The sequence below is a fragment of the Mitsuokella multacida DSM 20544 genome, assembly GCF_000155955.1.
GTDB classification, from domain to species: Bacteria; Bacillota; Negativicutes; order Selenomonadales; family Selenomonadaceae; genus Mitsuokella; species Mitsuokella multacida.
On the sequence record NZ_GG697143.2, the window covers coordinates 56,419 to 163,007 of the forward strand.

Genomic DNA, 106,589 nt, shown 5'->3' on the forward strand with positions numbered 1-106,589 from the left:
GTAGCGCTGGACGGTCACGCCGTCGCGGCCGACTTCGTCGAGCTTCTTGGAGAGCTCATCGTCGCTGTAGGTGTACCAGTGTTTCTTGCCCTTGCGGATCTGGTAGAGCGGCGGCTGGGCGATGTAGACGTGGCCGTGCTCAATGAGCGGCTTCATGTAGCGGTAGAGGAAGGTCAGCAGCAGCGTGCGGATGTGCGCGCCGTCGACATCGGCATCGGTCATGATGATGATCTTGCCGTAGCGGCGCTTCGAGAGGTCGAAGTCCTCGCTGATGCCCGTGCCGAAGGCCGTGATCATCGTGCGGATCTCGGCGTTGGCAAAGATCTTGTCGAGGCGTGCCTTCTCGACGTTGAGGATCTTGCCGCGCAGCGGCAGGATGGCCTGGAAGCGGCGGTCGCGGCCCTGCTTGGCCGAGCCGCCTGCGGAATCACCCTCGACGAGGTAGATCTCGGCCTGCTCCGGGTCCTTGACGGAGCAGTCGGCGAGCTTGCCCGGCAGGCTCGACACTTCGAGGGCGTTCTTGCGGCGCGTGAGCTCGCGTGCCTTGCGGGCGGCTTCACGGGCGCGGGCGGCCATGATGGCCTTGTCGATGATGCGCTTCGTGATGGCCGGGTTCTCATCGAAGTACTCGGAGAGACCTTCCGTGACGATGGAGTCGACGATACCGCGGACCTCGGAGTTGCCGAGCTTCGTCTTCGTCTGGCCCTCGAACTGCGGCTCGCGGATCTTGAGGCTGATGACGCAGGTCAGGCCCTCGCGCACATCGTCGCCCGAGAGGTTGGAATCCTTGTCCTTGAGGATGCCCTGCTTGCGCGCAAAGTCGTTGGCTGCGCGCGTCAGCGCGAGCTTGAAGCCGGCGAGGTGCGTGCCGCCCTCCTCGGTGTTGATGTTGTTGACGAAGGAGTAGATGTTCTCCTGATAGCTGTCGTTGTACTGCATGGCAATCTCGACGACCGTATCGTCCTTGACGCCGTTGAAGTAGATTGGCTCCGGATTGAGCACTTCTTTCTTGCGGTTGAGGTGCTCGACAAACGAGCTGATGCCGCCGTCGAAGTGGAACTGCTCGCTGCGGACGGGCTCGACGCGCTCGTCGTGCAGGCCGATCGTAATGCCGTGGTTGAGGAAGGAGAGCTCGCGCAGGCGATGGCGCAGCGTCTCGTAGCTGTACGTCGTGACGGAGAAGATTTCCGGGTCCGGCATGAAGTGGACGCGCGTGCCCGTCTCCGTCGTCGTGCCGACGACAGTCAGCGGCTTCGTCGTCACGCCGCGCTCGAAGGCGATCTCGTAGATCTTGCCGTCGCGCTTGACCTGGACTTCCATGCTCGTCGACAGGGCGTTGACGACGGATACGCCGACGCCGTGCAGGCCGCCCGAGACCTTGTAGCCGTCGCCGCCGAACTTGCCGCCCGCGTGCAGGACGGTCAGGACGACCTCGACGGCCGGCTTGCCGCTCTCGTGCATGTCGACCGGGATGCCGCGGCCGTTGTCGACGACCGTGATGCTGTTGTCCTTGTGGATCGTCACGTCGATGTGGTCGCAGTAGCCGGCGAGTGCCTCATCGATGGAGTTGTCGACGACCTCATAGACGAGGTGGTGCAGGCCGCGCTCGCTCGTGCTGCCGATGTACATGCCCGGGCGCATGCGGACGGCCTCGAGGCCCTCGAGAATCTGGATCTGCTCGGCGCCGTAGTCGGCCTCGACAGCCGTGACCTCGGCGCTCGACTCATCCGTGTGGATCTCGACGCCCGTCGTGTCGAGGTCCTTGTCGGTGAGGTCCTCGACCTCTTTCTGCGGCGCTGGCGCAGCCTCTGGCTGGTCGTCCGGCGTCAGAGTCAGATCGATGGATTTCTTGTCGTTATCGTTTGCCATAAAAACTCTTTCCTCACTTTTTATCGTTACTTACACCAATGTCCATATCGTAAATCGCGCGCGTGCGGTCCTTGAGCGTCATGGTGGAGATGCCGGACAGGTAGACCCTGTCCGCCGTGATGACGATTGACTTGACGAGATCCATCGAAGCCGTCGTCCGCCACACTTTTCCCTCGGCCTTGCACCGTGCGAAGTAGCGCATATTGTCTTGATTTTCCTTGACGAAAAAGCCCACGTAGTCATAGATCGCGATGATGTCGCGCGTGCGCACGGAGACATCATTGCCCAGATGCAGGAACATGCCACATCATCCTTTCTCTGCATTCTCTGCTTTCTCAGCGCCTGCCTGCTGGCTCTTTGCCTGAGCTGCCCGCTTGCCGTACTGGCGCTTCTGCGCGTGGCGCAGCGGGATGGCCTCGTAGCGCTTCGGCATCTTGTAGTCGGGTGGCCAGTACATGTTGAAGCGCAGCTCGTAGAGCGCCCGCCTGATGGCGTCCTCGGTCAGCTTATCCGGTGGCAGGCAGCGGTAGAGCATGACGAGCGTCTTGGCCTCCATGCTCGTGCGGTCGTTGACGGCAACCTTCGCTGCCATGAGCTGCACGAGCGCCGCGCGCTGCTCGTTGAGGAGCTGCGGCGTGCACTCCGGCACGTACTCGCAGACCTCCTTGCAGCGCGCCCACGGGATGTCTCGCAGGACGGCGCGTATCCTGGCGCGGACGTCCTCCTCCCGCTTCCTGCGGCAGCTGCTGCAGGAGGCGGCCTGTGGTGGACAGAGATGGCCGCAGGTGGGACAGGGCTTCCAGCCGCGCGCGCGGCGCAGCTTGTCAAGCTGGCGCCCTTTGCGGTAGAGCTGCCGCAATTTGCAGGCGAGGTCTTCGTCCTCGAGCCCTTCGCTGACCGTCTCGGCAGCCTTGATGTCCGCGGCGTCGAGCGGCATCTTAGCCCGCTCGCGCCCAACGTTGACCTCGGGAACGCTGGGCGCTTCCGATGCCCTCGCTGTCGTATCAGCGGCGGCGTCATGCGCATCCCAGTCCGCTATGCTCCAGGAGCGGCTGAACCGGATGTCCTTGATCATCTCGCCGCCCGCGTAGTTGTTGACCTTCTGGATGATGCGGGGCATCTGGTAGCGCGTCTCGTTACTCCAGGCGGGATTGCGGCAGCAGACGTAGAGCACTTCGCGCTCGATGCGCACAGCCTTGACGTTCTGTGCGTACGCCTTGCCGACGATATCCTCCCAGTGCCAGAGCACCCAGTGCTGGTAGAACTCGCGCTCCTGCTTGGGGCCGAGCTCGTGGATGGCCTTCGGGATGATGCTGACCACCTTCTCGAGACCCGGTGTGCGCTTTGCCATACTGCCACCTCCATTCCGGACAGCCTGTACCGACGGTCAAACCCTCAAGTCGTGATCTGGCCGCTCTGGACATGGTAGTACCGCCCCATGCCCTCTGCTGGGAAATAGGCGGCATCCGTCGCGGTGATGAGCGTCTGGATGCGCTCGCGGCGGATGAACTGCAGGAGCTGCTGGCGCCTCTTGACATCGAGCTCGCTCATGACGTCGTCGAGCAAGAGGATGGGGTACTCGCCCGTCTCGGAGCGCAGGAACTCGAGCTCGGCGAGCTTCAGTGAGAGCACGCCGGTGCGCTGCTGTCCCTGCGAGCCGAAGGTGCGCAGGTTGATGCCGTTGACCGTCAGCACGAGATCGTCGTGATGCGGGCCATAGCTCGTCGAACCGCGCAGGATATCGGTCTCCTGCGATTTCCTCAGCATTTCATTATACCATGAAGCAAAGCCCTTTGTCATGTCCTCGCCGCCATGTACCTCGTAGCTGACGGTCAGGTTCTCCTGGTCGCTCGAGATGCGCCGCTGCATGAGGTTGGCGAGCATGTTGAGCTTGCGTACGGCCTCGATGCGCTTGCGGATGATCTTCTCGGCGCTCGCTATGAGCTGCTCGTCCCAGAGCGCGAGCATCGACTTGTCGGCGCGCCGCTCGCGGATGCGCTTCAATAGCGAATTGCGCTGGCTGATGATGCGGTTGAACTCGACGAGCTCGTGGTAGTAGGCAGGGCTAGCCTGCGAGATCTCGCCGTCTAAAAAGCGCCGGCGTCCGGCCGGCGCTCCCTTGATGAGGAACAGGTCCTCTGGTGAGAACAGTACAGTGTTGATGCTGCCGATGAGCTCTTTGAGGCGGATCGGGTGGCCGTTCAAGAGGATGCGGCGCCTCTTGGCCCGGCTGAACTGGAACTCGAGGTGATTCATGACGCCGCGACGGTCGAAGTCGAGGATGATGCAGCCCTCGCCGGCGTCCCAGCGGATGAGCTCGGTGTCGAGATGTGTCCGGTGCGAATGGCCGAGCGAGGCGTAGTAGACGGCCTCGACGACATTCGTCTTGCCCTGGGCATTCGGGCCGAGGAAGATGTTGATGCCCGGCTGCAGCGCGAGCTCGAGCTCAGAATAGTTCCGATAATTTCTCAGCTTTAAAGAACGAACATACATTCTTATATCAGCCTTTCTCGTGGACCTCGTCATGGACGACTTTCCAGGCGCCGAGTCCCTCGACTTCGATGACGTCTCCATCGTGGAGCTGGCGGCGGCGTGCCGACTCGGTCTCGCCATTGCGCTTGATGCGGCGCTCGGCAATCAATGCCTTCGTCTCGCCGCAGGAGCCGAGCACGCCAGCCCACTTGAGGAACTGGTCGAGCTGGATCGTTTCCGTGTCGATCTTGACTTCTTCGATGTTCATGGTAAATCCTCTTTCTGCTTTCTGCGTAAAAATGTGTCTCAATGATTCGTACGTACCGGTGTGACAATGTAGACAAAGCTGTCATCGTCTTCTTCCTGGATGGAAGCCGGGGAGAGTGGCTGGTTGAGGCCGATGCGGCAGGTCTTGCTGTCGATGTTCTTGAGCACGTCGATGATGTACTGCGCATTGAAGGCGATGGCGATGTCCGGGCCATCGATCTCAGCAGGGATGTACTCCTCGGCGTTGCCGATCTCCGGGTTATTCGAGGTGATGTGGATCTGGTTGTCTGCGAACTCGAGCTTTATCGTATTGTAGACGCCAGCCCTAGCAATCAGAGAGATGCGGTCGACGGCAGCCGCAAAAGCAGCCGTATCCGTCTTGACATGCGTCGCGAAATCCGGCGGGATGACACCGCGGTAGTTCGGGAACTGTCCCTCGATGAGGCGCGAGGTCATGTAGAGATTGTCGAAGGAGAAGCTGATCTGGTTGTAGCTGCAGGAGATCTTGACATCCGTCGGGATATCTGAAGACATGTTGTGGAGGAGTTCTTGCAGGATGCGCGAGGGGATGATGACCTTGATGTTGCCGATGCTCTGGTCAAAGGTCTCCGACTTGACGGAGAGGCGGTGTGTGTTCGTCGCGGCCATTGTGACCTTGTTCTCGGTGACCTCTAAGGAGCAGCCCGTGAAGACAGGTCTCGCTTCATCAGTGCTGCAGGCAAAGACGGTTTTCTTGATTAGGTCGCGCAGGATATTGTCCTTGATAGCGAAATCGAGATTACCTTCGAGTGGCTGGATGGTCGGGAACTCGGCTGCGTTCATGGAGAGCAAGGTGAACTTGGCCATGGCTGATTCGATGTGGACGATCTTCTCATCTGCTGTGCAGGCAAGTTTGACGTTTTCCCCAGGCAGCTTGCGGACAACTTCCTGGAAATAACGGCCACCTACGGTCAATTCGCCAGGTTCTTCGATGTCTGCCTCGATGCGAGCAACGAGGCCAATCTCATAATTTGTTGCCTGGAGCTCCAAGGTCGTGCCTTCGGCTCTCAGATAAATACCGGAAAGGATGGGGGTCTGTGGTTTGGTGGCTACCGCGCGTGCGACGATCTGCAGGGCGTTGGTGAGCTCGTTCTTATTGCATGTGATTTTCATACTTTGGGGCCTTCTCTCTTTTTTTTTATGATAACTAAAATATTTATATAAATAGCCGACGTAGTAGTAGGCCGTGTGGAAAAGTGGATAAGTCGTCTGAGGTGTTGCTGTTCATCACAGTTTGCTGTGGGTAACTTGTTCATAACAATAGGGGAGGTTATCCACAGTATCCACGGTGATAAACTCCCCTATCGGTTATCCACAATCCATCGACAGGAAATCCAGAGGCTTCTCCACAGGGTTATCCACGGCGGTCTGTGGGGGATTTACATCTTCTGGATGCTCTCGATGAGGTCTTTGATGATCTTATGAAGCTTGGCGTTCTCCTCGCGCTCTTTGGCGATCTTGTCGTAGGCGTGCAGGACGGTCGTATGGTCACGGCCGCCGAAGAAGTTGCCGATCTGCGGCAGCGAGGTGTCGGTGAGCTCGCGGCAGAGGTACATGGCAATCTGGCGCGGGAACGCGATGCTGCGCGTACGTTTCTTGGAATGGAGGTCCTCGATGCGGATCTTGAAGTAGGTGGCGACAATCTCCTGGATGACCTCGAGCGTGACCTCTTTCTTATGGCTGTTCGGGAAGACGTCCTTGAGGGCCTCGGCGACGACGTCGGTCGTGACGGGCTTGTTGATGAGGGAGGCGTAGGCGACGACGCGCGTCAGGGCTCCCTCGAGCTCACGGATGTTGCTGTCGATACGGTTGGCGATGAACATCAGGACGTCGTTCGGCACGTCGACGTGGTCGAGCAGCGCCTTGTTCTTGAGGATCGCGATGCGTGTCTCGAGGTCCGGTGCCTGGATGTCGGTGATCAGACCGCCCTCGAAGCGCGAGCGCAGGCGGTCTTCGAGCTTCTGGACTTCGCGTGGCGGGCGGTCGGACGACAGGATGATCTGCTTGTCGGCGACGTGCAGGGCGTTGAAGGTGTTGAAGAACTCTTCCTGCGTGCTCTGCTTGCCGGAGAGGAACTGGATATCGTCGACCATCAGGACGTCGATGGTCCGGTACTTCTGGCGGAAGAGCTCGGCCTTGCCTTCCTGGATGGCGCGGATGATCTCGTTGGTGAACTGCTCACTCGAGACATAGAGCACGCGCATCTCGGGGTGGTTTTGCAGCACGCGGTTGCCGATGGCGTGCATGAGGTGGGTCTTGCCGAGGCCGACGCCGCCGTACATGAAGAACGGGTTGTAGACTTTGCCCGGCGATTCGGCGACGGCCATGGCCGCCGCATGGGCAAAGCGGTTCGAGCTGCCGGTCACGAAGGTCTCGAAGGTGTACTTCGGGTTCAGCGACGAGCGGTCGCCTGGCGCGACGATGTGCATGTCGCCGTTGTCGACGGGTGCGGGCGGCTGCTCCTGGAAGAGCGTCCCCTGATTGGGGTCTTCCTTCTTGCGGCTGCTGTGGCCGGCTGCTTCTTTTGCCTCTTTTGTGTCTTGGGTGCTGTCGGCGTCTTTTTCCGGCTTGGCGGGCTCGGGTTCGGGCTCGGGCTGAACGGAGGGCAGGACCAGGAAGTCCACCTTGCGCTTGCTGCCGAGCACGGCGCCAACCGCATCCTCGATGATCGTGAGGTAGTGGCTGGTGATCCAGTCCTTGACGAGGTCGTTCTGCGCGCTGAGGACAAGTCCCGTGGCGGTCAGGGAGATGGGCTTGACCGACTTGAACCACTTGAAGGCTGACTCGGCGAGCGTTTCCTTCATCTTGGTGAGGATCTGCTCCCAAACAGCCTGCAGCTGTGTCTGCTCCATGAAAAAAATCCTTTCCTGCTATTAGAATATGTAGAAACTTTTTCCACAGGTGCATAAGGTTATCCACATTTTTATCCACAGCTGTGGATAAGTATAGTTGTTCCTTGGGTATAGTGGCGGGAAATGTGGATGATATCTTACGGTATCTTACGTTTACGAGCCTTGCCTCGCAGGGCACCAATGGGGTTTTCCGCACAATAATCAACAATATCTTATCAAAAGTGACGTGACTTATCAACAGTTTTTCTGTGGGCAAGTGGCCATAAGCCTGAAAATATCCACAGCCTGACAGCAAAAAGACAAGGGAAAATCCTTGACAGGCCGCGAGTCGGTAGTCTATAATTTGACATAGTTAAAATCTGATACTATGCTTCTATACAGCCAATTAGTCTCAGAGACAAATCCAGAAGGAGGTGTTACACACATGAAACAGACTTTCCAGCCGAACAACCATTGGAGAAAGAAGACCCATGGCTTCCGTGAGCGCATGAAGACGAAGGGCGGCCGTCTCGTTCTGAAGAGAAGACGCCAGCGCGGTAGAAAGAAGCTTTCGGCATAAATCGGATGAGGTCACTTCGGTGGCCTTTTTTGCTTATCTTTTTCCGTTTTACTAACTCGTTCAATTGGATTTTGGGGAAATGCGAATGCTTACCTTACCGAGGAGACGGATCATCAAGCGCCGCAGTGACTTCCAGCGCGTCTATCGGAGCGGCCGCTCTTATGCGAACCGCTACTTCGTACTGTACGTCTTCCCATCGGATGGGGTGCGCGGCCGTGTCGGCTTTGCTGCAGGCAAGAAGCTCGGCTGTGCGGTCACGCGCAACCGCGTCAAGCGCCTGCTGCGCGAGGCGTACCGGCTGAACCAGGACCGCGTCCGCGAGGATGCGGCTCTCTTGCTCGTCGGCCGCAAGCCCATCGTCGATGCCAAGTGCCAGGCCGTGGAGCAGGCTTTCCTGCAGATTGGCCAGCAGGCTGGCATCTTCAAGGGCTCGAAGAAGGACCTTCATGTCTTTCATGGAGCCCATCATGGGGGCCGTCCGAAGCATGGGAAATCTACTGCAAGGCAAAAGAGGTCCTGAGCTTGAAGACAATTCTGCTTCTATTGGTGCGGTTCTATCGCGGATTCATTTCGCCGATGTTCCCACCCTCCTGCCGCTATGTCCCGACGTGTTCTGAATACGCGCTCGAAGCGATCGAGCGTTATGGAGCCCGGCGTGGGGGCTGGCTGGCCCTCAAGCGCATCCTGCGCTGCCACCCGTTCCACAAGGGTGGCTATGATCCCGTGCCGTGAGGCATAGGGGATGTTTTTCTGTATTACTGGTATTTTTGTGAAGATTAGGATGTGATATATTGGGTTTCTTTGGAACGATATTCGAACCGATCGAGAATCTCCTGCACGTTGTCCTGCAGGCGCTCTATAATGTGACGGATGCTGCTGGCATCGGCAGCTACGGCGTGGCCATCATCTTGCTGACGATTCTCATCAAGATGATGCTCTATCCGCTGACGGTCAAGCAGGTCAAGTCGATGAAGGCCATGCAGGAGCTCTCTCCGAAGATGAAGAAGATCCAGGAGAAGTACAAGGACAATCCGCAGGTCATGCAGCAGAAGGTCGGCGCGCTCTACAAGGAGGCCGGTGTCAACCCGCTGGCTGGCTGCCTGCCGCTGCTCATCCAGATGCCAATCCTCATGGGCATGTACTACGCGCTCTACAATTTCACGTATCCGACGCCGGAGTCGGCTGCCTTCCTCTGGCTGCCGAACATGTCGGACCCGGACCCGTACTACATCCTTCCGGTCCTCTCGGCTCTGACGACGTTCCTGCAGCAGAAGCAGACGACGACGGAGATGAATCAGCAGATGAAGATCATGATGACGGTCATGCCGCTCTTCATCGGCTGGATCAGCTTGAACTTCCCATCCGGCCTCGTGCTGTACTGGGTCACGATGAACATCGTCCAGATCACGCAGCAGTGGTGGATGTATCGCCACGACGACAAGAAAAAGGAGGCTGCCTGATATGGCAGATACCATGGAATGGACCGGCCGGACGGTCGAGGCGGCGCTTGAGGCAGCCGCCGCTGACCTCGGCTGTGCGCCAGCGAGCCTGGAGTACACGGTGCTCGAGCAGCCTTCCCGCGGCTTCCTCGGCCTGATCGGCCGCAAGGATGCGCGCATCCGCGTCCGCGATATCGATGGCGCCGCAGTGGCTGAGACGAAGGCTGCTGATCCGTCTGCCGATATGGCAGAGCTGGAGACGCGCCTGGAGGAAGAGGTCGAAGAAACGCAGGTGGATGCGCCAGCTAAGGCAGCATCTGCTAAGGCCGCCAAGGCAAAGGATGCTGTGTCGCTGCTCGAACAGGAGCAGCGCGCGCGCAAGTTCCTCGAGGATGTGTTCGCCGCGATGAAGATCGAGGTCGAGCTGCAGCGCTCGGAGACGGAGGAGGGCATCCTCTTCCAGCTCGAGGGCGAGAGCCTCGGCATCCTCATTGGCAAGCATGGGCAGACGCTCGATGCGCTGCAGTACCTGACGAACCTCGCGGCCAACCGCGGCGTTGCAGGCGAGCGCCTGCATGTCCAGCTTGACATCGAGGGCTACCGCGCCCGCCGTGAGGAGACGCTCACGCGCCTCGCAGGCCATCTGGCTGAGAAGGCCTGCCGCATCGGCCAGGAAATCCATCTCGAGCCGATGAACCGCCATGAGCGCAAGATCATCCACATGGCGCTGCAGGACAGCCGCAAGGTATCGACGTACAGCGCCGGCGATGAGCCGCGCCGCTATGTCGTCATCGTGCCGCGCCGCCGCCGTCGGGTGGAGAGCAATCGGCGCAGCCGGGAGAACGAGGACAATTGACCCTGTCCTCAACCCGGACAGACAGCAAGATACAGAGAGCTGTGAAAGGGCTTTCTCCTTCTGGGAGCAGGCCCTTTTTGCTTTACCTGCCCGGGGTCCATGTACTAGAATGATTGAGAACGAAATTGCTTAAAACGACTCGAGATGACTCGAGAGCGAAAGGAAGGGAAGACAGTATGCAGCAGGGAGATACGATCAGTGCCATCGCGACACCGCAGGGTGAGGGCGGTATCGGCGTCATCCGCATCAGCGGGGAGCATGCGCTGAAGACGGCCGGCAAGGTCTTCGAGGCGAAGAACGGCAAGCCGCTCGTCCTGGCGGGCAGCCATCATGCCGTCTACGGCCATATCGTGGATGAGAAGGGGCAGGTCGTCGACGAGGCGCTGGCCCTCGTCATGCTCGCGCCGCATTCGTATACGGTGGAGGACGTCGTGGAACTGCAGTGCCACGGCGGCCTCATGACGCTGCGCAAGACGTTGGAGCTCACGTGGAAGGCGGGGGCAAGGCCGGCGGAACGCGGCGAGTTCACGAAGCGCGCTTTCCTCAACGGGCGGCTCGACCTCTCGGAGGCGCAGGCCGTCATGGATATCATCCAGGCGCGGACGGAGACGTCGCTGACGATGGCGGCGGGGCATCTTACGGGGCACTTCTCGAAGGGCATCCATGCGATGCGCCACGAGATCCTCGGCATGATCGCCCATATCGAGGCGGCCATCGATTTCCCCGAGGATGAGGTCGACGATGTGCTGACGTACGATATCCAGAAAAATGTGGTTGAGATACGCAATAAAATCGCCGGCCTTTTGCAGACGGCACATGCGGGGCGGATCCTTCGCGACGGACTGCTGACGGCCATCATCGGCAAGCCGAATGTCGGCAAGTCGAGCCTGCTCAATTCCTTACTCCGCGAGGAGCGGGCTATCGTCACGGACGTGCCGGGCACGACGCGCGATTCCATTGAAGAGTACGCTGACGTCGGCGGCATCCCGCTGCGCATCATCGACACGGCGGGTATCCGCGCGACGGACGACGTCGTCGAGCGCATCGGCGTCGAGAAGGCGCGCTCCTATGTCAAGGAAGCCGCCTTGATCCTCGCGCTCTTCGACGCATCACGCCCGCTCGACAGCGAGGATGAAGAGATCCTCAAGCTCGTGCGCGGTCGCGATGCCATCCTGCTGCTCAACAAGGACGACCTGCAACCCGTCGTCACGGCCGAGATGTTGCAAAGGCATGTCAAGAAAGAGGTGCCGGTCATCACGATCTCGACACGCACGCAGGACGGCCTTGAGAATCTCGCAAAGGCCATCACCGCGAAGGTCTATGCGGGCACGCAGGCCGGGCAGGAAGGCACCTTCGTCACGGACGCGCGCCAGGCCGAAGTGCTGCGCCAGGCGGACGAGCACCTCGCGGCGGCCATCCGCACGATCGAGGCAGATATGGGCCTCGACTTCATCTCCATCGACCTGCGCTCTGCCTGGGAGAAGCTCGGTGAGCTCACGGGCGAGACGGTCGGCGAGGATATCATCAATGAGATCTTCAGCAAGTTCTGCATCGGCAAGTGAGTAAGTTCGTACCTAATATAGATAAGGGGGATTTTTGTTGTTTACCGCTGGATCATACGATGTCATCGTCATTGGCGCTGGCCATGCCGGCGTGGAGGCGGCGCTGGCCGCCGCGCGCATCGGCTGCCGGACGCTTTTGGCGACGCTCTCGATGGATAATATTGCCCTGATGCCCTGCAACCCGTCGGTCGGCGGCCCGGGCAAAGGCCATCTCGTGCGCGAGCTCGATGCGCTCGGCGGCGAGATGGGCGTCAATGCGGACAAGACCTGCATCCAGTTCCGCATGCTCAACACGGGCAAGGGGCCGGCTGTCCACGCATTGCGCGCACAGGCGGACAAGAAGCTCTACCAGTTCACGATGAAGGAGACCTGTGAGAAGACGGAGAACCTCGACGTCAAACAGATCCTCATCACGGACCTGCTGCTGACCGAGGACAAGAAGGCCGTGCGCGGCGTCCTCGTCGAGACGGGGGAGGTCTACCTCGCGCCGGCCATCATCATGGCGACGGGCACGTATCTCAGGGGCCGCATCATCGTCGGTGAGCACACCTACAGCGGTGGCCCGAACGGGCAGCGCCCAGCCATGAAGTTCTCGGACTCGCTCAAGGCGGCGGGCATCCGGCTCATGCGCTTCAAGACGGGCACGCCGGCCCGCGTCGACGCCCGCACGCTCGACTACGAGAAGATGCAGATCCAGCCGGGCGACGAGGAGGCGCGCAATTTCTCGTTCATGAGTGACGAGCGGACGCGCGAGCAGGTGCCGTGCTGGCTGACCTACACGAACGAAGCGACGCACAAGATCCTGCGCGACAACATGGACCGCGCGCCGATGGCGAACGGCATCATCGAGGGCATCGGCCCGCGTTACTGCCCGTCCATCGAGACGAAGATCCTGCGCTTCCCGGACAAAGACCGCCACCAGCTGTTCCTCGAGCCGGAGGGCCTGCACACGAATGAAGTCTACGTACAGGGCATGAGCACGAGCATGCCGATGGACGTGCAACTCGCCTTCCTCAAGACGATACCGGGCCTCGAGCATGCGCACGTCATGCGCGCGGGCTATGCGATCGAGTACGACTGCATCGACCCGACGCAGCTCAAGCCGACGCTGGAGTTCAAGGATATCAAGGGCTTCTTCTCGGCAGGGCAGGCCAACGGCACGTCGGGCTATGAGGAGGCGGCAGCGCAGGGCATCATCGCCGGCATCAATGCGGCCATGTTCATCCAGAAGCGAGAGCCTCTCATTCTCAAGCGTTCGGAGGCTTACATCGGCGTGCTCATCGATGACCTCGTGACGAAGGGCACGAATGAGCCGTACCGCATCATGACAAGCCGTGCAGAATATCGTCTCCTTTTGCGCCAGGACAATGCCGACCTGCGCCTGACGCCGTACGGCCGTCGCGTCGGCCTCGTCAAGGACGATCGCTGGGCGCGTTTCCTCAAGAAGAAAGAGGATATCGAAGCGGCGATGAAGCTGCTCAAGGAGACGAATATCAACCCGAGCCAGGAGACGAACGCCCGCTTGCAAGAAGCGGGCATCGAGCCCATCAAGAGCGCGCAGCCGCTTGCCGACCTGCTGCGCCGCCAGCAGGTCGACTACGAGAAGCTGCGGCTCGCATATCCCGAGCTGCCGGAACTCGCGAAGGAAGTCCGCCAGCAGGTGGAGACCTCCATCCTCTACGAGGGCTATATCAAGAAACAGCTCGAGCAGGTCGCGCACATGGAGAAGCTCGAGGCAAAGCTCCTGCCAGAAGATATTGATTATCAGGACGTGCCTAGCCTGCGCGATGAGGCGCGCGAGAAACTCGCGGCCATCCGCCCGCGCTCGGTCGGTCAGGCTGGGCGCATCAGCGGTGTCTCGCCGGCCGATGTGTCCGTGCTGCTCGTCTGGCTCGAGCAGCAGAAGCGTCTCCATGATACAGCAAAACAGAATGAGGAAGATTGAGAGGGGGAAGAGCAATGTTTCGAGATGAGATGAAGAAAGCAGCGGAGGACTTCGGCCTGACGCTCAGCGAGAACCAGCTCGCGCAGTTCACGCGCTACTACGAGCTGCTGGTGGAGTGGAATGAGAAAATGAATCTCACTGCCATTACGGAGGAGCATGAAGTTGCTGTCAAGCACATGGTCGATTCGCTCTCCGCTTACGATCCGGCCCTCTTTGATGGTGAGATATCGATAATTGATGTCGGAACTGGCGCGGGCTTTCCCGGCCTGCCGCTCAAGATCTTCTGCCCGCAGGTGCACCTGACGCTCATGGATTCGCTGAATAAGCGCGTCAATTTTCTGCAGACAGTCGTCGATGAACTCGGCCTCGAAGATGTGGACTGCGTCCATGCGAGAGCAGAGGAGGGGGCGCGCATGAAGAAATACCGCGAGCAGTATGACCTCGCCGTCTCGCGCGCCGTCGCACGCCTGCCAATCCTCTGCGAGTACTGCCTGCCATTTGTCAAGCGCGGCGGCCACTTCCTCGCACTCAAGGGCAGGGCTTTTGCTGAGGAAGTCGAGGAAGCGGCGAAAGCCATCAAAGTCATGGGCGGCAGCCAGACCGATGTGCGCGAAGTCCACCTGCCCGGCCTTGATGACAAGCGCGCCATCATCACCGTGACGAAGACCATGCCGACGCCCAAAGCTTATCCGCGCAAGGCCGGCACACCGGCAAAGAATCCGCTTTAATGTATTTTAGACAAAGGGGATGTTTCACGTGAAACATCCCCTTTTGCTTTTGGAAGAAAGGAAGAATCCCATTGAAGATTTCCTATACCGTAGATGCTGCCCATGACGGCAGGGAACTGCGCCAACTCGTGCGCGCGCCGCTCGGGCTCTCGGCGAAGCTCTGGAAGCACATCAAGTGGAACGGCACGGTCCTCGTCAATGGGAAGAAGAACGGCGACGCCCGCCTGCGCGTCCATACGGGCGATGAGCTGACACTGCTCTGGCAAGAAGTATCGTCCGTCGTGCCCGTCGATCTGCCGCTCGACATCCTCTATGAGGACGAAACCTTTCTCGTCGTCAACAAGCCCGCGGACATGATTGTCCATCCGACGCACCGCGCGGCGCGCGATACGCTCGTCCATGCCGTGGCGGGCTATTTCGAGCGCAGGGGAGAGGCGGCGGGCATCCATCCGCTCTACCGGCTCGACCGAGACACAACGGGCATCGTCATCCTCGCCAAATCCGCGCGCATCCAGCACGCGATGACAAAGCATCATGGCCAGATCTACCGCGAATACCTGGCACTGGCGCAAGGTCATCTGGACTGTCTAAGTGGTCGAATCGACATGCCAATCGGCCGTGACATCACAAGGGCGAATCACTGGCAGGTGCGCGCCGATGGCAGGCGCGCCCTGACGGAGTACGAGACCATCGCATCGTGGCCCGCGTATTCCCTGCTCAAGATACATCTGCTGACTGGCCGCACCCACCAGATCCGCGTCCACTTCGCCGCCCTCGGCCATCCTCTTTTAGGCGACACAGCCTACGACGGCTCCTGCGATACAATCCCGCGGCAAGCCCTGCACGCTTGGCGCGTCCACTTCTTCCATCCCGATACCGGCAAAGAGATCCGCATCGAGGCCCCCATTCCCGAAGACATGTGCCGACTCATCGGTTCCGACACTGTTTCACGTGAAACATTTAAAGAGGAGATAAAATAGCAAAATAATCTTTGACAGCAAGACTACCGAAATCAATTCGGCATCGATTGCAGAAAGGTTGTGGTTGTTTTGGATACTGCTGTTTGGCAGGCGCATCTCTTACCGGCGCTAGCCATCGGGCTGGCTGCGTTCATGCAGGGCATCACGGGATTTGGGCTCGTGATCATCGCGGCGCCGCTGCTCATGATTTTCTACGATCCGCGCGAGACGGTTCTCATGATGTTCGTCGTGGCGCTGCTCACCGGCATCGTGCAGACGTTTCTCGTCTGGAAGGATGCCCGCTACAAGCTGATCGAGACCATCCTCGTCGGCTACATCGCCGCACAGCCCTTCGGTTTCTGGATCTTCGCGCATTTCTCGGCGAATCAGTTGAAGCTGCTCGTCAGCACGGTCATCCTGATTTCTCTGTTGCTCATGCAGTTCACGCATCACAGGTTCTCGCTCTGCCGTCGCAACTCCATCCTCATGGGATTCCTCGCGGGCATCTGCGGCGTCACGACAGGCATGGCGGGCCCGCCTCTGATTCTCTACTTCGCCTACACCGAGCTGACGCCAGCAGAGCTACGCGGCACGAGCGTCGTCTTCTTCCTGATCAGCGGCATCATCTCCATCGGTTTCTTCCTGTTCCAGGGCGTGCCGATGTACGCCGCCGCCGTGGAATCGCTCTATCTCATCCCAGCCCTCGTCATCGGCCTCCTTCTCGGCCACGCCGTCATCCGCTTCGTCTCCGTCAAGCTCTTCCGCTTCATGATCTTCTTCATGCTCTACTTCATCTGTGCCTACATGTTCTACGAACTCGCCGTGCAGTGAAATCAAAAATAGGCGTCGATGTTTCACGTGAAACATCGACGCCTATTTTCGTTTTCAGTTCATTTCTTTTAAGGCGAGGGCTGTATATTGATCGGTGATCAATACATTCATATAACCAGCTTTGAGCGCTGCATGGATGGCCCGGAGCTTTTCTTTGCCACCGGCAACGAGGATGCGCGTTTCCTTTTTTTGAAATTCATCGAGACGGATGCCGACCGTACGGTTATCGAGCTCTTCATCGACAATCTTTCCGTCGTCGTCGTAGAAGCGGGAGCAGAGATCGCCAGCAGCCTTCTGGCTCAGGAGCTCGCGGTCTTTTTCGTTGATATAGTAGCCGAGGTGGAAGAGAATGGATTCATCTGAGGCTGGACCGACCGTTACGATTGCGATATTCGCTCGTTTGCCCATGTCGAGAATGTTCTTTACGTATTTATCATGCTCGACTAAGCGCTTTACTTCTATATTGTCGAACATGACAGGAATGGGCAGGAAGATTCCTGTAGTGGAAAAGGCCCTAGCGACAAGCGTGACAATCTCATGCGCATACGTGTTGAGCTTTGAGTAGCTGATGCCGCCTTTCAACTGTACGACTTGTACATCTTTGACAGGCTTTGTCCTGAGATCCTGGGCCATTTGGTAAAGGGAAGAGCCCCATCCTACACCGATGATGTCGTGATCCTTGACGATATCGTATAGATATTCAGCGGCTTTCAGACCGATGGCTTTTTTTATTTCTCGGTTATCGTTGAGCGGTGCGTTTGCTATCTTCACAGTCTTCAGATTGTATTTCTGACACAGTTCATCAGCCAGAGACAGACCCCGTTCGGTAGGATCGATGATCTTGATCTGAACAAAGCCCCTGTCCTTAGCATATTGCAATAAACGTGAAACAGAAGGTCGCGATATGCCAAGCTCATTGGCTATTTTCTGTTGGCTCATATCGGATTCATAATATAGTCTGGCAGCATCGATGCTCAGCCGATCTTTATCTTGATCCATATCCTCATCTCCCCATACATTCCCGGTCAATCTTCTATCTGAACCTATTATATATCGGATGTTGCTGATGGTTCAAATAATGGGCATAGAAAAATGGCTCTCCTTGATGAAATGAGGAGAGCCATTTTTCAGATGTAGATAGGACTTACTCCTTGAGCAATTTCAGTACATCTTCTTTTTCAGGATAGGACTTCTGCGTACCGCGCTTCGTGACGCTGAGTGCAGCAAAGGCACTGGCTGTCTTCATCGAGGAGAGGATGTCGCCAGTCTGCACGTAGCAGCAAGCAAAGCAGCCGATGTAGGCATCTCCAGCACCAGACGTATCGATGGCATTGACTTTGAATGGCTTTACGAGATGCTTTCCTTCTTTGCTGATCCACATGGATCCATGAGACCCCATGGTGACGATGACATTTTTCAGGCCTCGATCGACAAGACTCTTAGCCGCGGCTTCCACTTCATCTAGTGTCGAGACTGGCATCTCTGTCAAGATGGCTAACTCTGTTTCGTTCGGCATGAAGAAGTCACATTGGCAAGCCTTGTCTATGAGTAACTCTTTTGTTGCTGGTGCAGGATTTAACAATACTGGGATTCCGTGTTTTTTACCGAAGTCGATGGCGTAATATACGGTTTCCAGAGAAATCTCTAACTGTAGGATGATTAGCTGGCAGTTCTTGAGATCTTCTTCTGCATCATCGATGTCTTTGGGCAACAGGTATTGATTGGCACCCTTGATGATCAAGATGCTGTTCTGTCCGCTTTTGTCAACAAAGATTGGTGCAACGCCACTGGATACACCAGGAACTTTCTGCACATATTTTGTGTCGATACCAGCTTTCTGGAAGTTAGCGATGGTATTATCTGCAAAGGCATCATCACCGACTTTTGTCATCATCAGGACATCGGCGCCGTATTTTGCGGCAGCAACAGCCTGATTCGCGCCTTTGCCTCCGCAGCCCATTGAGAAGTCAGGGGCTTCCAGCGTTTCGCCGAGCACAGGCATGCGTGTGATATATGAGGTCAGGTCGACCATATTGGACCCGATTACTGCTATTTTCATGGGAATGCTTCCTTTCTTGATGATGTCATTTCAGTCCGGTCAGTACTGTGAAGGTTTTCTTTTCATTGGGCTTCAAGTAGAGAAGCGTGCCAGCTTTCTTGGCCGCAAGGAAGCCTTCTGGACGGCAGGTGGCAGGCAGGACAAAGGCGGCTACCTGAAGGTCGTCGTTCTTCATGATCCAGCGGGTAGCACTGGTGAAGTCTTTTGTGGAGAAATCCGTGCGGAAGCCATAGCCTTTCGGGGAATCAATCTCTACCGTGACATTCGGGGCATACTGGTCGATATGGTCTGCCATGAAGACGATTTCAGGATCGTACATATCAGGCTGATCGAGGACCTCTAAGCTGCGCCCTTTCTTCTGCAGTTTCTTGATCTCTTCATTGTAAGCAAGCCATTTTTCAGTTGGATGGACATGGGATGGGATGGATTCGCGCAGCTTGAACGCCGTGGCAGGGATGTTGGAGGAGATGCGTCCCTGATCGACATAAGCATAATTCATATGGCACATGTACTGCAGGGGCATCTCTGTGCAGGTAAGATTCGTGACTTCCATGTGGATGGTGAAGCGGGTGGCATCTTTTTTCAGGGAGACACTTGGCTGTGCGATGTAATGATAGCCGAAGCCCTGACAATATTCATACTTGCTGACGAGCGACACTGTGTCCTCGCTGATCTCAAGCCATGCTTCATCCATTTTTGCACAGGAGAACTCGCCATGCATGGGATGTGTATCTTCAGGGCCAGGGCAGCCGTTGGCCAGTAACCCGGAATGGAAAGCAAAGCAGCCGTATGTGTCAACGATGCATGTTGCTGGTTTAGGCTCCTTGAAGATATTCTTGAGGCGCAGGCTGATGCCATTGAATTCAGCATCCCAGATGATCTGGCCCATGTAGGGGAGTAATTCCACATATCCCTTTGCATTTGCAATCTTCACGGATTCAATGCCAGAAGGATAACGGAATAAGGTGACCTTGAAATCATCATTCTCTAAGATTGTTGTTAGATTTTCCTTGAAATACGATTTATTCAGACAAATTTTGGTAGCAATAGACATGGAAAAGACCTCCTATACAAATCGATTGACAACCATGAGATTATTTTTGTGCGAGCATCGTATTGGCATCCTGACTGACTTTTGATTCAGCACGGTATTTCTGGTAGAAGTAGAAGCCGACATAGAGGAAGCAGAAGAAATTGACGATGAACGAGAACTGCATCGAGCCGGTCATATCGGAGACATAGCCCTGGATTGCCGGGACAATCGCACCACCGATGATGGACATGACCAGGATTGCACCAGCTGTGGCCGTGTATTTCTTATCAACGGTTTTGAGGGTTTCACCGTAAATGGTAGCCCAGCAGGGGCCCATCAGAATGCTGATCGCGACAGCGGCATAGACCGCCGTGAAGCTTGGGATAAAGGAAACATAGAGTACCAGAAGGCAGCCGATGACGGAGTAGGCAACGAGTACTTTATTCGTGGAGAAACGTGCGAGAAGGAAGTTGGCGATGAATTTGCCGACAAAGAAGCAAGCGTAGCTGATGACCATGAAATTGGCGGCCATGCGCTCATTGATGGAGGCATCCATTGTCAGGGCCAGGCGGATGGTAAAGGACCAAACTGCTACCTGCATGCCGACATAAAGGAATTCTGCCGCGATGCCCTTCTTGAATTTATGGTTGCCGACAAGATAACGCAGCGTTTCGCCGATACTGGGATCTTCTGCCTTTGGTGCATCCTTGGGGGCGACTGGTTTGCAAGATGGATATTTCGTCAGGGCAAAGAGAAGAAGAACAGCTAAGAGCACGATGATGAGGACACGGTAAGGTTCGAGTGTATTCATCAACATATCAAGGCGATAGGCATGAGCTTCTTCTGCCGTCATGCTGGCAATCTGTGCAGCCATGCTCTGGCCGTCTTCAAAAATCAGATATTTGCCGAGCAGGATGCCTGCTGCAGCACCGATGGGGTAGAACGTCTGGCTGATGTTCAGGCGCAAGGTAGAATATTTCTCAGGTCCAAGCATGGTGCTGTAGGTATTCGAAGCAGTTTCCAGGAAGCCAAGGCCGATGGCGATGGCAAATACAGCTGCGAGGAACATGGTGTATGTAGCCATGTGCGAGGCAGGGAAGAAGAGTGAGCAGCCGACAATGTAGAAAATCAGGCCACAGAGAATGGCTGTCTTATAAGTCGTTTTCTTGATGACCATCGATGCAGGAATGGAGATTAAAAAATAACCGCCATAAAATGCACTCTGTACAAGGGCACTGGCGAAGTCACTCAAATCAAAGACACTCTTGAATTGCGTAATCAATACATCATTCAAGCTTGCTGCTGCTCCCCATAAGGGGAACAGGCAGGAAAGAAGAATGAACTGAAAGATTGGGGTCTTATTGAGATAGCCATTATCGTATTGGATCCACTTTGCCATGTTTTCTTTCCTCCTATTCTGATATAATCATGGATTTTCAGAGAATCAACCCTGCATGATCTCGACACCGTGGCTCGTGCCGATGCGGTTGGCGCCGGCGGCTACCATGGCTTCGGCTTCCTTGCGGTCGCGGACGCCGCCCGATGCCTTGACACCCATGTCCGGACCAACGGTCTTGCGCATGAGCTTGACATCTTCGACCGTAGCGCCCCATTTGGAGAAGCCCGTCGAAGTTTTGACGAAGTCAGCGCCAGCTTTTTTTGCGAGCTCGCAAGCCTTCACCTTTTCTGCATCCGTCAGCAGGCATGCTTCGATGATGACCTTCGTCGTCTTGCCTTGTGCGGCCTCTACGACTGCACGGATGTCTTTTTCTACATAATCATATTCTCCATCCTTGAGGAAACCAATCGGGATGACCATATCGACTTCGTCGGCACCATCAGCGATGGCCTGCTTGGTTTCGAATGCCTTGACGGAAGTCGGCGTAGCACCTTCTGGGAAGCCGATGACCGTGACGACGTTGACACCAGAGCCGGCCAGTTCTTTATGGGCATAGGAGACCCAGATCGGGCTGATGCAGACCGAAGCGAAATGATACTGCTTTGCCTCAGCGAGGATCTTGTCGATGTCCTTCTTCTGGGCATCCGGCTGGAGATACGTGTGATCGATGAATTTTGCGAGTTCCATTTTTATCCTCCTATAAATCAATTTCTATTGTTCTGACATGATTTATCATACCACTTATTGGAACAAGTGTAAAGATAAAAATGAACAAATTTGCAATACAAGGTGAATTGGGAAGAACAGGCATGAGAAAGGCCCCAGCCAATTTTGTCTGGCTGGGGCCTTGAAGATGATCGCAGTGGCGGAGGGGGGATTATGGATTCTCTAAGTCACCGTCGTGGTAGAGGAAATCGAGGTAGGGGATGGCAGCGAGATACTCCGTCCTCGCGGGGATCCAGCTGTCGGTGTAGAGGATATCGGCCTCTTCGAGGACTTTGCGCTGCGGGTCGTAGCGGACGGCAAAACTTGGGAAGAGCAGGTTGGCGAGGCCGTCCTCGGTGTCGGCCAGCGAGCAGTAGAGCATGCCATCGATGCGCTTCATGTTGAGCTTGTCGGTGTAGAGCGGCGGCTCGAGCAGAGGAATCGGGCCCCAGCCCGGCTGCTTGAGGTGGGCGTACTCGGGAAGCTGTAGCTGCTTGCAGACCAGGCGGCGGTAGTAATCGTCGGTGGAGTAGGTGGCAATCGGCAGCATGGTCTCGCGCGCCTTCTTGAACTTCAACTCGGTGGCTTGGAACGGTTTCTCGGTGATTTTTGTGATCTTGTAGATGCGCTCGGTGTTATCCGGATAGGAGAGCTCGACGTGGAATGCATAGAGCTGATCATCGTCCACGGCTCTCGTGAACCGGTTGTAGCGGATCAGGCCCGTCGCTTTGTCGTAGCTCACGCTGTCGACGTCGTAGCCGACATCACAGACTTTCTTGAGCAGGGAGCTGTTCTGGGCAAATTTCTGGAAGTAGGCCGTGCCGTAGGGCAGCTCGCCTGCCTTGCCCTGGCTGTGTTTGAGGCCCTCGATGACGGCCTTGAGCTCCCGGTTCTCGCCCTCGATGTTGATCTGCTGGATGGCCTGGTTGAGGTCGACCTGGTCGAGCTGGATGTAGGCCGTCAGATGGCAGGTGACGAGCGTGTAGCCGTCATCCGTCTTGCTCGTCGCATACGACTCATTCTGGACGGCGAGGATGTTGCCAGATATGGACTGAATCTCATCTTCAGTAAGTACCTGATTGTGCGTCTTAGAATAACTCTGGACAAAGACGCCGGCCTTCTCCGTTGCCAGGCGCAGCGCATCCTTATGCGCTTCCTCGCGGGCCTTCTTGAGCCCTGCCTCGGAGGTGTCGTCCGTCAGATAGCTGCCTGTCACCTCGACATTCTCGATATGGGCATTGCCGTGCCACTCGGCATAGGCAGGGGCTGCCGCGACGAGCACGGGCACCATGGCCAGCACACCGATTTTCTGGAACATCAAAATCGCCTCATTTCTCATATCTTACGTGTATCTGTGTCTTTCTTTTATTGTATCGCAAATGAGAAAACACGCAAGAATTTTGTAATAATCTAATCTGTAAGGTACAGGGCGTTTTGATCCTATGCGGCTTCTGGACATGAAAAAGGCTGCCGGACTTGCGGCAGCCTTTTGCTGTATGTGAGGAAAAGCAGGATGGGAATGTGGTAAGCCAAGGAGTGGTGTGTTTTATTTCTGCGGGTAGAAGCCGGATGGCTGTCCCGAGAGATTGATGAGGATGTTCTTCATCTGCGTGTAGTGCTCGAGGATGACTTTGTGCGTCTCGCGTCCGATACCGGACTGCTTGTAGCCGCCAAACGGCGAGCCTTCAGGAATCTGGTTGTACGTGTTGACCCAGACGCGGCCCGTCTCGATGGAGCTAGCAACACGGAAGGCACGGTTGATATCCTGTGTCCAGACAGCGCCGCCAAGGCCGTAATCGCTGTCATTGGCCATCTTGATCACTTCTTCTTCCGTCTTGAATTTGATGACGACGGCGACAGGTCCGAAAATCTCTTCGCGGGCAACGCGCATATCGTTCGTGGCATTTGTGATGAGCGTCGGCTTCATGAAGATGCCGTTCTTGAGCGCACCGTCAGTTGCCTGCTCACCGCCGCAGGCGATGGTCGCACCTTCTTCTTTAGCGAGTTCGACATAGGAGAGGACCTTATCGAGCTGAGTTTTATAGATCGTCGCACCGAGCTGCGTATCTTCTTTCCACGGCAGGCCAATCTTGACTTTATTGAAGCGGTTGGCGAGTTCTGCTACAAATTCGTCATAGATATCTTCCTGAACGAAGATGCGCGAACCAGCGCAGCAGACCTGCCCCTGATTGAAGAGGATGCCGAGCTGGGCACCATCATAAGCCTGTTCGAGGTTGCAGTCCGCGAAGAAGATGTTCGCGGATTTGCCGCCGAGCTCAAGCGTAGCCGGAATGAGTTTTTCGGCCGCAGCCTTGGCAACGGAAAGACCGACTTCCGTTGAGCCCGTGAAGGCCAGTTTGCAGAAGCCCTTGTGGTCGAGCATGTACTGGCCGGCTTTTGAGCCTGCGCCTGTGATGACGTTGAATACACCTGGCGGCAGGACCTCCTTGATGAGATCGGCAAAGTACAGCACGGAGAGGGAGGTCGTCTTTGACGGCTTCAGGACCGTGCAGCAGCCGCTGGCGAGTACCGGTGCGAGTTTCCACGCTGCCATGAGGAAGGGGAAGTTCCACGGTACGATCTGGCCGACAACGCCAATCGGTTCACGCAGGATGATGCTCATGGTCGTATTGTCGAGCATCGTGGCGGAGCCTTCCTCAGCGAGGATGCAGCCGGCAAAATAACGGAAATGCGCAGCGGAAAGCGGCACATCGATATTCTTTGTCTCACGGATGGGCTTGCCATTGTCGAGGGTCTCGATGAGAGCCAGCTCGTCCGTATGTGCATCGATGATGTCGGCAATCTTGTTGAGAAGGGTGGCACGCTCCTTGACCGTGGTCTTCTTCCACGTGGCAAAGGCTCTCCAGGCTGCGTCTACGGCAGCATCGACATCCTGCGATGTGGCTTCTGCACAACTGGCGAGCTTGTCACCAGTCGCAGGGCAAAAAGAATCAAATGTCTTGCCATCGGCTGACGGACGCCAGGCCCCGTCGATGAAAAGGCCATACTGGCTGTTCAGTTTCGTTTCTGGAATCATGTGAATCCCTCCTATATATCTGGACTAAAAGGTAACGTTTCTTTATGTAAAAGCTTTTTGCTTTACATGCATTACGACGCCTGTTTCTCCGCTCCGACATCTTTTACTTCCGGCGTATTTTTTATGGATTCAGGCAGGCCTTGCAATTCAGGACGCGTGATCAGGCGGCCAAGGCGTGTCCCTGAAAAATAATTGAAAATCCATTTAAACGTGACGGAGATATTGGCATGGAAGCCTGCTTTCGTGAGCAGATGGATCCAGAGCCAGGCCGACCAGGCGAGAAAGCCGCGGCCACGCAGCGGGCCTGCTTCCATGACGGCTTCACTGTTGCCGATGATGGCCATGACGCCTTTGCTCTTGTAATGGAGATGTTCCATCTCTTCCCCGCGTACATCATGCAGGATGTTCTTGGCGGCGAGCTCTCCTTCCGCCAGCGCAACGGGCGCAAGCGTCGGCAGAGGACGCTGTTCACCGGGCGGCGTGTAGCTTGAGCAGTCCCCGATAGCAAAGATATCCTGCATGCCTGGAACACGGATCGTATCATCGATGAGCAGGCGTTTGCCGCGGTCTTTTTCGCAGGCAAAGCTGCTGAGACAGTCCACAGGGCGTACACCTGCCGACCAGACAACCGTTTTCGCCTTGATCGTGGAGCACGGCGCATCTTTGGGCGCCTTCATCGGACGGTAGGAAAGCGTCTCTCCGTCGTAGCCCGTCACGAGCATGGAGCACTGTACGTCAATGCGTTTTTTCTGCAGGACCTTGAGCGTCTCTATACGGAGCTTTTCGGACATCATGCTGAGCACGCATGGATCAGCGCCAATCAGATGGATGCTGACTTCATCAAAGTCAATATGGTGAAACTCTTTCTGCAGGACATCGTAAACGAGCTCGGATACGCCGCCTGCCCCTTCAACACCGATTGGGCCAGCGCCGACAAAGACAAAGGTCAGCAGAGCCTTGCGCTTTTCAGGGTCTGGTTCAGCAGAAGCTTCTTCAAAGACACTTAAGAGATGGCTGCGGATGCGGATGGCATCCTGCAGGGTCTTCAATGGGAATGCGTTTCGTTCTACTTCTTTATTGCCAAAGAAATTTGGCGTCGAGCCAAGAGCGATGATGAGATAGTCGTAGGGAACATCCCCGTGACTCGTCTTGACAATCTTTGCTTCTGGCTGGATGCCGCGGACTTCTGCTAAAAGGAAATCCACGTTATTTGCTTTTTTGAAGAAACCACGAATGGGGTAGACGACCTCATCCGTCGAGAGCATCGACGTCGCTACCTGATAAAGGAGCGGCTGGAAGACCTGGTAGTTGTTGTGATCGATGATCAGCACATCCACCGGCTGATTGGCCAGCTGCTGCGCTGCTTTGATACCGCCGATACCTCCACCGAGGATGACGACACGCGGCCGTTCTTTCATGTCCGATCCCGCCTTTCTATTCAAGGATGAAGGGAATATGCTCGTGTAGCGGAGAACGCCTAAGTGACGTTTATCACATTTTGATACTCACTTCGTCTCAATATTTATTATCTTTTAGGTATATTATACACTTATTTTTCAGAAACATAAAATACTAAAAATTTATAATGTATAGCATATTGATATCCTTTATCCTGAAGCAAAATAAAAATCCCGGCGGAAATGCGCCGGGATTTTTGCTGTCGATATTTGGTGGATCAGTGATGGAACAGGCGAATGTGCGTCATGGCCATCGTCATGTTGTATTTGTCGGCCGTCTCGATGACATTGTCGTCGCGGATGGAGCCGCCGGTCTGGGCGACGTAGGTCACGCCGCTCTTGTGGGCGCGCTCGATGTTGTCGCCGAACGGGAAGAAGGCATCGGAGCCGAGGGAGACGCCTGTCTCCTTCTTGAGCCAGGCCTTTTTCTCCTCACGCGTGAAGACGGGCGGCTTCTCGGTGAAGACGCGCTTCCAGTCATCGGTCTCCAGGAGGTCTTCCCACTCTTCGCCGATGTAGACGTCGATGGCGTTGTCGCGGTCCGGGCGGCGGACTTCCGGCTTGAACGGCAGGTTGAGGACCTGCGGGCTCTGGCGCAGGAACCAGTTGTCGGCCTTCGTGCCGGCAAGGCGCGTGCAGTGGACGCGGCTCTGCTGGCCGGCGCCGATGCCGATGGCCTGGCCATCCTTTGTGTAGCAGACGGAGTTGGACTGCGTGTACTTGAGCGTGATCAGGGCGATCAGCAGATCGCGCTTTGCGTTCTCCGGCAGGTCGTGGTTCTTCGTCGCGATATCCTTGAGGCAGTCTTCCGTGATGGCGACGTTGTTGCGCTTCTGCTCGAAGGTGACGCCGAAGACCTGCTTGCGCTCGAGCTCTGCCGGCTGATAGGCGGGGTCCATCTGCAGGATCAGGTACGTGCCTTTGCGCTTCGACTTGAGGATCTCGAGGGCCTCTGGCGAATACGACGGCGCGATGATGCCGTCGGAGACCTCGCGCTTGAGGAAGGAAGCCGTCTGGGCATCGCACTCGTCGGACAGGGCGACGAAATCGCCGTAGGAGCTCATGCGGTCCGCGCCGCGCGCGCGGATGTAAGCCGTGGCAATCGGGGAAAGCTCTACGCCTTCGACGAAGTAGACTTTCTCGAGGACGGGGGAGAGGGGAACGGCGACGGCAGCGCCTGCCGGGCTGACGTGCTTGAAAGAAGCGGCAGCCGGAAGGCCGGTGGCCTCGCGCAGCTCGCGGACGAGCTGCCAGCTGTTCATCGCGTCGAGCAGGTTGATGTAGCCCGGACGGCCGTTGAGGACGGTGAACGGCAGCTCAGCATCGTGCTCCATGAAGACACGGGCTGGCTTCTGGTTCGGGTTGCATCCGTATTTGAGTTCCAGTTCTTTCATTTCCTATTGCTCCTTTTTCACGTACAAAAAAAGCCGACACAAATCCAGGCTGTGCCCAGACGGTCGGCTCTTCTTCCCTGTGCTCCCTGTGGTCATCCACTTCCGTCAGTTGCACAGCATCTAGTTAAAATCTATCATCCTCATGGCCTTTTGTCAAGGGTTGTGCTGGTCCGAAAAAATAACCGTCATCCCTGTTTTCTTCGGGGCTTTTATGGTATGATTAAAGATGATAAACGCCATACTATGGTTTTGATTCAGTCAATATGCTAGCAATTCTCAATTCAAGGGGGACTTCCATTATGTTGAAAAGTATTGCAGTCTTGACGAGCGGCGGCGACAGCCCAGGCATGAACGCAGCAGCTCGCGCTGTCGTCCGTACGGCTCTGTACGAGGGTGTCAAGGTATGGGGCATCCGCGGCGGCTATCACGGTCTGCTGGAAGAGGATATGTTTGAGATGAAGTCCAGGGATGTCAGTGATATCATCCAGCGCGGTGGTACGTTCCTCGGCACGGCGCGCTGCAAACGCTGGAAGACGCCGGAAGGCCGCATGATGGGCTACAAGCATCTGACGGACCGCGGCATCGAGGGCCTCTGCGTCATCGGCGGTGACGGTTCGCTGCGCGGCGCATCGCTGCTCTCGAAGGAGACGGGCATCCCTATCGTCGGCCTGCCGGGCACGATCGACAACGATGTCTGGGGCTCTGACTACACGATCGGCTGCGATACGGCTGCGAATACGATCATCGATGCGATCAACAAGCTGCGCGATACGGCTTCGGCACATCGCCGCGTCATCGTCCTCGAGGTCATGGGCCGCAATTGCGGCTGGCTGGCTCTCGTCTCGGGCATCTCGGGCGGCGCTGAGTACATCCTCGTGCCGGAGGAGGAGTACAACCTCGATGAGATCTGCGACAACATGACGGAAGCCTACAAGAAGGGCAAGCGCTACATCCTCGTCGTCGTGGCAGAGGGTGCTGGCAGCGGCCAGGAGATCGGCCAGTACATCGCGGAGAAGACGCAGCTCGATACGCGCGTCTCGGTCCTCGGCCACATTCAGCGCGGCGGCTCGCCGTCGGTCATCGACCGCGTCCGCGCCAGCCAGCTCGGTGAGCAGGCTGCTCTCGCACTGATCTCGGGCCTGTCGGACATCGTCTTCGGCTACAGCAAGGGCCGCGTTGTCTCGATCGACCTGCACGATGCAGTCAACAACAAGAAGGTCCTCGACCCGGACTACCTGCATCTCGCAAAGGTACTGTTCTGATTGACGATACTCGGATAACGGTAAAGGAGCCCGTTTCCTCATCCATTCGGATGGGAAACGGGCTCCTTTTTGATGCAGATGTAGTGGACGGGCGAGCAGGGTTGCACAACGCTTCGCTGTGGCGCACTGCTGAATCGATTTTTTCCCTTTTAATGAATCCTATCAAAAGAGCTAAACGCGCTTCGCTTGGACGACGCTCTTTTGATAGGATTCTGGTGGGGAAAAAATCGATTCTTAACGCAGTGCGCCAACGCTACGCTTTTGTGCAGCCCTGCTCGCCCGAAGGTACTTTTGGTGCATCTTAGCTCATTTAAAGGAACTGCCGTGGACAATGAAGTTCTTAGCATGCGAACTTAGCTCGGCTAGAAGGCGAGTCATGTTTTTTGCTTGCAGGCGCACAGTGAAAGTGCAGAACGTAACTTTAGGAGGGGGGCTGTATTTCGCCTGCAGGAGCGAAGTGATTGCCCGCAGGGCTGTGCCCCGAGAAATCATAGCTTTGCCAGTAGATGTAAGAACGACGCGGCAGGCGGCGGATTATCTAGGCTGAAATCGATAACATGGGGCACATTTAACGGAGCGACGAAGCCGAAATGTCTTCCCCCTCTGTCGGGGATATATGTCTTTTTACTCTACACCAACAATCTGCTTGGCCAATTTCACTGCCTTGACGCCATCGGCTGCATAGGCGTCGGCGCCGCAGCTGTCGGCGTAGTCCTGGGTGACGGCGGCGCCGCCAATCATGACTTTGGCGCGTGCGCCGGCGCGGCGCAGTTTGTCGATGACTTTATCGATCTGAGGCATGGTCGTCGTCATCAGGGCGGCGAGGCCGACGACGTCGGCATTTTGCTCGAGGGCGGTCTCGACGATGGTGTCGGCCTCGACGTCCTTGCCGAGGTCGATGACCTTGAAGCCGGAGTTCGCGAGCAGCGCGCCCGTGATATTCTTGCCGAGGTCGTGGACGTCGCCCTTGACGGTGGCGATGACGAACGTGCCCTTATCGGCTTCGGCACTCGCGGGGATGAGTTCCTTGAGCTTGTCGAACGCCGCGCGCATTGTCTCGGCCGACAGCAGGACCTGCGGCAGGAACATGCGGCCGGAGCCGAAGTCCTCGCCAATCTCGGTCATGGCGGCCGTCAGTCCTTTCTCGGTGATCTCGTTGCTGGACTTGCCCTCCTGCAGGGCCTGGACGACGAGGCCGACGATGACGTCCTTCTCGCCTTCGATGACGGCCTGCTTGATGGCATCGAGGATCGGCAGGTCGGTCGTCTTCATGACGGCGGCCTTCTTCGGCACGGCGAGGTTTGCCTCGTCCTGGCTGAAGGCGAGGCCGCAGGGGTCGTCGCCTAAAAGGGCAGCGCTGGCCTTCAGGGCCTTCTGCATCGATTCGTCGTACGGGTTCATGATCGGGGCGTCGAGGCCGGCGGCGAGGCACATCGCGAAGAAGGTGCTGTTGATCAGCGGGCGGTTCGGCAGGCCAAACGAGATGTTCGAGAGGCCCATCGTCGAAGGATAGCCGAGGCGCTGGCGGTAGAGCTGCAGGGTTTTGAGTACCTCGCGGCAGGCGTTCTTGTCGGCGGAGACGGTCATGACGAGGGCGTCGAGCAGGAAGTCGCCGTCGTTGAGGCCGTTTTCCTTCGCCTTGCCGACGATGTACTCGATGGCCTTGAGGCGGTCCTCGGCCGTCTTGGGCACGCCGTCTTCGGTGATCGGCAGGCAGAGGATGGCGGCGCCGTACTTCTTGGCCAGCGGCAGGAAGTCGCGGATGCGGTCGTCCTCGGCCGTTACCGAGTTGATGAGGGCGCGCCCCGGATAGGCGCGCAGGCCGGCCTCGAGCGCGGCGGCGTCGCTCGTGTCGATGGCGAGCGGGGCATCTGTGAGCTGGGCGATTTCCGTCACGGCCTGCTTCATGGCCTTGGTGGCATCGATGCCGGCCACGCCCATGTTGACGTCGAGCAGCCTTGCGCCGGCCTTGACCTGGTTCACGGCTTCTTTCTTGACGGAGAGCAGGGAGCCTTCGCGGATCTCGGCGGCGAGTTTCTTGCGGCCTGTCGGGTTGATGCGCTCGCCAATCAGGACGGTCGGCAGGTCCTTGTCGACGCAGACCGAGCGGCTGCGGCTGGCGAGCCAGAGGCGCTTCGGCAGCGGCTCTCGCACGGGCTCAGCCTGCCCTTCGAGCGCCGCGCGCAGCGCTCGGATGTGAGCTGGCGTCGTGCCGCAGCAGCCGCCGAGGTAGGTGGCACCGGCGGCGAGGAGCTTCGGGCCCCAGCTGCCGAAGTCCTCAGGACCCATCGGGAAATGCGTCACGCCGTCAACGAGCTGCGGCATGCCGGCGTTCGGCTGGACGCTGATTGGGCAGTCGCAGCTGGCGGCGAGCGTCTTGACAATCGGCACGAGCTGCTCCGGTCCGAGCGAGCAGTTGACGCCAATGATGTCCGCGCCCATGTGGGAGAGGATGATGGCGGCCGACTGCGGGTCGGTGCCCGTGACCGTGCGGCCGTCGTCGCTGTAGGTCAGCTGGCAGATGACCGGGATCGCTGGCGCGACCTCTTTGGAGGCGAGCAGGGCGGCGCGCATCTCCTGGATGTCGATGCAGGTCTCGATGATGAAAAAGTCGACGCCGGCCTTGGCGAGTGCGCTGGCCTGCTCCTTGAAGCACGCATAGGCCTCTTCGAAATCGAGGTCGCCGAGCGGGCTGATGAAGCGGCCCGTCGGGCCCATGGAGCCGGCGACCTTGGCGCGCGTGCCGGCAGCTTCTTTGGCAATACGGACGGCTGCCGTGTTGAGCTCTTCGACGCGGTCCTCGAGGCCGTAATGGTCGAGCTTGAGGCGGCTGGCGCCGAAGGTGTTCGTCTCGATGATGGTCGCACCGGCCTCGATGTAGGCCTCGTGGATGTGCCGGACGACTTCCGGGTGGTCGATGTTCATGAGTTCGGGACAGCCGCCCGCTTCCAGGCCGCCAGCCTGCAGCATCGTGCCCATGGCACCGTCAAAGATGTGGATCATAGCCAATTCCTCCAGAGTTGTTCCTGATACGTGATTCCTGATGTTCTTGCTCAAAGATTCTATTGACATAGTAATGCAGTATGAATTCTATGTCAATGCTTTTATAGCCCGCTCACTTGACCGCCTTGCGGGAGGGGCAGTCGACTTTGTCGCAGGCGGCACAGCCGTTGGGGGAGTGCGCTGCTTCTTCTGAGCCCTTGACTTCCTTATATAGGCCGATGATAGCCGTGACGCTCTTGCGCGGCACGAGCATCTTCGACTCGGAAAGCGAGATGCCGATGGTCTCGCACTTTGTCACGCGGATGAGCTCGGGCTGTTGGTCGAGCGGCCAGTCGCCGTAGCCGGGGCTGAAGCGCCAGCGCATGCCATAGCCCTGTGCGGCCATCTTCGGCTTGATGGCCTTCTCCATGCCGTCGGCCAGCTGCTCGACGGCCGTGGTCGCGGCGGCGTCGAGCAGGACGCTGCTCGCGTACTCGCCATCGGCAAAGCGCTTCGTGACCATGTCCTCGATGGCATCGCCGACTGTGACGGCGAGCAGGATGACCTTGTCGCAGCCAGAGAGATGCTTGCCGATCTTCGTTCCTTCGATGTGGAAGGGCGGGTCGGCTTTCACGATCTGCTTCTCGCAGTCGTAGTCGTAGAGCTGCCAGATGCCGCGCGGCTCGGCGAGCAGGCGGGCGTCCTGGCAGGCATCCTCGATGAGGCGTTCATCGAAATCCTTGGCGCGCATGAGCCCCGCATAGCGGCGCGTCTCCTTCGGGTCAATCTTCAACAGTGGGGCATTGTAGACAGGCATGGATATTCCTCCCCGTAATTTTTTAAAATGTTTCACGTGAAACAATGGCATTTTCGCGATTTCTATATTATGATATAGGGTATACAGCGCGGAGGAGCCGTGACGGATGGCAGAGGCTCCTGCCGCACAAGCATTACAAATGTTACAATGTAACAATTATACTGATTCTAGCACGCTTTTACAAGGATAGCTGTGCACTTGTTTACTATTGCAGGACAGAATGGTATGGGAAATCAAAGAAAGTGGTGAAATTCGTGGCAAAGGCAAAGATCATTGCAGTAGCCAATCAGAAGGGCGGCGTCGGCAAGACGACGACATCGGTGAACCTCGCGGCATGTCTGGCGGCAAAGGAGAAGAAGGTCCTGCTCGTCGACTGTGACCCGCAGGGCAATGCGTCGAGCGGCTATGGCATCGACAAGTCGGTGCTCGCGACGACGATCTATCAGGTCATCATCAACGGTGCGGCGGTGCAGGATGCCATCATCAAGACGGAATTCGGCGTCGACGTGCTGCCGGCTAACATCGAACTGGCCGGTGCCGAGGTCGAGCTCGTCGCGGCCATCTCGCGTGAGACACGGCTCAAGCGGGCGCTCGAGCCTGTCGAGCAGGACTACGACTACATCCTCATCGACTGCCCGCCGTCGCTCGGCCTCTTGACGCTCAACTCGCTGGCCGCAGCCGACTCGGTGCTCATGCCGATCCAGTGCGAGTTCTACGCGCTCGAGGGCGTCTCGCAGCTCATGAACACGATTGAGCTCGTGCGCACGAATCTCAATCCGCATCTCGAGGTTGAGGGCGTGCTCATGACGATGTACGATGGCCGCACGCGGCTCGCGGAGCAGGTCGTCGCCGAGGTCCGCGAGAACTTCGGCGAGCTCGTTTACAAGACGATGATTCCGCGCACGGTCCGCCTCAGTGAGGCGCCGTCGTACGGCGAGCCCATCCTCTACTACGATAAGCGTTCCAAGGGAACGGACACCTACATGAAGCTGGCAGAAGAGGTGATGGCGCATGGTGAGTAAGGGACACGGCGGCCTCGGCAAAGGACTCGGCGCGCTCTTGAAGAACCGCGAGATCACGCCGGCCAAAGACCAGGTGCAGGAAATCGCGGCCGATGAGATCCGGGCCAACCGCTATCAGCCGCGCCAGAATTTCGACGAGGCGGCGCTCGAGGATCTCAGCGAGTCCATCCGCCAGTACGGCATCCTGCAGCCCCTGATCGTCCGGCGCCTGCCGGAGAAGGGCTATGAGCTCATCGCGGGTGAGCGCCGCCTGCGCGCCGCCCGCAAAGCAGGACTTGAAAAAGTACCGGCACTTGTGCGAGAATATAACGATGCAGAGATTAGTGAGATCGCCCTGATCGAGAACATCCAGCGCGAGAACCTCAATATCATCGAGGAGGCAGAGGCCTACGCTTTCCTCATGCAGAACTTCCAGCTGACGCAGGAGATGCTCGCGAAGAAGGTCGGCCGCAGCCGCCCGCACATCGCCAACTCGCTGCGCCTCCTGGAGCTCGCAGAGCCTGTCCAGGACAAGCTCGTCGCAGGTGAACTGCTCATGGGGCAGGCACGGCCGCTGCTCGCGCTCAAGGATGAGGCACTGCAGGTCAAGGCAGCGGCGCACATCCTCGCGGAGCACCTGTCCTCGCGCCAGGCGGAAGAACTCGTGCGCCGACTGCTCGATGACCCCGCCTATCTCGATGCAGAGGAGAGCAGGCCGGAAGACGAGTCCGCAGAGGCTCAGGAAACGCAGGAAGCTCAGCAGGATGCATTCTATCAGGATGCTGTGGGCCGGCTCAACGAGTACCTCGGCACGAAGGTGCGCATCCGCCCCGGCAAGAAAAAGAGCCGCATTGAGATCGAGTTCTACTCCGAAGACGACCTCGAGCGCCTGCTCGAGCTTCTCGAGGGGCAGAAGGACTCACATCCGACTCCGCCCGAGCACTTCTCTGTCTGATCTTGACGGCATTGTTTCACGTGAAACATCGTCATCTATTTACCGTATCTTATGAAGGAGCATTCAATAGACAATGGATATTCAGGAAATCACGAAATTTGCCCTAAATAACATCATCCCGATTCTCGCTGGTCTCGGCGTCATCGCCGTCATCCTGCTGGCGCTGCTCATCAACCTCTACATGAAGGTCAGCTACATGAAGAAGCGCTACCGCAAGATGATGACGGGGGCGGATGGCGCGAACCTCGAGCGCATGCTCATCGGCCATCTCAACGAGATCCAGGCGGTGTCGGAGGAGAACGCCGCGATAAAGCGCGAGAACGAGCGCCTCGATGGACTGCTGCAGCTCGCCATCACGCGCGTCGGTGTCGTGCGCTTCCGCGCGTTCGACGATATGGGCAGTGACCTGAGCTATGCCGTTGCACTCCTCGACTCCTACAATGACGGCGTCATCCTCACGAGCATCTTCGGCCGCGAGGATTCGCGCAGCTACGTCAAGCCGGTCGAGAAGGGCCAGTCGACGTACCAGCTGATGCCGGAAGAGCAGCAGGCTCTCGACGAGGCAATGCGCAAGGGCGCATCAGCCTGAGCCATGAAATAAGCTTTGAATTGCGGTAAATCCTATGCTATAATAGGCGTAAGATTTACCGCATCATTTTTTCCAGTAAATTTTTCCAGTAATTCAAAGGCAGTTCTGATCCAGGGAGCGTATCATTTCCGTGGATTATTTTTTTGTTTGGAGGTTTCATCTTTGGCTAAGAGCGAAGAACAGAAAGTGCAGAAGGCAGCCACTGCAGCGGAGCAGGAGGGCGTGACCGAGCAGACGACGGTGATGGCCCCTCTGTCAGACGAGGCAGTCAAGGCTGCGGTGGAAGCTGAGAAGGTAAAGGACACGAAGAAGAAAAAGGCCAAGAAGAAGCAGACGATCTATACGATCAAGCTGATCCCCGATGACGATGGCGACACGAAGAGCATCCGCCTGTCGGAGCGCGTGCTCAAATACGGCATCGCCTCGGTGGCGGCTGGTGCGCTGCTCTTCGTCGGCGCGTTCAGCTACTCGGTCTACAGCACGTTCGCCAATCAGAACGGTGCCGCAGAGATCCATGAGCTGCGCGAGGTCAACAACATCCAGCAGGAGCAGCTGCTGCAGCTCTCCAAGAAGGCCAATGCGCTGCAGGATGAGCTCGACCAGCTCACGCAGCTCGAGTCGGACCTGCGCCGCATGTCGGGCGCGAGCCCCGCACAGGATGATGGCTCGGGCGATGGCAGCGGCCTGACGAATGACGGCACGAGCGGCCAGCACGATGGCCAGGGCGGCCCGTACGCACAGCAGCCGAGCCTCGATAACGTCAGCGAGGCTCTCGACAATGTCGCGAAGGACATCGAGAAGCGTCGCGCCTCGCTGCTCGCCCTGCAGGAAGAGCTCAAGGCACAGCAGGAGTCGATGGGGACGCCGGGCATGGTCTCGCTGCCGGGCTCGCTCGTCGGCAGCACGGTGTCGGTCACGACGCCGACGGGCTGGCCGGCTCGCGGTGAGGTCAGCTCGCCGTACGGCCTGCGCTGGAATGGCTCGGACTTCCACCCGGGCATCGATATCGCCAATGACATGGGGACGCCAATCGTCGCTACGGCTGACGGCACGGTCACCACGGCTGGCTGGAACTCAGGCGGCTACGGCAACATGGTCGACATCGACCACGGCAACGGCATCACGACGCGTTACGGCCATGCGATGCAGGTCGTCGTCAGCGCCGGCCAGCACGTGCGCCGCGGCCAGATCATCGCTTACATGGGCAGCACGGGCTTCTCGACGGGCCCGCACGTCCACTACGAGGTCCGCGTCAACGGCCAGGCGGTCAACCCGGTCAGCTACCTCTGATCCTTCAATAAATAGAATGAGACTCTGTATCAACGTGTTCTCTCGCGTTGATGCGGGGTCTCTTTTTGTTTTGAACGAAACCGAAACAGAATAAAGGAGAATAATCATTCGATAAGGCGTATCCATGTATACATGTTAAGTTATGGTTGACATGTCAAGTATACATTTTTATAATAGAAGTTACGTAACGCCATATGCATTGTGCAAACACATTTGTGTATTGATTCTATGTAAGACAGAAAGCTAGAAGGATAGAAGGAGAGACCGCTATGTGTCGGATAGGTTCCATAAAGAGTAAAGTACCCATTCAGCCCTCCAAGGCACTGCATCTCATGCTTCCACAGCAGGAAGGTCATGATAACTCAGGTTTCGCCATGGTCATGCAGGACCTGTACGGAATCTTTTCCAATTATAAGGACAAGCCGCTGTTGTCGCTGGCCTGCACGCAGCGCGGTGCCCAGCTCGTCGAGGAGTACATGGACACGCACAACTTCGTGCAGCTGGCCGAGTGGATCCCGGTCCCGGACAAGCAACCGGGCCTTGACATCCAGGCGATGCCGTACTACATCTTCCGCAACTACGATTATCCGGAAGATGCAGAGCACATGACGAAGGAGCAGAAGGAAGACCTGCTGCTCGACACGCGCCTGGCCCTGCGCAAGATCCTCGAGGAGGAGAATGCCGGTTACGTCTACTCGTTCTGGCCGGATGTGCTGACGCTCAAGGAGATCGGCGATCCGCGCGACATCGCGACATACTTCCATCTCTGGGATGACAATGGCTGCCTCGTCGCCAAGTCCATCGTCGCCCAGTGCCGCCAGAACACGAACTACGACATCGTCCGCTATGCGGCGCACCCGTTCTTCCTGCAGGGTTACACGCTCTGCGCGAACGGCGAGAACACCTTCTACACGAAGAACAAGGAGTTCCAGAAATCCCTGCACCGCGGCTACATCGGCTTTGAGTCCGACTCCCAGTGCTTCCTCAACACGCTCCACTACGTCCATCACGAGCTCAAGTGGCCACTAACGTACTACAAGCACGTCATCACGCCGCTGCCGTTCGAGGAGATCGCCGAGCGCCCCGACAAGGATGTCCTGATCGCCATCCGCCAGAGCCTCGCAAACCTCGAGATCAATGGCCCGAACACGATCATCGGCGTCCTGCCGGACAAGAAGATGATCACCTGCTGTGATTCCAAGAAGCTGCGCCCGGTCGTCGTCGGACGCACGGATGACATGGTGGCCATCTCGTCCGAGGTTTGTGGTCTCAATGAGATCATGCCGGACCGTGACCAGACGAAGGATATCTACCCGAATGAACGTGAAATCGTTGTGATCGACAACGACCTGGAGGTACAGAGATGGAAGCAGTAAAGACTCAAGATGTGGGCGTCAATGACCTGCCCTGGATAATCGAATATCATCCCGACCGCTGCACGATGTGCGGCAGCTGCGTGGCATCCTGCTCCTTCAAGTCCATCAAGGTAGCGGTCCGCGGCCAGTCCCTGACGGTGTCGGAAAAGCCGGTACCGGAGCCGAAGAAGATCCATCGCGTGCGCCCGGTCATCAAGCAGGTCGCGAGCCTCACGGATTTCTGCCGCGGCTGCGGCATCTGCGAGAAGGTCTGCCCGAATGATGCCATTCATCCGGTCCGCAACCCGGATACGCGCAAGACCCTGCTCTCGAAGGACCACGGCCCGATAAAGCGCGGCGGCCGCACGAACCTCAACGCACAGCGCACGCTCGACTCGATCGTCGTCGGCCGCATCTCGCAGATGACGGACCCGTCGCTCGATGCCGCGCGCCACACCTTCGACATCCGCTCGCCGTTCGGCCGCGTGCTCTCGGCCAAGGAGCTGCCATTTGCCATCAAGGACGGCAAGCTCGTCGAGACGAAGCACACGCCGCCGGTACACTGGATCTACCCGCTGATCTTCTCCGATATGTCCATCGGTGCGCTGTCGACGCGCGCCTGGGAAGCTGTCGCACTCGCTGTCGGCTACCTCAACGAGAAGTGTGGCTTGCCGGTCCGCATGAGCTCTGGTGAGGGCGGCATGCCGGTAAAGCTCCTCGAATCGGACTATCTCAAGTACTTCATCATCCAGATCGCATCCGGCCACTTCGGCTGGAACCGCATCATCAAGGCCATGCCGCACATGAAGACGGACCCTGCGGGTATCCTCATCAAGATCGGCCAGGGCGCAAAGCCGGGCGACGGCGGCCTGCTGCCGGAGGCAAAGGTCGCAGAGCATGTCCAGGCCATCCGCGGCGTACCGAAGGCGACGCTCGCCTCGCCGCCGAACCATCAGGGCCTGTACTCCATCGAGGAATCCGTCCAGAAGATGCATCTCTCGATGAACGCGGCTTTCGGCTTCCGCGTGCCGGTCGCCATCAAGTGCGCGGCCTCGGCCACGTCGGTATCCGTCTACAACAATCTGCTGCGCGACCCGTACAAGATCTGCGGCGGCTTCTTCATCGACGGCATCCAGGGCGGCACGGGCGCGGCCAATGAGGTCTCGCTCGACCACACGGGCCATCCGGTCGTCTCGAAGATCCGCGACTGCTACCTCGCAGCCGTCAAGCAGGGCCTGCAGGGCCAGATCCCGCTTTACGGCGGCGGCGGCATCGGCATGACGGGCAACGCCGCAGCCGACGCCTTCAAGATAATGTGCCTCGGCGCCAACGGCGTTTTCGTCGGCAAGATCCTCATCCAGCTCCTCGGTTGCATCGGCAACGAGCAGGGCCGCTGCAATTCCTGCAACACGGGCAAGTGCCCGATGGGCATCTGCTCGCAGGACCCGCGCCTCGTCAAGCGTCTCGACATCGACCGCGGCGCGCAGAAGATCGTCGACTACGTGCTGGCCTTCGACGCCGAGCTCAAGAAGCTCATGGCGCCGATCGGCAACAGCTCGCTGCCGATTGGCCGCAGCGACGCGCTCGTCTCCACGGACAAGGCCGTGGCCGACAAGCTTGGCATCCAGTACGTTTGCTGATAGCAGGAGGAGAGCTTAATGTTTAAGATAGATACCATGAAAGGGCATGAACGCATGTCCACCCAGGACCTGCTCCTGGCCATCGGCGAAGCCGTCAAGCAGGGCGAGACGGATTTTGAGATCAAGGCATCCGGTCAGCACGACATCGGCGGTCCGCTCTGGCATCCGGAAGGCAAGAAGCTGCACTTCCACGTCTGGAACGCCGGTCAGCGCACGGGTTCGATGTGCCTGCCGGGCACGGAGATTGTCATCGAGGAGTCGACGTCGGCTGACGTCGGCTGGCTCAATGCCGGCGGCATCATCACGGTCAAGTGCGATGCCGGCGATACGGCGGGCCACTGCTCGTCGGGCGGCAAGATCTTCATCGGCGGCCGCGGCGGCACGCGCACGGGCTCGCTGATGAAGCACGACCCGCTCTATGAGGAGCCGGAGCTCTGGATCCTCAAGAATGTCGGCTCGTTCTCGTTCGAGTTCATGGGCGGCGGCAAGGCCGTCGTCTGCGGCTACGACAGCGCGGAGTTCGACTCGGTCCTCGGCGAGCGCGCCTGTGTCGGTATGGTCGGCGGCACGGTCTATGTGCGCGGCCCGATCGGCACGCATCCGGCTGACATCATCTGCTCCGCGCTCGACGAGGATGACATCGCCTTCCTCGCGGGGGGCATGGATGACTTCCTCGCGCACATCGAGCGCCCGGAGCTCAAGGCAGAGCTCACCAACTGGAGCGAGTGGCACAAGCTGCGCCCGCTGACGGCTGCGGAGCGCAAGCCGAAACCAGCGCCGGACCTCCATTCCTTCCGCCTGCACGAGTGGGTCAAGGGCGGCATCTTCTCGGATGTCGCACACGATGACTTCGCGGTCCACAATACGATCACGCACGGCCTCTACCGCCTGCGCGTGCCGAGCTGGGACAATGCGAAGTACGCAGCACCGTGCGAATTCAACTGTCCGACGGGCATCCCGACGCAGCTGCGCTACAAGTACATCCGCAACGGCGAGCTCGACAAGGCCATCCAGCTCGAGCTCGACTACACGCCGTTCCCGGGCTGCGTCTGCGGCTCTGTCTGCCCGAACCCCTGCATGGATGCCTGCACGCGCGGCACGATCGATGAGCCAATCCAGATCGGCGACCTCGGCTACAGCTCCGCCTTTGCGAAGGTCGAGCCGCCGAAGGCGAAGACGGGCAAGAAGATCGGCATCATCGGCGGCGGCGTCGCCGGTCTCTCGACGGCCTGGCAGCTCGCCCGCAAGGGCCATGATGTCACGGTCTACGACGATGCCGACCACATCGGCGGCAAGCTCGAGCAGGTCATCCCGCGCGGACGTCTCTCGCACGAGCTGCTCGAGTCGGAGCTCAAGCGCATCGAGAGCGTCGGCGTCAAGTTCGTCGAGGGATGCAAGGTCGACCGCGAGAAGTTCGACAAGATCCGCGAAGCGAGCGACGCCGTCGTCGTCGCGACGGGCGGCACCAAGTCCCGCTACTTCCCGTGGGAGGGTGTCGAGCGCCTGACGATGGGCCTCGAGTACCTCAAGGCCATCAACCGCGGCGAGCATCCGAAGACGGGCAAGAAAGTCGTCGTCATCGGCGCCGGCAACTCCGGCATGGACACGTGCCGCGGCGCCTACGAGATGGGCGCGGAGTCGGTCATCGCTGTCGATGTCCAGAAGCCGGCTGCTTTCCAGAAGGAAATCGCCTACTTCGAGGGCCTCGGCGGCAAGATCGTCTGGCCGTTCTTCACGAGCAAGATCACGCCGGAAGGTGTCTACGGCAATGACGGCCGCTTCATCGAAGCCGACCAGGTTATCGTCTCCATCGGCGAGGCGCCAGTCCTCGACTTCCTGCCGGAGGATGAGGGCATCGAGTACTTCCGCAAGAGCTGGCTCGTGCCGAAGAAAGACCTCTCCATCATGGACGGCGTCTTCACGGCCGGCGACACGATCAAACCGGGCCGCCTGACGGATGCCATCGGCAGCGGCCGAAAGGCAGCCTGGTACGTCGACCAGTACGTCATGGGCAAAGAGTACAAGGCTTTCCCCGAGAAGAAGCAGGTCCCGGCCGACCGTCTCTCGAAGGCCTACTTCGAGAAGTGCCACCACTGCGAGCTCGGCGACCCGGTCAGCGACTACAAGCGCTGCGTGAGCTGCGGCACCTGCCGCGACTGCAAGATGTGCCTTGAATCCTGCCCGGAGAAGGCCATCAACCGCATCGAGCACGAGGACGGCACGATCGAGTACACGAGTGACCCGAACCGCTGCATCGGCTGCGGCATCTGCGCCGGCGTCTGCCCGTGCGGCGTCTGGACGATCCAGGACAACCCAGAGAAGATTCCGATGTACTCTACGGGTGCCAAAGCCTGAGGATCTATCGGAGCACAAAGCAATAAAAATCAGCCTTTCCACTGCGACGTGGAAAGGCTGATTTTGTTTCACGTGAAACATTTAGGGGCGGCCATCAGGCATTCCTGCCATTGATATCGGTCAGGCGGATTCCCTTCTGTGCAGCATCCATGTTCTTGAACTCGCGCATCCGGCTGACGAGCAGGAAGAGGCCGAAGAGAAGGGCTGTGACGTCAGCGGCCGGCACCGCGAGCCAGACGCCCGAGAGCCCGAGCATCCGGGGCAGGGTCAAGAGGAAGAAGACGATGCCGAGCAGGTTGCGGGCAAACGACATCAGCGCGGACGTGCGGCCATCGGAGATGGCCGTGAAGAAGCCGGAGATGAAGAGGTTGAACCCGCAGAGCAGGAACGTGAAGGAAAAGAGCGCGAAGCCCTGGCGCGTGAGCTCGTAGACGTGGCCGCCCTGTGGCAGGAACAGCGAGACAAGTGGCTCAGCGAGCAGATGCGAGAGGCTGAAGGAGATCAGCGCACCGCCTGCGATGACCGTCAGGCTCAGGCGGACGAGGCGGCGCAGCTCCCCGAAGTCCCGTGCGCCGAAGCGGTAGGAGAAGATCGGGGCGACGCCGTTCGTGAAGCCCATGTAGACGGCCGTCAGCAGCATCTCCGCATAGAGGATGACGGAGATGGCCGCAACGCCGTCGGCGCCGGCATAGCGGAAGGTCAGGATGTTGAACAGGAAGGTCGTGATGCCGACCGAGAGCTGCGTGACGAGCTCTGAGCTGCCGTTGTAGAAGGCCTGGCCGAGCGCGCGCCACTCGAGGCGGGGCTTCGCGAAGCGGATCAGATGGCTGAAGCGATAGAAGTAGACGAGGCCAATGACGCCGGCAATCAGGTCGGCAATGCCCGTTGCGAGGCCCGCGCCGAAGATGCCGAGGCCGAGATGCGCGAGGAACAGGTAGTCGAGGCTCGCGTTTGTCAGACCGGCCAGCACGGAGACGATGAAGCCCTGCATTGGCCGGCCGTCCGCGATGAAGAAGGCGTTGAAGAGAATCATGAGCGCGGCGAATGGGAAGAACGGCAGCAGCGAGTAGAGGTAGCTGCGGCAGTCTGCCATGAGCTCTGGCGAGGCGCCGAGCAAGGTGAGCAGGCTGTCGCCGGCGGCAATCGTCAGCGTGGCCAGGACCGTGGCGAGCACGGCTGTCGTCACGGTGATCATCGTAAAGTGCTGGCGCGCGAGCTGCGGCTTGTTCTCGCCAAGATTCTTGGCGACGAGTGCCGAGCCGCCCGAGGCCAGCATGATGGCGAGGCCGAAGACGACGTTGATGGCGGGGTAGACGATATTGGAAGCGGCCAGCGCGTCGCTGCCGGCATAGCGCCCGATGAAGATGCCGTCCGTCACCGTGTAGAGCGAGATGATGATCATCATGCCGATGGACGGCGCGGCAAAGCGCAGCAGGCTGCCGAGCCGGAAACGGCGGGCGAGCGGTGAGTGTTTTGTCGTTGTGCGTTGCATATCTATCAAGATCCTTTCAGAAAACTGTCCTATACTCATGGTAGGGTATACAGTAACTGTAAAGTCAAGGGAGAACGTCATATGGAACCAAAACCGATGCTTCATACGGGCGAATTCGCCAAGCTCTGCGGCGTCAACAAGCGCACGCTCCACTACTACGACGAGCAGGGCATCTTCTCGCCCGACCACGTCGATGCGAACGGCTACCGCTGCTATGCCGTGCGGCAGCTCTATCCCTTCATCATGATCCGGCTGCTGCGGCAGATGGGACTCGACCTCGCAGAGATACAGGACTACATGAGCCACCGCAGCCCCGCACGCCTTGAGACGCTGCTCAAAGAGCAGGAGGCGTGGCTTGACGGCGAGCTGCGCCGCCTCCAGTACATGAAGGAGATCGTGCGGAACCAGAGGGATGTGCTCGCCGTCGCACACCGCGTCCACTGCGATGATGTGGAAATCGAGGAATGGCCGGCAGCCAACCTCATCTACTCGCGCCCTGTGCGCGCACTGCTGCAGGCCGGCGATGAGACGGGCGTGGAGCGCGTCATCATGGAGCACATGCGCTACATGATGGAGCACGAACTGACGACGGGGCAGGTCTTCGGTGCGATGGTGAGGACGGAAGACTGCCTCGGCCCGGATGGCGAGACGGGGCTCTTTGCGCGCTTCTTCACCGTCACGACAAAGAGCATTGATCATGTGCCAGAGGACCTCTGCGCCGTCCGTCCGGCGGGCCGCTACCTCGTGACCTACTTCAAGGGCGACTACATGAAGACGGGGCCAGCCTACGCGCGCCTGCGCCGCTGGCTGCAGGCGCATCCCGAGTGGCGGCCGGGAGACTACTCCTATGAAGAGAGCATCTTGGAGGACCTCAGTACCGCCAATCCGCAGGAGTACATCACGCGCGTCGCCGTCCTGCTGCAGCAGAGCGATGACAAGAGAGGAGATAGATGAAATGGATTTAAAGCAATTGCGCTATTTCATGGCGATCGTGGAGGAGCGGCAGATCACAGCGGCCGCGAGGCGGCTGCACATGGCCCAGCCGCCACTGAGCAACCAGATGAAGATGCTCGAGGACGAGATCGGGCTCCAGCTCTTCCGGCGTGGGCCGCACCACATCGAGCTGACCGAGGCCGGCGAGCTGCTCGCCGCCCGCGCGGCCCAGCTCTTAGACATGGCGGCCATGACGAAGCGAGAGCTCCAAGACCTCAAGCAGGGGCTCTGCGGCACGCTCGCCATCGGCACGGTCTCCTCGTCCGGCAACCTGCTGATGCACGAGGGCATGCAGGCCTTCCGCGCGAAGTTCCCGCGCGTCCACTTTGAGATCCACGACGGCAATACGTACCAGCTCATCGACATGCTGGAGAAGCGGCTCATCGAGATTGCCATCGTCCGCACGCCGTTCAACGCCTCGCGCTTCAACTGCAAGTACCGCCAGCCGGAGCCGATGATCGCCGCGATGACGCCAGAGCTTGACTGGGCAACGCAGCAGCAGGAAATCGCGGTGGAAGAGCTCGCAGACAGGCCGCTGATTCTCTACCGCCGCTTCGAGCAGCTCCTGCTCGATACCTTCGCTGCGCATGGGTTTACGCCGGACGTCGCCTGCCTCAACGACGATGCGCGCACGACAATCCTCTGGGCCAATGCGGGCCTCGGCGTGGCCATCGCACCGGCCGCCGCTGTCGACCTCGCCGCCCACAACCACCTGCACGTCAAGAACATCGCGGAGCCCTCTCTGCGCACGCGGCTCGCCGCCATCTGGCCGCGCGAAGCCTACATTTCCTCGCTTGCCGAGCACTTCCTGGAATATTTTTGACTCAGTCAATTAATTTAACGGAAATCCAACGGCTATCTAAGCGGACTGCAAAATCACGCGGCTATACTGTCATCATCAAAAGGAAGACAGACTCCATATAGAAAAGAGGAGATTATCATGATGAAGTTGAACTGGAAGAAAAGCATGGCTGCCGTCCTGGCAGGCATCATGAGCTTTGGCGTGCTGAGCACGACGCTGGCTGTCCCTGCAGAAGCAGCTGCGCATCACTACGAGGATTCGAATTGGCATTCGCACCATGACCGTCAGGTCGAGAAACAACGCCATGAAGCGCATGAGCGCTGGGAACGCGAGCACCGTCGCACAGAGAAGTCCTCGAAGGGTCACTCGACGGGTGAGGTCACGACGGCCGCCATCCTCGGTGCCGTCGTCGGCGCTGTCATTGCCAAGAATACCTGATGCCCGAGCACCCAGCTCCAGCAGGGCCCGGAAATAAATTTGCTTCCGAGGCGTCTGGGAGAAGGAAAACGCCCTCGTTTTGGCGAAATTATTACCATTGAATACGAGAATTAAAGACCGCTGTTCTGCAAAGAAAAGCGGTTTTCTTTTTGTCATGATCATCGTGATCGCTGTGAAAGGATGGGAATATCCATGAACTTGAAGCAATATGTTCTGACGGCACTGGCCGTCAGCGCCCTGACGATGCCGTGGGCACCTGGCGTATCGCAGGCCGCTGCTGCCGATGCATCTGCACAGGCCGCAACGGCCAAAACAGCGGCTGCTGTCAGCAGTGCGACGGCAGTCAAAGCCGATACTGCTGCCAAGAGCGATGAAGCTGAGGCGAAGGCGAAGCAGGTGAAGTACAGCCTGAAGTTCAACGCGAAGAACTACACGAAGGAGACGCTGCAGCTCGACGGCAAGGATGTGGCCTTCCGCGCCTACCGCAATGTCGTTTACGTCTCGAAGCCGGCCTCTGTCGCCGCCGAATCCATGAGCATCTTCATCCCTGAGGCGTACTTCCAGAAGGGCGGCACGGTCAATGGCTACACGAAAGAGACTGCGCCAATCTTCCTGCCAAACGGTGTCGGCGGCTACATGCCGGGCGAGATCAAGGAGCCGAGTGCCAACGATCGCATGAGCGGCGGCGCCAATGCCTCGCTCGTCGCGCTCTCGAGGGGCTATGTCGTCGCGGCACCGGCCATCCGCGGCCGCACGACGGTCGGCGATGACGGCAAGACGTACGTCGGCAAGGCGCCGGCGCTCATCGTCGACTACAAGGCGGCCGTGCGCTACCTGCGCTACAACCGTCACCGCCTGCCGGCCGGCAATACGGACAAGATCATCTCGAATGGCACGAGCGCGGGCGGCGCACTCTCCGCATTGCTCGGCGCGACGGGCAACAGCAAGGAGTACGCCGCAGAACTCAAGGCCATCGGCGCGGCCAATGAGCGCGACGACATCTTCGCCTCGATGGACTACTGCCCAATCACGAACCTCGACCATGCCGACATGGCTTACGAGTGGATGTTCAACGGCGTCAATGAGGCACATCAGAGCAGTGCCCAGATGAGCCCGCTGCTGCCGCTGAAGTCCGGCTCCATGCCGGGCACCATCAAGGCCGGTGGGCAGCTCGTGCCGCTCGGCCCGGGGCCCGTTGTGCAGGGCGATGGCGGCATGGTGACGGATCGCCCCGCGAATGCGCCGACAGAGACGAGCGCCGGCACGGAGATGACGCAGGAACAGCGCGTGGCCTCGGATCAGCTCAAGGCACTGTTCCCCGATTACGTCAATAGATTGGGGCTCAAGGACCGTCAGGGACACACCCTGATGCTCAATGAGGATGGCACGGGCAGTTTTGCCGATTACATCAAGTCCATCTACGCTGCCTCGGCGCAGTCGGCTCTCGATGCGGGCGAAGACCTCTCGAGCCTCGACTGGCTGACCATCGAGAACGGTCTCGTCAAGGATGTAGACCTCGCGAAGTACGCGGCCTGGGCGACGCGCCTCAAGGCAGCGCCGGCCTTCGATAAGTTCGACCTGAGTTCCGGTGAGAACGACGAGTTCGGCACGTCGGACAACACGCCGCGCCACTTCACTGGCTTCGCCCTGACGCGCGATAAGAAAATGGGTGCGACCATGGCGACCTGGGACGACATCCGCCGCATGAATCCGCTCTACTTCATCGGCCAGAAGGGCGTCACCGTTGCCCCGCACTGGCGCATCCGCCATGGTGCCAAGGACCGCGACACGTGCCTGGCCATCCCCGCCATCCTGGCCCTGACGCTGCAGAATAACGGCTACGATGTCGACTTCTCCTCGCCGTGGGGCAAAGGACATGCCGGCGATTATGACCTCACCGAGCTCTTTGACTGGGCCGACGGTCTCTGCAAGGCATCAACGAAAAAATAAAGAAGTGTGTGAGCGACGCTCCTGCGCCTGCTCTCTGGGCATCCTTCCGACTGGCAGGATGCCCTTTTTGATTATTAGAAAATAGCAGTAAAGTTGAATGAAATGGGTGTCGTTTCTTACAGCAATGGGATATAGCCTTATGCTATAATAGAGATACGTATCGATACAGGATTGCGTATGGACAATAAGATACAAGCTATATAGGAAATACAGGATAAAAGATAAGAAAGGTGATTCTTACGATGATGACATTGACGCAGATGCGTTACTTCTATGAAGTATGCCAGTGGCAAAATATCACGAAAGCGGCAGAACACCTCCACGTCTCGCAGCCGACGATCAGCGTGGCGATGCAGACGCTCGAGGCAGAAACCGGACTGAACCTGTTCCATCGCGAGGGCCGAAAACTCGTCGTGACGCCGGAGGGCAGTAAGTTACTTGGCAAGGTCAACCACATTTTGCCCCAGATGGACCAGCTTGAGACAGAAATCCAGGACATGGCGCACAATCGCAATCACATCCGCATGGCCCTGCCGCTGCAGATCGGCACGCGCTTCCTGCCGCGCATCCTCGGAGAGTTCCGGCTTGCCCATCCGCAGATCAAGCTCGAGATCATCGAGACGGGCGGCATCAGCGCCCTGCAGATGGTCGAGGATGAGAAGCTCGACATCGCCCTGACGAACTACGCGACCGGCTTCAGCCAGAAGCTCTGCTACCAGAAACTCTATGACTGCGAGTGCTGCTTCGTCACCTATCCCTTCCATCCGCTGGCCAAGCGCAAATCTGTCTCGTTCGCCGACTTTGCCGACGAGGAGCTCGTCATGCTCGACAGCCACTTCTTCATCTATCGCATGGTCCATGACCTCTATACTGCGCACAGCTGCAAGCCGCGCGTCATCCACTTCTCACCGTACCTGCACACCATCAAGAACCTCGTCGAGAGCGGCATTTGCTCAACCTTCCTCGCCCGCCAGGCCGTGCTGCCCGACGAGAATCTCGTCGCCGTTGCCCTCGAAGAGCCCTTCTACATCAACTCTGGTATCGTCACCAAGAAAGGACGCCAGGTCTACGAGGACGAGCAGCAGCTTATCGACTACCTGCAGCAGATCACGAAGGATATGTAGAGATATATAAATATGCATAAGATTCAATAATATACGAAATAAAGAAGTCCCTTCCATCAATGGAGGGGACTTCTTTATTTGCCGAAAATTACCTTTCTTTTCATAATGGAACAGGAGGTAATGCGGATTGTTCTGTAACGGATAATATTTCGCCGTAAAGACTTGTTCTAGAATCGATTTTACGGTATAGTAGGAAGTAGTGATGAAATTAAGGCGGTGCTAACTGATTTCACAGCGGAGTACCGCAATATTTCAAGCCACTTTGCTGAACAGATGACATCATAATTCATGGACGATGAGAGCTGATAAGAGAGATGTGGAGATCTTTCCGGTAGCGTCCATGATCGTTCAGGAATGAACCGTTATTTGCATGTCTCTGTCCGAGATGCGACTGCATGAGAGCAGCGCGTACGAGTTGAATAAATATACAAAACTCGAATCGATTCGACAAAGTTGGCAGGAGCATAGAGAGAAGAACGAAGAGCGAAGAGAAAATGGAGGCATTCTATGAATCGGATTTATCAAGTCATCTGGAGCAGCGTCAAGAGTTGCTACGTCGTCGTATCAGAGAACGCAAGCCGTCACGGTAAGAAGAAAGCTGCGCATCTGGCACCGTCGACAACTAAGCGCACCATGCTGGCCATGAGCCTAGGGGCAGCCGTGCTGATGGGCTCGGGCTCTGCAACAGAGGCGGCTGCTACAGGAGAACATGCTACCATCAGCGGTGGTGACAATGGGACTGCCTCGGGAAAGTATTCCAGCATCAGCGGTGGCAAGGATAATGTAGCTGCTGGGGAAAATTCCAGCATCAGCGGTGGCTCGACCAACAAAGCTTCGGGGATAAATTCCAGTGTCAGCGGTGGTGGCGACAATGAAGCGATTGGTGAAGAGGCCAGTGTCAGCGGCGGTTCTCAAGGAAAGGCTACTGGCAAACGTTCGAGCGTTACCGGTGGTGGACAGAACCAAGCGGCCGGTGACTTTTCTACCGTTAATGGCGGTACCGGCAATAAAGCGTTTGGTTACGGATCATCCATCATTGGTGGTAGTGGCAATGTAGTCGGCAAAATGGCTGTAGACGAGAACGGAAACCCAAAGTTTAAAGACAGCAATGGCAATGATGTTGTTGGAACGATAACAATGGACAAAGAGAGGAATCCTATTCTCGTAGACAGTAAAGGCAATGTTATCAAGGATGCTCATCAGTATCCAGATCCTTCATCTCCTTTTGCAGCTTCAGTTGCCGTAGCAATTGGTGGTTATTCATCCTCTGTACAGGGAAGCTATTCCGTCGGTATTGCTGGCGGCAGCACGAGCGCATCGGCCTCCAGCGGCTTAGCAGCTGGCAGACAGGCCACGGTCACGATGGCGAATGGTGTTGCTATCGGCTACGAGTCTACGGCTTCTGTCATCAATTCGTCTCGTGCAGCGGATAAAGAAGGGCGCATTGTATCCTTTGGTCATCAGGCGGGAGATGTTTATTATACGGTAGACTATCAAAACCACACCGTCACCGAGAATCAATATGACTCTGCCGCCTACAACCGTCTCGTCAATGTCGCTGATGGTATCGACGACCACGACGTCGTCGTTATGGAGCAGCTCAAGAACGCCAAAGCGGAGGCTGTGGCAGAGGCCAAGACGAATATCAAGGTCAAGGGCGATGAGTTCAATGTCCATGCTGCTGAAAGCACGGATGCCAAGGGCGTACAGACTACGACCATCAGCCTGATGCCCAAGGTCACGTTGAAGAACAGCACGGACACCACCGGTGCCAAGCAGGTGGTGCTGGACGGCACGGCGGGGACGATTTCTGCCGGCCTCAGCACGGACACGAAGAATTTTGTTTCCCTAGACGGGACAAAAGGCCTTGCCAAGGTGGGAGGAATCCAGATCGGCAATCAGTCCTTTACCTATGATTATATGAAGCCGGTCAGCCTCAATGACGATGGGGCCACCCTCAAGCTGGAATCCACCCGGGCGAGTGCATCGGGGAACTTTGTGACGGGCCTTTCCAACCGCACCTGGACGCCGGGCAATTATATGACCGGCCGTGCGGCAACAGAAGACCAGCTGGAACAGGCGGGCCGCCACTTCCTGAGCATCAAGACGGCCAATAAAGATGATGATGGCAATCCGATAACGCCGGTTGCGGAAAACAGCTTGGCCAACTACTACAACGATGGTGCCACGGGCTCGGCTTCCATGGCCTTTGGCGTGGGCACCACGGCAAAAGGAGACCATTCTCTGTCCATGGGCGTCAGGAGCTCTGCTTCCGGTTTGAATTCTCTGGCCATCGGCTACGATAACACGGCTTCCGGCACCCAGTCCGTGGCAGTGGGCAACGGCACCAATGCCAGCGGCAATTACTCCGTTGCCATGGGCCTGGGCTCTCAGGCAGGTACTCAAAATACAGATCCGGAATCCACGGACAATGGCGCTGCCGTAGCCGTTGGCTTTGAGTCCTCTGCAGAACAGACTGGTTCGGCTGCTTATGGCTATATGGCTTCGGCGAATAACTTTGAATCCTCGGCGTTTGGTACCAGTGCTACTGCAAATGCAGATGGCAGTGTAGCTTTGGGCGCTCATTCAGTAGCGAATCGAGACAAAGGCATCTCTGGGTATCTGGCACCGACGTCTATGACTCCGGATAATGCAGCTATTTGGATTTCTACGGATGGTGCAGTATCTCTTGGCGGTAAAACGAAGAATGCTGCCGGCCAGGATGTCACTATTTCCCGCCAGATCACCAACCTGGCCGCTGGTTCTGAGGATTCCGATGCCGTCAATGTGGCTCAGCTCAAGGCCTTGGCAAGCCAGGGCATGAACTTCCAGGGCAATGACACGAATACCTCTGTCCACCTCGACCAGGGCGGCACCCTCCAGATCCAGGGCAGCGGCCGCAAGGAGGACACGGAATACTCCACCCAGAATGTCAAGGTCCTGACGGATACGGCGAATAAGCGTCTTTCCATCGCTCTGGACAAGAACCCCACCTTTGATTCTGTCACGGCCGGTACGGAAAACAGCACTTCCGGCGGCGGACAGACCGGCTCCCTCAAAATCGTAGGGGCCAATAGCAGCAGTACCAACAAAGCCACCACCATCACCGCAGGCTATGCCGCATCTCCGGAACTTTCCGGTGCCAAGGGCACGGGCCGCATCAGCTATACCGATGGAGACGGCACGGCGCATACCGTAGCAACCCTCGGCGATGGCCTCAAGCTGGCTGGCGATACGGGAACGGGCAGCGTGGCTCTGGACAATACGCTCACCGTTTCCGGCGGTGCTACGAATCTGGCCAATGGCAATAATATCGGCGTCACCGCCAATGGCTCCACCCTTTCGCTGAAGCTGGCCAAGGACATCACCGGTCTTGACACCGTGACTGCCGGCGGCGTCAAGATGGGCACCCAATCCGATGGCAATGATACCACCAAGAGCGGGAAGTACGTCACCGGCCTCGACAATACCACCTGGACCGTAGGGCAGACCCAGCCTGTCACCGGCCGTGCTGCTACAGAAGACCAGCTCAAGAGCGTGTCCGATGTGGTCAATACGAACCGGACCAATATTGCCAACAATACCGAAGCCATCGCCAAAGGCCTCAATTTCTCGGCCAGCAACAAGGTAGATGGTACCTATAAGACGGTCAAAAAGAATCTGGGCGATACGGTGGCAGTTCGCGCCAGCGATGTCAAGGATGGCCATACCTACAATACGGACAACCTGACCACAGAAATCGATGACAACGGCATCATCACCGTGAAGATGGATACCCAGCTCACGGCGGACAAGGTGACTGTGGGAACAGGCGATAATGCCATCACCATCGATGGTTTCGACGGCAGCATGAAGACCGGTTCTTCCACCTTGAACGGTACAGGCCTGACCATTAATAATGGTCCCAGTGTCACCACCAGCGGCATCAGCGGCGGCAGTAAGCAGATCACTGAGGTCAAGAGTGGTGCATCCGGCATGGATGATTCCAATAACCCGATATATGGAACGGACACCAATGCCGCCAATATCGGCGATGTCAAGAATATCGCCGCCAAGACCGTGACCGTCAGCGGAGACAATAAGAATACGAAGGTGGTAGGAACGCCGAATACCACAGATGGAACGGTGGACTACAAGGTTTCCTTGAACGATACTGTGACCCTGGGCAGCGATGCCGGAACACAGGTTTCCTTGAATGGCAAGACCGGTGTCATTAAGGCTGGCAATCAGGCGACTATCGACGGCAGTGCAGGAACGGCTTCCATTGGCAATCTCTCCTTGGGGACTGTTGCAGCGAATACCCTGACCTTAAAGGATAAAGATGGCAGAGACACCCCCCAGAAGGCAGATGCAGGAACGTATGCAACGGGCTTGACCAATACGACTTGGGACGTCGCCAACCCGTCTTATGTCAGCGGTAGAGCTGCGACGGAAGACGAACTCCTGACTGTATCCAATACCGTCAACTCCGGCTGGAAGGCCCAGATTAACGGCACCGATGTCAAGACTGTCACACCTACCGATAACACCTTGAACTTTGTGGCAGGGGATAATATTTCTCTTTCCAGCGGCAATGATATCAAGGATATCAAGATTGCCACTACACCGGATGTCAACTTTACAACGGTCCGCGTCGGTGGTACCAATACTAGCGGCACTTATACAGGCGGCATTTTCCTGGGAAATCAGGCTGGCGGTGGTGCTAATGGCAGTGCTGATTCCCCGATTATGAGTATTACAGGACTTAAAAATACAGCCTGGGTGAAGGGCAACTTTATGTCCGGCCGTGCGGCTACAGAAGATCAGCTGAACGTAGTAGCCCAGCAGATTATAGGCGAAGTCAACGCTGCTGATATTTATGTAGAGAGCGGATCTGTCTCTTATGATACAAAGGGCGATGGAACCGGTACATTGCAGCGTTCTAATAAGACCACAGGCAATCTGACTGGCCTCCATGATTACTATGTAACCGGTGGCAGTGTCAGCACCGATGGTAAAACCCTGAATCTGACGAAAAATGGCGGTGATGCCATTCCGGGTATTGATATGACCAATGTGCTGAATCAGGACAGCCATCTGGTGGCCGCCGACAGTGGTGAATACACGGTAGGCAGCGATGGCAAGGTAACGCTGAAGGTGAAAAATAACGTAGCGGGAAGCACTCCTACGGATGTGGTGATTTCTGGTATTGCCAGCAATGCGGCTCTGCAGAAGGGCTTGAATTTTGAAGCCAATGGAGCAGAGAAGGAGGGCGGAAGTGCTGCCTACAATGCTCCGCTGGGGGATAAAATCAGTGTATTGGGCGGTGCGGCAAAGGATAAGCACACCTACAATACAGATAACATCACCACTACTATGAATAATGGCACCATCACGGTGAAGTTGGACAATGACCTGACGGCTCACAGCCTGACGGCAGGGTCCAGTACTGTTGATGGTAGAGTGAGGGTAACTGGCGCTAAAGGTGCCTATGTTGAGATGGATGGCAGTGACGGTTCCATTCATTTGGGCAACAACGGTGGCCGTTATTCCGCACTGTATCAGAACTATGGCGGCACGGGCTTCTTGACGGCTGAAACATCTCCGCGTTTGGAATATGCGGTAGACAATGCCCCGAACACGCGTCACACCATTGCCACCCTGGACGATGGCATGAAGTTTGCCGGTGATGATGCCAAGGCAGATTCGTCTAAGACTGTCAGCACAACCCTCAACAGCACTTTGAAGATCACTGGAGGTGCTGCTGCCGGCAATTTGACGGACGGCAATATCGGTGTGGTGAAGAACGATGCTGGCGATGGCCTGATAATCAAGCTGAATAAGGACCTCACCAATATGGGCACCATCAGCTTTGCACCCACTGCAGGGACTACGGGCAGTGGCATCAAGATTGGCTCCCAGACTATTGCCAACAACGGCACCAGCCCTAATGCTGCTGCCGGTGACTACGTTACCGGCCTGACCAACACCAAATGGTCGAAAGACGGCATCGTCAGCGGCCGGGCAGCTACAGAAGACCAGCTCCAGCAGGTGGCCAATGCCATTGTCAATGGCAAGGAAACGGGTGGCGGCTTTGGTATCAGCGACAATGCAGGCAATGTGGTGAAGCAGGATCTGGGCGGCGCCATCCAGCTGAAGGCGGCAGACAGCAATCTGACCACTACGGCAGATACCACTGGCAAAGCCATTACCTTTGGCTTGAGCAAGGAACTGAAAGACATGACCAGTGCTACTTTCAAGGATGCGACGACTGGTGCTATGACCGTAATTGACGGCAAGGGCATTGCCATTACGCCCCAGAACGGCAGCACAAATGGCCAAGTAAAGCTGACCACCGATGGACTGTCCAATGGCGGTAAGCAGATTACCAATGTACAGAGCGGACTCTATGATACGGCACAGAATAAGCCGGTGGATATCTCTACCATTACGGCAGACAGCTCCATGCTGCAAAATGGGGCCACTATCGGCGATTTGCAGACCGTCAGAAATGGTTTGAAAACAGAACTGACAAACAAGGGCCTGGACTTCAAGGGCAATGACGCTACCACTACTGTCCATAGAAATCTGGGCGACACCCTGACCATCCAGGGAACCGGCGCGGATGGCCGTGAATACGACGGCGGCGCCAATGTGCAGGTCAAGGCAGATAAGAATGCCAATACGCTGACGGTCCAGCTGGATCGCGACCTCAATGCCCATACCCTGACGTTGGGCAAAGCTTCTAATGGAACCGAAAAAGGGGAAGCAGGGACGCTGATCCTCAACGGGAAAAACAAGGATAATGGGATGAGCCCGGTATCCATCGGTGTCACCTATCGGGGAAATCAGAACAATGAAGCCATGAAGACGGCCATGTCTCGGATTACCTATAAAGGTGGCAATGGAAATGACCACACCGTGGCCACCCTGGAAGACGGCCTGCAGTTGTCCGGTGATAATGGCGAAGCCCTCAATACCACCCTGGACAAGAAGGTGACCATCAAGGGCGGCGCGAAGGACAAGCTGGTGGACAACACCACGGATCCCACGAAGAACAATAACATCGGTGTCGTTGCCAGCCAGGATGATGACGGCAATACCACCCTTTCCTTGCAGCTGGCCAAGGATCTCACCGGTCTCAATACGGTGACGGCCGGCTCAGTGGTCATGGGCAATCAGAATGTCATCAGTGTAGGAAAAGCTTCGGGACAGGGCAACTTCATCACTGGTCTTGATAACAAGACATGGGATGGGACCGACTATGTCTCCGGCCGGGCGGCGACAGAAGATCAGCTGAAGACAGTCAGCGATTCCATCAAGACTTCTGTAAACAATGCCCAGTTTGGGATTACCGCCGGCGGCCTGGCTGATGGCGGCGATGTGACGGTCAAGAAGAATCTCGGTGAATCCATCCGCATCTATGGCGATGCTCCGGTAACCAACGAGAAAAACGATGGCTCCGGGGATTTCTGGGATCGCAGCAAGGCCAACATCCTCACCAAGGTGAAGAAAGACCATGATGGAAATGATTACGTTTCCGTAGAACTCCAGGATCATCTGGAAGTCGGTGTCCATGGGGGTGCCGATGACAAAGGTACAGATGGCAGCATGCAGTTCAAGGGCAAGTCCGCCAAAGAGGTGAACATCACCGGCGATACGGGTGTTATCCTGAGCGACGGCGATGGCCAAGCCAGGACGCAGACAGCGGCTCTTCGCCAGAACAATGGTACAGGCTATCTGGACCTCGCCGGTTCTGAGGGCGCGTTTACCAGCCTGTTTACGAAGAAAGGCACACAGAATCTGTCTCAGGAGGATGCCAAGAAGTCTGATACACGCTTGACCTATACGACGGATAAGAGCAGCAAGACTGAGCATCAGGTGGCTACGCTGGACGATGGTCTCGTCATCGCTGGCGACAATGGACAGGTGACGCGCCTTCTGAACAGCACGCTGAAGTTGTCCGGTGGTGAGACGGATGAAGCCAAACTTTCCAGTGGCAAGAATATTGGTGTTGTCGCCAATAAGGATAACGATGGCCTTGATATCAAGCTGGCCAAAGACCTGACGGATATCGACAGCATCAATATGACGGGCGGCCTCAAGCTCAACAGCACCAATGGCTCGTCGACGATCACTGGCCTGACGAATACGAGCGTCGATCTGCCTGACTTTGGCAAAGCTGGCCGGGCTGCTACAGAAGAACAGCTGGAGCAGGTGAAGGGCAGCATCACCGACACTGCAAAGGGCGGCGGTTTTGGCCTGGCCGATGACAAGGGGAATGCCGTAAAGGCAGACCTTGGAAGCAACATCGGCATTCACGGGGACAGTAATATCACGACGGCTGTTTCTGAAGATGGCAAATCGCTCAACATCGGCCTGAAGAAGGATGTTGACCTCGGTGATGCTGGCTCCATCAAGGCCGGCGGCGTCACAATCGACAAAAACGGCATTGACGCTGGTGGCAAGAACATCACCAACGTCAAGAGTGGTATCGTCAAGGGCGATGACAGCGACAACGGCAATGCTGCCAACATCGGCGATGTGAAACATATCGTCGATGGCAAGATTGGCGATGTCAACGGTAAGATCGACAACATCACGAAGGATGTCTCGAACATCAAGACGGATGTATCGACGATCAAACAGACGAAGCGCACATATCAGGGCGATGACGGCAAGGTCGTTAATGTCGACTTTGGCGGTGCACTGAGCCTGACGGGCGGCGCTACGGAAGTCGCGGAGGATAAGAACATCGGCGTCGTCAAGAATGGCGGAAATGGCCTGTCCCTGCGCCTGGCGAAGAATCTTGGCGGCCTTGAGAGTGTCACGACGGGTAAGACTACGATGGATGACAGCGGCCTGACCATTGCGGGCAGCGATGGCAAGGCTAGCACCACGGTCACGAATAGCGGCATCAAGATTGCCTCTAGCGGCGATGATACGCATGCGGTGGAAATCAGCAATAGCAATGTCTCAATGGGTGGTCAGCAGATTCATGATGTGGCTCCTGGCGCGGCGGACGGCGATGCAGTCAATGTCTCGCAGCTCAAGAAGAGTGTTGGGGCGCTCGGTGGGGCCATCAATCAGGTGGACCGCCGCGTGGATCGCGTCGGCGCTGGTGCGGCAGCTCTGGCGGCCCTGCATCCGCAGGATTTCGACCCGGATGACAAGTGGGACTTCGCTGTGGGCTACGGCAATTACCGCGGCGCGAATGCGGCGGCTGTCGGTGCGTTCTACAAGCCGAATGAGGATACGACATTCTCGGTCGGCGGCACGGTCGGTGGCGGCGAGAACATGGTCAATGCGGGCATCAGCTTCAAGTTTGGCCAGGGCAACCACGTCTCGAACAGCCGTGTGGCCATGGCCAAGGAAATCAAGGACCTGCGCAAAGAGGTCGAGAGCCTGCGCAGTGCGCTTGTCGATGTAGCAGCTGGCAAGCAGCTTGACCCGGCGAAGACGAAGCTCTTCCCGGATATGCCCAAAAACCACTGGGCTTACAAGGAAATCTCGGAGCTCGCAGGCAATGGACTGCTCGACGGGTATCCGGATGGTGAGTTCAAGGGCGACCGCATGATGACGCGTTACGAATTCGCGACGATTGTCTACCGCCAAATGATGGCGGGCAGGGAGCTCAGTGACCGCCTTGTACAGGAATTCGAGCCAGAGCTCGAGCGCATCCGCATCGATGTCGTCGCGCGCCACAAGGACGGCACGCCGTCAATCGAGCGCGTCCGCGTCAACAAGCCTGCTGATGCGAACCGCAAGTAAAGCGCAAACAAGATAAAAATAAAAACCGGAAGGTTTCTCGGATGAGAGACCTTCCGGTTTTTGCTATATGCGATTATTTGGCGTTCTTCTTTGCGAGGAAATCCCTGAGAATCTGGCGCTTGGCAATCTTGCCGGTCGAGGTGCGCGGCAGGGACTGGAGTTCGTGGAACTCGCGCGGAATCTTGTAGAGCGCGAGGTTGGCCTGCAGGAATTTCTTGAGCTCGCGGATGTTGATGGAGGCACCCTCGTGCAGGCTGTAGAAGCAGGCGCCGGCCTGGCCGCGCAGCTTGTCGTCGATGCCGACGACGGCGGCTTCGCTGATGCCCGGGAACTGATAGATGAGCTCTTCGACTTCGCGCGGGTAGATGTTCTCGCCCATGCTGATAATCATGTCCTTGAGGCGGTCGACAATGTAGATGTAACCCTCTTCGTCGGCGCGGGCGACGTCGCCCGTGTGGAGCCAGCCGCCGCGCAGCGCGTTCTTCGTCGCGTCGGGCAGGTTCCAGTAGCCGAGCATGATGTTGTCGCCCTTGACGATGAACTCGCCGGCCTCGCCTTTGGGGACTTCCTTGCCGTCGGCGTCAATGAGCTTCCAGGCGATGCCCGGCACGACGGGGCCGCAGGAGCCGACTTTCGGCTTCTCGGGCGGGTTCATCGTGACGACTGGCGAGGTCTCGGAAAGGCCGTAGCCCTCGCAAATGTCGACGCCGAACTTGTTCATGAAGTCCTGCTCGATCTGCAGCGGCAGTGTCGTGCCGCCCGAGACGACGAGGCGCAAGGAGGCCATGTCTTCCTTGCTCGCGAGCTTCGTCAACAGGCTGCAGATTGACGGCACGATGTAGAGGTCGTTGATTTTCTCCTCGCGGATGACGCTGATGGTCTCTTTTGGTGTGAAGGAGTCGAGGATGACGACTTCGGCGCCGCAGTAGAGCGGGTAGAGCACGGAACAGGTCCAGCCGAAGCAGTGGTACATCGGCAGCACGCAGAGCACGTGATGTTCGGCCTTGCAGCCCATGATGCTCATCTGATCGGCGTTCGTGATGAGGTTGCGGTGCGAGAGGACGGCGCCCTTCGGCGAGCCCGTCGTGCCGGACGTGTAGATGATGACGCAGGGGTTCTGCTCATCGAAGGTCGGTGGCAGGGTCGGAGCAGCCGGCAGACTCTCGTCTTTCTTGCCCATCTGGCGGATGTCGTGCTGTGTCACGCGCATGTCGCAGCGCAGGGTGGAGAGCGCGTCGACGAGGTTCAGCGGCTGGTATGTCAGGATGTGGCGCGAGCCGGAGTCCTTGATGATGTAGGCAATCTCACGGCTGCTGAGCTGGAAATTGATCGGCACGGCGATGGCGCCGAGCGAGACGATGGCCATGTAGGCGTAGACGTAGTCCGCACTGTTGCGGGAGAAGATGCTGACGCGGTCGCCGACGCGCACACCGGCGGCGTAGAGGCGGTCACGGCAGGCGGCGACGTGCTGCTGCAGCTCGCGGTAGGTGATGCGGCGCTCGTGATCGACGATGGCGAGGGAGTCTGGCTTCCCCTGATAGATCAGTTCATGTACAAACATTCTATACCCTATTCCTTCCTGAGAGCCTTAAGACCGCAAGTGCGGAGAGGCCCTCATCGCACAGGACAATTCCTCTTTATTATAGCCCTAATTTTATACCAGGTCATAAACTTTGTCAAAGCATAATGTTGCCAGCTCGTGATTTCAGTCTTCTTCCTCGTCGTGCGGGTGTGCGAGAGCGCTGTGCTGGTAGCTGTAGCCGAAGTAGACGAGGCAGCCGAACGTACACCAGACGATGAAGCGGACCCAGGTCTCCCAGGGCAGGTGATACATGAGGTAGCCGCAGGTCAGGACGGCGAGCGGCGCGATGAGCCAGACGAACGGGCAGCGGAAGGTGCGCGGCACCTCCGGCTTCGTGATGCGCAGGACGAGAACGCCGATGGCGGCAATCAGGAAGGCCGAGAGCGTGCCGATATTGGCCATCTCGGCGATGATGCCAATGGGGACGAAGCCCGCGATGATCGAGACGAAGATGCCGCCCATGACGGTGACGATGTACGGCGTGTGGTAGCGCTTGTGAATCTTGCAGACGCGGGCCGGGACCATGCCGTCACGGCTCATCGCGAAGAAGATGCGGGCCTGACCGTAGAGCAGCACGAGCAGGACCGTCGTGATGCCGGCGATGGCGCCGACGCCGACGAGAGCTGAGCCGAGGTTATAGCCGATGTAGCGCAGGGCAAAGGCCACTGGCTCCGGGTTGTTGAGTTCGGTGTAGGGCACGATGCCCGTCAGCACGCCGGCGACGACGACGTAGAGGGCCGTGCAGATGACGAGCGAGCCGATGATGCCGATCGGCAGGTCATGCGAGGGGTTCTTGCACTCCTCGGCGCTCGTCGCGACGGCATCGAAGCCGATGTAGGCAAAGAAGACGATGGCGGCGCCGCCAAAGATGCCCGAGACGCCGAATGGCATGAAGGGCTCCCAGTTCATCGTGTCGACGTGCGGGATGGCCAGCAGCAGGAAGATGGCGATGGCCGTGAGTTTGACACCGACGAGGATGCGGTTGAGCTTCGTGCTCTCCTGCGTGCCGCGAATCAGGAGGACGGAGAGCAGGAGCGTGATGAAGATGGCGGGGATGTTGATGATGCCGCCGTCTGCTGGCACATGCGTGAGTGCATGGCCCGGGTCGATGCCGGCCGAGAGCAGCAGGCCCGTGACGTAGCCGGACCAGCCCGAGGCGACGGCGCTCGCGGTGACGGTGTACTCGAGGATGAGGTTCCAGCCGACGATGAAGGCGATGAACTCGCCGAGCGAGGCGTAGGTGTAGGTGTAGGCGCTGCCCGACGCCGGCACGATGGAGGAGAATTCCGCGTAGGCGAGGCCCGCGAGCGCGCAGGCGAGTCCGGAGATCATGAAGGAGACCGTGACGGCCGGGCCCGCGTACTTCGCGGCAGCGACGCCCGTCAGGACGAAGATGCCGGTGCCGATGACACAGCCGATGCCGAGCAGGATGAGGTCAAAGGCGCCGAGCGTCTTGGCCATGCCCGATTGGGCAGCCGTCTCACGCATCTGCTCGATGCTTTTTGTGCGGAATAAGTTCATAAGTTACCATTCCCTTTTCTTTTTCTTCCTTAAGATTTACAACTTTACTAAACTCTATTATTATAAGTAAGGAAAAAGCCTCCGTCAATACGACAGAGGCTCTCTGCAGCAAAATATATCGGGAAGTGGGCGTCAGGCGCGGATCCACTCCTTGAATTTCTCCGGCGAGCTGTTGATGACGAGCTCTTCCGGGAAATCGGCCTCACGGATGACCTCTTCCGAGAGTGCGTGGTTGCCGACATCGAGGTCGATGTGTGCATCGCTGCCCATGATGACGTGCGTGCCGTACTTCTTGCAGGCCTGCAGCATCTTCTTGGCGAGGTCGCGCGAGCCGGTGCGGCTGCCGCCCGGGCGGTAGGAGCTGTTGTTGCACTCGAGCAGGACGTGGCGCTCTGCAGCGGCCTTGGCAATCTGGTCGAAGTCAACTGGGAAGACCGGGTTGTCCGGATGGCCGATGATCTTGACCTGTGGAATCCACATGGCGCTCATGATGGCTGTCGTGTTGTCGAGTGCCGTGCCCGGATTGATGCAAGGGTCGTGCAGGCTTGCGATGGCGTAGTCGACGGAGCGCAGGCCCTTCTCTTCGAGGTCGACCTTGCCCGTCGTGTTCAGGATGTTGAGTTCCACACCCATGAGGAGCTCAACGCCGGCTTCATCGCCGTAGACCTTGCGGTCGAAGATGCGCAGGTTCTCGAAGTAGAAGCGGTGCGTCGAGCCCGGCATGGCCGGTGCATGGTCAGCGATGCCGACGAGTGCGAGGCCCTTCTTGCTGCCCGCCGCAATCATCTCGCGAATCGTGTTGTAGGCATGGCCACTGGCCAGCGTGTGCATGTGGACGTCGAGTAAGTCTTTCATAATAAAACCCCCCAAAACAGTTGATGTATCCTATCGACTATTATACCACGGATGGAGGGAGTCAAAAATTTTTTCAAGAAATTTGAATTTCCCTGTTGACATTTCTGGGGGACTCCTTTATAATAAATCTTGTCGTTAAGACATGGGGTTATAGCTCAGTTGGTTAGAGTGTCTCGTTGACATCGAGGAGGTCACAGATTCGAATTCTGTTAACCCCACCATTTAGAAAGATGAGGTTTCGTCGAACGGCGAAACCTTTTTTGTTTGCTCGCTTAGCTCAGTTGGCTAGAGCATCTCCGTCACATGGAGGGGGTCGGGGGTTCGAATCCCTCAGCGAGCACCATATGGATAGTTCAAGCCGTGCGCATTGCGCACGGCTTTTATTTTTATCAAAATGGATAGAAAACATATTGACATTATATGCTTTTGCTGATATGATAATGCCCATAAGATGAGTTGACCAAACGAATTGGAGACTTTGAGCAGCATATGGATCTCGTCCGGAAGGATGGCAATGGAGCCCAAGAGGGCACAGTCACTTTTTCGAGCATTTCCATAGGCTCGCTTGGAGTCTCCTTTTTGCATACTTAAAAGTACGGATATGCATCAATGAAAGGATGTTGGACAATATGGCAATCAAGGATCAGGATATCGCAAGAGAACGAGAGAAGGTAGAATTCAAGCGCGCGATGGACCCGTGCCCGATCGACTTTTCGGAGCTGCAGACGACGAACCCGCGCGCCAATGGCGAGCAGAAGGAATACGAGGGCCGCGATGCCTCGAACTTCAATCGCCGCAAGAAGTACAACGATGAAGAGGAACCGCAGTTCACGGCGAGCTTCCTGACAGGCGAGCTTCCTGTCGAGCCAAACCGCTATCGTCTCGTCTGGTCGCGCCACTGCCCGTGGGCCAACCGCATCTCGATCGCGATTGACCTCCTGGGACTCGACAGGGTGATCTCGAAGGGCGTCGTCGATCCGCTGCGCCCAGCTGGCGTCGTCGGCGACTGGTTCTTCACATTGGACCCGGATGAGAAGGACCCCGTCCTCGGCGTCCATTCACTCGGCGAATGCTATCGCAAGGCGGACCCGGCATTTGACCAGCGTGCGACGGTACCGGCTCTCGTCGATGTCAAGACGGGCAAGGTCGTTAACAATGATTACCATGTCCTTGATGCGGAACTCGCTGTGGCTTTCAAGGACTACATCGCCGAAGATGCGCCGGATATCTATCCGGAGGAGCTGCGCGAGGACATCGATGCCCTCAATATCATCCTCTACGCAGATGTCAATCTGGCCGTCAATCTCGCTGCACTCGTCGGTACGCAGGAAGAGTACGAGTTCTACTACAATAAGATCTTCGACCGCCTCGACTGGCTTGAGGAGCGCCTTTCGACGCGCCGCTACCTCATGGGCGATACGATTACGCTGCCGGATATCCGCCTGTTCGTGACACTCTCGCGCTTCGATCTCGTCTTCTATCAGAAGTACTTCGTCAACAAGAAGCGCCTCGTCGACTATCCGAATCTCTGGAATTACGCGAAGGACCTCTACTCGAATCCGGCTTTCGGCAACAACACGGACTTCGATTCCATGCGCAAGCGCTTCTACTATGTCGATCACACACCGTTTGCCGATCTCAAGCGCATCGTGCCGAAGGGACCCGATGACAGCCGCTGGAATGAGCCGAATGACCGCGCGGAGAAATTCGCCAGATAATCTGCTGAGATGAGCATGACAGGTAGCAGAGGAGGGACCCTGTATGGACCAGAATACGACGGCTGTCGTTCGCCTTATTGAAGCGACAGAACTTTCAGGGCGCGATGACCTCATCGCCCAGGCCAAGCGGGCCTTTCTCGACTATCTGGCAGCTCTGCTGGCAGCTCGGCGCGAGCCGGCTGTAGAGAATCTGCGCCAGATGACGGATGAGGGTCGCGCATCTGACAGGGCAAGGCTTTACGGCTTTGCTTCGCATTACCTCGATTTTGACGATGCGCAGGCCAATATCGCCGGCCACTTCAGCACGGTGCTCTATTCAGTGCTGTTGGCGGTGGCAAGGCCGGACGATGCAGTCTGCGACTTCCTGGCAGCATACATCGCTGGGGCGGAATTGGAGGGCTTGCTCGGCGCGCGCCTCAATCCAGAACACCGGCGGCAGGGCTGGCATTCCACTGGCACGGTCGGCACTTTGGGGGCTGCCGCGGCCATCGTGCGGCTGCGTCGTTTGACAGGGGAGCGGGCGGCAGAGGTCCTCTCGCTGGCAGGCACTCAGTCAGCTGGCATGGCCTTTGAGGCCGGCTCGGACGGCAAGCCGCTTCATGCTGGTTTTGCGGCAGAGCATGCGGTGACGGCGTTTCGTCTCGTTGAGGCGGGCCTGAATGCACGTACAAACCTGTTCGACGATGTGACGGGGTGGCTGGCCGTCTTCACGGATGGCCGACGGTACCTCGATGTGGCACGCATGCAGCAAGAATGGTTGCAGCCCGGCCAGATTTTGGAGCCGGGCCTCTGGATGAAGCGTCACATGTACTGTTCCGCTGCAATCTGTGCGGCAGATGGTGCAGAAGAGCTCTACCGACAAGGGCTGCGCATGGCGGATGTTCGCTCCATCACGGTGCATTTCCCACCTGGCGCCGACCGAGCACTGCGCTATACGCGGCCGCAGACGGGCCGCGAGGGACAGTTCTCCGTCGAATTTATCATCTGGCAGATCTTGCAGCATGGCAGGATCGAGGATGCATACTTTAGGCAGAGTACCGTGCCGCAGGCGTTCCTGGAGGCGCTTCCCAAGTTTCACCGCGCTTATGACGTCCCGACGCTGCCGCTGTCGGAGCGCGCCGTGCCACTGACAGCTGAGACCGTGGACGGACGGCACTGGCAGGCGGATGTGCGCGAGCCGCAGGGCTCGCCGGCAAGACCGCTGACGATTGCGCAGCAGAAGGAGAAACTGGAGATGGCGGTAGGCAGTCTGTCGGCCGGCCATATCATCGATACGATTGGCAACTGGCCCGATGGGGAAATCGGGCCTTGCCTTGACTGGATAAAAGGAGAGATGTTCCCATGAAGATACCGAATCGATTTGCACGCGTGCTGACAGCCGTCCTGATGGTCGTGGGCCTCGGCGTACTGGCCGGCTGCGGCAGTGATACGGATGATAGCAGTGCCAGCGTCAACAAGGATGCCAAGACGGTCGTCGTGGCGACGCGCGGCACGGTCAAACCGTATTCCTACACGGATGATGACGGCAAGCTGACGGGCTACGATGTCGAGATCCTCAAGGAGATCGAGAAGCGCGACCCGAGCTTGCACTTCACTTTCAAGCCAATGGCTGTCGATGCAGCTTTCGTCGCGATGGATTCCTCGCAGGTTGACATGATTGCCAACCAGATGCGCCATTCGCCGGCGCGCGACGAGAAGTACATCTTCCCGAAAGAACTCAACAATTACACGGTGCGCAAGCTCGTCGTGCCGAAAGACGATGATGCGACGAAGTCCCTCGACGACCTCAAGGGCAAGAAGGTAGCTGTCACGACGAACTCGGAGTTTGCCGATCTCGTCAAGAAATTCAATGAGACGGCCGATACCCCAATCGAGATTGTCTACACGGATAAGGGCCCATCGGAGACGATGAACCTCGTTGCGACGGGGCGTGCACAGGCTGCCGGCGAGTATGAGTACATTGTCTCGGTCGCACAGAAAGACAAGAATCTGCCCATCAAGACGGTGGGGCCGACACTGACGAAGGTACCGACTTACTTCCTGCTCCGCAAGGACGACGAGATGCAGAAGGTCGCCGATAAGATCGACGCTGCGCTCAAGTCCATGAGGGAAGATGGCACGCTCAAGGCGCTCTCTGAGAAGTACCTCGGTGCGGATTACACGGAAGCGCCGACTGAATAACCGCGCAGAAAGGAGAAGGCTCGATGGGTACTTATTTTGATGTCGGATATATGATCAAGTCATTTCCGACGCTCCTGGGCATGGTCCACATCACGCTGCTGGTGACGATTTTTTCGGCGATTGTCGGCATCCTGCTCGGCGCTGCCATCGCGGTCCTGCGCATCCAGTGCGTGCCAGTCATCGCGCCGCTCCTGCGCATCTTCATCTCGTTCATGCGCGGGACGCCTTTCCTCGTGCAGCTTTTCCTTGCTTACTTCGGTGTGCCGGAGATCCTCGCACATGTCGGTATCAGCATGAAAGGCGTGCCGCCATTGGCTTTTGTTCTCGCAGTGTTTACGCTGCACATGGCTGCCTATGGTGCGGAGATCCTGCGCTCGAGCATTTTGGCTGTGCCTGTCGGAGAGAAAGAGGCGGCGATGAGCCTCGGCATGACGTCCTTCCAGATGTACCGTCGTGTCGTCCTGCCACAGGCCTTCCAGATGGCGATGCCGGCTCTCATCAACACGGTCATCGGCGTCGTCAAAGGCACGAGCCTGATCTTTAATGTCGGCGTCGTCGACATCATGCGCAAGGCGGAGCTCATGGCGGGCAACTCACAGCGCAGCCTGGAACTCTACGTGGACGTGGCCGTCATCTACGGTATCTTGATCTTCCTGATTGCGCGCATCGGACGGTTCCTCGAGAGGCGCCAGAGCCACAATCGGGATCTTGCAGAACTCAGTGAGGCGTAAGATTATGAATGGACATAGTTTGATTGACTGGCAATACATCGTGCAGGGTGCTGCGTTCATCGCGCCTTATGTCAAGGTCACTTTGCTCCTGACGCTCTCGAGCGTATTCTTCGGCGCAGTGCTCGGACTCGTCAGTTGCCTGGCACAGCGGAGCCAAGTGCCCGCGCTGGGCAAGCTCTTCCGGCTTTACGTCTACGTTTGCCGGAGCATTCCCAACATGGTGCTTTTATATCTCGTTTACTACGGCATGCCGCTTGCCTTCCTGGCATTACGCGGCAAGACCGGCATCCATGTGCCCATAGAACATGTGCCAGCCATGGCTGTAGCCATCATCGGCCTGACGCTCCACACGGGGGCCTACCTCAGCGAGATTTTCCGCGCGGCACTCGACTCGGTACCTCAGGGACAGTTTGAAGCGGCTGAGGCGATGGGGATGACATCGTTCCAGATGTACCGCCGCGTCATCTTCCCGCAGGCCATCGTCTTTGCGCTGCCGCTCTTTGCCAACCAGTTCCTTTCGACGATGAAGAGCACGAGCATCGTTTTCGTTATCACGGTCATCGAGGTGTTTGGTGCGGCCAAACTCTTCTGTGAGGACAACTCGCAGTACTTCGAAGCTTACATCGTGGCGGCTCTCCTCTATTGGGGTATGGGCATCTTATTTGAATACCTATTTACGAAACTCGAGGACCGACTCTCCTCGTACAAGAGGTGCAAGATATGATAAAACTTGAACACGTGAAGAAGTCCTTCGGTGATCAGGCTATCCTGCGGGATATCAGCCTGAATGTGCCGACGGGCAGTGTGACAGTCATCCTCGGCCCGTCGGGCAGTGGTAAGACGACGCTCCTGCGCACGATCAACTTTCTTGGCAAGGCCGATGGAGGCACGCTCTTCATCAATGACCAGCGCTACGACCTCCGCAAGGCATCCCGCAAAGAGATTCTCGCTGTACGCCGTCAGACGGCTATGGTATTCCAATCGTACAACCTTTTCTCGAATATGACGGCATTGCAGAACGTTATGGAAGCGCTCGTGACGGTGCAGGGCAGGAACAAGGCGGACGCGAGGGAGCGGGCGGCTGAGTTGCTCACTCAGGTCGGCATGAAGGAGCATGCCGACAAGTATCCGGCACAGCTTTCAGGTGGTCAGCAGCAGCGCGTCGGCATCGCCCGCGCTCTGGCGGTCAATCCGCAGGTCATCCTGTTCGATGAGCCGACGAGTGCTCTCGATCCGGAACTCGTCGGCGAGGTACTGGCTGTCATCCGCGACGTGGCTAAGAACAGCAAGGTCACGATGATCATCGTGACGCATGAGATTGCCTTTGCGCGCGAGGTCGCCGACCAGATCGTTTTCATGGAGGGCGGCTGCGTCGTGGAGACGGGCGCACCGCAGGACGTTCTCGTCCATCCGCGCGAGGAGCGCACGAGAGTATTCCTCAACCGCTACCTCGGCGGCACAACATTGCGCGACGGCGCGGGCATTTGACATCGACAGTTGATAGAGAGGAGGAATCACATGGCAACGTATCGTGAACTGGGGGAGGCCGACCTTGATGCGTACTACCGCATCCTGCATGAGGGCTATCAGACGGACAAGAAGTATCCCCTTTCTTTCGCCGCCATGACGGCAACGCGGGAGCAGGAGCGCGCTTGGCTCATGAGCAACCCGACGTACGGGCTGTTCGAGGATGGCGAGCTTGTCAGCGCGCTCTCTCTGCGCATGCCTTGGGGGCCAAATCCCGGTCCTGAAGGTGTACCGCACATCGGCCAGGTCGTCACAGCCCCTGAGCATATGCACCGAGGCTATGCTTCAACACTCATCGGCCTCATCTTGGAAGAGGTCCTGAAACAGCAGCTCAAGGTGCCCTTCGTGACGCTCGGGACAGCGACGAGCCATCCGTGGCTGCGGAAGATGTATGAGAAGCTCGGCTTTCGTGCGTTCCGTGAAGTCCAGTTGCCGGGGAAGGCACACCGTACTGTCTATCTGCGCCGAGACCTCGATTGACCGAGGTCTTTTTTGTGTGTCATCCAGTTCTACTTATATGTAGGGAAGGGCCGGACACATTGACACTGGGGCCCGCAAGATGATATGATAGATAAGGGAATATCGGTAACTTCTCCAAACTCAAAATGAGATTTTCCAGAGGCCGCCATGATAGGCGGGTGGAAGGTCAATTTGAGTTTTTTCGTCGTGTTTTCACTTCCGCGGTGCAGAGACGCCGCCAGGAAATTGAGGAGGAAATCACTAAATGATCGAGCGTTATACTAAGCCGGAAATGGGCCATCTCTGGTCTATCGAGAACGAGTGGCAGCAGATCCTGAATGTCGAGATGGCTGCCTGCGATGCCATGGCCGAACTCGGAGAGATCCCGAAAGAGGCTGCCAAGAACATTCGCGCGAAAGCAAAATTCGATGTCAATCGCATCCATGAGATCGAGTCGGTCACGCATCACGACATCATCGCGTTCCTGACGAACGTCGCCGAGAATGTTGGTGATGACTCCAAATACATCCACAAGGGCCTGACGTCCTCGGATGTCAAGGACACGGCATACTGCATGATGATGCGCGATGCCTGCACGATCATCCTCGATGACCTCAAAAAGTTCCGTGAAGTCCTGCGCCGCCGCGCGAAGGAATTCAAGCATACGCCGTGCATCGGCCGCACGCATGGCATCCATGCTGAGCCGATGACGTTCGGCCTCAAGCTCTTGCTCTGGAGCGCCGAGATCGAGCGCGACATCGAGCGCATGGAGCATGCGAAGAAGATTGTCTCGGTCTGCAAGCTCTCGGGCGCTGTCGGCACGTACTCGAACATCGACCCGAAGATCGAGCAGATGGTCGGCAAGAAGCTCGGCCTGACGCCGGTGCGCCTCGCTACGCAGGTCATCCAGCGTGATCGTCATGCTGAGTTCGTCACGTCAATCGCAATCTGTTCCTCGACGCTCGAGAAGATCGCGACGGAAGTCCGCAACCTGCAGCGCACGGATATCCGCGAGGCAGAGGAGTACTTCTCCCCGGGCCAGAAGGGCTCTTCGGCGATGCCGCATAAGCGCAATCCGATCAACTGCGAGCGCATCTCCGGCATGGCCCGCCTGAACCGCGGCAATGCCGTCGCTGCTCTTGAGGACATCACGCTCTGGCATGAGCGCGATATCTCCCATTCGTCCGTCGAGCGCGTCATCCTGCCGGATTCGTCGATCAACCTCGACTACTGCACGCAGAAGCTCACGGACATCATCGACAAGCTGCTCGTCTATCCGGACAAGATGCTCCACGATATGAACCGCACGGGCGGCCTGATCTACAGCCAGCGCATCCTGCTGTCGGTCGTCGACAAGGGCGTGCTGCGCGAGGATGCCTACAAGTGGGTACAGCGCAACGCCATGAAGCGCTGGATGGAAGGCCAAGACTTCCGCACGAGCGTCGAGAACGACCCGGATATCACGAAGTACCTGACGAAGGAAGAGATCGATGACTGCTTCGACTACAAGTACTTCCTGCGCCATGTCGATATGATCTTCGAGCGCTTCGGCCTCTGAGAATCCAATAAGTGAATGAAAGCCTCTTCTCCCTGCGGGGAGAAGGCTTTTCTATGTTTGTGGAGCATCGCAGTAGATGGTCCAACATGCATCATAAAGGAGAGACCATTATGTCAACAGTAGTAGTAACGGGCACCCAGTGGGGCGATGAAGGCAAGGGCAAGATTGTCGACTATCTCGCTCAGCAGGCTGAGACAGTCGTGCGCTTCCAGGGCGGCAGCAATGCCGGCCATACCGTTGTCGTCGATGGTGTAGACTATAAACTGCGCCTGATGCCGTCGGGTATCCTCTTCAAGGGTTCGCACTGCGTCATCGGCAACGGTGTCGCCTTCAACCCGAAGGTCATGCTGCAGGAGATGGACAGCCTCGCAGAGCGCGGCATCGACCTCTCTGGCATCCGCATCAGCAACCGTGCCCAGCTCGTCCTGCCGTATCACTGCCTGATGGATCAGCTCGCCGATGATGCGCGCGGCAAGGGCAAAGTCGGTACGACGCACAACGGCATCGGCCCGTGCTATGTCGACCGCGACAACCGCATCGGCATCCGCGTCTGCGACTTCATCGACAAGGAAGAGTTCGCAAAGCGCCTCAAGGAAAACCTCGCCATCAAGAACCGCGAGCTCAAGCTGCTCTACGACCATGAGCCGCTCGACTACGAGGAGATCCTCGAGGAGTACAATGGCTATGCAGACCGCCTGCGCCCGTATGTCTGCGACACGATTGCCCTGCTCGATGAAGAGATCAAGGCCGGCCGCAAGATCCTCTTCGAAGGCGCACAGGCCACGATGCTCGACATCGACTACGGCACGTATCCGTACGTCACGGCTTCGCACCCAATCTCGGGCGGCGTCGCCATCGGCGCCGGCGTGGCCCCGCAGAAGATCGACAAGGTCGTCGGTATCGTCAAGGCTTACTGCACGCGTGTAGGCGAGGGCCCGTTCCCGACGGAACAGCTCAACGAGACGGGCGACAAACTGCGTGAAGTCGGCCACGAGTACGGCGTCGTCACGGGCCGTCCGCGCCGCACGGGCTGGCTCGATGCCTGTGTCGTCCGCTATGCCGGCATCCTCTCGGGCATCGACTACATGGCCGTCACGCGCCTCGACATCCTCGACAGCTTCGACGAGATCAAGATGTGCGTCGCCTACAAGTACAAGGGCGAGACACTCAACGAGATTCCGGCCAGCCTCAAGGTCCTCGCAGAAGTCGAGCCGGTCTATGAGACGTTCCCGGGCTGGAAGTGCGATATCAGCAAGATCCGCAAGTACGAAGACCTGCCGGAGAATGCCAAGAAGTACCTCACGCGCATGGCAGAGGTCACGGGCATCGGTCTCGGCATCGTCTCCGTCGGTCCGAACCGCGACGAGACAATCGTCATCGCCAAGGATATCTTCTGAGATATAGTTTGATTGGAGCAGGGTGCATCGAGTGATGCACCCTGTTTTTTTGCTCTGCATAAAAGTCAGAAAATACCGTGTATTTATATAAGTCGCTGAGAAATAGAAAACAATAAAAATAGATTGACAAACCGGGAGTATGATGCTATATTTAAATCATGAAATGTGCTCGAACACAAATGAGCAAAGTATTGGAACTCGAACAAAGGAGAGAAAAGAAATGGTAACAAGCACAGGCAATGCGCCAGAGAAGAAAATCTCCAGTGCATTCATTTACTTCTTCGGATCCTTCGGCGGCATCCTCTTCGGTTATGATATCGGCGTCATGACAGGAGCCCTGCCGTTCCTGCAGAACGATTGGAACCTGCAGGGCAATGCGAGCATCATCGGCTGGATCACATCGGCCGTCATGTTCGGCGCTATCTTTGGCGGCGCACTCGCCGGTCAGCTCTCTGACCGCCTCGGCCGCCGCAAGATGATTCTCATCTCCGCACTCATCTTCGTTGTCGGCTCGATCCTCTCTGGTATCGCTCCGCACAACGGCCAGTATTATCTCATCGGTGTCCGCATCCTCCTGGGCCTCGCCGTCGGCGCGGCTTCGGCTCTCGTCCCGGCTTACATGTCGGAAATGGCACCGGCTCATCTGCGCGGCCGCCTCTCGGGCATCAACCAGACGATGATTGTCTCGGGCATGCTGCTCTCGTACATCGTCGACTTCCTGCTCAAGGACCTGCCGGAGACGATAGCATGGCGCCTGATGCTCGGCCTCGCTGCCGTGCCGGCCATCATCCTCTTCCTCGGCGTCCTGCGCCTGCCGGAATCCCCGCGTTTCCTCGTCAACCACGGTTTTGTCGATCAGGCACGCCGTGTGCTTGGTTACATCCGCAAGAATGACAAGGAAGTCGAAGCAGAGCTCGCTGACATCCAGAACACGGCAGCAAGCGAAGCACAGGCTCAGAGCAAGACGACGTTTGCCACGCTTCTTTCGGACAAGTACCGCTACCTCGTGACGGCTGGTGTCGGCGTTGCAGCCTTCCAGCAGTTCCAGGGTGCAAATGCAATCTTCTACTACATCCCGCTGATCGTCGAGAAGGCGACGGGACAGGCAGCCAGCTCGCAGCTCATGTGGCCGATCATCCAGGGCATCCTGCTCGTCCTCGGCTCGCTGATCTTCCTCGTCATCGCAGATAAGTTCAACCGCCGCACGCTGCTGACGGTTGGCGGCACGATCATGGGCCTCTCGTTCATCCTGCCGGCTGTCATCAACAGCATCATCCCGGATGCTGACCCGATGATGATTGTCTTCTTCCTCTGCATCTACGTTGCATTCTATTCCTTCACGTGGGCACCGCTCACCTGGGTCATCGTCGGCGAGATCTTCCCGCTGGCCATCCGCGGCCGCGCTTCGGGCCTTGCATCCTCGTTCAACTGGATCGGCTCCTTCCTTGTCGGCCTGCTGTTCCCAATCATGACGGCTTCGTTCTCTCAGGCTGCTGTCTTCGCTATCTTCGGCGTCATCTGCCTGCTCGGTGTCTGCTTCATCCGCAACTGCGTGCCGGAGACGCGCGGCCATACGCTCGAGGAGATCGAGGCTGCTGGCACGAAGAAATCCGCAAATGCATCGATGCACAATGCCTGATCGCATATAGATATCAGGTAAGGGTATTGCAAAGGGAAGGTTTACCATGGACTTAAAGAAAAATGCCGCAGCGATTGAGGCGGGCCGCACGGCCCTCGGCCTCGAGCTCGGTTCGACGAACATCAAGATGGTGCTGGTCAATGAAGCTTGCGAGACGCTGGCCTCGACGAGCTACGGCTGGGAGAATCAGCTGGAGAACGGCATCTGGACGTACGACCTTGCGACGGTCTGGCTCGGCATCGAGGATGCGTTCCACAGCCTGACGGCCGATGTGCAGAGCCGCTACCATGTGGAGCTCAAGACCATCGGCTCCATCGGCGTCAGCGCGATGATGCACGGCTACCTGCCGTTCGACAAGGACGGCAAGCAGCTCGCACCGTTCCGGACCTGGCGCAATAACATCACGGGCGAGGCAGCAGATCAGCTCACGGAGCTCTTCGGCTTCAACATCCCGCAGCGCTGGAGCATCGCGCACCTCTATCAAGCCATCCTCAATAAAGAAGATCACGTCAAGGACATCGCTTTTTTGACGACGCTGGCCGGCTATGTACACTGGCAGCTCAGCGGCGAGAAAGTCCTCGGCATCGGCGATGCTTCGGGCATGTTCCCGATTGATGAGAAGACGGGCCTTTACGACGCGGCGATGCTCGAGAAGTTCGAGAGCCTTGATGCGGTCAAGGCCTATCCCTGGAAACTGCAGGAAATCCTGCCGCAGCCGCTGCGTGCAGGCCACTCCGGCGGCCAGCTCACGAAGGAGGGTGCATGGCTGCTCGACCCGACGGGCAAGCTGCAGCCGGGCGCGCTCATGGCGCCGCCTGAGGGCGATGCCGGCACGGGCATGGTCTCGACGAACGCCGTCCGCAAGCGCACGGGCAACATCTCGGTCGGCACGTCGGCGTTCTCGATGAACGTCCTCGACGCACCGCTCAAGGAAGTGCACCGCGACATCGATGTTGTGACGACGCCGGACGGTGCGCCGGTGGCCATGGTCCATGCCAACAACTGCTCGAGCGACCTCAATGCCTGGATCGGCATGTTCGGCGAGTTCGCAGAGCTCATCGGCCACGGCCAGACGCCAGCCAAGCTTTACCGGACGCTGTTTGAAGTGTCGCAGCGCGCAAACCGCGATGCGGGCGGCCTGCTCAATTACAGCTGCCTGTCAGGCGAGAACATCACGAAGGTCGAGACGGGCCGTCCTCTCTTCGTGCGCACGCCGCACAGCCACATGAACCTCGCGAACTTTATGCTCGCGCAGCTCTACGGCTGCTTCGCTCCGCTCAAAATCGGCATGGACATCCTCGTCAAGGAAGAGGGCGTCCAGACGGACGTCATGATCGCGCAGGGCGGTCTCTTCAAGACGCCGGTCATCGGCCAGCAGGTCCTCGCCGACTGCCTCGGCCTGCCGATCACCGTCATGGAGACGGCCGGCGAGGGCGGACCGTGGGGCATGGCGGTGCTCGCCGTCTTTGCCAAGTGGCATAGCGGCAAGGCGCTGGCAGATTTCCTCGATGACGATGTCTTCCACAATCCAGAGAGCTCGACGCTGCTGCCGACGGAAGCCGGCCGCCTCGGCTGCCAGAAGTTCATCGCCGCCTACAAGGAAGGCCTCGAGGTCGAGCGCAAGGCTGGCGAGCTCATAGCCGACCATGCCGACGCCTGAGCATTCTTTACGAAAGGACCATCCTACCAATGTTAGAAGAACTCAAACAGGAAGTTTATGAAGCCAACATGATGCTGCCGAAGCTCGGCATCGTCACGTTCACTTGGGGCAATGTCTCGGGCATCGACCGCGAGAAGAACCTCTTCGTCATCAAGCCGTCGGGCGTGCCGTACGAGGACCTCAAGCCCTCGGATATGGTCGTCGTCGACCTTGAGGGCCACGTCGTCGAGGGTGATATGAACCCGTCGAGCGATACGATGACGCATCTCGTGCTCTACAAGGCCTTCCCGAATATCAAGGCCGTCGTCCACACGCATTCCAAATGGGCCGTCTCCTTTGCAGAAGCTGGTGTGCCAATCGAAGCGCTCGGCACGACGCACGCTGATACGTTCTACGGCGACGTCCCCGTGACGGATGCCCTGACGAAGCAGGAGATCGAGGAGGCTTACGAGGAGAACACGGGCAAGGTCATCGTCCGCACGTTCAAGGAGTACGGCATCGACCCGGATGCTGTGCCAGCCGTCCTCGTCAAGCAGCATGGCCCGTTCACCTGGGGCCCGAGCCCCAAGAAGGCCGTCGAGAACGCGAAGATCCTCGAGGTCGTCGCCGAGATGAATTACCATGCCCTGCAGCTCACGCGCGCGGACATCCGCGTGCCGCAGTTCCTGCTCGACAAGCATTACTACCGCAAGCACGGCGCAAACGCCTACTATGGCCAGAACAACGCCAAGTCGAAGAGCGGTGTCACGCACAAATAACAAAAACTCCTGCGGCTTGCCGCAGGAGGAAGCCAAGACTAAAACTCCTGCAGCACGCTGCAGGAGGAAGCATACAGGTAGAAGGGAAGTAACATCATGTTGAAACTCACGCACGATTACAAGTTCTGGTTTGTCGCTGGTTCCCAGTTCCTCTATGGTGAGGAGCAGCTCAAGAACGTTGCCCGCGATGCGGAAGACATCGTCAAGAAGCTCAATGAGAGTGGCAAGCTCCCGTACCCGATCGAGTTCAAGGGCGTCATGACGACGGCTGACGGCATTACGCAGTTCATGAAGGATGTCAACTACAATGACGACGTCGCAGGCGTCATCACCTGGATGCACACCTTCTCCCCAGCGAAGAACTGGATCCGCGGCACGAAGCTCCTGCAGAAGCCGCTGCTGCACCTTGCGACGCAGTACCTCAACAAGATCCCGTATGACACGATCGACTTCGACTACATGAACCTCAACCAGAGCGCACACGGCGACCGCGAGTACGGTTATCTCAACGCTCGCCTCGGCCTCAACAACAAGGTCGTCTACGGCTGGTGGGGCGATGAAGAAGTCCAGGATGAGATCACTTCGTGGGAAGATGTCGCCGTTGCCTACAACGAGAGCTTCCACATCAAGGTCTGCCGCTTCGGCGATACGATGCGCAATGTAGCCGTCACGGAGGGCGATAAGGTCCAGGCGCAGATCCAGCTCGGCTGGACGGTCGACTACTGGCCGGTCGGCGACCTCGTCGAAGTCGTCGATGCCGTCAGCGAGGCAGACATCGATGCAGAGTACAAGAAACTGCAGGAACTCTACACGTTCAACCCGCAGGAGAACAGCCCAGAGAAATTCGAGAGCTCGGTCCGCTATCAGCTGCGCGAGTACCTCGGCATCAAGAAGTTCCTCGATGACAAGGGCTACACGGCCTTCTCGACGAACTTCGAGGACCTCAAGGGCCTCAAGCAGCTGCCGGGCCTCGCTGCTCAGCTCTTGATGCGCGACGGGTACGGCTTCGGTGCAGAGGGCGACTGGAAGACGTCGGCACTGACGCGCTTGCTGAAGATCATGGCACACAATGACCGCACGGTCTTCATGGAAGACTACACGCTCGACCTGCGCAAGGGCCATGAAGCTATCCTCGGCGCTCACATGCTCGAGGTTGACCCGACGATTGCCAGCGACAAGCCGCGCGTCGAAGTCCATCCGCTCGACATCGGCGGCAAGGATGACCCGGCCCGCCTCGTCTTCACGGGTGCTGACGGCGAAGGCATCGACTGCACGGTCGCTGACTTCCGCGATGGCTTCCGCCTCATCAGCTATCCGGTCGATTGCCGCAAGGCTGAGGCGGAGACGCCGCATCTGCCGGTCGCTAAGCAGCTCTGGACGCCGAAAGTCGGCCTCAAGAAGGGCGCTACGGCTTGGATCCACGCTGGCGGCGGCCATCACACGGTCCTGTCCTTCCGCATCACAGAAGAGCAGATCCATGATCTCGGCACGATGCTCGGCATGAACCTCGTCGAGATCTGCTGATTGCTCCTATATCCATACACCTACACAAAAGAAGGCTCTCGTTCCAATCTCAGGAACGGGAGCCTTCTTTTTATCGCGCTACCATTATTCTACATTCTGCAGGATGCGGATCTCATTGCGCATGATGTACTTGTCGTGTTCCGGTGCGATGCCATTGACGAGGTAGTCGAAGACGACCTGCATGGCGCGTTGGCCCTGCTGACGCGGGTGCTGATAGAGGGCAGCTTGGATGACGCCCTTCTTCATCATCTCGATCGTCGTCGGGATCGTGTCGAAGACGATCATCGTGATGTCCTTGCGCCCCGCGGCGAGGACGGCGCGGGCGGCGCCGTAGGCGCCGGCCGAGATGATGAAGATGGAGTTGAGCTCGGGATGGTCGAGCAGCAGCTGGCGCACCTTCTCGTAGGCAATCATGTCATCATCCTCACACTCCTCGACGCCGCAGAAGTGGAAATCGGGGTGCTCCTGCATGGTCTCGAGGAAGCCGTCGAGGCGCTGGCGATGGCCGAGCATCTGCAGGGAGCCGAGCAGCACGCCCGTGTGGAGCGGCTGCGGATGGATCATGCAGAGCAGGGCCGCGGCCGTCTTGCCGCCATTGGGATAATTCGGCCCGACGTAGCACTGGCGATGGGATGCCTCGATATCGTTGTTGAGCGTGACGACGAAGATTTTGTCGGCGACGCACTCGTCGATTTTCTGGATGATGCGCGGGTGGTTGAGCGGGTCGATGATCAGTGCGTTGATGCCCTGCTCGCGCAGTTCGTCGATGATGGCGCACTGTTTGTCGAGGTCGAACCCGCGCATGCTGCGCCAGATGACCTTAAGGCCGTAGGAATCGTATTTGTCCGCCATGTGGTGCATGGCAGACAGTACGTCGTCAAAGAAGTGGACGCCCTCGGAGAGCAGCAGAACCCCGACGGTCGGGTGCTTCTTGCGGGCGGCGAGGGCCTTGCCTGCTGGATTCGGGTGATAGTGGAGCTTGGCGGCCATGTCGAGGACGAGTTTTGCCTTTTCGGGTTTGACCTTGCCGCGCCCGTTGAGCACGCGGTCGACTGTGCCGCGCGAGACGCCGCAGAGTTCGGCAATCTGTTTGATGGTTACCATGATATCGACTTCCTCTGTTGTTTCTTTTTGATTCTTTGCAGCAATCTTTAAATTCTAATATTCTAGGTGCAGGTGCTTTTTTCCTGCTCGTACGCTTCCTGGATTGCTCAGTGCGGGGATTTCTGCTATACTATTCGCGATTGCAGAAATGCAGGAATGTTGCAGAGCAGCGATGAACAGTGATGAGCAGCGAAAGGATGGACACGCGCGATGTATAAGATGATTGCCCTCGATCTCGATGGCACGCTCAACAACGATGAGAAGAAGATCACGGAGAAGACGAGAGAGGCACTGCTCTCGGTCCAGCAGCACGGTGTGACGGTCGTGCTAGCCTCCGGCCGTCAGGCGCCGGGGCTCGCGCGCGAGGCGCAGGCCCTCGACCTCAAGGACTACCACGGCCTGCTGCTCTCGTATAACGGCGGCCGCATCCAGGATGCGACGACGGGGGAGGTCCTCTTCGACCAGGCTATTGATCGCGCGACGGCGCTGCGCTTCCTGCGCCATCTCGAGGCGTATCCGGAGCTCTCGCCAATCGTCGACGACGGCGAGTCCATCTTCACGACGGACGCGCGCCGCCACAAGGTGCAGGATGAGAGCCGCAACAACAACCTCAAGGTTGAGATCGTTGCGAACATCGCCGACGCTGTCGAGGCTCGCGGCTTCGCGCCCGTCAAGATCCTGACGGCCGCGCCGAACGAGATCCTCGTGCCGCGCCTTGAAGACATCCGCCGCGGCTTCGAGGATGAGCTCTCCTTCGTCCAGTCGGCCCCGTGGTTCTACGAGGCGACGGTCAAGGGGGTCAGCAAGTCGACCTCGCTCGCGATTGTCTGCGAGCGCTTCGGCATCGCGCGCGCAGAGGTCATGGCCTTTGGCGATGCGCAGAATGACATGAGCATGCTCGACTTCGCCGGCCACGGCGTCGCGATGGGCAATGCCTGCCCTGAGCTAAAGGAGATGGCCGACGAGATCACGCTCTCGAACAACGAGGACGGCATCGCCGCCTCGCTGACGCGCCACTTCGACTTCCTGAATTGATGAAATATGGAGGAGCTTCCCTTTGGGAGGCTCTTTTTTTATGAAAAAAAGGCGGATTCATAGATGAAACTTATAGAAGAACGCTATTGCTATTGACTTTTTCGTGTTCAGGCCATACAATGAAATCATCAATCCCGAGTATTTTTGTAAGGATTACAAATCCGAGCGCATATCTTAAGTCTTAAAGGAGAGTTTTATATATGGCTGAGAATCTTTTGGAAATCAAGGATCTCCACGCTGGTGTCGAAGGCAAGGAAATCCTCAAGGGCCTGAGTCTGTCGGTAGACAAGGGCGAAGTACACGTCATTCTCGGACCGAATGGCTCTGGCAAATCGACGCTGATGAACATCATCATGGGCCATCCGAAGTACGAGGTCACGTCCGGCACGGTGTCGTTCGAGGGTGAGGACATCACGGAGCTCAAGACGTTCGAGCGCGCGCGCAAGGGCCTGTTCCTCTCGTTCCAGACGCCGGAGGAGATCCCGGGCATCACGGTCGAGAACATGATCCGCACGGCAAAGCAGGCCGTCTCTGGTGAGCGCGTCAAGATCGTGCCGTTCCGCCGCCAGCTCAAGGCGACGATGGAAGAGCTCAAGATGAAGCCGGAGTACGCAGAGCGCTACATGAATGTCGGCTTCTCGGGCGGTGAGAAGAAGCGCAATGAGATCCTGCAGCTCCTCATGCTCAACCCGAAGCTCGCGCTGCTCGATGAGACGGACTCGGGCCTCGATGTCGACGCCGTGCAGATCGTCTCGGAAGGCGTCGCGAAGTTCCACAATGAGGACAACAGCTGCCTGATCATCACGCACAACACGCGCATCCTCGAGAAGCTCAAGGTTGACAAGGTCCACGTCCTCATCAACGGTGAGATTGTCGAAGAGGGCGGCCCGGAGCTCATCGATGACATCAACCGCCGCGGCTTCACGCACATCCTCGACGCCAAGGCAGAAAAGTGAGGCGCGCCATGGCTGAAGAAAAATTCACACCGAAAAAGAAGACGTACGTCGAGGATATCGAGCGTACGCTCTACGATATCAAGGACGCCGACCACTCGGTCTACAAGACGCAGAGCGGCCTGACGGAGGAGATCATCCGCGACATCTCGAAGCGCAAGCACGACCCGCAGTGGATGCTCGACTTCCGCCTCAAGTCCCTTGAGGTCTACAACTCGCTGGCGCTGCCGACCTGGGGCCCGGACATCTCGGAGCTCAACATGGATGACATCGTCACCTACGTCCAGCCTGATGCCAAGATGACGGGTAACTGGCAGGAAGTGCCGACGGACATCAAGAACACGTTCGACCGCCTCGGCATCCCGGAGGCCGAGCAGAAGCAGAGCCTCGCCGGTGTCGGCGCGCAGTACGACTCGGAAGTCGTCTACCACAGCATCCAGGAAGACCTCGTCAAGCAGGGCGTCATCTACACGGACATGGAGACGGCTATCCGCGAGCACGAGGACGTCGTCAAGGAGTACTTCATGACGCTCGTGCCGCCGAAGGACCACAAGTTCGCGGCGCTGCACGGCGCTGTCTGGTCCGGCGGCTCCTTCGTCTACGTGCCGGAAGGCGTCCACGTCGAGATCCCACTGCAGTCGTACTTCCGCCTCAACGCGGCAGGTGCCGGCCAGTTCGAGCACACGCTGATCATCGTCGAGAAGAACGCGAGCCTGCACTTCATCGAGGGCTGCTCCGCGCCGAAGTACAACGTCACGAACCTCCACGCGGGCTGCGTCGAGCTCTTCGTCAAGGAGGGCGCACGCCTGCGCTACTCGACCATCGAGAACTGGTCGCGCAACATGATGAACCTCAACACGAAGCGCGCGCTCGTCGAGAAAGACGGCATCATCGAGTGGGTCTCGGGTTCCTTTGGCTCGCACGTCTCGTGCCTCTATCCATGCAGCATCCTGCACGGCGAGAATGCGCGCTGCGAGTTCACGGGCGTCACGTTCGCCTCGAAGGGCCAGAACCTCGATACGGGTGCCAGCGTCATCCACGCGGCTCCGCATACGTCGGCCAACATCAACACGCGCACCATCTCGAAGGCGGGCGGCAAGGCGACGTACCGCAGTGCCGTCAAGGTCACGCGTCGCGCTCCGTTTGCCAAGTGCTCGGTCAACTGCGAGTCGCTGATGCTCGACAACGAGTCGCGCAGCGATACGCTGCCGGTCATGGACATCGAGGGCGACGAGGCGGACATCGGGCATGAGGCCAAGATTGGCCGCATCAGCGATGAGGCCATCTTCTACCTGACCTCTCGCGGCATCGATGAGGATGAGGCACGTGCGATGATCGTGCGCGGCTTCGTCGAGCCGATTGCCAAGGAACTGCCGCTCGAGTACGCAGTCGAGATGAATAACCTGGTCAACATTGAATTAGAAGGGACGATGGGCTGATATGGCAGAGCTTAAGACATTCTCCCGGATCCCCATGCGTACCTGGCGCTGGCTCGGCGTCAATGAGAGCAGGATCCCGGCTGATAGCGATGAAAATGTAACAACGCAGAAAATCCTTGTCGAAGCGGGCAAGGAAGATGAAGTCGTGCTGACGCAGCGCGAGGGCGGCTCGTACGAGCTGCAGGTGCATCTCGAGGAGGGCGCAAAGCTCCACCTCGTCACGGCACAGCTCGTGCCAGACGACGCGCTCTACACCTGCCGCGTCAAGGTCTATGTCGGCAAGGGCGCAACCTTTGCCTACACGGTCGTCGAGGCCGGCGCACACCAGACGGCGACGGAGCTCCACGTCGATCTAGCCGGCGACGACTCCAAGGCCGATATCTGGGGCCTCTACTTCGGCGATGGCGAGAGCGTCATCGACCTCAACTACATCATCCGCCAGGGCGGCCGCCGCACGGACGCCAACATGCAGGTGCGCGGCGCTCTGCTCGGCAAGAGCGAGAAGATCTTCCGCGGCACGCTTGACTTCCTCGAGGGTGCAAAGGGGTCGGTCGGCCGCGAGAACGAGGAAGTCGTCCTGCTCTCGCCGGATGTCCGCAACCGCAGCGTGCCGATCATGCTCTCGCATGAGGACGATGTGGACGGCCACCATGCCGTTTCCGTCGGCAAGATGGACGAAGATAAACTCTTCTACCTCATGAGCCGCGGCCTCGACCTTGCGGAGGCACAGCGCCTCGTCGTCGAGGCGTCGTTCAATCCGGTGCTCGACCGCATCCCGGATGACGCGCTCAAAGAGGAGATCGATACGTATTTGCAGAGGAGACTTTCGAATGGCTGATGCACAGGAATTTTTGAAAGATTTCCCGCTTCTCAAGATGAAGATGAACGGGAAACAGATCGCTTATCTCGATAACGGCGCGACGACGCAGAAGCCGGAGCAGATCATCCAGGCCATCTGCGGCTACTACGGCGGCTGCAACGCCAATCCGCACCGCGGCGCCTATGCGCTCTCGGTCAAGGCGACGGAGATCTATGAGAACGCGCGCGTGCGCACGGCGAAGTTCATCAACGCGGCCCGTCCTGAGGAGATCATCTTCACGAAGAACGCGACGGAGGCGCTGAACCTCGTTGCCTACAGCTATGGCCTCAGCAACGTCAAGGCTGGCGATGAGATCGTCATCACCATCACGGAGCACCACAGCAACCTCGTGCCGTGGCAGTTTGTCGCCAAGACGACGGGCGCGACGCTCAAGTACATCTACCTCGAGAAGGACGGCAACCTCTCGGAGGAGGACATCGAGACGAAGATCACGGAGAAGACGAAGATCGTCGCCGTGACGCAGGTCTCGAACGTCCTGGGCCTCAAGAACGACGTCAAGAAGATCGTCAAGAAGGCGCACAGCGTCGGCGCTGTCGCCGTCGTCGACGGCTCGCAGAGCGTCGCGCACATGAAGGTCGACGTCCGCGACATCGACTGCGACTTCTTTGCCTTCTCCGGCCACAAGATGCTCTCGCCGATGGGTATCGGCGTGCTCTATGGCAAGTACGATATCCTCGATGCGATGCCCCCGTTCCTGCGCGGCGGCGACATGATTGAGTACGTCGAGGAGCAGGACACGACGTACGCAGAGCTGCCGGCCAAGTTCGAGGCCGGCACGCAGAATGTCGGCGGCGCAGCCGGCCTGACGGCGGCCATCGACTACCTCGAGACGATCACCTTCGACCGCATCGAGGCCATCGAGAAGGACCTCGTCGACTATGCGCTGCCGCAGCTGCGCGAGCTGCCGTACATCGAGCTCTACGGCTGCGATACGACCCGCGACAACAAGACGGGCATCATCGCCTTCAACGTCAAGGACGTCCATCCGCACGATGTGGCGAGCATCCTCGACAGCTACGGCGTCGCGATCCGCGCTGGCCATCACTGCGCCCAGCCGCTGCACCGCTACCTCGGCCAGAACGCAAGCTGCCGCGCAAGCTTCTATCTCTACAACACGCGCGAGGACATCGACCGCTGGATCGATGCGCTCAAGAAGGTAAGGGGGGTCCTCGGCTATGGCGCTTGAAGACATCTACACGGAGCTCATCGGCGAGCACAGCCGCAATCCGGAGAACAAGCATCATCTTGCTCATGCGACGTGCGCGCTCAAGGGCCACAACCCGAGCTGCGGCGATGAGATCACGCTGGAGCTGCAGATCGAGAACGGCGTCGTCAAGGATGCGTCGTTCACGGGCGTGGGCTGCGCCATCTCGCAGGCCTCGACGGATATCATGATCGACCTGATCCGCGGCCAGAAGGTCGAGAAGGCCAGAGAGCTCGCGGAGAAGTTCATCGGCATGATCAAGCGCGAGATCACGGACGAGAGCGAGCTCGAGGAGCTCGACGAGGCACTGGCGCTCCAGAACGTCTCGAACATGCCGGCCCGCGTCAAATGCGCGGTGCTCGCATGGCATACACTCGACAATGCGCTCGCAAAAGACGGGCAGGACGCAAAAAAATAAGATTTATCCACAGAAATCTGGGGATATCCATGGTGAACCTGTGGATATCCCCTGCGTTTTGTGGATAACATGTGGATAGAGACAGCAGCAGAGTAACAGAAAGGAAGAGTATCATGGCAGTAAAAGAGATTTCCCCGTTTGATTTCAACGAGAGCGCGTTCCGCGTCATCGGCAAGGACTGGCTGCTCATCACGGGCGAGTACGAGGGCAAGTCGAACGCGATGACGGCTTCGTGGGGCGGCCTCGGCATCATGTGGGGCAAGCCGGTAGCCTACATCTTCATCCGTCCGACGCGCTACACGAAGGAATTCGTCGACAAGGCAGAGGGCCTTTCGCTGTCGGTTTTCCCGGAGGAATACCGCAAGATGATGAACTACTTCGGCACGGTCTCGGGCCGCGATGAGGACAAGATCAAGAAGGCGGGCCTGACGGTCTGCCACGATAACGGCCGCACGTACTTCGATGAAGCGTGTGTGACGATGCTCTGCCGCAAACTCTACGCACAGCCGCTCGCTTCGGAGTTCTTCGTCGACAAGAGCTGCGACGAGAAGTGGTACAAGGACGACTATCACACGATGTACGTCGTCGAGATCGAGAAACTCCTCGTCAAGGAATGAGCCGATGAGCACAGTACGGAAAAAGGGTGGGGTGGCCTGCTGCAGCTGCCTGTCCGACAAAGAAGCGCCAGTGGCATCGATCCTGCGCTGCAGCAACCTGACGACGGGCATGGATGACGCGGAGATCGCGGAGCTCCTGGCATCGAGCCAGGTCCGGCGCCACGTATTCTCGGCCGGGGAGATCGTCTTTCACGATGGCGATCAGCCACATTCGCTCTACATCCTGCTGCGCGGTGAGGTCCACATCCTCAAGGACACGTTCTCGGGCCGCCGCATCTTCATCTCAGAGGTCAATGAGCCGGGCGACATGTTCGGCGAGGTTTACGAGGTGCTCAAGCGGCCCTATGACATCTACGTCGAGGCGGCGAAGGAGACGGAGCTCTTGGAGATCGGCAGCCGTTTCTTCACGATCGGCGGCCAGAGCGAGCATCTCTCGCGCAGTGCCTTGCTCGTCGAGCGCAATCTCATGCGCATCTTCGCGCGCAAGGCGTACTTCATGCACGGCCGCATCAAAGTGCTCGCGAGCGGCAGCCTGCGCGAGAAGATCGTGCGCTTCCTGTTCCAGAATATGGACGCAGCGGGCCACGTCGAGCTCGCTGTGAGCCGAGAGTACCTCGCGGCTTACCTTGCCGTTACGAGGCCGTCGCTCTCAAGAGAGCTCTCGGCCATGCAGAAGGACGGCCTGCTCAAGGTAGCGGGCAAGAACCTCCAGATACTCGACCTCAATCGCTTTGAGGAATACCTCTGAGGCAACTGAATCCATTCGACACAAAAAGCCAGTTCCATGCATGTGTTTTGCATGGAACTGGCTTTGTCTTTTTTGATTACATCGAGCAGCGTAGCGCAGGGGGCCCGGAGGGAATGAGCGGGCAACACTCCACACTCCACACATCGAGCAGCGTAGCGCGGGGGCATGTATTTCGGCTTCGGCGCTGCCGCTGAATGTGACCCAATCTATAGAATGCACGGAGGACATTTCGCCGCCTGCCGCGGCGTTCCGACATTGCTGTGCTCAGTAATGTATCCTTGGGCCACAGCCCTGCGGGCAATCGCTCCGCGCCTGCAGGCGAAATACATGCCCCCGCTTGCGGGCTAGTGGAAACGAGGTTTGCGGTGCGGAGGGGATGAGTGGGCAAAAGCGGAGCGCGTTTAGCTCTTTAGGCAGGCTTCATTGATAAGGGAAAAAATCGATTCAGCAGGACGCCTCAGCGAAGCGTTGTCCGCTTGTCCCCTCCGCTTTGCTGCTGGATGTGCGAAGGCCTTAGCTCAACAGCAGGCTGTCGCTTGTCAGCTCGCTGCCAGCGGCCTTCTCGAACATGGCGAGCAGGTCTTTGACGGTCAGGTGGGCTTTTTCTTCACCGCTGACGTCGAAGAGGATGTGCCCGTTGTACATCATGATCAGGCGGTTGCCGAGGCGCAGGGCGTCGCGCATGTTGTGGGTGATCATCAGGGTGGTGAGCTGCTGCTCGCGGACGATGCTCTCGGTCAGGGCCAGCACTTTCTCGGCGGTCTTGGGGTCGAGGGCTGCGGTGTGCTCGTCGAGCAGCAGGAGTTTTGGCTTGGCCATCGTGGCCATCAAGAGGGTCAGGGCCTGGCGCTGGCCGCCGGAGAGCAGGCCGACCTTTGATTCGAGCCGGTCTTCGAGGCCGAGCTTGAGTCCTGCCAAGAGCTCGCGGAAGTGTTCGCGGTCCTTGGCGGAGGAGCTCCAGCGCAGGGTCGGACGGCGTCCGCGGCGGGCGGCAATCGCGAGGTTTTCCTCGATCATCATGCCGGCCGCCGTGCCCATCATCGGGTCCTGGAAGACGCGGCCGATGAACTTGGCGCGCTTGTGCTCCGGCCATTTCGTGATGTCAGTGCCGGCAATCTCGATCGTGCCCTCATCGACGGGATAGGTGCCCGCGATGGAGTTCATCAGGGTGGACTTGCCCGCGCCGTTGCCGCCGATGACGGTGACGAAGTCGCCGGCGTCGAGGTGAAGGCTCACGTCGTGCAGGGCCAGCTTCTCGGTGATGGTGCCGGGGTTGAAGGTCTTGGAGATGTGCTTGATGTCGAGCATTATTTCTTCACCGCCTTCCGCAGTGTATTGAAGCGCGCCTGTATGAGCGGCAGCGAGAGGGCGATGGCGACGAGGATGGCCGTGAAGAGCTTGAGGTCATTCGGCGGCATGCCCATCTGCAGGACCACGGCGATGACAGCGCGGTAGACGATAGAGCCGAGAATGACCGAGATCAGGCAGTTCTTGAAGCTCCTCGTGCCGAAGAGCACTTCGCCGATGATGACGGACGCGAGGCCGATGACGATCGTGCCGACGCCCATGCCGACATCGGCAAAGCCGTTGCTCTGCGCGACAAGGGCGCCCGACATGGCGACGAGGCCGTTGGAGAGCAGCAGGCCGAGCACGACCATGGCGTCCGTGTTGATGCCGTTGGCGCGGATCATGTGCGGGTTATTGCCCGTCGCGCGCACGGCTGCGCCGATTTCCGTGCCGAAGAACCAGTAGTTGAGCACGGCGACGATCAGGACGATGATGGCGCCGATGACGAGCGTCGTCATGCCTTTGTCGAGGCCCGAGAACTGCCAGATGGTGAAGATCGTGTCCTGCTGCAAAAGCGGCAGGTTCGCCTTGCCCATGATGCGCAGGTTGACGGAGTAGAGCGCAATCATCGTCAGGATGCCGGCGAGCAGGGCCGGTATCTTGAGCTTCGTGCAGAGGATGCCCGTGACGACGCCGCCGAGCATGCCGGCGACGCAGGCCGTGAGAATCGCGGCGATGGGGTGATAGCCGGCCGTCAGCAGGGTGGCGGCTGTGGCGGCTCCGAGCGGGAAGCTGCCCTCGACGGTCAGGTCCGCGATGTCGAGCACGCGGAAGGTCAGGTAGACGCCGATGGCGAGCAGTGCCCAGAGCAGTCCCTGTGAAACAGTGGATATGACTAGATCCATAGATTTCTCCTTGCTGTGACTGTAGCAGTGACTACTGCAACTTCAGTTGTGGCTTTATTCGACGACGTCAGCGTCCTTGAGGACATCCTCCGGGAAGGTGATGCCGAGCAGGGCGGCATTGGCCTTGTTGACCGTGACCTTGAGGTCCTTGGCCATCTCAATCGGCATTGAGCTCGGCTTCTTGCCCTCGAGGATGTCGGCTGCCATGTGGCCCGTCTGGACGCCGAGCTTGTAGTAGTCGATGCCGTAGGTCGCGAGGCCGCCGGCCTTGACCATGTTCGGCTCACCGCAGATGACAGGGATCTTGGCGGCGTTTGTGATGTCGATGAGCGTCGGCATCGCGGAGGCGATGATGTTGTCGGTCGGCTCATAGAAGGCATCGACGGAGCCGACGAGGCTCTGCGCAGCCTGCTGGATGTCGTTGACCGTGGAGATGGTCGCGACTTTGACGGTCAGGCCCTTCGATTCCGCGTACTCCTTCATGGCTTTGACCTGGACTTCTGAGTTGACCTCGCTCGAGCAGTAGACCGTGCCAATCGTCTTGGCGTCCGGCTTGATCTTCAGCAGCAGGTCAATCTGCTCTTTGACGGGGTTCATGTCGCTCGTGCCCGTGACATTGCCCTTCGGCTCCTCATAGGAGGCGACGAGCTTGGCGCCCTCGTAATCCGTGATGGCCGTGCCGACAATCGGGATGTCATGCGTGGCGTTGGCCATCGTCTGGGCCGCCGGCGTCGCGATGGCGCAAATGAGGTCCATCTTCGCGCTGACGAAGCGCTGGGCGATGTTCTGGAGGTTCGACTGGTCGGCCTGTGCATTCTGGCGGTCAATCGTGATGTTCTTGCCCTCTTCGAAGCCGCGTTCCTTGAGGCCGTCGACAAAGCCCTTGTTGGCGGCGTCGAGCGCATTGTGCTCGACGAGCTGGACGATGCCGATCTTGTAGTTCTTGCCGCTGCCCGATGAAGCGGACTGGTCACCCGAGCCGCAGCCGGCCATGAGCCCGAGGCTCAGCACAGCGGCGGCAGCGAGGGCCAGAAGTTTGCAGCGCTTGGATACATTGGATAGTCTCATGAGGAATCCCACCTTTTCTCTTTGAATCTGTACACTCGCGTGCACGATGAATAGACTCTTATATTATACAATGTTACAGATGAAAAATCCATCACTGTTTCTGTAAGATGGACATATTCATGGCATTTATGAGTCGTATCCTGTGGATGACTTTTGACCTATGAATCTGAAATGTTCGATGATATAATAGAGGAAGTTTACACGCGATACGAGCAATCCGTGCTGCGGGGAGCGGCACAGAATATGGAGGTTTTTTGTTTTGCTGGCTACACGCGAATATCAAGATATCGAGGCGAAAGTGATGCGCGGGGAGCGCCTGACGCGGGAGGACGGGATAAGGCTTTTCCACTGCCATGACCTTGCCTGGCTCGGCGCTCTGGCTGACCATGTGCGCCGCGAGAAGTGCGGGGACATCGTCTACTACAATGTCAACTGCCACGTCAATCTGACGAATATCTGCACATCCCACTGCAAGTTCTGCGCCTTTGGCCGCGATGCGGACGAGAAGGGCGCTTATGCGATGACGAAGGCACAGGCCATCGCGGTTGTCGAGGACGCCATGCGCGACCCGAACCTCGCGGGGCTCCACGTCGTTTCGGGGCTCCATCCGACCTGGTCGTTCGAGGATTACCTCGGCATCGTGGAGGCGCTGCACAAGCGCTTCCCGAAGCTCTACATGAAGGGCTTTACCGGCGTGGAGATCACGCACTTCGCGGAGATCTCGGGTCTGTCCGTCGAGGAGGTCCTTCGGCAGCTGCGCGACCGCGGCGGCCTGCAGGCCATCGCCGGCGGCGGAGCGGAGATCCTGTCGGACCGCGTGCGCGGCGAGCTCTGCCCGAACAAGGCGACGGCGGATGAATGGCTCGAGGTGGCGCGCACGGCACACAAGCTCGGCATCAAGTCGAACGCCTCGATGCTCTACGGTCACATTGAGACGCTGGAGGAGCGCGTCGACCACCTGCTACGCCTGCGTGCGCTGCAGGATGAGACGGGCGGCTTCCAGACGTTCATCTGCTTCCCGTTCCTGCCGAAGCACACGGAGCTCGGCGAACACGTCAAGCAGACGAGCATGTGGGATGACCTGCGCACGATGGCCATCTCACGCCTGATGCTCGACAACTTCAAGAACATCAAGGCGTACTGGGTCATGCTGACGGTGCCGGTCGCACAGGTCGCACTCGGCTTCGGCGCCAATGACATCGACGGCACGGTCCACAAGGAGACCATCCTGCACGATGCCGGCGCGAAGAGCCCGCGGGCCCTGAGCGAGGACAACATCATCCGCATCATCAAGGAGGCGGGCCGCATCCCGGCCGCCTGTGACTGCAATTTCAACATCTTGCGCATCATTGAATGAGAGGGATAGATATGAAGCAAATCGAAGCGGCGCGCGCAAGAGCGGCGGCGGGGGAGCGGCTGAGCCTCGAAGATGCCCTGGCGCTCTACGAGGACAATGACCTGCTGTTCCTGGCGGACTGCGCGCGCAAGGCGAAGGAGCGGAAGAGCGGGCATTGCGTCTACTACACCGTCAACCGCCACATCAACCTAACGAATATCTGCAGCTCGAACTGCCCGCTCTGCGCCTTCCAGGTGGAGGCGGGCGATGCGCGCGGCTTCGTGATGGAGCCCGATGACATCGAGCGCGTTCTCGCAAAGGCAAAAGAGACGCCGAACCTGTCGGAAATCCACATCGTCTCGGCACTGCATCCCGACAAGCCGTTCTCGTATTACCGCGCCGTCGTGCGGCAGGTCAAAGCGGCGCTGCCAGATGCAGACGTCAAGGCGTTCACGCCGGTCGAGATCGTCAACTTCGCCAAGATGACGGGCAAGAGCATCCGCGAGATCTTGACACTGCTCAAGGAAGACGGCCTCGACAGCCTGCCGGGCGGTGGGGCGGAGATTCTCTCGGACCGCGTCCGCCAGATCATCTGCCCGAAGAAGGCGACGACGGCGGAGTGGATCGAGACGATGAAGACAGCGCACAGCCTCGGCATCCGCACGAATGCCTCCATCATGTACGGCCATGTCGAGACGATCGAGGAGCGGCTGCAGCACCTCATCACGATTCGCGAGATCCAGGATGAGACGGGCGGCTTCCAGGCCTTCATGCTCTTCCCGTTCCATCCGGCGCACACGAAGCTCGGCGAGGAGTACCATCTGCAGCGCGTGGGCGCCTGGGAGGACATGAAGATGATGGCGCTCTCGCGCCTGATCCTCGACAACATCGACCACGTCAAGGCGTTCTGGATCATGCTGACGATGCCGGTCGCGCAGCTCGCGCTCGGCTTCGGCGCCGACGACCTCGACGGCACGATCGGCGAGGAGAAGATCATCCATGCGGCAGGCGCGCGGACGAAGCCTGGCATCACGCGCACGCAGCTCGAGAAGATCATCCGCGAGGCAGGCTACGAGCCCGTCGAACGCGACACATTCTATCGGCCAATCGGCGGCAGAGAGGAGCAGGGCGTATGAGACTGACAGAACGAGAGGGCGAGGCGCTGCTGCGCGAGGGCGACCTCATCGCACTCGGGCGCGAGGCGGACAAAATCCGCCAGCAGCGCTTCGGCAATACGACGACGTTCATCATTGACCGCAACATCAACTACACGAATGTCTGCGTCAATGAGTGCCGCTTCTGCGCGTTCTTCCGGCGGCAGGGCAGCAAGGACGCCTATCTGCTCACGCACGAGGAGATCCTCGAGAAGGTGCGGGAGACGGTGGAAGCCGGCGGCACGCAGGTCATGATACAGGGCGGGCTCTATCCGGAGCTCGGCCTCGCGTATTACGAGAAGATGTTGCGCCTCATCAAGGAGCACTTCCCGACCATCACGATCCATTCCTTCACGGCGACGGAAATCCAGCACTTCGCGCGCGAGGCGGGCCTGTCCAACCTCGAGACGCTCAAGCGCCTGCAGGCGGCCGGCCTCGACAGCCTGCCGGGCGGCGGCGCGGAAATCCTCGTCGATGAGGTGCGCCGCAAGGTCAGCCCCAAGAAGATCATGACGGATGACTGGCTGCACGTCATGGAATGTGCGCATTCCATCGGCATGGAGAGCACGGCGACGATGGTCATCGGCTTCGGTGAGACGATGGCGCAGCGCATCGAGCACATGGAGAAGGTGCGGCGCCTGCAGGACAAGACGGGCGGCTTCCGCGCATTCATCACCTGGACGTTCCAGCCGGGGCACACGGAGCTCGGCGGCGAGAAGACGTCGAGCTGGGACTACATGCGGACGCTGGCGCTCTCGCGGCTCTACATGGACAACATCGCGCACATCCAGGGCTCATGGGTCACGCAGGGGGAGCGCATCGGCCAGCTGACGCTCGGCTTCGGCGCCGACGACGCCGGCAGCATCATGCTCGAGGAAAACGTCGTGCGGGCGGCGGGCACGCTCTACGACATGTCGACCAAGAAGATGGTACGGCTCATCGAAGGGGCGGGCAGAGAGGCCGCGCAGCGCGATACCGAGTACAATATCATACGACGTTTTTGATTCGTGGCGTGGGGCGGGGCATGCATTCCGGCTTCGTCGCATCGCTGAATGAGCCCTATGGTGAGGCTCTGGCCATTGAGGCGAGTTCGCCGCCTGCCGCGGCGTTCTGACATCGGCTTTCCAGGCGGATGCGGAGTAGGGCTCAGCCCTGCGGGCAATCGCTCTGCTCCTGCAGGCGGAATGCATGCCCCGCCCCTAGAGACTGCGTGCATTCCGGCTTTGTCGCATTGCTGAATGAGACCTATGGTGCGGCTCTGCCCATTGAGGCGAGTTCGCCGCCTGCCGCGGCGTTCTGACATCGGCTTTCCAGGCGGATGCGGAGTAGGGCTCAGCCCTGCGGGCGGTCGCTCTGCTCCTGCAGGCGGAATGCATGCCCCGCCCCTAGAGACTGCGTGCATTCCGGCTTCGTCGCATCGCTGAATGAGTCCTATGGTGCGGCTCTGCCCATTGAGGCGAGTTCGCCGCCTGCCGCAGTGTTCTGACATCGGCTTTCCAGGCGGATGCAGAGTAGGGCTCAGTCCTGCGGGCTATCGCTCTGCTCCTGCAGGCGGAATGCATGTCCCGCCCTCAGCGAATACCTGCAATTGAGCGCGCCTAAAAATGGACTGAACTAAGGCCGGGGTGGTGTGTGCCGCCTGCAGCCGCGCAGTGACTGCCCGAAGGGCTGGGGCCCGAGGTAGGAAAGAGAGGTAGTATCATGATAAATGAACAGCAGGCAGTGAAAGCAGAGATCCCGCGTGCGGATTATGCCGTCGTGGGCGGTTCGGGCACGCTCTCGAGCGATTTCCCGCGCAATCTGCCGGATGAAGACGTGAAGATCCTTGAGGACAATCTGTATTTCGAGACGCCGTACGGCAAGAGTCCCTCGATGCGGCTCTTCTGCGTCGGTGAGAAGCATGTGCTGACGGTGCGCATGCACGGCTGGCGCTCGGGCGTGACGCGCGCCGATGCTTCGCGCCAGGTCTTCTGGGTCTTCCGCGAAGCGGGCGTCAAGCGCATCATCTCGGAGGGCGGCGTCGGCACGGTCAATAAGCTCCTCGACCTGCGCGACTTCATCATCCCCGACGATTACCTCGACCTCTCAGTGCGCAAGGACGTCATGCTCGACGGGCGTTACCTGCTCGTCATGCGCGACGCACTCTGCCCCGAGATGCGTGAGGCGCTGATCAAGGCGACGAAGAAGCGCTTCACGGGGCGCGTCTTCACGCGCGGCACCTACGCCGTGACGGACGGCCGCCACTTCGAGAGCCCGGCGGAAGTCGCGATGATGAATGGTCATGCCGACATCGTCGGGCAGAGCATCGCGCCGGAGGTCTACCTCGCGCGCGAGATCGGCGCCTGCTATGCCGGCCTCTACTTCACCGTCAACTACGGCGAGGGCATCCGCAAGGCCTGGTCGCATCAGGACATGGCCGACATCTTTTACGACGACGCGCCTATGATCGGTGAGATCATCCTCGAGACCATCCGCACGGTCGCGGCCGACGAACGTCACTGCGAGTGCCTCTCCCTGCGCAAGGAGACCCTTCTCAAAGATGTCTACAATGAGGTCTCGTCCAAGGGATAAGACCCCATATAAGGAAACGAGCTGTGCATCACATTTCGCAAGCAGCGAAGTGCGGTGCACAGCTCGTTTTGTCTTTGAGGATATTCATCAGGGCTCAAGCGAGGCGGCGTAGAGCGCTTGGATGAACTTCTTGGTATTGATGTGGACCTTGGAAATCTGCGGCTTCTCGTTCTGCTGAATCGTGCGCATGATGCTGCAGACCTCCGCGTAGTCGAAGTAGAAGGGCGCGTACTCTTCGAATTTTGGGTTCGTGTAGTCGACGACGCCCATCGAGGCCGTGCTGACCATGGCCTGGAATACGGCGCGGCGCAGGCGCTGCTCGATGGTCTTGGCCTCCTTCTGGATGTTCTCGGCGGCGTGTTCCTCCGCAATCGCGGTGAAGATCGTCTTGAGCGAGGGGAAGGTGGAGCTCTTGTGGTGCGCCTGCAGGTAGGCGATGATCTCGAGCAGGTCGTCGTAGCCCGCTGTTCCGGCGACACCGAGCTCCTTGAGCAGCGAGGCGGCCTTCTGCTGTGGCGTGACCTCTTTTGCTGGTGCCACAGCGACGGCCGGGTTCAGGGTGGTCTGCAGAGTGTTCTGCAGGGTGTGTGCGAAGCGCTCGAGGCGGATGTATTCTTCAACCGACCGCAGCACGCTGACAATCTCATTGCGGTTCAGTGGTTTCGTGATGTAGGAGTAGACGCCGCTCTCATAGGCCTTGCCGATGAGGTCCTTGCTGTCCACCTGCGAGATCATGATGATCTTGCCGGGGAAATCATGGAAGCGGCGCACGGAGTCGATGCCGTCGCAGTCGGGCATGAGCATATCGATGATCAGGAGATCGATGTGGCGCGCGATGAGCTCCGTCGTCGTGAGAGTTGCGGCGCTCGGCAGTGATGCGACGACTGTGCCGAGCTCATAGTCTTCGATAATATCCTGCAGCATGTCGCGGATGGCTTCATCATCGTCGATGAGCATGATGTTCATGATATCGGTCCTTTCTGTTGAGATGGCGCGTCGTCATCCTGACGGATGGCGGGAATCCTGGTCACGGGATGCGTGGTCAGGCTGTTGAGGGGCAGGGTGACGTGGAAGGTGACGCTGTCCTTCCCATCAGAAGCTGCCGTGATGCTGCCGCCGAGGTGTTCGGCGAGCGCCTTGATGTACGTCAGGCCCACGCCGCTCGAAGCGCGGCCGTCGCTGTCGTATTTCGTCGTGTAGCCGGGGCGGAAAATCTGCTTCAGGCGGCGCAGTGGTATCGAGCTGCCCGTATTCGTGACTTCTAGATGAAGGTCATTGCTCAGACGCTTCATGGAGATGGCAATCGTCCCCCTGTCTCGAATGGCCTCGATGGCGTTCGCTGTGAGGTTGTTGAGGATGGACAGGATCGTGTAGGCGTGGAGTTCCGGCAGGCGGGCGGAGATATTCGTCGAGAAGGCGATGTGCTTCTCGAGCTGGCGCGCGTACTTCTTCTGCGTGTGGATGATCAGATGGCAGAGCTCGAGCGGCGTCATGTAGTCGTTGAGCTTGTGCGAATTGTTCTGATTTGTCAGCTCGCTCAGCGCAGCGTAGATGCGCTGACTGTCCTTCTTGATGTCGTGGACCTCTCCTGCTACGCGCAGCGCTTCCTGCGTGATGCGCGGCAGATCTTCGGTGTCGTGCAGGCTGCGCAGCTCCTCGTAGACGCCGTAGCAGTCGTGCGTGGCTGTCTCCGCCCGGTGCAGCGCCTGCTTGAGCTCAAAGACTTCCTCGTAGATGCTCGCGACCATCATCGTCAGGCGGTTCTTCTCGTGCAGCTCGTGGGCGAGGTGAATTTCCGTCAGGTAGAGCTGTGAGAGGAAGAAGAAGCTCAGGATGAAGAAGCAGCGCAAAAAGGCGATGCCCGTGAGGCGCGTGAGCACCGGCACGGTGATGATGGCCGCCTGCGTGCCGAGGAAGAGGTCCATCGTGTAGAGCTCAGCGATGCTCGCGAGCACCTCCGCGATGATGGCCCAGACGGCAATCTTCATGGCCTGTGTCGTGATGGGCGCACGGTTGAGCTTCACGCAGGAGAAGCAGATGGCATAGGTAAAATAGTAGAAAAACGTCGGGATGTGCTGGTAGACGCCCGCAGTAAAGGGCGTGCCGCCGACCGCGTCGAGGGCTCCGCGGAATAAGACGACCGCGATGCCGACGGCAAGGCCCGAGATGGCCATCGGCACATTGCGGAGCCAGAGCAGGAAGAGCAGGAACATCGGCGAGCCGAAGCTCACGCGGAAGCTGCTGAATTCGTTGCCGAACGGATGGATGCGCGGCTCGCCGGCTAGTGGCACGATGAGCAGCATGCATATGAAGATGAAGAGTTCTCGATGTTTACTGATCATGAGCAGTTCCTTTTTATCAATAACGGTGCAGAGGCGTGCAGCAATGCGGACGCACATTGCCATACATGTTCTATAGTGTATCATATCGCCATTTTGGCTGGCAACGGGCACACATATCGAAATGATGGATGGGTGGCATCTAAAACAGCAATAAACAGTAATATTATATCACATGCCTGTCATCTACGTTACAAGTTGTCAGTAAAAAAAAACTATTTCCTCGATATTGTAGGATTCTGTCGTTTTTTCTAGGTGATACGGTATATTGAATACAGTAATAAAAAGATAAGTCATATTAATGACAACGGGAGGGACTCATATGTCAAAAGAAAACAGCAATAACTTGCTGCGGGGCCTGATCTGTGTGGCCATCGGAGCAATCATCTGGTGCATCCCGGCACCTGCTGGTGTCGGCCCGCAGGCCTGGGGCCTGCTCGCCGTCTTCGTCGCGACGATCGCTGGCTTCATCCTGCAGCCGCTGCCGCTTGGTGCCATCGCCATCATCGCCTGCGCACTGTTGCCGGTACTCGGCATCATGAAAGCTGGCCAGGCGCTGGAAGGTTTCTCGAACGGCACGATCTGGCTGATCGTATCCGCCTTCATGTTTGCTACGGGCTTCATCAAGACGGGCCTCGGCAAGCGCATCGCTTACCTGTTGCTCTCGCGCTTCGGCAAGAATACGCTGAGCGTCGCTTATGTCATGAGCGCAGCAGATTTCATCATCGCTCCGTTCACGCCGTCGAACACGGCTCGTGGCGGCGGCATCATCTACCCGATCGTCAACAGTGTCACGACGGTCCTCGGCTGTGATCCCAAGACGGGCAAGAACCAGCGCACGGGCGCATTCCTGATGTACAGTGCCTATGCAGCCGTCATCACTTCGGCCTGCATTTTCCTGACTGGTGCTTCGAACAACGTCCTCGCGAATACGCTGACGGAACAGGCCTTTGGCCAGTCCCTGAGCTGGATGTCCTGGTTCGAGGTCAGCATCATCCCGGGCCTGCTGCTCTCGATCGTCACGCCGTACCTGCTCTATAAGATCATCAAGCCGGAACTCACGGAAACGCCGGAGACCCTGTCTCTCGCGAAGAAAGAACTCAGCGCGATGGGCGCTATGAGCAGCAAGGAGAAGATCCTCTGCGTCATCTTCATCGCCTGCCTCGTGCTCTGGGCAACGGGCAGCATCCATCATATCGATTCGGCTATTGTCGCACTGCTCGGCCTCTCCGCCATGCTCATCACGAAGTGCATTGACTGGAGCGACGTCACGAAACAGCATGGTGCATGGGATGTCCTCGTATGGATGGGCGTTCTCGTCAACATGGCTGCGTATCTCTCGAAGTTCGGTTTCATGAAGTGGTTCGCAGCCACGATGGCTGCCGCCTGCGCTGGCATGTCCTGGATGACGATGCTCATCGTCCTCTGCATCATCTACACGCTGGCCCACTATCTGCTCGCCAGCAACAGCGCCCACATCGCTGCGATGTTCATCGCCTTCACGACTATCCTCGTTGCGGCAGGTGCCCCGGTCATCCCGACGGCAATCATCCTGGCAATCCTCTGCAACAGTGCATCGTTCCTGACGCACTACGGCTGCGGCGTTACGCCAATCTTCTTCGGCTCTGGCTTCATGGGCCAAGGCGAGTGGTGGAAGATCGGCTTTATCATCACGGTCCTGCATATCGTGGTCTGGATGGCCCTCGGCCTGCCGATCATGGGCATCCTCGGCATGATGTAAGATGTCATTCAAGTAATCTAGTGTTCTGAATAAGATGGTCTTTGGAGAAAGCATCCATCTGGGTGCTTTCTCTAGATTATCTGTTACAGTGTATACAGAGAAAAACATTTTTGCTAAAATGTACTTGATTGTATTCTGTATACATGATACAATACAGTCAGTTGAGCGGGGAAGAAAAAACAGAACCGCTGCACCCAATAAAAATAACGTGTACAACGCGAGATGATTTCATTTCAGGCTTCGCCTGAGAAATCGGGCGGAGAAAAGAAAGGAACGTGGCAAACATGAGAAAAGAACATGATTTCATTGGTGAGCTCGAAGTACCGGATGAGGTTTACTACGGTGTTCAGACGATGCGTGCCATCGATAACTTCCACATCACGGGCCAGACGATTGACCCGGATTTCGTTCAGAGCATCGCTCGTGTCAAGAAGGCAGCTGCCATGGCCAACATGGCTACGGGCCGTCTCGACAAGAAGATCGGCGAAGCACTGATCGAAGCTGCTGATGAGATCATCGACGGCAAGCTCCTCGACCAGTTCCCGGTTGATCCGATCCAGGGCGGTGCTGGTACGTCCATCAACATGAACATGAACGAGGTCCTCTGCAACCGTGCACTCGAGATCATCGGTCAGCCGAAAGGCCGTTACGACATCATCTCCCCGAACAACCACGCCAACATGGCACAGTCCACGAATGACTCGTTCCCGACGAGCATCAAGGTCTGCCTGAGCCACAAGGCAAAGAAACTCACGGCTGCTCTCGACCGCCTCGCTACGGAGCTCGAGAAGAAGTCCGAGGAGTACAAGGATGTCCTCAAGATGGGCCGCACGCACCTGCAGGATGCTGTTCCTATCACGCTTGGCCAGGAGATGGGCATGTACGCATCGGCTGTACGCCGCGGCATCCGTCGCATCGACCATGCTATCGATGAGATCCATGTCATGAACATGGGCGGCACGGCTGTCGGCACGGGTCTCAACGCAGAGCCGGCTTACATCAAGAAAGTTGCTGAGACGCTCAGTGAGGTCACGGGTGAGAAGTACGTCACGGCTGACAACATGATTGACGCGACGAACAACACGGATGGCTTCTCCGATGTCTCGAGCGCTATGAAGACGACGGCTCTCGTCCTCATCAAGATGGCTAACGACTTCCGCCTCATGGCTTCCGGTCCGCGCTGCGGCCTCAACGAGCTCAAGCTGCCGAAACGTCAGCCGGGTTCCTCCATCATGCCGGGCAAAGTCAATCCGGTCATCGCAGAAGTCCTCGACCAGGCTTGCTACCAGGTCATCGGCAACGATCTCGCCGTCTCGATGGGCGTCGAGAATGGCCAGTTCGAGCTCAATGTCATGGAGCCGGTCATGGCCTTCAACATGTTCAATTCGATGAAGTACATGACGAACGCGGTCAACACGTTTGTCGACAAGCTCCTCATTGGCCTCGAGCCGAACCGCGAGCAGTGCCAGAAGTGGCTCGACAACAGCGTCGGCGTTGTCACGGCTCTGCTGCCGCATATCGGCTATGAGAACTCCGCAATGCTCGCTAAGGAAGCTTACAACACGGGCAAGCCGATCCGTCAGGTCATCATGGAGAAGGGCCTCCTTTCCCGCGAGAAGATGGAGCACATCCTCTCCCCGCGCCAGATGACGACGCCGGGCATTGCCGAATAAGCTGCGCTTGACTTCCTATTCCAATAGAAGATCTGGATTATCCCGATAGATCGAAGTTTCCCCCCTAGATTGAAGGGCTCCTGCAAGGCTGAAGCAGGGGCCCTTTTTCGTAAGGTAAGAATTGTTACAACACCATAGCCGCGGCTGTGTTATGATGAAGATGTTCCATTTATCTGTACTGTGTATTATAAGGAGGAGTCTTCATGAAGGGATATGTTGACAAATCGGCCTGCATCGGCTGTGGCATGTGCGTGGATACGGCACCGGATGCGTTCCGCATCGGCGAGGATGGCCTTGCAGAGGGCTATCAGGAGATCCCGGCAGACAAAGTCGATGACGCAAAGGAAGCTGCCGAAAATTGCCCGGTAGGAGCAATCGAGGTCAAGTAAATTCCATAAAACTACACAATCAAGAACAGCCGCCTCGTGGCGGTTGTTTTTTTGTGTGGATTTTTTGTGTGGAAAATCTGGAACAATGGCCTTATAATAAAAAATAATGATGAATGGTCAGGAATCGAGAGGGCAGATGATATGCGGGAACGAAATGAAAAGGCCGTGCAGGCCATGCGGGCCTTTTTGGAGGCACTGGGCCTGGATTTGGAGCAATGCGGCATGGAGCGGACGCCGGAACGCGTGGCAGGTCTCTATGCGGACCTATTCGACGGCCTCGGTAAGGACTCCAACGGAATCTGGGGCGAGCGCTTCCCGTCGGAGACGAAGGGCATCGTAGCCGTGCGCCACATCCCCTTCTATTCGGTCTGCGAGCATCATCTGCTGCCGTTCTTCGGCGAAGTCAGCCTCGCGTATCTGCCGCACGACGGTGAGGTCGCGGGGTTCAGCAAATTCGTCAAGCTGGTTGAGTGCTATGCGCATCGCCCACAGCTGCAGGAGCGCATGACGGCGCAGCTCGCAGCGGCCATTGCAGAAGGACTGGGCGCGGACGGCGTGCTCGTCGTCGTGGAGGCGGAGCAGCTCTGCATGACGATGCGCGAGGGCATGGCCAGGGGGACGCAGACGGTCACCTCAGAACGCCTCGGCGCATTCCGCGAGGACGCGGCGCTCTGCGAGCAGGCTTGGATGGTACTGGGAGGAAAGAAAGATGACAGCAATACGGAAATACGTATTTCATGACGGCAAGGAACTGGAACTCGGCAAGCGCACGCTCGTCATGGGTGTGCTCAATGTGACACCGGATTCCTTCTCTGATGGCGGCAAGTGGAATACGCATGACAAGGCCCTGCGCCACATGGAAGAGATGGTGAAGGATGGCGCGGACATCATCGACATCGGCGCAGAGTCGAGCCGCCCGGGCTTCAAGACCATGCCAGCGCAGCAGGAGATCGAGCGACTGATGCCGTTCCTCGAAGCGGTGCTCAAGGAGTGTCCTGTGCCGGTCTCGGTCGATACGTTCAAGGCAGAGACGGCGCGCGAGGCCGCGAAGGCGGGCTGCCATATGCTCAACGACATCTGGGGTTTGCAGTACAAGGAAGAGCCGGGCAAGATGGCCGAGGTCGCGGCGGAGTCGGGCCTGCCGATTGTCGTCATGCACAATCAGGAAGGAAAAGCGTACGAGCGCGACATCATCGAGACGATGAAGGACTTCTTCCGCCGCACGATCGCGATTGCCGACCATGCCGGTGTACCGCGCAACAACCTGATTCTCGACCCGGGTATCGGCTTCGGCAAGACGCCAGAAGGCAACCTGACGGTCCTGCGCCGCCAGCAGGAACTCCTGACGATCGACGGGGTGGAGTACCCGCTGCTGCTCGGCACGAGCCGCAAGAGTTTCATCGGTGCCGCGTTAGGGCTGCCGGTTGACGAGCGCATGGAGGCGACGGGGGCGACGTGTGTCGTCGGCATCATGAAGGGTGCGGGCATCGTGCGCATCCACGATGTCAAGCCGATTGCGCGCATGTGCCGCATGACGGATGCCATCCTGCAGGCAGATTGAGTGGAGCGAGGAGCGAGAATATGGACCGTATCGTATTAGACCATATGGAGTTTTACGGCTACCACGGCTGCCTGTCGGAGGAGCGTCAGCAGGGGCAGAAGTTCTTCGTCGACCTGACGATGCAGCTCGACCTGCGAGCGGCTGGCGAGCAGGATGACCTCGGGCAGACGGTCAATTATGCCGATGTCTTCACGAAGATCCGCAGCGTCGTCGAGGGAGAGCCCTGCCGGCTCATCGAGGCGGTGGCAGAGCGCATCGCCTCGATGGTGCTGCGGGAATACCCTCGCGTGCAATGCGTCGATGTGACGGTCCACAAGCCGTCTGCACCGATTCCGGGCGACTTCCGCGATGTCGCGGTCGCCATCACGAGGGAGCGCGCATGAAGCGCTATACGTGTTATCTGAGCCTCGGAGCCAATCTCGGCGAGCGCGGAGAGACCTTGCGCGAGGCATTGCGCCAGCTCTCGCAGCTGCCAGAGACGCGCCTCACCGCGGTCTCGCCTTTTTATGAGACGGCTCCGTGGGGAAAACTCGATCAGCCAGCTTTCCTCAATGCCGCGGCAGCCGTCAAAACGACGCTGACGCCGCAGCAGTTGCTGCATGGATGTCAGCGCATTGAGCGGGCACTCGGACGCGTGCGCCACGAGCACTGGGGGGCGCGCACAATCGATATTGACCTGCTGTACATCGCGGGCGTGTCACTCGTGAACCCGGAGCTCGTACTGCCGCATCCCTACCTGACGCAGCGCGCCTTCGTCCTGCGGCCGCTGGCGGACATCGCATCGGAGCTCGTCATAGAGGGAAGGCCCGTGCGGGAGTGGTGCCGATCGGTAGAAGACCAAGAGGTCTCACCGGCCGCCGAGCTTTCCGACCCCTGGCCGCTCAGTATGATTGCCTGCATCGACGAAGGCCGCGGCATTGGGTATCGCGGTGAGCTGCTCGTGCATCTGCCCGAGGACATGAAGCATTTCCGCGCCCTGACGGAGGGGCATGTGGTCATCATGGGGCGCAGGACGATGGAGTCCCTGCCAGGGAAGAGGCCACTTGTCAATCGGCAGAACATCGTGCTGTCGCGTCAGCTCGAGGGAGCGGAGGGCTTCCTCATCTGCCACAGCCTGCCAGACCTCTGGCGGGCGCTCGGACGCCTGCGCGCAGAGAAGCCGCAGCGGAAACTCTGGTGCATTGGTGGGGAAGAGCTCTATCGCGCACTGCTGCCCTATGCGCATGAAGTCTGTCTCACGCGCCTTAAGGCGGTGTATCCGGCCGACTGTTTCTTCCCCCCACTCGATGATTTCTCGCTGGTGGATACAGACGACCGGGAAGGCTTGGTATTTGAGCGATATGAAGCAGCCGGCAGGATGCTGGACTATAGAAAGAAGTTGTTAGGCGATGGAAATCTTTCACAATGATTGGGCGGAGCTCCTCAATCCGGAGCTCAAGAAACCGTATTATCGCAAGCTCAGGCAGTTCCTGATCGGGGAGTACCGGACGCACCACGTGTATCCGGACATGTACTCGATCTTCAACGCCCTTCACTATACGAGCTATGCAGACACGAAGGTGGTCATCCTCGGACAGGACCCGTATCATGGCCCGGGACAGGCGCATGGCCTCTCGTTCTCCGTACTGCCCGGCGTGCAGCCGCCGCCATCCTTGCTCAACATCTTCAAGGAACTGGAAACGGACCTCGGCTGCAAGGTGCCGAACAACGGCTGCCTCAAGCCTTGGGCGGATCAGGGCGTGCTGCTGCTCAACACGGTGCTGACCGTCCGCGAGCATCAGGCGAATTCGCATCACGGTCAGGGCTGGGAAATCTTTACGGACCGCATCATCGAACTACTCAATGAGCGCGAGAAGCCGATGGCATTTATTTTATGGGGGAGCCCGGCTCGACGCAAGAAGGCGATGATCACGAATCCGCATCACTACATCGTCGAATCGCCGCATCCGAGTCCGCTGTCGGCCTCGCGCGGCTTCTTCGGCAGCCGACCGTTTTCTAGGGTCAATGACTTTTTGAGACGTACCGGACAGGAGCCGATTGACTGGCAACTGCCGGACATTTGATTTGCAGGAGCGAAGCTCCTGTTTTGGAGGGAATATTGTGGGAGCAAAGGTAACGATCAAGGATGTCGCGGAACTGGCCGGAGTCTCAAAGAGCACGGTCTCGCGCTACCTCAATCACGGCTACATCAGCCTGGAGAAGCAGAAGCGGGTGCGCGAGGCCATCGAGAAAACGGGGTTCAAGTCGAACTTCTTCGCCAAGCGGCTCAAGACGCAGGAGAGCAAGCTCGTCGGCATCGTCCTGCCACGCATGGACTCCGTGACGGTTGGCAAGCTGCTGTCGGGCATCAATCGCATCTTCGACCCGGCTGGCTACCAGGGCATCCTGCTCGTCAGCCATCTTTCCATCGAGAAAGAGCTCGAGAACATACAGAACCTGCAGCAGCAGGGCGTCGACGGCATCCTGGTGGATTCGGTCGGACTCACGGACCGGCACATCGAGATTGCTAAGAGCACGCCGGTGCCGATCGTCTACACGGGCCAGTGGAACGAGGCGGTGCCGAGCATCAAGATCGATGATTGGGCTGCGGGGCGCATGGTCGGTGCGTATCTGCGGCAGATGGGGCATCGCCATGCCGTATTCGCCGGTGTCACGCCAACCGACAAAGCTGTCGGCATCGAGCGCAAGCAGGGCTTTATCGAAGCCTTTTGTGAGGAGCGCCCCGAGGCGCATGTGGACTTCATCGAGACAGGCTTTGATTTCCTGTCCGCCTACAACAAGGGCGCGGCCATCCTGGAGCTGGCACCTACCGTCGTGGTGGGGGCGACGGACAACATCAGCCTCGGCGTGCTTCGCTACCTTCACGAGCGCGGCATCCGGGTGCCGGAGCAGATCTCCGTCGTCGGCTTTGGCGGCTATGATGTCGGCGCGGTCGTCTATCCCGCCCTGACGACGGTGGCGTTTGATTATGAGTTCCTGGGCATGAAAGCGGCGCAGTATCTGCTCGACCTTTTAGCACACCGCGAGGTGGAGGAGAACATGACCCTGCCGCTGTTCTTTGTCGAGCGTGAGAGCGTGCGCAACCTCACGGCGAAATATGAGACAAAGGCGCCAGCATCGTATCTTGAGCTGACCTGAGGCAATAAAAAAGGACCCTGCTATGGCAGAGTCCTTTTTACTTCGCTGCGAGAATCGCGACCGACTTATCCTTATTTCTTAGTAAAGGTGATATGAGCACCAACCGAGAGCGTCGGCTGGGCCGGTCCCTTGACGATGATCTGTCCCGGCATCGAGCCCGTTGCGTTGAAGACAATCGTGCAGTGGCCTTCGTCACGGATGTTGTCGTTGGCAGCATCGCCGACTTTCTCGACCGTGTACTTCACGCCGCCCATCAGCAGCTTGTCGCCCTTCTTGATGTCCTCCTCGAGCTTGCCCGGCGTATGCTCGATGACCATATCTGAGAGATTCGGGCGGATGCCCTCATCGAGCAGGATCGCGCTATTGTTGTTCTCGAGGAACGTGCGTGCGAGATTGCCGATAGCCGTGATTGAAACATCGTACTTGATTTCCATGTTTTTGCCTCCTTATATAAACACATCATAGTATAAACGTCACAAGTTGATACCAATTATATTATAGCATAACCGAACGCATGTGAAGGGCGAAAGGCGTTTTTTGTACCAGATTTTCAAAAAAAGGAAAAAAAGTACTTGCTAAAACACTCTAGATGCGATATAATAACTTTCGTTGACAGCGATTCGCTGAAGACACAGGGGTATCGCCAAGTTGGTAAGGCACGGGTCTCTGAATCCCGCATGCGTTGGTTCGAGTCCAGCTACCCCTGCCATATGGAGATGGGCATCGCGCAAGCGATGCTTTTTTCGTATCCAGGGACAGCACCTTGAGCAGTTGAAAAATCTCGAAAAAAGTTCAAGATGGCTGTTGACAAATGGGCGCAACTCCTGTAATATAATACAAGTCGCCGCGAGATACCGGCCAGCACGAAATGTGAGACAACGTTCCTTGAATGGAAACACTTACAGGTCATGCAGGACGGCCGCCTTTCAGACAAAAAAGAAAAATAAAAAAGTTCTTGACAGTCTAAAAGAGATGCGGTACAATAAATGAGTCGCTTGAAGCAAAGCATTTCAAACGAAGGCAAGCTTCGAAAGACAAAAAGTTGTTCTTTGAAAACTAAACAATGCAACATGAATCATTTGTGATTCAAGCCAGATGTTTTTAAAAACATCGATTGATTATGAACATAAGCAATCGGCAATTTCTTTACTGAGCTTTGATTTATCAAGGTTCAGGCCAAAAAAGATATTTAGAGCCAATCAAGGTTCTTCATAAATTTTATGGAGAGTTTGATCCTGGCTCAGGACGAACGCTGGCGGCGTGCTTAACACATGCAAGTCGAACGAGACGATTGAAAGCTTGCTTTTGAAAGTCGAGTGGCAAACGGGTGAGTAACGCGTAGACAACCTGCCGTAAAGATGGGGACAACAGTCCGAAAGGACTGCTAATACCGAATGTTGTGGAACTTCCGCATGGGAACTCCACTAAAGATGGCCTCTACTTGTAAGCTATCGCTTTACGATGGGTCTGCGTCTGATTAGCTAGTTGGTGGGGTAATGGCTTACCAAGGCGACGATCAGTAGCCGGTCTGAGAGGATGAACGGCCACATTGGAACTGAGACACGGTCCAGACTCCTACGGGAGGCAGCAGTGGGGAATCTTCCGCAATGGGCGCAAGCCTGACGGAGCAACGCCGCGTGAGTGAAGAAGGGTTTCGACTCG

87 protein-coding genes, 3 tRNA genes, 1 riboswitch and 1 other annotated feature (2 of these 92 only partly in view) are annotated in these 106,589 nt (G+C 58.1%); of the genes, 61 read left to right on the forward strand and 29 right to left on the reverse strand.

All coding sequences use genetic code 11. The features are described from left to right. The 7 genes from gyrB to dnaA all read right to left on the reverse strand — a co-directional run. Positions 1 to 1,869, reverse strand: the 5' portion of a protein-coding gene (gene gyrB / locus MITSMUL_RS10925) for a DNA topoisomerase (ATP-hydrolyzing) subunit B (protein WP_005842686.1). The gene continues 198 nt to the left of window position 1, outside the view; 1,869 of the gene's 2,067 nt are visible here — the first part of the coding sequence; its start codon is at positions 1,867 to 1,869; its stop codon lies beyond the left edge, outside the window. Between the two features lie 13 nt (positions 1,870 to 1,882). Beyond that, positions 1,883 to 2,170 (reverse strand): extracellular matrix regulator RemB, encoded by a 288-nt coding sequence (gene remB / locus MITSMUL_RS10930; protein ID WP_005842688.1) that lies wholly within the window; start codon positions 2,168 to 2,170, stop codon positions 1,883 to 1,885. 6 nt (positions 2,171 to 2,176) lie between these two features. Then, complete coding sequence (locus tag MITSMUL_RS10935; protein WP_005842690.1) at positions 2,177 to 3,220, reverse strand: DciA family protein; 1,044 nt, start codon at positions 3,218 to 3,220, stop codon at positions 2,177 to 2,179. 44 nt (positions 3,221 to 3,264) lie between these two features. Beyond that, entirely contained in the window at positions 3,265 to 4,362 is a 1,098-nt protein-coding gene (gene recF, locus MITSMUL_RS10940; protein WP_005842692.1) for a DNA replication/repair protein RecF, read from the reverse strand. Positions 4,363 to 4,369: 7 nt separating this feature from the next. After that, on the reverse strand, positions 4,370 to 4,609 hold the full coding sequence (locus MITSMUL_RS10945) for an RNA-binding S4 domain-containing protein (RefSeq protein WP_005842694.1): 240 nt from the start codon (positions 4,607 to 4,609) through the stop codon (positions 4,370 to 4,372). A gap of 38 nt (positions 4,610 to 4,647) precedes the next feature. Then, positions 4,648 to 5,760 carry a DNA polymerase III subunit beta gene (gene dnaN, locus MITSMUL_RS10950; protein WP_005842695.1) on the reverse strand — a complete coding sequence of 371 codons (1,113 nt, stop codon included), beginning with the start codon at positions 5,758 to 5,760 and terminating at the stop codon, positions 4,648 to 4,650. A 266-nt stretch (positions 5,761 to 6,026) separates the two neighbouring features. Then, the gene (gene dnaA, locus MITSMUL_RS10955) at positions 6,027 to 7,499 is read right to left on the reverse strand and encodes a chromosomal replication initiator protein DnaA (RefSeq protein WP_005842697.1); all 1,473 of its coding nucleotides are present in this window, start codon (positions 7,497 to 7,499) and stop codon (positions 6,027 to 6,029) included. Positions 7,500 to 7,923: 424 nt separating this feature from the next. Between dnaA and rpmH the strand changes: the two genes are divergently transcribed. The 10 genes from rpmH to MITSMUL_RS11000 all read left to right on the forward strand — a co-directional run bounded on the left by rpmH (position 7,924) and on the right by MITSMUL_RS11000 (position 16,378). Next, positions 7,924 to 8,058: a 50S ribosomal protein L34 gene (gene rpmH, locus MITSMUL_RS10960; RefSeq protein WP_005842699.1), complete on the forward strand. Its 135-nt coding sequence runs from the start codon at positions 7,924 to 7,926 to the stop codon at positions 8,056 to 8,058. An 85-nt stretch (positions 8,059 to 8,143) separates the two neighbouring features. Then, entirely contained in the window at positions 8,144 to 8,578 is a 435-nt protein-coding gene (gene rnpA / locus MITSMUL_RS10965; RefSeq protein ID WP_071599956.1) for a ribonuclease P protein component, read from the forward strand. 2 nt (positions 8,579 to 8,580) lie between these two features. Next, positions 8,581 to 8,790, forward strand: coding sequence for a membrane protein insertion efficiency factor YidD (gene yidD / locus MITSMUL_RS12440; RefSeq protein ID WP_071599957.1), 210 nt, complete (start codon positions 8,581 to 8,583; stop codon positions 8,788 to 8,790). A gap of 56 nt (positions 8,791 to 8,846) precedes the next feature. Then, the gene (locus tag MITSMUL_RS10970) at positions 8,847 to 9,518 is read left to right on the forward strand and encodes a YidC/Oxa1 family membrane protein insertase (protein WP_040636413.1); all 672 of its coding nucleotides are present in this window, start codon (positions 8,847 to 8,849) and stop codon (positions 9,516 to 9,518) included. Position 9,519: 1 nt separating this feature from the next. After that, positions 9,520 to 10,353, forward strand: coding sequence for an RNA-binding cell elongation regulator Jag/EloR (jag, locus tag MITSMUL_RS10975; protein WP_005842707.1), 834 nt, complete (start codon positions 9,520 to 9,522; stop codon positions 10,351 to 10,353). A gap of 176 nt (positions 10,354 to 10,529) precedes the next feature. After that, positions 10,530 to 11,915 (forward strand): tRNA uridine-5-carboxymethylaminomethyl(34) synthesis GTPase MnmE, encoded by a 1,386-nt coding sequence (gene mnmE, locus MITSMUL_RS10980; RefSeq protein ID WP_005842709.1) that lies wholly within the window; start codon positions 10,530 to 10,532, stop codon positions 11,913 to 11,915. 37 nt (positions 11,916 to 11,952) lie between these two features. After that, positions 11,953 to 13,860, forward strand: a complete 1,908-nt coding sequence (gene mnmG / locus MITSMUL_RS10985) for a tRNA uridine-5-carboxymethylaminomethyl(34) synthesis enzyme MnmG (protein WP_040636414.1) — start codon at positions 11,953 to 11,955, stop codon at positions 13,858 to 13,860. A gap of 14 nt (positions 13,861 to 13,874) precedes the next feature. Further along, positions 13,875 to 14,588 (forward strand): 16S rRNA (guanine(527)-N(7))-methyltransferase RsmG, encoded by a 714-nt coding sequence (rsmG, locus tag MITSMUL_RS10990; RefSeq protein ID WP_005842713.1) that lies wholly within the window; start codon positions 13,875 to 13,877, stop codon positions 14,586 to 14,588. Positions 14,589 to 14,659: 71 nt separating this feature from the next. Continuing rightward, entirely contained in the window at positions 14,660 to 15,568 is a 909-nt protein-coding gene (locus tag MITSMUL_RS10995) for an RluA family pseudouridine synthase (RefSeq protein WP_005842715.1), read from the forward strand. A 69-nt stretch (positions 15,569 to 15,637) separates the two neighbouring features. Beyond that, a complete protein-coding gene (locus MITSMUL_RS11000) occupies positions 15,638 to 16,378 on the forward strand; it encodes a sulfite exporter TauE/SafE family protein (RefSeq protein ID WP_040636415.1) in 741 nt (246 codons plus the stop codon). Between the two features lie 54 nt (positions 16,379 to 16,432). Here the strand turns inward: MITSMUL_RS11000 and MITSMUL_RS11005 are convergent, their stop codons facing one another. The 9 genes from MITSMUL_RS11005 to MITSMUL_RS11045 form a co-directional block, all read right to left on the reverse strand. Next, positions 16,433 to 17,377, reverse strand: a complete 945-nt coding sequence (locus MITSMUL_RS11005; protein WP_005842719.1) for a sugar-binding transcriptional regulator — start codon at positions 17,375 to 17,377, stop codon at positions 16,433 to 16,435. 145 nt (positions 17,378 to 17,522) lie between these two features. After that, a complete protein-coding gene (rbsK, locus tag MITSMUL_RS11010) occupies positions 17,523 to 18,437 on the reverse strand; it encodes a ribokinase (protein WP_005842721.1) in 915 nt (304 codons plus the stop codon). Positions 18,438 to 18,462: 25 nt separating this feature from the next. After that, positions 18,463 to 19,491 (reverse strand): aldose 1-epimerase family protein, encoded by a 1,029-nt coding sequence (locus MITSMUL_RS11015; protein ID WP_005842723.1) that lies wholly within the window; start codon positions 19,489 to 19,491, stop codon positions 18,463 to 18,465. Positions 19,492 to 19,531: 40 nt separating this feature from the next. Continuing rightward, a complete protein-coding gene (gene fucP, locus MITSMUL_RS11020) occupies positions 19,532 to 20,869 on the reverse strand; it encodes an L-fucose:H+ symporter permease (RefSeq protein WP_005842724.1) in 1,338 nt (445 codons plus the stop codon). A 45-nt stretch (positions 20,870 to 20,914) separates the two neighbouring features. Further along, positions 20,915 to 21,556, reverse strand: coding sequence for a deoxyribose-phosphate aldolase (deoC, locus tag MITSMUL_RS11025; protein ID WP_005842726.1), 642 nt, complete (start codon positions 21,554 to 21,556; stop codon positions 20,915 to 20,917). 190 nt (positions 21,557 to 21,746) lie between these two features. Further along, positions 21,747 to 22,892: a hypothetical protein gene (locus MITSMUL_RS11030; protein WP_040636416.1), complete on the reverse strand. Its 1,146-nt coding sequence runs from the start codon at positions 22,890 to 22,892 to the stop codon at positions 21,747 to 21,749. Between the two features lie 228 nt (positions 22,893 to 23,120). Continuing rightward, a complete protein-coding gene (locus MITSMUL_RS11035) occupies positions 23,121 to 24,611 on the reverse strand; it encodes an aldehyde dehydrogenase family protein (RefSeq protein WP_005842729.1) in 1,491 nt (496 codons plus the stop codon). A 71-nt stretch (positions 24,612 to 24,682) separates the two neighbouring features. After that, positions 24,683 to 26,029 carry an NAD(P)/FAD-dependent oxidoreductase gene (locus tag MITSMUL_RS11040; RefSeq protein WP_005842731.1) on the reverse strand — a complete coding sequence of 449 codons (1,347 nt, stop codon included), beginning with the start codon at positions 26,027 to 26,029 and terminating at the stop codon, positions 24,683 to 24,685. Between the two features lie 257 nt (positions 26,030 to 26,286). Then, on the reverse strand, positions 26,287 to 27,462 hold the full coding sequence (locus tag MITSMUL_RS11045; protein ID WP_005842734.1) for a phosphoribosylaminoimidazolecarboxamide formyltransferase: 1,176 nt from the start codon (positions 27,460 to 27,462) through the stop codon (positions 26,287 to 26,289). Between the two features lie 46 nt (positions 27,463 to 27,508). Continuing rightward, positions 27,509 to 27,585, reverse strand: a riboswitch (ZMP/ZTP riboswitch). Positions 27,586 to 27,761: 176 nt separating this feature from the next. On the opposite strand from MITSMUL_RS11045, the gene pfkA reads away from it, so the two are divergent. Further along, on the forward strand, positions 27,762 to 28,724 hold the full coding sequence (gene pfkA, locus MITSMUL_RS11050; RefSeq protein WP_040636417.1) for a 6-phosphofructokinase: 963 nt from the start codon (positions 27,762 to 27,764) through the stop codon (positions 28,722 to 28,724). A gap of 624 nt (positions 28,725 to 29,348) precedes the next feature. Here the strand turns inward: pfkA and MITSMUL_RS11055 are convergent. Both MITSMUL_RS11055 and MITSMUL_RS11060 read right to left on the reverse strand, forming a co-directional pair. Next, positions 29,349 to 31,727 carry a homocysteine S-methyltransferase family protein gene (locus tag MITSMUL_RS11055; protein WP_040636418.1) on the reverse strand — a complete coding sequence of 793 codons (2,379 nt, stop codon included), beginning with the start codon at positions 31,725 to 31,727 and terminating at the stop codon, positions 29,349 to 29,351. A 112-nt stretch (positions 31,728 to 31,839) separates the two neighbouring features. Further along, the gene (locus MITSMUL_RS11060) at positions 31,840 to 32,523 is read right to left on the reverse strand and encodes a vitamin B12 dependent-methionine synthase activation domain-containing protein (protein WP_005842740.1); all 684 of its coding nucleotides are present in this window, start codon (positions 32,521 to 32,523) and stop codon (positions 31,840 to 31,842) included. Between the two features lie 254 nt (positions 32,524 to 32,777). Here MITSMUL_RS11060 and MITSMUL_RS11065 point away from each other — a divergent pair, with 254 nt between their 5' ends. The 7 genes from MITSMUL_RS11065 (at position 32,778) to MITSMUL_RS11095 (ending at position 41,708) form a co-directional block, all read left to right on the forward strand. Next, positions 32,778 to 33,545 carry a ParA family protein gene (locus MITSMUL_RS11065; protein WP_040636419.1) on the forward strand — a complete coding sequence of 256 codons (768 nt, stop codon included), beginning with the start codon at positions 32,778 to 32,780 and terminating at the stop codon, positions 33,543 to 33,545. Beyond that, positions 33,535 to 34,479, forward strand: a complete 945-nt coding sequence (locus MITSMUL_RS11070; protein WP_005842743.1) for a ParB/RepB/Spo0J family partition protein — start codon at positions 33,535 to 33,537, stop codon at positions 34,477 to 34,479. The genes MITSMUL_RS11065 and MITSMUL_RS11070 overlap by 11 nt, the downstream gene beginning before the upstream one ends. A 73-nt stretch (positions 34,480 to 34,552) precedes the next feature. Continuing rightward, positions 34,553 to 35,068, forward strand: coding sequence for a DUF4446 family protein (locus MITSMUL_RS11075; protein WP_005842745.1), 516 nt, complete (start codon positions 34,553 to 34,555; stop codon positions 35,066 to 35,068). 162 nt (positions 35,069 to 35,230) lie between these two features. Next, entirely contained in the window at positions 35,231 to 36,358 is a 1,128-nt protein-coding gene (locus MITSMUL_RS11080; RefSeq protein WP_005842747.1) for a M23 family metallopeptidase, read from the forward strand. 269 nt (positions 36,359 to 36,627) lie between these two features. After that, complete coding sequence (locus MITSMUL_RS11085; protein ID WP_005842750.1) at positions 36,628 to 37,734, forward strand: class II glutamine amidotransferase domain-containing protein; 1,107 nt, start codon at positions 36,628 to 36,630, stop codon at positions 37,732 to 37,734. Then, entirely contained in the window at positions 37,722 to 39,353 is a 1,632-nt protein-coding gene (locus MITSMUL_RS11090; protein ID WP_005842752.1) for a glutamate synthase-related protein, read from the forward strand. The genes MITSMUL_RS11085 and MITSMUL_RS11090 overlap by 13 nt, the downstream gene beginning before the upstream one ends. Before the next feature lie 18 nt (positions 39,354 to 39,371). After that, the gene (locus MITSMUL_RS11095; RefSeq protein ID WP_005842754.1) at positions 39,372 to 41,708 is read left to right on the forward strand and encodes an FAD-dependent oxidoreductase; all 2,337 of its coding nucleotides are present in this window, start codon (positions 39,372 to 39,374) and stop codon (positions 41,706 to 41,708) included. Positions 41,709 to 41,802: 94 nt separating this feature from the next. Here the strand turns inward: MITSMUL_RS11095 and MITSMUL_RS11100 are convergent, their stop codons facing one another. Continuing rightward, complete coding sequence (locus MITSMUL_RS11100) at positions 41,803 to 43,200, reverse strand: MATE family efflux transporter (RefSeq protein ID WP_147652954.1); 1,398 nt, start codon at positions 43,198 to 43,200, stop codon at positions 41,803 to 41,805. An 81-nt stretch (positions 43,201 to 43,281) separates the two neighbouring features. On the opposite strand from MITSMUL_RS11100, the gene MITSMUL_RS12230 reads away from it, so the two are divergent. From MITSMUL_RS12230 to MITSMUL_RS11130, 6 genes are all read left to right on the forward strand, one after another. After that, on the forward strand, positions 43,282 to 44,154 hold the full coding sequence (locus MITSMUL_RS12230) for a MerR family transcriptional regulator (protein ID WP_005842758.1): 873 nt from the start codon (positions 43,282 to 43,284) through the stop codon (positions 44,152 to 44,154). Between the two features lies 1 nt (position 44,155). Continuing rightward, positions 44,156 to 45,016 carry a LysR family transcriptional regulator gene (locus MITSMUL_RS11110; protein WP_040636420.1) on the forward strand — a complete coding sequence of 287 codons (861 nt, stop codon included), beginning with the start codon at positions 44,156 to 44,158 and terminating at the stop codon, positions 45,014 to 45,016. Between the two features lie 117 nt (positions 45,017 to 45,133). After that, positions 45,134 to 45,433 carry a CbtA family protein gene (locus tag MITSMUL_RS11115; protein WP_005842762.1) on the forward strand — a complete coding sequence of 100 codons (300 nt, stop codon included), beginning with the start codon at positions 45,134 to 45,136 and terminating at the stop codon, positions 45,431 to 45,433. Positions 45,434 to 45,625: 192 nt separating this feature from the next. Further along, positions 45,626 to 47,383 (forward strand): subtype B tannase, encoded by a 1,758-nt coding sequence (locus MITSMUL_RS11120; protein WP_071599958.1) that lies wholly within the window; start codon positions 45,626 to 45,628, stop codon positions 47,381 to 47,383. Between the two features lie 245 nt (positions 47,384 to 47,628). Further along, positions 47,629 to 48,507, forward strand: a complete 879-nt coding sequence (locus tag MITSMUL_RS11125) for a LysR family transcriptional regulator (protein WP_040636454.1) — start codon at positions 47,629 to 47,631, stop codon at positions 48,505 to 48,507. 507 nt (positions 48,508 to 49,014) lie between these two features. Continuing rightward, positions 49,015 to 58,257 carry an ESPR-type extended signal peptide-containing protein gene (locus MITSMUL_RS11130; protein WP_005842769.1) on the forward strand — a complete coding sequence of 3,081 codons (9,243 nt, stop codon included), beginning with the start codon at positions 49,015 to 49,017 and terminating at the stop codon, positions 58,255 to 58,257. Positions 58,258 to 58,330: 73 nt separating this feature from the next. On the opposite strand, the gene MITSMUL_RS11135 is transcribed toward MITSMUL_RS11130, so the two are convergent. From MITSMUL_RS11135 to MITSMUL_RS11145, 3 genes are all read right to left on the reverse strand, one after another. Next, positions 58,331 to 59,818 (reverse strand): class I adenylate-forming enzyme family protein, encoded by a 1,488-nt coding sequence (locus MITSMUL_RS11135; RefSeq protein WP_005842771.1) that lies wholly within the window; start codon positions 59,816 to 59,818, stop codon positions 58,331 to 58,333. A gap of 144 nt (positions 59,819 to 59,962) precedes the next feature. Beyond that, the gene (locus MITSMUL_RS11140; RefSeq protein WP_005842773.1) at positions 59,963 to 61,360 is read right to left on the reverse strand and encodes an amino acid permease; all 1,398 of its coding nucleotides are present in this window, start codon (positions 61,358 to 61,360) and stop codon (positions 59,963 to 59,965) included. Positions 61,361 to 61,492: 132 nt separating this feature from the next. Beyond that, entirely contained in the window at positions 61,493 to 62,215 is a 723-nt protein-coding gene (locus MITSMUL_RS11145; protein ID WP_005842776.1) for a phosphatase, read from the reverse strand. Between the two features lie 144 nt (positions 62,216 to 62,359). On the opposite strand from MITSMUL_RS11145, the gene MITSMUL_RS11150 reads away from it, so the two are divergent. The 15 genes from MITSMUL_RS11150 to araA all read left to right on the forward strand — a co-directional run bounded on the left by MITSMUL_RS11150 (position 62,360) and on the right by araA (position 77,367). Beyond that, positions 62,360 to 62,436: transfer RNA gene (locus MITSMUL_RS11150), tRNA-Val, on the forward strand. A 45-nt stretch (positions 62,437 to 62,481) separates the two neighbouring features. Then, positions 62,482 to 62,558, forward strand: a tRNA-Val gene (locus MITSMUL_RS11155). A 286-nt stretch (positions 62,559 to 62,844) separates the two neighbouring features. After that, entirely contained in the window at positions 62,845 to 63,933 is a 1,089-nt protein-coding gene (locus MITSMUL_RS11160) for a glutathione S-transferase C-terminal domain-containing protein (protein ID WP_040636421.1), read from the forward strand. A gap of 43 nt (positions 63,934 to 63,976) precedes the next feature. Further along, positions 63,977 to 65,278 carry an MmgE/PrpD family protein gene (locus tag MITSMUL_RS11165; protein WP_005842780.1) on the forward strand — a complete coding sequence of 434 codons (1,302 nt, stop codon included), beginning with the start codon at positions 63,977 to 63,979 and terminating at the stop codon, positions 65,276 to 65,278. After that, the gene (locus tag MITSMUL_RS11170; protein ID WP_005842781.1) at positions 65,275 to 66,114 is read left to right on the forward strand and encodes a transporter substrate-binding domain-containing protein; all 840 of its coding nucleotides are present in this window, start codon (positions 65,275 to 65,277) and stop codon (positions 66,112 to 66,114) included. Before MITSMUL_RS11165 ends, MITSMUL_RS11170 begins: the two co-directional genes overlap by 4 nt. A gap of 50 nt (positions 66,115 to 66,164) precedes the next feature. After that, positions 66,165 to 66,845: an amino acid ABC transporter permease gene (locus tag MITSMUL_RS11175; RefSeq protein WP_244944575.1), complete on the forward strand. Its 681-nt coding sequence runs from the start codon at positions 66,165 to 66,167 to the stop codon at positions 66,843 to 66,845. A gap of 19 nt (positions 66,846 to 66,864) precedes the next feature. Continuing rightward, the gene (locus MITSMUL_RS11180; protein ID WP_211205250.1) at positions 66,865 to 67,569 is read left to right on the forward strand and encodes an amino acid ABC transporter permease; all 705 of its coding nucleotides are present in this window, start codon (positions 66,865 to 66,867) and stop codon (positions 67,567 to 67,569) included. Continuing rightward, positions 67,566 to 68,333 (forward strand): amino acid ABC transporter ATP-binding protein, encoded by a 768-nt coding sequence (locus tag MITSMUL_RS11185; RefSeq protein WP_005842786.1) that lies wholly within the window; start codon positions 67,566 to 67,568, stop codon positions 68,331 to 68,333. Before MITSMUL_RS11180 ends, MITSMUL_RS11185 begins: the two co-directional genes overlap by 4 nt. Positions 68,334 to 68,363: 30 nt before the next feature. Continuing rightward, positions 68,364 to 68,852: a GNAT family N-acetyltransferase gene (locus MITSMUL_RS11190; protein ID WP_005842789.1), complete on the forward strand. Its 489-nt coding sequence runs from the start codon at positions 68,364 to 68,366 to the stop codon at positions 68,850 to 68,852. Between the two features lie 244 nt (positions 68,853 to 69,096). Further along, positions 69,097 to 70,389, forward strand: coding sequence for an adenylosuccinate lyase (gene purB, locus MITSMUL_RS11195; protein ID WP_005842790.1), 1,293 nt, complete (start codon positions 69,097 to 69,099; stop codon positions 70,387 to 70,389). A gap of 110 nt (positions 70,390 to 70,499) precedes the next feature. Next, positions 70,500 to 71,786 carry an adenylosuccinate synthase gene (locus MITSMUL_RS11200; protein WP_040636422.1) on the forward strand — a complete coding sequence of 429 codons (1,287 nt, stop codon included), beginning with the start codon at positions 70,500 to 70,502 and terminating at the stop codon, positions 71,784 to 71,786. A 163-nt stretch (positions 71,787 to 71,949) separates the two neighbouring features. After that, complete coding sequence (locus MITSMUL_RS11205; RefSeq protein ID WP_071599959.1) at positions 71,950 to 73,425, forward strand: sugar porter family MFS transporter; 1,476 nt, start codon at positions 71,950 to 71,952, stop codon at positions 73,423 to 73,425. Positions 73,426 to 73,471: 46 nt separating this feature from the next. Continuing rightward, a complete protein-coding gene (locus tag MITSMUL_RS11210) occupies positions 73,472 to 75,085 on the forward strand; it encodes a xylulokinase (RefSeq protein ID WP_005842795.1) in 1,614 nt (537 codons plus the stop codon). A gap of 29 nt (positions 75,086 to 75,114) precedes the next feature. After that, entirely contained in the window at positions 75,115 to 75,843 is a 729-nt protein-coding gene (locus tag MITSMUL_RS11215; RefSeq protein ID WP_005842797.1) for an L-ribulose-5-phosphate 4-epimerase, read from the forward strand. 96 nt (positions 75,844 to 75,939) lie between these two features. Further along, positions 75,940 to 77,367 carry an L-arabinose isomerase gene (gene araA / locus MITSMUL_RS11220; protein ID WP_005842799.1) on the forward strand — a complete coding sequence of 476 codons (1,428 nt, stop codon included), beginning with the start codon at positions 75,940 to 75,942 and terminating at the stop codon, positions 77,365 to 77,367. Between the two features lie 84 nt (positions 77,368 to 77,451). On the opposite strand, the gene MITSMUL_RS11225 is transcribed toward araA, so the two are convergent. Beyond that, positions 77,452 to 78,471, reverse strand: a complete 1,020-nt coding sequence (locus MITSMUL_RS11225) for a LacI family DNA-binding transcriptional regulator (protein ID WP_005842801.1) — start codon at positions 78,469 to 78,471, stop codon at positions 77,452 to 77,454. 210 nt (positions 78,472 to 78,681) lie between these two features. Between MITSMUL_RS11225 and MITSMUL_RS11230 the strand changes: the two genes are divergently transcribed. The 8 genes from MITSMUL_RS11230 to MITSMUL_RS11265 all read left to right on the forward strand — a co-directional run bounded on the left by MITSMUL_RS11230 (position 78,682) and on the right by MITSMUL_RS11265 (position 85,765). Continuing rightward, positions 78,682 to 79,506 (forward strand): Cof-type HAD-IIB family hydrolase, encoded by an 825-nt coding sequence (locus tag MITSMUL_RS11230; protein WP_005842805.1) that lies wholly within the window; start codon positions 78,682 to 78,684, stop codon positions 79,504 to 79,506. Positions 79,507 to 79,706: 200 nt separating this feature from the next. Then, positions 79,707 to 80,462 carry a Fe-S cluster assembly ATPase SufC gene (gene sufC, locus MITSMUL_RS11235; RefSeq protein ID WP_005842807.1) on the forward strand — a complete coding sequence of 252 codons (756 nt, stop codon included), beginning with the start codon at positions 79,707 to 79,709 and terminating at the stop codon, positions 80,460 to 80,462. An 8-nt stretch (positions 80,463 to 80,470) separates the two neighbouring features. Further along, the gene (gene sufB / locus MITSMUL_RS11240) at positions 80,471 to 81,898 is read left to right on the forward strand and encodes a Fe-S cluster assembly protein SufB (protein ID WP_005842809.1); all 1,428 of its coding nucleotides are present in this window, start codon (positions 80,471 to 80,473) and stop codon (positions 81,896 to 81,898) included. Between the two features lies 1 nt (position 81,899). Next, a complete protein-coding gene (locus MITSMUL_RS11245) occupies positions 81,900 to 82,736 on the forward strand; it encodes a SufB/SufD family protein (protein ID WP_005842811.1) in 837 nt (278 codons plus the stop codon). After that, positions 82,729 to 83,964, forward strand: coding sequence for a cysteine desulfurase (locus tag MITSMUL_RS11250; RefSeq protein ID WP_005842813.1), 1,236 nt, complete (start codon positions 82,729 to 82,731; stop codon positions 83,962 to 83,964). The genes MITSMUL_RS11245 and MITSMUL_RS11250 overlap by 8 nt, the downstream gene beginning before the upstream one ends. Beyond that, positions 83,954 to 84,400: a Fe-S cluster assembly sulfur transfer protein SufU gene (gene sufU, locus MITSMUL_RS11255; RefSeq protein WP_005842815.1), complete on the forward strand. Its 447-nt coding sequence runs from the start codon at positions 83,954 to 83,956 to the stop codon at positions 84,398 to 84,400. Before MITSMUL_RS11250 ends, sufU begins: the two co-directional genes overlap by 11 nt. A gap of 113 nt (positions 84,401 to 84,513) precedes the next feature. Then, the gene (locus MITSMUL_RS11260) at positions 84,514 to 85,017 is read left to right on the forward strand and encodes a flavin reductase family protein (RefSeq protein WP_005842817.1); all 504 of its coding nucleotides are present in this window, start codon (positions 84,514 to 84,516) and stop codon (positions 85,015 to 85,017) included. A 4-nt stretch (positions 85,018 to 85,021) separates the two neighbouring features. Next, entirely contained in the window at positions 85,022 to 85,765 is a 744-nt protein-coding gene (locus MITSMUL_RS11265) for a Crp/Fnr family transcriptional regulator (RefSeq protein WP_005842819.1), read from the forward strand. A 513-nt stretch (positions 85,766 to 86,278) separates the two neighbouring features. Here the strand turns inward: MITSMUL_RS11265 and MITSMUL_RS11270 are convergent. The 3 genes from MITSMUL_RS11270 to MITSMUL_RS11280 are packed head-to-tail and all read right to left on the reverse strand — an operon-like array spanning position 86,279 to position 89,025. Further along, positions 86,279 to 87,073, reverse strand: coding sequence for an ABC transporter ATP-binding protein (locus tag MITSMUL_RS11270; protein WP_005842821.1), 795 nt, complete (start codon positions 87,071 to 87,073; stop codon positions 86,279 to 86,281). Further along, positions 87,073 to 87,957 carry an ABC transporter permease gene (locus MITSMUL_RS11275; RefSeq protein ID WP_005842824.1) on the reverse strand — a complete coding sequence of 295 codons (885 nt, stop codon included), beginning with the start codon at positions 87,955 to 87,957 and terminating at the stop codon, positions 87,073 to 87,075. Before MITSMUL_RS11275 ends, MITSMUL_RS11270 begins: the two co-directional genes overlap by 1 nt. Positions 87,958 to 88,011: 54 nt before the next feature. Beyond that, positions 88,012 to 89,025, reverse strand: coding sequence for an ABC transporter substrate-binding protein (locus tag MITSMUL_RS11280; protein WP_040636423.1), 1,014 nt, complete (start codon positions 89,023 to 89,025; stop codon positions 88,012 to 88,014). Between the two features lie 259 nt (positions 89,026 to 89,284). Between MITSMUL_RS11280 and mqnE the strand changes: the two genes are divergently transcribed. From mqnE to MITSMUL_RS11300, 4 genes are all read left to right on the forward strand, one after another. Then, positions 89,285 to 90,382: an aminofutalosine synthase MqnE gene (gene mqnE, locus MITSMUL_RS11285; RefSeq protein ID WP_005842827.1), complete on the forward strand. Its 1,098-nt coding sequence runs from the start codon at positions 89,285 to 89,287 to the stop codon at positions 90,380 to 90,382. Between the two features lie 11 nt (positions 90,383 to 90,393). Next, positions 90,394 to 91,497, forward strand: a complete 1,104-nt coding sequence (locus tag MITSMUL_RS11290) for a radical SAM protein (RefSeq protein ID WP_040636424.1) — start codon at positions 90,394 to 90,396, stop codon at positions 91,495 to 91,497. After that, on the forward strand, positions 91,494 to 92,519 hold the full coding sequence (mqnC, locus tag MITSMUL_RS11295) for a cyclic dehypoxanthinyl futalosine synthase (RefSeq protein ID WP_005842831.1): 1,026 nt from the start codon (positions 91,494 to 91,496) through the stop codon (positions 92,517 to 92,519). Before MITSMUL_RS11290 ends, mqnC begins: the two co-directional genes overlap by 4 nt. Positions 92,520 to 93,216: 697 nt before the next feature. Further along, positions 93,217 to 94,086, forward strand: a complete 870-nt coding sequence (locus tag MITSMUL_RS11300) for an MTAP family purine nucleoside phosphorylase (RefSeq protein WP_005842833.1) — start codon at positions 93,217 to 93,219, stop codon at positions 94,084 to 94,086. A gap of 87 nt (positions 94,087 to 94,173) precedes the next feature. Here the strand turns inward: MITSMUL_RS11300 and MITSMUL_RS11305 are convergent, their stop codons facing one another. Together MITSMUL_RS11305 and MITSMUL_RS11310 are read right to left on the reverse strand one after the other, a co-directional pair. After that, positions 94,174 to 95,052, reverse strand: coding sequence for a response regulator (locus MITSMUL_RS11305; RefSeq protein WP_005842835.1), 879 nt, complete (start codon positions 95,050 to 95,052; stop codon positions 94,174 to 94,176). After that, positions 95,049 to 96,428, reverse strand: a complete 1,380-nt coding sequence (locus MITSMUL_RS11310) for a sensor histidine kinase (protein WP_169627177.1) — start codon at positions 96,426 to 96,428, stop codon at positions 95,049 to 95,051. Before MITSMUL_RS11310 ends, MITSMUL_RS11305 begins: the two co-directional genes overlap by 4 nt. A gap of 319 nt (positions 96,429 to 96,747) precedes the next feature. On the opposite strand from MITSMUL_RS11310, the gene MITSMUL_RS11315 reads away from it, so the two are divergent. The 9 genes from MITSMUL_RS11315 to MITSMUL_RS11355 all read left to right on the forward strand — a co-directional run bounded on the left by MITSMUL_RS11315 (position 96,748) and on the right by MITSMUL_RS11355 (position 104,927). Further along, positions 96,748 to 98,166 (forward strand): DASS family sodium-coupled anion symporter, encoded by a 1,419-nt coding sequence (locus tag MITSMUL_RS11315; protein ID WP_005842841.1) that lies wholly within the window; start codon positions 96,748 to 96,750, stop codon positions 98,164 to 98,166. Positions 98,167 to 98,450: 284 nt separating this feature from the next. After that, complete coding sequence (locus tag MITSMUL_RS11320; RefSeq protein ID WP_005842843.1) at positions 98,451 to 99,839, forward strand: aspartate ammonia-lyase; 1,389 nt, start codon at positions 98,451 to 98,453, stop codon at positions 99,837 to 99,839. A gap of 203 nt (positions 99,840 to 100,042) precedes the next feature. Further along, on the forward strand, positions 100,043 to 100,228 hold the full coding sequence (locus MITSMUL_RS11325) for a ferredoxin (RefSeq protein WP_005842845.1): 186 nt from the start codon (positions 100,043 to 100,045) through the stop codon (positions 100,226 to 100,228). A gap of 141 nt (positions 100,229 to 100,369) precedes the next feature. Next, on the forward strand, positions 100,370 to 100,969 hold the full coding sequence (gene folE / locus MITSMUL_RS11330) for a GTP cyclohydrolase I (protein WP_040636425.1): 600 nt from the start codon (positions 100,370 to 100,372) through the stop codon (positions 100,967 to 100,969). After that, positions 100,938 to 101,789, forward strand: a complete 852-nt coding sequence (folP, locus tag MITSMUL_RS11335) for a dihydropteroate synthase (protein WP_005842848.1) — start codon at positions 100,938 to 100,940, stop codon at positions 101,787 to 101,789. The genes folE and folP overlap by 32 nt, the downstream gene beginning before the upstream one ends. 20 nt (positions 101,790 to 101,809) lie before the next feature. After that, a complete protein-coding gene (gene folB / locus MITSMUL_RS11340) occupies positions 101,810 to 102,172 on the forward strand; it encodes a dihydroneopterin aldolase (protein WP_005842850.1) in 363 nt (120 codons plus the stop codon). Next, positions 102,169 to 103,197, forward strand: coding sequence for a 2-amino-4-hydroxy-6-hydroxymethyldihydropteridine diphosphokinase (gene folK / locus MITSMUL_RS11345; protein ID WP_005842851.1), 1,029 nt, complete (start codon positions 102,169 to 102,171; stop codon positions 103,195 to 103,197). Before folB ends, folK begins: the two co-directional genes overlap by 4 nt. Next, positions 103,178 to 103,852 (forward strand): uracil-DNA glycosylase, encoded by a 675-nt coding sequence (locus MITSMUL_RS11350; RefSeq protein ID WP_005842853.1) that lies wholly within the window; start codon positions 103,178 to 103,180, stop codon positions 103,850 to 103,852. The genes folK and MITSMUL_RS11350 overlap by 20 nt, the downstream gene beginning before the upstream one ends. 37 nt (positions 103,853 to 103,889) lie before the next feature. Further along, complete coding sequence (locus MITSMUL_RS11355) at positions 103,890 to 104,927, forward strand: LacI family DNA-binding transcriptional regulator (protein WP_005842855.1); 1,038 nt, start codon at positions 103,890 to 103,892, stop codon at positions 104,925 to 104,927. Between the two features lie 71 nt (positions 104,928 to 104,998). On the opposite strand, the gene MITSMUL_RS11360 is transcribed toward MITSMUL_RS11355, so the two are convergent. Further along, positions 104,999 to 105,361, reverse strand: coding sequence for a PTS glucitol/sorbitol transporter subunit IIA (locus MITSMUL_RS11360; protein WP_005842857.1), 363 nt, complete (start codon positions 105,359 to 105,361; stop codon positions 104,999 to 105,001). 199 nt (positions 105,362 to 105,560) lie between these two features. Between MITSMUL_RS11360 and MITSMUL_RS11365 the strand changes: the two genes are divergently transcribed. Next, positions 105,561 to 105,636, forward strand: a tRNA-Gln gene (locus tag MITSMUL_RS11365). 516 nt (positions 105,637 to 106,152) lie between these two features. Next, positions 106,153 to 106,589: a sequence feature (16S ribosomal RNA rRNA prediction is too short), on the forward strand (it continues 141 nt past the right edge of the window).

What these genes read in the sequence shown, in the direction of transcription:
- remB (WP_005842688.1), bottom strand. Translation starts at nt 2,170, where the DNA reads ATGTTCCTGCATCTGGGCAATGATGTCTCCGTGCGCACGCGCGACATC.
- MITSMUL_RS10935 (WP_005842690.1), bottom strand. Translation starts at nt 3,220, where the DNA reads ATGGCAAAGCGCACACCGGGTCTCGAGAAGGTGGTCAGCATCATCCCG.
- recF (WP_005842692.1), bottom strand. Translation starts at nt 4,362, where the DNA reads ATGTATGTTCGTTCTTTAAAGCTGAGAAATTATCGGAACTATTCTGAG.
- MITSMUL_RS10945 (WP_005842694.1), bottom strand. Translation starts at nt 4,609, where the DNA reads ATGAACATCGAAGAAGTCAAGATCGACACGGAAACGATCCAGCTCGAC.
- dnaN (WP_005842695.1), bottom strand. Translation starts at nt 5,760, where the DNA reads ATGAAAATCACATGCAATAAGAACGAGCTCACCAACGCCCTGCAGATC.
- dnaA (WP_005842697.1), bottom strand. Translation starts at nt 7,499, where the DNA reads ATGGAGCAGACACAGCTGCAGGCTGTTTGGGAGCAGATCCTCACCAAG.
- rpmH (WP_005842699.1), top strand. Translation starts at nt 7,924, where the DNA reads ATGAAACAGACTTTCCAGCCGAACAACCATTGGAGAAAGAAGACCCAT.
- rnpA (WP_071599956.1), top strand. Translation starts at nt 8,144, where the DNA reads ATGCTTACCTTACCGAGGAGACGGATCATCAAGCGCCGCAGTGACTTC.
- jag (WP_005842707.1), top strand. Translation starts at nt 9,520, where the DNA reads ATGGCAGATACCATGGAATGGACCGGCCGGACGGTCGAGGCGGCGCTT.
- mnmE (WP_005842709.1), top strand. Translation starts at nt 10,530, where the DNA reads ATGCAGCAGGGAGATACGATCAGTGCCATCGCGACACCGCAGGGTGAG.
- rsmG (WP_005842713.1), top strand. Translation starts at nt 13,875, where the DNA reads ATGTTTCGAGATGAGATGAAGAAAGCAGCGGAGGACTTCGGCCTGACG.
- MITSMUL_RS11005 (WP_005842719.1), bottom strand. Translation starts at nt 17,377, where the DNA reads ATGGATCAAGATAAAGATCGGCTGAGCATCGATGCTGCCAGACTATAT.
- rbsK (WP_005842721.1), bottom strand. Translation starts at nt 18,437, where the DNA reads ATGAAAATAGCAGTAATCGGGTCCAATATGGTCGACCTGACCTCATAT.
- MITSMUL_RS11015 (WP_005842723.1), bottom strand. Translation starts at nt 19,491, where the DNA reads ATGTCTATTGCTACCAAAATTTGTCTGAATAAATCGTATTTCAAGGAA.
- fucP (WP_005842724.1), bottom strand. Translation starts at nt 20,869, where the DNA reads ATGGCAAAGTGGATCCAATACGATAATGGCTATCTCAATAAGACCCCA.
- deoC (WP_005842726.1), bottom strand. Translation starts at nt 21,556, where the DNA reads ATGGAACTCGCAAAATTCATCGATCACACGTATCTCCAGCCGGATGCC.
- MITSMUL_RS11030 (WP_040636416.1), bottom strand. Translation starts at nt 22,892, where the DNA reads ATGTTCCAGAAAATCGGTGTGCTGGCCATGGTGCCCGTGCTCGTCGCG.
- MITSMUL_RS11035 (WP_005842729.1), bottom strand. Translation starts at nt 24,611, where the DNA reads ATGATTCCAGAAACGAAACTGAACAGCCAGTATGGCCTTTTCATCGAC.
- MITSMUL_RS11040 (WP_005842731.1), bottom strand. Translation starts at nt 26,029, where the DNA reads ATGAAAGAACGGCCGCGTGTCGTCATCCTCGGTGGAGGTATCGGCGGT.
- MITSMUL_RS11045 (WP_005842734.1), bottom strand. Translation starts at nt 27,462, where the DNA reads ATGAAAGAACTGGAACTCAAATACGGATGCAACCCGAACCAGAAGCCA.
- pfkA (WP_040636417.1), top strand. Translation starts at nt 27,762, where the DNA reads ATGTTGAAAAGTATTGCAGTCTTGACGAGCGGCGGCGACAGCCCAGGC.
- MITSMUL_RS11055 (WP_040636418.1), bottom strand. Translation starts at nt 31,727, where the DNA reads ATGATCCACATCTTTGACGGTGCCATGGGCACGATGCTGCAGGCTGGC.
- MITSMUL_RS11060 (WP_005842740.1), bottom strand. Translation starts at nt 32,523, where the DNA reads ATGCCTGTCTACAATGCCCCACTGTTGAAGATTGACCCGAAGGAGACG.
- MITSMUL_RS11070 (WP_005842743.1), top strand. Translation starts at nt 33,535, where the DNA reads ATGGTGAGTAAGGGACACGGCGGCCTCGGCAAAGGACTCGGCGCGCTC.
- MITSMUL_RS11075 (WP_005842745.1), top strand. Translation starts at nt 34,553, where the DNA reads ATGGATATTCAGGAAATCACGAAATTTGCCCTAAATAACATCATCCCG.
- MITSMUL_RS11085 (WP_005842750.1), top strand. Translation starts at nt 36,628, where the DNA reads ATGTGTCGGATAGGTTCCATAAAGAGTAAAGTACCCATTCAGCCCTCC.
- MITSMUL_RS11090 (WP_005842752.1), top strand. Translation starts at nt 37,722, where the DNA reads ATGGAAGCAGTAAAGACTCAAGATGTGGGCGTCAATGACCTGCCCTGG.
- MITSMUL_RS11095 (WP_005842754.1), top strand. Translation starts at nt 39,372, where the DNA reads ATGTTTAAGATAGATACCATGAAAGGGCATGAACGCATGTCCACCCAG.
- MITSMUL_RS11100 (WP_147652954.1), bottom strand. Translation starts at nt 43,200, where the DNA reads ATGCAACGCACAACGACAAAACACTCACCGCTCGCCCGCCGTTTCCGG.
- MITSMUL_RS12230 (WP_005842758.1), top strand. Translation starts at nt 43,282, where the DNA reads ATGGAACCAAAACCGATGCTTCATACGGGCGAATTCGCCAAGCTCTGC.
- MITSMUL_RS11110 (WP_040636420.1), top strand. Translation starts at nt 44,156, where the DNA reads ATGGATTTAAAGCAATTGCGCTATTTCATGGCGATCGTGGAGGAGCGG.
- MITSMUL_RS11115 (WP_005842762.1), top strand. Translation starts at nt 45,134, where the DNA reads ATGATGAAGTTGAACTGGAAGAAAAGCATGGCTGCCGTCCTGGCAGGC.
- MITSMUL_RS11120 (WP_071599958.1), top strand. Translation starts at nt 45,626, where the DNA reads ATGAACTTGAAGCAATATGTTCTGACGGCACTGGCCGTCAGCGCCCTG.
- MITSMUL_RS11125 (WP_040636454.1), top strand. Translation starts at nt 47,629, where the DNA reads ATGACATTGACGCAGATGCGTTACTTCTATGAAGTATGCCAGTGGCAA.
- MITSMUL_RS11130 (WP_005842769.1), top strand. Translation starts at nt 49,015, where the DNA reads ATGAATCGGATTTATCAAGTCATCTGGAGCAGCGTCAAGAGTTGCTAC.
- MITSMUL_RS11135 (WP_005842771.1), bottom strand. Translation starts at nt 59,818, where the DNA reads ATGTTTGTACATGAACTGATCTATCAGGGGAAGCCAGACTCCCTCGCC.
- MITSMUL_RS11140 (WP_005842773.1), bottom strand. Translation starts at nt 61,360, where the DNA reads ATGAACTTATTCCGCACAAAAAGCATCGAGCAGATGCGTGAGACGGCT.
- MITSMUL_RS11145 (WP_005842776.1), bottom strand. Translation starts at nt 62,215, where the DNA reads ATGAAAGACTTACTCGACGTCCACATGCACACGCTGGCCAGTGGCCAT.
- MITSMUL_RS11160 (WP_040636421.1), top strand. Translation starts at nt 62,845, where the DNA reads ATGGCAATCAAGGATCAGGATATCGCAAGAGAACGAGAGAAGGTAGAA.
- MITSMUL_RS11165 (WP_005842780.1), top strand. Translation starts at nt 63,977, where the DNA reads ATGGACCAGAATACGACGGCTGTCGTTCGCCTTATTGAAGCGACAGAA.
- MITSMUL_RS11170 (WP_005842781.1), top strand. Translation starts at nt 65,275, where the DNA reads ATGAAGATACCGAATCGATTTGCACGCGTGCTGACAGCCGTCCTGATG.
- MITSMUL_RS11175 (WP_244944575.1), top strand. Translation starts at nt 66,165, where the DNA reads ATGATCAAGTCATTTCCGACGCTCCTGGGCATGGTCCACATCACGCTG.
- MITSMUL_RS11185 (WP_005842786.1), top strand. Translation starts at nt 67,566, where the DNA reads ATGATAAAACTTGAACACGTGAAGAAGTCCTTCGGTGATCAGGCTATC.
- MITSMUL_RS11190 (WP_005842789.1), top strand. Translation starts at nt 68,364, where the DNA reads ATGGCAACGTATCGTGAACTGGGGGAGGCCGACCTTGATGCGTACTAC.
- purB (WP_005842790.1), top strand. Translation starts at nt 69,097, where the DNA reads ATGATCGAGCGTTATACTAAGCCGGAAATGGGCCATCTCTGGTCTATC.
- MITSMUL_RS11200 (WP_040636422.1), top strand. Translation starts at nt 70,500, where the DNA reads ATGTCAACAGTAGTAGTAACGGGCACCCAGTGGGGCGATGAAGGCAAG.
- MITSMUL_RS11205 (WP_071599959.1), top strand. Translation starts at nt 71,950, where the DNA reads ATGTGCTCGAACACAAATGAGCAAAGTATTGGAACTCGAACAAAGGAG.
- MITSMUL_RS11210 (WP_005842795.1), top strand. Translation starts at nt 73,472, where the DNA reads ATGGACTTAAAGAAAAATGCCGCAGCGATTGAGGCGGGCCGCACGGCC.
- MITSMUL_RS11215 (WP_005842797.1), top strand. Translation starts at nt 75,115, where the DNA reads ATGTTAGAAGAACTCAAACAGGAAGTTTATGAAGCCAACATGATGCTG.
- araA (WP_005842799.1), top strand. Translation starts at nt 75,940, where the DNA reads ATGTTGAAACTCACGCACGATTACAAGTTCTGGTTTGTCGCTGGTTCC.
- MITSMUL_RS11225 (WP_005842801.1), bottom strand. Translation starts at nt 78,471, where the DNA reads ATGGTAACCATCAAACAGATTGCCGAACTCTGCGGCGTCTCGCGCGGC.
- MITSMUL_RS11230 (WP_005842805.1), top strand. Translation starts at nt 78,682, where the DNA reads ATGTATAAGATGATTGCCCTCGATCTCGATGGCACGCTCAACAACGAT.
- sufC (WP_005842807.1), top strand. Translation starts at nt 79,707, where the DNA reads ATGGCTGAGAATCTTTTGGAAATCAAGGATCTCCACGCTGGTGTCGAA.
- sufB (WP_005842809.1), top strand. Translation starts at nt 80,471, where the DNA reads ATGGCTGAAGAAAAATTCACACCGAAAAAGAAGACGTACGTCGAGGAT.
- MITSMUL_RS11245 (WP_005842811.1), top strand. Translation starts at nt 81,900, where the DNA reads ATGGCAGAGCTTAAGACATTCTCCCGGATCCCCATGCGTACCTGGCGC.
- MITSMUL_RS11250 (WP_005842813.1), top strand. Translation starts at nt 82,729, where the DNA reads ATGGCTGATGCACAGGAATTTTTGAAAGATTTCCCGCTTCTCAAGATG.
- sufU (WP_005842815.1), top strand. Translation starts at nt 83,954, where the DNA reads ATGGCGCTTGAAGACATCTACACGGAGCTCATCGGCGAGCACAGCCGC.
- MITSMUL_RS11260 (WP_005842817.1), top strand. Translation starts at nt 84,514, where the DNA reads ATGGCAGTAAAAGAGATTTCCCCGTTTGATTTCAACGAGAGCGCGTTC.
- MITSMUL_RS11265 (WP_005842819.1), top strand. Translation starts at nt 85,022, where the DNA reads ATGAGCACAGTACGGAAAAAGGGTGGGGTGGCCTGCTGCAGCTGCCTG.
- MITSMUL_RS11270 (WP_005842821.1), bottom strand. Translation starts at nt 87,073, where the DNA reads ATGCTCGACATCAAGCACATCTCCAAGACCTTCAACCCCGGCACCATC.
- MITSMUL_RS11275 (WP_005842824.1), bottom strand. Translation starts at nt 87,957, where the DNA reads ATGGATCTAGTCATATCCACTGTTTCACAGGGACTGCTCTGGGCACTG.
- MITSMUL_RS11280 (WP_040636423.1), bottom strand. Translation starts at nt 89,025, where the DNA reads ATGAGACTATCCAATGTATCCAAGCGCTGCAAACTTCTGGCCCTCGCT.
- MITSMUL_RS11290 (WP_040636424.1), top strand. Translation starts at nt 90,394, where the DNA reads ATGAAGCAAATCGAAGCGGCGCGCGCAAGAGCGGCGGCGGGGGAGCGG.
- mqnC (WP_005842831.1), top strand. Translation starts at nt 91,494, where the DNA reads ATGAGACTGACAGAACGAGAGGGCGAGGCGCTGCTGCGCGAGGGCGAC.
- MITSMUL_RS11300 (WP_005842833.1), top strand. Translation starts at nt 93,217, where the DNA reads ATGATAAATGAACAGCAGGCAGTGAAAGCAGAGATCCCGCGTGCGGAT.
- MITSMUL_RS11305 (WP_005842835.1), bottom strand. Translation starts at nt 95,052, where the DNA reads ATGAACATCATGCTCATCGACGATGATGAAGCCATCCGCGACATGCTG.
- MITSMUL_RS11310 (WP_169627177.1), bottom strand. Translation starts at nt 96,428, where the DNA reads ATGATCAGTAAACATCGAGAACTCTTCATCTTCATATGCATGCTGCTC.
- MITSMUL_RS11315 (WP_005842841.1), top strand. Translation starts at nt 96,748, where the DNA reads ATGTCAAAAGAAAACAGCAATAACTTGCTGCGGGGCCTGATCTGTGTG.
- MITSMUL_RS11320 (WP_005842843.1), top strand. Translation starts at nt 98,451, where the DNA reads ATGAGAAAAGAACATGATTTCATTGGTGAGCTCGAAGTACCGGATGAG.
- MITSMUL_RS11325 (WP_005842845.1), top strand. Translation starts at nt 100,043, where the DNA reads ATGAAGGGATATGTTGACAAATCGGCCTGCATCGGCTGTGGCATGTGC.
- folE (WP_040636425.1), top strand. Translation starts at nt 100,370, where the DNA reads ATGCGGGAACGAAATGAAAAGGCCGTGCAGGCCATGCGGGCCTTTTTG.
- folP (WP_005842848.1), top strand. Translation starts at nt 100,938, where the DNA reads ATGACAGCAATACGGAAATACGTATTTCATGACGGCAAGGAACTGGAA.
- folB (WP_005842850.1), top strand. Translation starts at nt 101,810, where the DNA reads ATGGACCGTATCGTATTAGACCATATGGAGTTTTACGGCTACCACGGC.
- folK (WP_005842851.1), top strand. Translation starts at nt 102,169, where the DNA reads ATGAAGCGCTATACGTGTTATCTGAGCCTCGGAGCCAATCTCGGCGAG.
- MITSMUL_RS11350 (WP_005842853.1), top strand. Translation starts at nt 103,178, where the DNA reads ATGGAAATCTTTCACAATGATTGGGCGGAGCTCCTCAATCCGGAGCTC.
- MITSMUL_RS11360 (WP_005842857.1), bottom strand. Translation starts at nt 105,361, where the DNA reads ATGGAAATCAAGTACGATGTTTCAATCACGGCTATCGGCAATCTCGCA.